The sequence below is a fragment of the Glycomyces luteolus genome, from assembly GCF_027622875.1.
In the GTDB taxonomy this organism is placed as follows: Bacteria; Actinomycetota; Actinomycetes; order Mycobacteriales; family Micromonosporaceae; genus Glycomyces; species Glycomyces luteolus.
This window is the reverse complement of record NZ_JAPZVP010000010.1, coordinates 54537-169879: the sequence shown is the minus strand read 5'-3', so window position 1 is coordinate 169879 and position 115343 is coordinate 54537. Positions and strand designations below refer to the sequence as shown.

The window sequence follows — 115343 nt, the reverse complement described above, 5'->3', positions numbered from 1 at the left end:
AGTACCCGGAGGCCATGCGCGCCTTGGCAGAAGAGGAGGGCGTCCCGCTGATCGACCTCCACGCGGCGAGCCTCGCCCTGTGGGCCGAGCTCGGCGAGGAGCGGACCAAGGACTACTTCCTGTGGATCGACCCCGGCCACGAGCACTACCCCGACGGCATCCAGGACAACACGCACTTCCAAGCGACCGGCGCCATCGAAGTGGCCCGCCTGATCGCCAGGGCCGCGGCGCGCCAGCACCTGATGAAGGGCGCCTTCGAAGGCCTCCGCCGCAACCCGGACCCGAGCGAGCTCACCTGGCCCGAGGCGATCAGCGAGCCGCCCCTCTAACGGCCGGGCGAGAGGTACCGCGTGACGCCGGTTCGCTTGGCCTCCAGGGCGATCGGCAAGCGGCGCCGACCGTTGGCGGAGAGCAGCCGCAAGGCTTCGTCGGTCGGGAGGAACCGGAACTCGCCGAGTTCCTCGTCGTCGAGCCGGATCCGGTCGGCGTCGATGGTCCCGCCGTCGAAGATGAAGACGAGCAACGGGAACGGCCGGTCCTCGGTCGCCTGCGTCCAGTCGACGAGGAGGAGATCGCCGAGTTCGACGTCGACTCCGATCTCCTCCTTGACCTCTCGGCGGCAGGCCTGTTCGGGGGTCTCGCCCTCCTCGAGCTGGCCGCCGACGAAGAGCCAGTGGTCGCGGTAGTTCGGCTTGACCACGAGGACGCGCCCGGCCGTATCGGTGAACAGCGCCCCGGCTGCCGCGAGGTGCTTCGGAAGCCGATCGAGCCATTCGTGCGGCGATGCATCAGGAGACATGGCGACGACCCTATCGGGGAGCCGAGTGGTTCTGCGGCACATATGTGGTGCGCCCGGTGCGGCGGGCTTTCGCGGCCAGATCGAACCGAGGGCCGTTGGCGGGGTGGAACCGGGATGCGGCCTCGTCGACGGGGAGGAACGCGAAGTCCTCGAGCTCGTCCTCCTGCAGGCGGATCTGGCCGGGGTCGCCGACCGTGCCGCAGTCGAAGATGTAGATCGTCATCGGTGCCGAGACGAACCCGTGGTCGGGGACGTAGTCGAGCACGAGCAGGTCGCCGACCGGGAGGTCGATGCCGATCTCCTCCTTGATCTCCCGCGCGCACGCCTCGTGCGGCGCCTCGCCCCGATCGACCATGCCGCCCACGAACTGCCATTCCTCGCGGTAGGTCGGCTTGACGACGAGGGCCCGGCCATCGGAATCGGTCGCGAAGGCGCACGCCACGGCGTAGGAGCTCGCGAAACCGTCGAGGACCGCTTGGGGGAGTGGGGTCATGCGACCGACGCTACCGGTTCCGGCCGATCGTTTGGGAACGCGTTTGCCGTGATTCGAGGCGGTCCGTAGCATCCTGGACATGACGCTTCTCATGATCGACCTGGACAACACGCTCATCGACCGCGACGCCGCCTTCCGGCTCGGCGTCACGGAGTTCCTGGCCGCACACGAGCTTCCGGCGTCCGATGTCGACTGGGTCATGACCGTCGACGCCTCGGGATACGCACCGCGCTCCGTCGTCGCGCAGGCGATCATCGAACGCCACCCGGTCGGCCTCGTCGAAGAGGAGATCGTCGACTTCCTGCGGCGCGGGGCGCGCGAGCACGCCCGCATTACTGACGACACCGCCGCCGCGCTGAGCGAAGTCCGCGCAGCCGGGAACCGGGTCGTGATCGTCACCAACGGCGTCGTCGCGCAGCAGACCGGCAAGGTCGCCGCCGCCGGTCTCGACCGGCTCGTCGACGCGACCGTGGTGAGCGAAGGCGCGGGCTCACGCAAACCCGAACCGGGGATCTTCCACGCCGCCGCCGAAGCCGTCGGCGAATCCCTTGCAGGCGCCTGGATGATCGGCGACCGCGACGACGCGGACATCCTCGGGGCCCACCGGCTCGGCCTGCGCAGCGTGTGGCTCCATCTTGGACGCGAATGGGCGCAGTCCGAGTACGCCCCGACGCACACTGCCGATACCGTCGCCGAGGCCATCAAACACGCCGCGAACGCATAACGCCTCATCCTCAACCTGGTCGGCATGCGGCTTACGGCCGCGCTGGCCAGATCCGAAGGCTCATTGATCCCGCAGCACCGCGAGCAGATCGATCGCCGCTCTCGAGGGATCGTCGCCGTACGCCGACGGGAAGGCCTCCTCGATCCGCCACCCCGCCCGCCGCAGCGCCCGGTGGCGGGCGACGTGCGCGCTCGGACCGTCCGGGTGGACCTCGGCGATCACGCCGATCGCCTGCTCGGCATCGCCCACCACCAGGTCTACCGACCAATGGCCGACCGGATACGCCTGGCGCACCGGCACTTCCGCACCCTCGAGCGCATCGGCGAGCTTCGCCGTCCACTTCCCGACCGCATCCCCGTTCCCCGGTGAGCGCGGCGGCCGGTCCGCATACCGCAGGAACTCACCGATCAACCCGTCCGGTGCACCGACCGCGGTGACGACGTGCAGGTGCTCGCGCGCCCTCGTCACCATCACATTGAAGAGATTCGCCCCGGCCGCGAACCGGCGCCGACCCGCCGCGTCGCCTTCGGCCACACCCAGGGCGATCACCACCGAGTCCGCCTCGCTGCCCTGGAACGCGTGCACCGTGCCGGCCCGCATCCGGTGGCGGCGAATCGTCTCCAGATCGAAGCGCCGCAGGATCGCCGACTCGATCGCCTCCGCCTGCGCCCGGAACGGAGAGATCACGGCCAGACCGGTCTTCCCCGCGTCAACGAGCTTCTCGACCAGATCGAGCGACCGCGCGACCTCCGCCTCCACCACACCATCCTTAGAGGACGATGCGTCGACGCGGTGCACCATGATCACGTCCGCCTCGTGATTGCGCGGATGCGTGGTGATCGGCTTGACCCGGCCGTGATAGAACTTCGCGGCCGAGAACCCGATCAGATGCGGCACACTGCGATGATGCTCGGTCAACTCGACCACCGGCCCCGCCCCGCACGCGAGGTCGTAGGCACTGACCTTGCCGATGTCCAACTGCCCCAGACGATCCGACAGGCCGTGCCGCTCCAGGACGTCCTCGGTCCCCGCCGCGCTCGCGAACGAGACGAACCGCAGCTGCCGCGGGTCGCCCGCGACCACCGCCCGGCGAGCACGCGCGAGCACCGGGGCGGCGCGCAACTGGTTGATGTGCGAGGCCTCGTCGAGGATCACCAGGTCGAACATGCCCGCGCGGGCCGGGAGCACGTCCTCGACATCCGCGACCGTGCCGATCCACAGCGGCATGGCCCGCAGCAGGGCCGCGACGTCGACGCTCTCCAGCCTGGCCCGGCGCTGGGGGCGGTTGCCGCTGCGCAGGGCGGTGCCGAGCTCGGTGAGCGCTTTGCGCGCGGCGGCGTTCCGCCGGTCGGCGGAGCCGGTCTCGATGCTCAGCGAACGGCCGATCGCTTGGGCCGCTTCGGTGTCCGCGGTTTCGAGGCTGCTCCATAGTGGTGCGAGACGCAGCCCTCCGGCGGCGGCGAGGCGGGTGGCGTCTCGCTGGTCGCGGGCGGCGCGGAGGGCTCTCGCGATCGCGGTGGGGCTGCCGTCGGCGCCTGCGAGTGTGCGCAATCGCTTGGCGGCGAGGCGGGCTCGCAGTCGCTGCCACCAGCCGCCGTCGCGGCGGGAGCGGTCGAGCAGCCGTTCGGCCTCGTCGAGGTCGGCGTCGCGGAGCCCGGGGAAGTCGTCGAGGAGGAACAGCGGCAGGTCATGCACGCGGCCGCGCCGGGATTCGAGGTCGAGCCAGGTCGCGATCTCCGCTTCGACGCGGTCGGCGTACTCGACCGCTTCGGCGGCGGCGTTCTGCTGCCGTTCGACCTCGCGGCGCTTGTGGCCCTTGCCGGTACCGGTGCCGAGCCTGGTCAGGAACCGGTCGCGGCGCTCGGAGTCGCCGAAGTGGACGGGCAGCGGCCCGGGATGGCGGTCGAGGAGTTCCGCGAGGACGTCGGCGGCGTGCACGGACTGGGCTGCGATGAGCACCGACTGCCCGCTCGCTATGGCGTCCAAGGCGATCGCGGCCAGGGTGTGGCTCTTCCCGCAGCCGGGCGCGCCCGCGATCACGGTGACCGCGGCAGTGCGGGCCTGGACGACGGCCGCGCTCTGCTCGCCGCTGAGCGGTAGCGGGCAGCGCGGCGGGGGCGCATCGGCCTCCGGTTCGGCGTCGACCGGGTCGTACATCGCCGAGAACGCGGTGGCTTCGACTCCCGGCCGCTCGGCCCAAGCGCGCAACCCGGAGGCCAGCGGCGTCGGCGCCTGGTCGGCTGCGATGTAGACCACAGCCTCGATGACGAGGAGGAGCTGGGACCCGTCTCGCGGCGGCGGATTGCGCCAGACCGTGGCGCCGGGGAATCCGGCGGCCTCGGCCGCCTGCTGAAGCCAGGTGAGGTCCTCCAGGACTTCCGCGCTGCGCTCGGGGTCGAACACCGCTTCGAGTCGCGCGGCGAATTCGGTCCCGGCCAGTGCCTCGTGGACTTCGATGTCACCGGCCGCGACCACTTCCTGGATATCGGCGCGCGCGGTCGCCTGGAGTCGCACCGGCCGGTTGACGAGCGGGACGCGGACGCGCCGTTGCTTGCCGTCGATCTCGGTGCGGCCCGCGACCACGCCCCAGCCCTGGCGCAGCAGCCGCTCGTCGTGGTGGAGCTCGTCGTACTTCGCCAGCTCGCCCGCTCCCCGGACGGTGCCGAGCTCGGGGCTCCACACGTGCTGCTTCCCGAGGTGGTCGCGCAGCGCGTCCTGCTTCGCCTGCGGCGAGGAGGGCGCGAGGTCGGCGAGGGCACGGAGGAGGCGAGGGGCGGTCATGCGGGCCGATTCTACTGTGCGAGCGCGCGTTCGCGCTGGTCACGCCCGCTTCACCTGATCCCTGTTCCGAGACGGATCAGGCCTCGTTCGACGGTGCTTCGGTTTCGGCGACGGTGGTCGCTTCGGTTTCCGCGGCTTCGGTGGTGGTCGCTTCGTCCGCGGCGGGTGCTGCTTCAGCCGCCGCGGGCTCGGTCGCTGCGGGCTCCGGTTCCGGTTCTTCCTTGGCGGGCATCGGGAGTGCCTGCGAGAGGCGCAGGCCGGTCTGGAGGAGGTCCCAGCCGAGGGGCAGCGCGACGGCGTCGGGGAGGTCGAGTTCGAAGCCGAGGTCGTCGGCGAGGCCGCCCTGCTTGGCGAGCTTGACGACGACGGGGTGGGCGGAGCGGTTGGGCGCGTAGCACCACTTGGGGGCGGCGAGGCCGAAGTCGCGGGCGATCATCATGGCGGCCATGGCGGCCGGGCCGTCGATGAGCATCGCCGTCGAGCGGGTCGCGGCCGTGAAGATCGCGCCGGCCATCGCGCCGAGCTGGGCGCCGCCGAGGCGCGAGACGAGCGCTTCGGGGCTGCGCTTGAAGCCGCGGTTGAACGCGAGGTGGTCGCGCAGGGCGGCGATGCGGCCCATCCAGGCGGCGTCGTGGACCGCGCCGCCGGGGGCGCGCAGCTGCGGCTGGTAGGTGGTGATGTCGTCCTTGGCGATGTAGGAGCAGACCGCGACCGAGGCGGTCGCGGCACCGGCGCCGAGCCCGGCGATGAGGAGGAGGTCCGCGCCGGCGTCGATCGCGCGGTCGGCGGTCTCGCGGCCGAGTCGCAAGGCCTCGTTCAGCTCGGTCTCGTCGAGGAGCGGACCCTCGACGCCTTCGCTCGCGGGGGTGCGGACGACGGTGATGGGCAGCCCCGCGCGGGAGGCATGTTCGGCGAGCGGCCCTTCGCCCTTCTCGAGAGCCTCGGCCTGCGCTTCGACGGGCGCGTAGTCGCCGGTGTCCCAGCCGTCGGGGGTATTCGCCGGCGAACAGGAGCATCTGGGGCGAGGAGAACGGCACGGGCGCGTCGGTGGCCTGCATGCGTGCGGCCCACCCGACGGCGGGCTGGAGGCGGCCGAGCCCGGCGCCTTCGATGAGGGCGTCCTGGAGCCGCGCATTGGCGCGGGTGGTCCACACCCCGTTGGGGAACTTCGCTTTCAGGTCGGCGAGGGGCCCGGCGTCGGTCGTCTCAGTCACGGCATAAGGCTAGGGCCTGGGCCGGGCGCCAGGACGGGCGGGATCCGGCCCGTTTGCCCGCTCGCCGCGTTGTCGGCCTCCCCGGTACAACACCGGTATCGGGAGGCCTTCCGCAGTCCCGGCGACGCTTGCGTGCCGTCAATCGGCAGGGCGAGCGAACCAGCGGACTCGGATCCCACTCCGCCCCGGCGCGGGAGCCGTGGGGCACAATTGCCTAGTGACCACCATCGACTTCGCCAAGGGACACGGCACGGGGAACGACTTCGTGATCGTGCCCGACCTCCAGGACGCGCTGCCGCTGAAGGACGCCCAGGTGGCGCTGCTGTGCGACCGCCGGTTCGGGATCGGCGGCGACGGGCTGCTGCGCGTCGCGCCCTCGGAGGACCCGGCGGCCGAGTGGTTCATGGACTACCGCAACGCGGACGGCTCGATCGCCGAGATGTGCGGCAACGGCGTGCGCGTCTTCGTCCGCTACCTGCTGGAGAAGGGCCTCGCGGAGGGCCCGGAGGTGCCCGTGGCCACGCGCGCCGGGATCAAGACCGTCCGCGTCGAAGGCGATGAGCTGCGCGTCGACATGGGCGCTGCCGAGTTCGGGCCGACCTCGCAGGCTTCCGTGGAGGGCTTCACTTGGCCCGGCCAAGTCGTGTCGATGGGGAACCCGCACCTGGTCTGCCACCTCGGCGACGAGTCGGAGCTCGAGGCGCTGGAGCTCTTCCACCAGCCGCGCTACGACGCGGGCGTGTTCCCGCACGGCGTGAACGTCGAGTTCGTGGTGGGCGCGGCCCCGCATGTGCGGATGCGCGTCCACGAGCGCGGCGTCGGCGAGACGGCCTCGTGCGGCACCGGCGCGTGCGCGGTCGGCGCGGTCGCCCTGAAGCACGCCGGACTCGACACCGGTGAGTGCAAAGTGGATGTTCCGGGCGGCACGCTCACCATCACTGTCACGGACGAGACGCTCTACCTCACCGGCCCCGCCGTGATCGTCGCCGAAGGCGTCTTCCGGATCTGACGCCGGCCCGCCCCCGCCGGCGTGCTCCGGATCTGACGCGGGCGCACCGCGAAGGCGCAACATGAATGCGAGGCGCCTCGGCAACTGCCATCCACTAGCCCCCACCCTTCCAAGAGGGGACTGTGGCCCCATCATTGCCGCAGGGGCCGACAGAAAACCCCGGGAACCAGCGGTCCCCGGGGCGTTGATCACGTCACTCTGAACGTGTCATGTCTTCGAGCTCACGCCTAGCGCATGACCCGCTTGACCGCGGCCGCCACCGCCGGGGCCACGTTCGGGTCGAACACGCTCGGCACGATGTACGTCGCGTTCACCTTCTCCGCGCCCACGCAATCCGCGATCGCCGTCGCCGCCGCCAGCGCTGCATCGTCGTTCCAATCCCGCGCCTGCGCGTCCAGCAGCCCCCGGAACACGCCCGGGAACGCCAGCACGTTGTTGATCTGGTTCGGCTGGTCCGAACGCCCGGTCGCCACGATCGCCGCGTACCGAGCCGCCTCGGTCGGGCTGATCTCCGGGTCCGGGTTCGCCAGCGCGAACACGATCGGGTCCTTCGCCATCTTCGCCACATCCGAACCCTTGAGGATGTTCGGCGCGCTCACCCCGATGAACACGTCGGCACCCTCGACCGCGCCGGAGAGGTCCCCCGAGTAGTCGTTCTTGTTGAAGTGCGTCCCGAGCCACCGGTGCGTCTCGTTCTCGGTCTCCATGCCGCTGTGCAGGGCCCCGTCGCGGTCCACCGGGATGATGTCCCCGATCCCGGCCTTCTCCAGCAGCCGCATGATCGCCGTCCCGGCCGCGCCGCAGCCGACGATGGTCGCCCGGACGTCCCTGAACTCCTTGCCCACCACTCGCAGCGCATTCGTCAGCGCCGCCAGCACCACGATCGCGGTCCCGTGCTGGTCGTCGTGGAACACAGGGATGTCCAGCCGCTCCCGCAGCCGCGCCTCGATCTCGAAGCAGCGCGGCGCCGCGATGTCCTCGAGATTGATCCCGCCGTAGGTCGGCGCCAGCGCCGCCACGATGTTCACGATCTCGTCCGTGTCCTGCGTGTCCAGGCACACCGGCCACGCGTCCACATCACCGAACTTCTTGAACAGCGCCGCCTTGCCCTCCATCACCGGCATCGCCGCGGCCGGCCCGATGTTGCCCAGGCCCAGCACCGCCGAACCGTCGGTCACGACGGCCACCGTGTTGCGCTTGATCGTGAGCCGCCGCGCATCGTCCGGATTCTCCGCGATCGCCATGCACACCCGGGCCACACCCGGCGTGTACGCCATCGACAGGTCGTTGCGGTTGCGAAGCGGCACTTTGGGAGTGACCTCGATCTTGCCGCCGAGGTGCACGAGGAACGTCCGGTCCGAGACCTTCTTCACGTCGAAGTCCGGCATGGCTTCGAGGATGTTCGTGACCTGCTCGGCGTGCGCGGCGTCGGACGTGTCGCAGGTGAGGTCGACGGTCATGCGCTTGTTGTCCGAGTCGACCACGTCGAGCGCGGTGACGATCGCGCCGGCCTGCCCGACGACGGTGGCGAGGCGCCCTGCCGCGCCCGGATCGGCAGAGAGGGCCAGTCGGACGGTGATGGAGAAACCGGCACTGGGAAGACGCGCAGCAGTCATGCCACTCCTAATCAGTCACCACGTTGTGGACTCAGGTGGATACCCCTGAATCATGCCACCGCGCGCGCCCGGCCTGCCCGCGCCCGTGTGCGGCGTGACGCCTCCGACCAGCACCGATGTCCTCGCTGGTCCGGACCGCCGATATCCGGCTCCGATGAACAATAAGAACAAATCTCGACTCGGGTCCTGACGGACGCGCGGCCATAATCACTCGCCCTTGTCACTCACGCGTGTCAAGCTTGTGGTGATGCACGAAGAGCACATGAACACCCAAGAAGACTTCCCGTCCACCGCCGCCCCCTCAACGGGCGAACTGGACCTGGAAGCGCGCCAAGCGCTGCGACGCGTCACCGGCATCGCCTCGACCGAACTCGAGGACGTCACCGACGCCGAATACCGCCGACTCCGCCTCGAACGCGTCGTCCTCGTCGGCGTCTGGACCGAAGGCACCATCGACGACGCCGAGAACTCCCTCGCGGAACTCGCCCAACTCGCCGAGACCGCCGGATCCGAGGTCGTCGACGGCCTCATCCAGCGCCGCTCCAAGCCCGACGCCGGCACCTTCATCGGCTCCGGCAAGGTCCAAGAGGTCAAAGACACCGTCGAAGCCCTCGGCGCCGACACCGTCATCGCCGACGGCGAGCTGTCCCCAGGCCAGCTCATCGCCCTTGAAAAGGCCATCAACGTCAAGGTCATCGACCGCACCGCCCTCATCCTCGACATCTTCGCCCAGCACGCGAAGAGCGCCGAAGGCAAGGCCCAGGTCGAACTCGCCCAGCTCCAATACCTCTTGCCGCGCCTGCGCGGCTGGGGCGACGCCATGAGCCGCCAAGGCGGTTCCAACGGCGGTGTCGGCCTCCGCGGCCCCGGCGAGACCAAACTCGAGACCGACCGCCGCCGCATCCGCGCCAAGGTCGCCAAACTCCGCCGCGAACTCGCCAAACTCACCGTCACCCGCGAGACCAAACGCGACTCCCGCACCCGCAACCGCGTGCCCGGCGTCGCCATCGCCGGATACACCAACGCCGGCAAGTCGAGCCTGCTCAACGCCCTCACCGGCGCCGGCATCCTCGTCCAGGACGCCCTGTTCGCCACCCTCGACACCTCTACGCGGCGCTCCCGCACCGCCGAAGGCCGCGAATACACCGTCACCGACACCGTCGGGTTCGTGCGGCACCTGCCCCACCAGCTCGTCGAGGCCTTCCGCTCCACCCTCGAGGAAGTCGCCGAAGCCGACCTCATCGTCCACGTCATCGACGGCTCGCACCCCGACCCGCTCGGCCAGGCCGAAGCGGTCCGCGAAGTCCTCGCCGAAGTCGGCGCCGAAGAGGTCCCGGAACTCGTGGTCGTCAACAAGCTCGACCTCGTCACTCCCGACGACCTCCTCCAGCTCCGATCCGACTGGCCCGACGCCGTCTTCGTCTCCGCCCACTCCGGCGAAGGCGTCGACAAGCTCCGCGCCGCCATCGAACAGGCCCTCCCGCAACCGCACACCACACTCACCGTGTGCATCCCCTACGTGCGCGGCGACCTCGTCTCCCGCATGCGCTCCCGCGGCGAGGTCCTCTCGACCGAGCACCGCGGCGACGGCAGCGTCATCACCGCCCGCGTCGACGACGCCCTGGCCGGTGAATTGCGAGCGTTCGTCCTCGAAAATGACTGAATAGCAGTGGTCCTGAACATGTCTCTCGGGGGGCCTGGCCGGTACACCCCGTGTTCTGGAACACTTGCGTGATGCGAGAGCGCCGTGTGGGCCGTGGGCCCCTGCCTGCGCGGATCGTCGCCGGGGCAGCCGGAGCGGCTGTCCTGGTGGTGGCCGCGCCCCCCGTCTACGCCCAAGAAGAGGGCGGCGGGGAAGTGGTGTGCGACCTGCACGACCCCCGACTGGCGAACCCGTCGGGCATCGCCGCGGCCGCGGACGGCGACGGCTGGTGGATCGTCTCCTCCGCCGACAACCAGGACGGCACCCTGTCGGTCCTGCGGGTCGGCGAGGACTGCAACCCCCGCGACGCTGACGAGGTCTTCATCGACCACCAGCCGCGCGACCCGCAGGCGCTGGCGCTCGACGCCGACGGCTACATCTGGGTCGGCGACACCGGCGGTGCGACGGAACGCGACTGGATCACCGTCAACCAGATCGAAGTCGACAATCTCGAGAACAACGTGGCCTTCCGCTACGTCTTCCCCGATGCGGCCGAAGAGGTCGAGACGTTCCTCATCCCGGACTCCGGTGACAAGAAGCCGCTGTTCTTCTCTGCCGCCGACGGCGAGACGAACCTCTACTACCCGCCTGGCGACAACCAGACCGAGAACACCCCGCTGGAAAGCGCTGGCACCGTAGCGCTCTCAGAGGGCGGGACGGTCACCGGCGCGGCCCTCAACGCGGACGCCACGAAGGTCGCGCTTCGCACCGAGAGCGCCGTCTACGAGTGGACCGTCGACGGCGACGTGATCACCACGCTGACCGAGGGCACGCCCGTGGTCACACCGATCACGGACGAAGGCGACGCACAAGGCCTCGCCTACGACGCCGAGGGCAACTTCATCACGCTCGTCTCCGCCGACGGTGAAGGCACCGTCGGCACCCTCACCCGCTACGCCCCGGCCGCTCCTGCCGCCGAGGAACCCGCCGCCAGCGAGGACGCCGCGGCCGGCGGCACGGAAGAAGCGGGTCCGAGCCTCGTCGACCGCGTGCTCGACCTGGGCTTCGGCACCATCGTGAAGATCCTGGCGGCCATCGCCATCCTCGGCATGGCGACGATGGTCTTCGGCATCATCATCATCCGCAAGTACCGCAAGCAGACCGAAGCCGACGGCGACGACGACGGGACCGAGATGGGCTTCGCCCGCGAGGAACCGGTCTTCGGCAAGGAGCGCAGGACCGCGTACGAGGACGACCCCGTCGACCTCGGCCTCGACTCCGGCCAGCCCGATCCCGACCTCGGCCAGATCGCCCGCGGCGGCGCCAGGCCCGAGCCCTCCGGCAGCGTGTACGGCGGCGCCAGGCCCGAGCCCTCCGGCAACGTGTACGGCGCGAGCCCGGCCCGTCCCGAGTCCACCGGTTCGGTCTACGGCGGTGCGCGCCAAGAGCCTTCGGGGAACGTGTACGGCGGCACCCGCCCCGCGACCCCGCCCGCCGGCCAAGGCGCCGTGTACGGCGGCGCCCGCGAGGAACCGCAGTACGGCGCGTTCGAACGCGGCGGCCACGGCAGCGTCTACGACAACGCCGGCCCGGGCCAGGGCTTCGGGGCCCGTCCCGAGCCCTCAGGGAACGTCTACGGCGCCCGCCCCGCCGCCCCGCCCGCCGGGCAGGGGAACACGTACAGCGCCCCGCAGGGGAGCGTCTACGGGGCCGGAAACGACGAACGGACCCCGGAGCCGGAGGACGGCTTCTGGGGCCCGCCTGAAAGCGGCACGTACGGCCGGGGGCGCTAGAGGGCTCTGGCCCTGAGACGCTGCGGCGCCCGGAGCAGCGCTTGTCGCACTGCTCCCGAGCGCAGCGGTGAGCACCGCGGCCGCGGGCCGCGAGTCTTGCTAGATCTTCCGGAGGACGGCGACGACGCGCCCGAGGATCTCGGCCTCCGAGGCGTCGATCGGGTCGTACAGGGAGTTGGCCGGGAGCAGCCACGGCTTGCCGTTCTTGCGCTTCCAGGTCTTCACCGTGGCCTCGCCGTCGATCATGGCGGCCACGATCTCGCCGTTCAGGGCGTCGGGCTGCTGGCGCACCACGACCCAGTCGCCGTCGGTGATGGCCGCTTCGACCATCGAATCGCCCTTGACGCGCAGGAGGAAGTGCACGCCTTCGCCGACGAACTCGGCCGGCAGGGGCATGACGTCGTAGTCGCGCTCCTCGGCCAGGATCGGCTGCCCGGCGGCGATCTCGCCGACCATCGGCACGTACCGCGGCCGAGGGTGCTGCGAGCAGGTCTGCACGCCGCCCGGGGTGGACTGGCGGACCCCGACCGCGCGCGGCCGCCCGGCCAGGCGGTTGAGGTAGCCCTTCCGCTCGAGCTGCTTCATCTGGTACGCGACGGACGAGGCCGAGGCGAGCCCGACTTCGGCGCCGATCTCCCGGACGCTGGGCGGGTACCCCTTGTTGTTGATGAACTCCTCGATGTACTCGAGGACTTGCTGCTGCCGACGCGTGAGCTTGCGCGTTTTCGGTCGGGCTGTTGTGGTCTCGCTAGCCACAGAAGGCTCCCGTTAGACAAATGGGACGGTATGTCTGATTCCGACAATGTAACTCAGGTGCGGTGTCAAGTCAAACATTCGTGCGACACCGGCGTGTCGCCGCGCTGCTCGGAATGTGTTTTGGCCTAGGTTCACCCGTACGGGTGAACGATACTGCGCCGACCGCCGGTTCACTGGAGCCCGCCCCCGAACTCCGCTCTGGTCGGCATCGCGTTCTGCGCTATCCTTAACACAAGATCTTGTGGTTTGTTGTATCGTCTCTCACTAGGTGTTGGGGTTTCCGCACCTGCTGGAGCGGAGAGGGGCAGACTGTCCCTCACCACGCACCGCCATCACGCGATGGAACCCCTCACGGCATTGCAGACCATGTCGGACCTCTGCGAGACGATGGCTTACGTAAGGAGACTATCGATGCGTTGCCCGTACTGTCGCCATCCCGACAGCCGCGTAGTCGATTCCCGCGAGGCCGAGGACGGGAAGATCATCCGCCGCCGCCGGGTATGCCAGCAGTGCGAGAAACGCTTCACCACCGTCGAGGAGTCCATCCTCGCAGTCGTCAAACGCAGCGGTGCGACCGAACCCTTCAGTCGCGGGAAGGTCGCCTCCGGCGTCCTCAAGGCCTGCCAGGGCCGCCCGGTCGACGCCGACGACGTGGCGAAACTGGCCCAGGCCGTCGAAGACGAGATCCGCTCCAAGGGCGTGGCAGAGGTCCCCGCCCACGAAGTGGGCCTGGCGATCCTCAAGCCGCTGCGGCAGCTCGACGAGGTCGCCTACCTGCGGTTCGCCAGCGTCTACCAGGACTTCGAATCCCTCGAGGACTTCGAGGCCGCCATCGCGCAGCTCCGCGACGAGCACGCCGCCCGCCACAGCGGCTGATCCCCCGAGCAACCAGCACGCATCCGATTCCCATGACCAGGCATGAGCAGACAGGGGCGAGGAACATGCCGAAGAGCACGAAGGGCGCCGAAGGCGCGACCAGGACCACCGCGAAGCAGACCGCCGCCAAGGCTCCCGGCGGGGGACTCAAGGTCGAGCGCGTCTTCACCACACCGGGAGTGCACCCGTATGACGAGGTCAAGTGGGAGTCCCGCGACGTCGTCATGACCAACTGGCGCGACGGCTCGATCAACTTCGAGCAGCGCGGCGTCGAGTTCCCCGGGTTCTGGAGCATCAACGCCACCCAGATCGTCACCTCGAAGTATTTCCGCGGCGCCCTCGGCACCCCGCAGCGCGAGAGCAGCCTCAAGCAGGTCATCGACCGCGTCGTGCAGGCCTACCACGCCGCCGGAGAGAAGAACGGCTACTTCGCCACCGCCGAAGACGCCCAGATCTTCGCCGACGAGCTCACCTGGCTCCTCCTCCACCAGTACTTCAGCTTCAACTCCCCGGTCTGGTTCAACGTGGGAACGGCTGCGCCGCAGCAGGTCTCTGCGTGCTTCTTGCTGAGCGTCGACGACACCATGGACTCGATCCTCAACTGGTACCGCGAGGAAGGCCTGATCTTCAAGGGCGGCTCCGGCGCCGGAGTGAACCTCTCCAAGATCCGCGCCTCCTCCGAACTGCTCTCCAGCGGCGGCAATGCCTCCGGCCCCGTGAGCTTCATGCGCGGCGCCGACGCCTCGGCCGGCACCATCAAGTCCGGCGGCGCGACCCGCCGCGCCGCGAAGATGGTCATCCTCGACGTCGACCACCCCGACATCGAGGAGTTCATCGAGACGAAGGCCCGCGAAGAGGACAAGATCCGCGCCCTGCGCGACGCCGGCTTCGACGTCGACCTCGGCGGCAAGGACATCGTCTCCGTCCAGTACCAGAACGCCAACAACTCGGTGCGCGTCTCCGACGAGTTCATGAAGGCCTTCGAGACCGGCGGCGACTTCGCCGTGACCGGGCGCCTCGACGGCAGGGAGATCGCCCGCAAGGACGCCCGGAAGATCTTCCGGAAACTCGCCGAGGCCGCCTGGGAATGCGCCGACCCCGGCATCCAGTACGACGACACCATCAACGACTGGCACACGAACCCGAACACGGACCGCATCCGCACCTCGAACCCGTGCTTCCCGGCCGACCAGCGCGTCGTGACCGACAAGGGCCTCATCGCGATCGGCGACCTCGTGCGCCGCTCCGCCGAGGGCGAGACCTTCGCCGTCTTCACCAACGACGTCACCGCCGAGAAGGACGCCGCCGACCGGGTCGTGGCCACGAACCCGGTGCGGTACATGGTCACCGGCACCAACGAGATCGTCGAGCTCCGCTTCTCGGACGGCTCGCGCCTGCGCTGCACCCCGAACCACCGGGTCTGGACGCGGAACCGCGGCTGGGTCCACGCCGAGCAGCTGCAGCCCGAGGACCAGGTGGTCCGCTCGAACCAGTACGCGCCGCGCTCGGCCGCGACCACGCAGCTGCCGCAAGCGGCCGCCGCCGTCGCCGAGCGGGCCGGCTCCGCTCTTCACCTGCCGCGCAAGTGGGACGACGAAGCCGACCTGGCGCACTTCACCGGCTGGCTCGTCGGCGACGGCTGCGTCACCGACGAGGGCGTCGTCACGGTCTACGGCACTGAGGCCGAGCAGCGCGAGCTGCTGCCCCGCCACCAGCGCCTCCTCGAGCGCCTGACCGGGCACGTGAGCAAGCCCAGCGTCCAGCCGAACGGCACGCAGCAGCTGCGGTCGAAGCGGGCCGGCATGAGCGAGTTCTTCAAGGCGCTCGGGCTCTCCAGCGGTCGCGCGGCCGAGAAGGTCTTCCCGGCGTCGATGCTGGAAGCCGATGAGGAGACGCTCACCGCGTTCCTGCAGGGCCTCTTCGACGCCGACGGCTGCGTCGTCGAGCTACCGAACGGGACCCGCTATGTAGGGCTCGGCAGCAAGTCCGAGGAACTGCTCCTCGGCGTCCAGGAGACGCTGGGATCGCTCGGCATCAGCGCCCGGATCTACCGCACGGAGACCAAGGACGCGAATTTCCAGTACGCGAAGAAGGACGGCACCGAGGTCGAGTACGCCTCCGAAGGCCCGTTCTTCGACCTGCGGATCTCCGGCCCGTCGATGGTCGAGTTCGCCGCGCTGATCAGCTTCGGCCTTGAAGGCAAGCGCGCCAAGCTCGCTTCGCTGCTCGACTTCGAGACCCGGTACGAAACCGACCGGGCCGTCCGCCTGGTCAGCCGCGAGAGCGTCGGCTTCGAGACCACGTTCAACCTCACCGAGCCGCGCAACCACTCGTACATCGTGAACGGCGTCGTCGTCGCGAACTGCTCGGAGTACATGAGCATCGACGACTCCTCGTGCAACCTCGCGAGCCTCAACCTGATGAAGTTCCTCGGCGACGACGGTTCGTTCGACGTCGAGATGTTCACTAAGGCCGTCGAGACCGTCTTCACCGCGATGGAGATCTCGATCTCCTTCGCGGACTTCCCGACCGAGGCCATCGGCCGCAACACCCGCGACTTCCGACAGCTCGGCATCGGCTACTCGAACCTGGGCGCCTTGCTGATGGCCTCGGGCCACGCCTACGACTCCGACGAGGGCCGCGCGCTGGCCGCGTCGATCACCGCTTTGATGACCGCCGTCTCGTACCGCCGCTCCGCGGAGATCGCGGGCGTCGTCGGTCCGTACGCCGGTTACGCGATCAATGCCGAGCCGCACCAGCGGGTCATGCGCAAGCACGCCGAGGCCGCCGAGACCGTGCAGACCTTCGGCGACGTGGACACCCAGATCATCGAGGCCGCCAAGGCCGAATGGGGCCACGGCAACGAGCTCGGCGCGGTCAACGGCTGGCGCAACGCGCAGGCGAGCCTGTTGGCTCCGACTGGCACGATTTCCTTCGCAATGGACTGCGACACGACGGGAATCGAGCCCGACCTGGCACTCGTGAAGCACAAGAAGCTCGTCGGCGGCGGCTCCATGGAGATCGTCAACCAGACGGTGCCGCGCGCGCTCGAATGCCTGGGCTACAACGAGGCCGACCGGGAGGCGATCGTCGCCTACATCGCCGACCACGGGCATGTCGTCGGCGCCCCCGCGCTGCGGGAAGAGCACTACTCGGTGTTCGACTGCGCCATGGGCGAGCGGTCCATCGCGCCGATGGGCCACGTGCACATGATGGCCGCGGTGCAGCCGTTCCTCTCGGGTGCGATCAGTAAGTGCGTCGTCGGCGACACGCTGGTTGCTTCTGAGGACGGCCTCGTACGAATCGGCTCTCTGCACCGCGATGAGCCGGAGGATACGTTCCGGTCGGAGCACATCCGCGTCGCCTCACTCGGCGGCGACCAGAAGACGGACGCGTTCTACTACGGCGGTGTCAGGCCGACCCGAGAAGTGGTGCTGCGATCAGGTCACAAGATCCGCGGCACCTACCAGCACCGGTTGCTGACGGCCGGATCAGACGGACTCACCTGGAAGCATCTGGGCGAGATCGAAGTCGGCGACTATGTCGCCACTCAATACGGTTCGGACATGTGGTCACCGGTTCCCTTCGACCTGCGATCGATGCATCCGGTCGTCGGCCAATGGCGGGACGAGCGGGTCCACCTGCCGACTGAGATGAACGAACAGCTTGCTTTCCTGCTGGGCGCCTATGCGTCCGAGGGGCACACATCGATGTCGAATTACAGCGTCACCATCACCAATTCCGTTCCGGAGGTGCTGGAAGCGGTCAAGACCGCCTGGAAACAGCAGTTCGGCTTGGACGCGCGCATTACCAGGCAACCCGGTAAGTGCCCCGGTGTGACGGTCTCCTCGAAGAGCGCGGTTGAGTTCCTCGACGGGCTCGGTTCCGGAAGGCGCGCTGAGAACAAGCGGATTCCCGACGCGGTGCTGCGTTCGCCGAAGCATATGGTCCTGGCGTTCCTGCAGGGTCTCGCGCTCGACGCGTATGTGGTCGCCGCTTCCGGGAAGTGGGGGATCTGCCTGGCGAGCAACGGCTTGCTGGACGATCTCCAAGCAGTACTGACGAACCTCAACGTGGTCCACAGCCGCATCTCCAAGTACAACAAGGAATACGACCGTTACTACGACGAGGTTTACGCTTGCGGCCGCGAGGCTCAGGAACTCGCGGCGCTGGTCCCGTTCCTGGAACCAGCGAAGCAACGGTCGTCGCTGGAACTGCTCGGACGTTCCTTCGGGCAGTCGGCTTCCGATGTCGTGCCAGGAGTTGCTCCTGCTGCCTTGTACGAGCTCATTCCATTCGGGCAACCGGGTCGGAACGGTGCCGGAACCGATGTCAGGCAGGAGTACCGACACCTCAAGGACGCCAGGACGAAGTATGTCAGCCGGGAGACTCTCGAGCGGCTCGCGAGCGTCTCCGGTCTCGAGCTGCCCGAGTGGATGCGCCAGGTGGTCAACGACAATCTGCACTTCGCGCCGGTGGCCGAGGTCAACGACCGCGATGATGCCGAGGTGTTCGACCTGTCAGTGCCCGGCCCGCATGCGTTCGTAGCCAACGGGATCGTCAACCACAACACCGTGAACCTGCCCGAGTCCGCCACGGTCGCGGACGTCGAAGAGGTCTACTACCAGGGCTGGAAGCTCGGCCTCAAGGCCCTCGCGATCTACCGCGACAACTGCAAGGTCGGGCAGCCCTTGTCCGCCAAGAAGAAGGAAGTCGAGAAGGCGGTCGAGGAGGCCGTGGAGAAGGCGATCGAGACGGTCGCGGTCCACGGCCCGGTGCGCCGGAAGCTGCCGAAGAAGCGTCCTTCGCAGACGATCTCGTTCAGCGTCGGCGGCGCGGAGGGCTACATGACCTCCTCGTCCTACCCGGACGACGGCCTCGGCGAGGTCTTCCTGAAGATGTCGAAGCAGGGCTCGACCCTCGCCGGCGTCATGGACGCGCTGTCGGTGTCGATCTCGATCGCGCTGCAGTACGGTGTGCCGCTTGAGAAGTACGTCGAGAAGTTCACCAACATGCGCTTCGAGCCCGCGGGCATGACCGACGACCCGGACATCCGGATGGCCTCCTCGCTGGTGGACTACATCTTCCGCCGCCTGGCGCTGGACTACCTGCCGTACGAGGACCGCGCCGCGCTCGGCATCCTGACGACGGCCGAGCGCACGGCCGAGGTCAACGGCGAGGACCCTGCCAAGGTCCACGAGGTCGATCTCGACGCGCTGCGAACGTCGGCGCCGATCGAGGAGGCCGTCACGGAACGAATCCAGACCGAGACGAAGCAGTCGAGCAAGGACCTCCTGAATTCGGCCCAGGCCCGCAGCGCGGATGCGCCGCTGTGCATGAACTGCGGTACGAAGATGCGCCCCGCAGGCTCCTGTTATGCATGTGAAGGCTGCGGTGCGACCAGCGGTTGCAGTTAGCGGATAAGCGAGTGTGAAGCGGGGCCGGGCGAAAGTCCGGCCCCGTTTTCAGTTGCGTTCTGTAAGCGCATCAAAACAAGACAAGACGGTTGGAAAGCGGTCTGATCCGTAGTCATAGACTCGGCTCTATGCACAACGTCCCCCCGGCCGCATCGGTCCGGATCGACCCCGGGGCCGCCGCGGCAAGTCTCAGCAGTGCGACCGGAGGCTCCCTCGCCTCCGGTGCCGCCTTCGCGGTCTACCGGCTCGGCCGGTCCTCGTTCCACGCCGCCGTCGTCCGCCGCATCGATAACCATCACGTGGTCGTCGCCGAGCGCACCGAGCCGATCGGGGGCGCCGAGTTCGACGGCCTGCTGCTGGCGTACCTGTCGGGCCGCCATCCCGACGCCGGCGTCCGCCTCTGGTCCCGCATCGCCGACCCCGCCGAGGCCGCCGACCGGCAGCTTCGCGCCCTGCTGCTGGAGAAGATCACCCAGGCGCGGGAGCAGTTGTCCGAGCGGGACTTCACGGTCATCAACGTGACTGCCGCGGACATCAAGATGCCGTTGCGGCGCGAGGAGTTCGAGACCCGCGTCCATGAATTGGTCGACACGACCGCCGACGTCCTGGAAGAGGTGCTCGTCGAGGCGGGGGTCCATCCGGCGGAGCTCGCGGGCCTGCTGATGGCGGGCGGCGCGTCCCGAACGCCGCTGGCGGCGACGACGCTGCGCCGCCGGTTCGGCGTCGAACCGGTGCTGGCCGCGCCGCATGCGAAGGTCCTCGTCGCCGAGGCCGCGCCGGTGGCGACCCGGGAGCTGCCGCTGGTCGACGAGGAGGAGCCGGCGCCGCGCCGCAAGGGCCAGGGCCGTGCGGTCGTGCTGGCCGCGGCGTTGCTGGTCGTGGTGGGCGCGGGTGCCGCGTTCGGGTCCCAGCTCGGCGACAGCGACTCCACTGAGGACGAAGTGAGCGCCACTGGGGGCACGGCTTCGGCGACGACCGCGTCGCCCGCCGCGTCCGCCTCGCCGGAGGCGAGCGAGAGCCCGGCCGAGGAGGCTAGCGCGAGTCCGTCGGAGTCGCCGACTCCGGATGAGGACGAGCAGGGTCCTGAGGCGCCGGTGGAGGACGAGGCGCCGTCGGAGGAGGATCCGACGACCGAGAGCGCGCCGACGGGTTCGGTGCCGAACCTGGTCGGCCTGTCGACGGCGGACGCCCTGAGGGCCGTGGAAGAGGCGGGTTTCGAGGGCATGGAGCAGTCGGGGGAGGCGCGGGCCGTCTTCGACTGGTCGCACGAGGACTGCGAGGTCATCGAGCAGTCGCCTGTGGCGGGGTCGACGCGGGCGCTGTCGGAGACGATCTCGGTGACGTTCTCGTATTCGGGCGAGGAGAGCGAGTGCGACGTGTAGCTCCTGCCCGTAGAATTTCCAGCACGATCGTGCTATTTTTAGGTCGTGCGCAAAGGCGAGATGACGAGGCAGGCGATCCTCGATGAAGCGGTCCGGATGGCCCGCTACTCGGGGCTGTCGGGGCTGACCATCGGATCGCTCGCCGCCGCCGCCGACATGTCGAAGTCGGGCCTGTACGCCCACTTCAAGTCGAAGGAGGCGCTCCAGCTGGCCTGCATGGAGCGCAACGGGGAGCAGTTCGTCGACGAGGTGATCCGGCCCGCGCTGGCGAAGCCGCGCGGGATCACGCGTCTGCAGGCCATCGTCGAGTACTGGATGCAGTGGTATTCGCATCCGGGCGGCTGCCTGTTCCTGGCGGCCGCCGCCGAGTTCGACGACCTGCCGGGGCCGCTGCACGATTTCATGGCCTCGGAGCAGCGCGAGCTGCTTGAGACGCTCGCCCGGATCGCCGCAACGGCGGTGTCCCAGGGCGAGTTCCCCGAAGACACCGACGTCTTCCAGGTGGCACAGGAGGTGTTCGGCATTCTGTTGTCCTACAACTGGATGAGCCGCATCCTGTCCTATCCCGACGCCGCCGACCGCGCGTGGTCGGCGTTCAACCGACTGATCGACAGTCTCCAGAGCTAACCAGGAAGGCCCGCTCATGGCGTCCACTGCCTCGACCCCCGTGGTGAAAAAGAAAAGCACGACCGTTCGTGCTCCTTGGTATGTGCGCTCCGGCTTCGCCGCCGCCGAGCGCGTCGCGCCCGACCGGGCCGCGAAGGTCTTGTGCGAGTTGTGGTTCCGGCTTCCGGCCGGCCCGGAGAAGCGCCTGCGCGGGGAGGCCCCGGCCGGCTCGCACGTGTTCGAGCTCGAGTGCCTCGGCACCAACCTGTGGGGCTACGACTGGGGCGAGGGCCCGCTCGTCTTCCTCGTGCACGGCTGGGGCGGCTCGACGGGCGACTTCAAGTTCATCGCGGCGAACCTGGTCGCCTCGGGCTACCGGGTGGTCGCCTTCGACGCGCCGAGCCACGGCAACGCCGGGCCGGGCCCGTGGGGCGACCGGCACGCGAACGGCCTCCACTTGATCGAGGCGATGAACGTGGTCCTGGAGAAGTTCGGCGCACCCTACGCCGTTGTGGCCCATTCGATGGGCGCGCTCAGCTCGGTCCACGGGCTGGTCCAGAGCGAGGTCGACACGGCCGGGGTGCGGTTCGCGATGCTCGCGCCGTTCATCGGCGGCGAGGAGGGCTTCAGGGACACGATCGGCGCGATCGTCCCGGTCGGCCCCCGCATCTTCCAGCGGCTGGTGCCCTTGGGCGAGGCCAAGTCGGGGGTGCGGCTCGAGGACTTCTCGCTGCGCGGCATCGAACTCGACGCGCCGGTGCTCATCGTCCACGACCAGGGCGACCGGCCCAACCCGTTCCGCCACGGCCAGGCCCTTGCAAACACGTGGCCGAACGCGGAGCTCATGGCGACCACGGGCCTGGGCCACCGCAAGGTCCTGATGAACCCGGCCGTCAGCGCCCGGGTGAGGAGCTTCTTGGGCGAGTAAGGGATACGCGTAAGGGCCCGGTCCGAGGACCGGGCCCTTACGCGTGCGTCTTAACCCTCGTAGTGCACCGTGAGGCGCGTCCACGCCCCGATGTTGATGTAGGTGCCGTCGCCCACCGGGAACTCCACGTTCGGCGCCAGCGGCTCGTCGGAGCCGTTGAGGAACGTGCCGTTCGAGGAGCCGACGTCCATGATCGTCCAGGAGCCGTCGGGCTTGGAGAACAGCTTCGCGTGCTGCGCGCTCACGCCCGGGTCGGCCACGTCGCCGGACAGGTCGATGTCCGGGGTGACGCCGCGCTTGGCGCTGTAGCGGCCGATCGTGAGGTCCGGCTTGTCGAGCGGGAAGCGGCGCGGCTTCGCGAACGACGGGTACTGCAGCTGCGAGGCTCCGTCAGAGGCCGCGACCTTGTTGAAGTAGCCCTGGTCGGCCGTGACGGCGACACCCCAGCGGGTGGCCGCCTGGCCGGGAGGGGCGTAGTTCGAGGCGAGGTCGCTCGGCTGCGCGTCCGGCATCGAGAACCCGCCGGTCGCCGACGCGGGCGGCGCGGAGGTCGGGGCGCCGAACGGCGCTGCCGGGACGCCCGGAGGCGGCCCGGGCGGGGCCGAGGTCGGCGCCGCGCCGTACGCCTGCTGCGCGTAAGGGTCCTGGCCGTAGCCTTGCTGCGGTTGCCCGTAGGGGTCCTGCTGCTGGGGCTGGCCGTACGGGTCCTGCTGGCCGTAGCCCTGCTGCTGACCGTAGGGGTCCTGCTGCTGCGGCTGCGCGTAAGGGTCCTGGCCGTAGCCCTGCTGCTGCTGCCCGTAGGGGTCCTGCTGCTGGGGCTGGGACGGCTGGCCATAAGGGTCCTGGCCGTACCCCTGCTGCGGCTGCTGCTGGCCGTAGGGGTCCTGCTGCCCGTAGCCCTGCTGAGGCTGAGCGTAAGGGTCCTGCGGCTGCGACGGCTGCCCGTAGGGGTCCTGCTGGCCGTAGCCCTGCTGCGGTTGCCCGTAGGGGTCCTGCTGCTGGGGCTGGCCGTAGGGGTCCTGCTGCTGGCCGTAGCCGGGCTGCTGCTGCCCGTACGGGTCCTGAGGCTGCCCGTAAGGGTCGTTCGGCGCGTAGCCCTGGCCGAAGGCCGGCGATTGCGGGGGCTGGCCTTGCTGCCACGCCGGGTTGGGCGTTCCGCACTGCTCGCAGAACTGGGCTTGCGGGAAGGCCCCGCAGGCGCACTGGTACCCGCCCGGCTGTGGGGCACCGCCGTAGGTCGGCTGGTAGGTCAAGGTCGTCCCCCTCCAAGCATTTGGGTGTACTCGGCCTCGCTGACGACACCGAGCGGCGGGGCGGACCCGTCACCCTGATCCTGGACGTCCGGGCCGGCATGCTCCTGCGCATGCCCTTCGGCCTGGACCGAACCGGGGGATTCGAGTTCCACCACCGCGACACTGATGTTGTCGTGCCCGCCGTTGGCGAGCGCTTGTCGTGTCAACGCTACCGCCTTGTCGCCAACGCTGCCGTCCGGCAGTGGCAGAAGGTCGTGATCGTCATTGAAATAGCGCGACAGACCATCGCTGCACACTACGACATGGCCCCCGCCCAATTCCACGCGGAGGAGGTTCGGGTTCAGTGCCGGAGCGTCCGCGCCGAGCCACGCGAGCAGGGCCTTCGCGTACGGGTTCTTGTACCGCTCGTCGGCCGGATCCACGCCCTGGTACTCCAGCCGGGCCTGGATCGTGTCGTCGACAGTGAGGCATCTCGCCTCCTTCTCGCCGGCCCAGTACGCCCGCGAATCGCCGACCCAGCACAGGATCGCCTGGTTCCCCTCGACCACGGCCGAGACGTACGTGGAGGACGGCGGCGAGTTCGGGTACTGCTTCCCGACCGCGGCCACCGCCGAATGGGCCGCGCCCACTCCGCGACGCGACGCGTCCTCCGCCGTCAGGCCCTCGCCGAGGGCCGCGCGGATCTCCGTCACAGCCGCTTCCACCCCTGCGAGTGACGCGCGCTCGGAGTCCGAGGCGCCCGAGACGCCGTCGCAGACCACGGCGATCTTCCGCCCGTCGTCGGCGACCGCGATCGCGATCGAGTCCTGGTTGTAGTGGTGCCGGTGGCCCACGTCGGTGGCCGCGCCGATACCGGGCAGCTGGAACGAGGTGTGGTCGTCGGAGCCGCCCGGGTGATCGGTGTTCTCCTCTGCGGCAACGGAGGAGAGCCAGGGGGCCGCCTCGGCCGGGACAGCGAACTCCTCCAGGTCGCCGCCGCAATCCTCGCAGTAGCGGCCGATGTCGGCGGGGAGACCGCAAGCGGTGCAACGCTTCGCGGCGCCCAAAGTGGGTGAGGGCTGCATAGGGCTCCTTCGCTACAGCATCGTGCGGGGGCGGTGGGTGTTCGCCAGGTCGAAGTAGTACACCTGGTCCTCCCTGCGGGTGCAGGCATGGGCGAGGTCACGGTACGTCCGCTCCAGCGCCAGGCGCAGCTCCCGCTCCTCCGGCTGCGCGCCGAACACGCGCGGCTCGTGCGCGGGACCGGTCCGCTGCACCGTGTCCAGCGCGAGATGGAGGATGCGGGTCGACACGAGGTGCCGACGCCGCGGTTCGAGCTTCAGCTCGTCCAGCCGCCCCGCCATGTGGTGCAGGTCGAGCAGCGAGGGCGGCGACGTGCGCGAGTGCAGCGCGGTCTGGATCGCCGCGGTCTGCGCGATCCCGTACTGCGCCGAGGTCTTCGGGACCTGATGCAGCGTCGAGATCGCCTCCGTCGAATTGCCCTCGAGGTCCAGCAGCCGCGCCCGTCCGTAAGCGGCCGAGACGAACCGGTGGTCGCACGTCCAGATCCGCGTGTAGTGCGGCAGCGCCAGGTCCCGGCGGCCCGCCATCTCCGCGCACGCCGCCAGCGCCAGGCGCGGGGCCAGCTCTCCGGGGAGGTGCGAGTAGACGGCGTCGAAATGCGCTGCGGCCGTGTGGAAATCGGCCGCCAGCAGCGAGATCGTGCCGCGCAGCCAGGTGACCTGCCAGGTGTTGCCCTCGCGCTGCGCGAACTGGTCGAGCGCGGCGTTTGCCTGGTGCAGGTCGCCGGCGTTGACCAGGGTGCGCACGCGCCGCAGCTGCACTTCGGGGCTCTGCACCGGCGCGGCGTTGAGCTCCGCGAGGATGCCCGCGGCGTCGGTGGCCTGGAGCGTCGCCATGAACGCGGCCATCGGGTCGGCGAGGTCGACCATCGGCGTGGGCAGCGCGTGCGCCACGTCGAACGGGTCGCCCACGGCGTGGATGTCGTACTCCACGTCGGGTTCGCCGAACACCGCCTGCTCGCCGCTGAACAATGTGGACGGCTCGAAGCGCGGCTCGCCCTTCTGCACCGACTGCACCTCGTGCAGGACGCCGCGCACCTGGGTGCGCATCTCGTCGGCGTCCTGGAACCGCGAGCGCGGGTCGGCGTTCGTGGCGCGCAGCAGCAGCCGGTGGAAGGCCCCGAACTCGTTGAACACGGGCGCCTCTGAGGCGGGCGGCAGCTTGTCGCGGTAGGTGCTCGTGAAGCCCTTGAAGTCGAGCGCGAGGACGGCCATCGAGCGGCCGATGGTGTACAGGTCCGAGGTCACCGAGGGCCCGACGGACAGGATCTCGTCGTTGGGCACCGAGTATCCGGGGGTGCCGTAGATCGCCGACTCCATGTCGTCGACGTGGCGCACCGCGCCGAGGTCGATGAGCTTGAGCCAGGTCTCGACGTGGATCATGTTGTCCGGCTTGAAGTCGCAGAACAGCAGGCCCCGGTCGTGCAGGTAGCTGAACGCGGGCAGCAGCTCGGCGGTGTAGGTGAGCACCTGCTCCAGCGGCAGCGGGTGGCGCTCGCCGTTCTCGTCGACCGCGTCCCTGATGTCCCGCAGGGACTTCCCGGCCAGGTACTCCATGACGATGTACGACTGGAGCTGGCCCGAGCGCGGGTCGGCGGCCGTGACGAAGTCGTGGATGTCGACCACGTTGGGGTGGTCGATGCCGACGAGGAAGCGCCGCTCGTTGATCGCGGCCTCGATCGCGTCCTCGTCGGAGGTGTTGATGAGGCCCTTGATGACGACCCAGCGCTGTGTCAGGTCGTCGGCGAAGTTCTTGTCGTTGGCGAGGTAGATCCAGCCGAGACCGCCGTGGGCGATCGCGCCGAGCACCTCGTAGCGGTCGGAGAGCACGTCGCCGGGGCTGAGCGAGGGCGTGAACCAGTAGCGGGTGCGGCAGTGCGCGCAGTAGCCCTCGACGCGGCCCGCGCGCCCGGCCTGGGGCCGACCGACGGGCTTGCCGCACGCGGAGCAGAACCGCTTGTGCTCGGGCACCTGCGGGTGCTCCATGACCGCTTCGGCGGGGTCGCGCGGCGGCACGGGCGGCATGTCGGAGAGGCCGCCGCGCTGGCGGGCGCTGGTGGTCGTGGAGCGCGTGACGGGCCCGGTGATCGGCTGCGGCAGCGGTGCCGCGGGGGCCCGGTAGGGGGCCGGGGGCGGCGATTGCACGACGCCCGCGGGGACCATGCCCTGCGTCCCTGGCTGCGGCAGCGGCGGCGAGATCGGCGGCGCGGCGGGGGAGGGCATCGGCGGGGCCGAGTTCGGCGCGAGCGCCGGCTGCATGGGCGGTGCGGGCGGCACGGCGTTGGTCCCGGGCGGGCCGGGCGGCGCGGGCGCGAAGCCCGGCTGCGGCGGCACCGCCGGGGGCGTGTTGAGGCGCTTGCGGATGCTGACGGTGTCGGTGGCCTCGCCCTCGGGCTGGTACGAGCCCGGGAGGTACCGCTGGGTGTGCTCTGGCGGCGGCTGCTGGTCGCTCATGGCGCTCCCTTAATCCCGGTACTGGGGGCTCGGCGGGGCGCCCGCGACGCCCAGCGGTCCTTTGAGCCACTTGTCGTAGGCGGTCTGCCAGGTGCCGTTCGCGATGATCTCGGCGAGGGCCTTGTTGACGTAGCGGGCGAGGTCGGTGTTGCCCTTCTGGAACGCGATCCCGTAGGGCTCCTGGGAGAAGGCCTCGCCGACGACGTGGAGCGTCGGGTCCTGGACGGCCATGCCCGCAAGGATCGTGTCGTCGCTGGTGATGGCGTCGACGGTGCCCTGCTGGAGCAGGATCAGGCAGTCGTTGAAGTCGGGCACGGTGACGGCCTGGGCCTCCGACTGCTCGGCGATGGTGCGCACCGAGGTGGAGCCGTCGCCGGTGCACACGAGGTGGTCGTCGGCGAGGTCGGCGAGGCTCTCGATGCCGGAGGCCTTGGGCACGAGGAGGCGCTGCCCGGCGTGGAAGTACTCCGCGGAGAACTCCACATTGGCCCAGCGCTTGCAGTTCATGGTCATGGTGCGCACGACCATGTCGACCCGGTCGTCGTTGACGGCGCCCTCGCGCTCCCCGGAGGTCATGGGGACCCAGCGGATGGTCGCGTCGGGGCCGAGGATCGAGTGGGCGACCGCGGTGGCGATGTCGATGTCGAAGCCGGACGGGACGTTCGTGGCCGGGTCGATGTAGCCCATGAGGTTCGTGGACTGGCTGACGCCGATGCTGATCTGGTCCTGGTTGTCGAGCTGCGCCTTGGCCTGCTCGGCGGTGGCCGCGCCGGGGTTGTAGGAGGCGAGCGGCGAGCAGCTCTCGTCGACCGGTTCGGTCTCGATCTCGGGGGAGAAGTTGATCCCCGAGGGCAGCGGGGTGGGGACGTCGACCTCCGGCGGCCCCATGTCGGCCGGCTGCGAGCAGGCGGCGAGGACGAGGCAGGCGGCGGCAGCGGCCGCGAGCCGGAGCTGGTGTCGAATCATGCGTAGTACTCCGCCACTCGAAGCTGGATGCCGACCGCGGCGCTGATGAGCGCGCCGAGCGCGAGGGCCGCGAGCCCGGCCGCGGCGCCCGACAGGGACCGCTGGGCGTCGTTGGTGGCCTCGGCGAAGCGGTCGGCGCTGATGTCCGTCGCTTCGGTCAGGGCGTCGTTGAGGGTCGTGAAGGACGCCCACAGGCTGGTGTCGCTCTCGCCGACGACGAGCGCGACGGCGTCGGTGTACTGGCCGCCCTGGGCGAGTTTGACGACTTCGTCGTGCCCGGCCCGCCAGGTCTCGGCGGCCTCGCGGGCGGTGTCGATGTTCTTGGAGAGCTCGGGGTCGCCCGCGAACACCTCGTCGAGCTTGTCGAGCAGCTTGCCGGGGTCGGCGAGCGCCTTGAAGTGCTCCTCGAAGCGCTCGGCGGCCTTGGCGTCCTCGCCGCGGGCGATGAGCAAGAGGGACTCCTCGGCGCGCGCCTGCTGGGCGGTGATCTCGGCCTGGGCGAGCAGTTCCAGGGGCGCCGAACCGTCCTCATGGGACCGGTTGGTGTGGCTCGCCGAAGCCAGCGAGGCCATCGCCAGCCATCCGGCGAAGGCCACGAGCAGCACCGTGCTGCCCACGAGCCCCAGGTTGAACACGCGGTTCGTCTTGCGCGAGAGCCACATCTGGGCCCACACGAGCGTCCCGAGCGCCGCCGCCGCCAGCGCGGCGGCCGCCCACGGGAACGCCGCGGCGTCCGAGCGCGACTCGTTGAGCTGCCCGAGCGAGTTCTCCTGGAGGTCGTGCGCCTTGGGCAGCATCTCCTCGCGCATGAGCGTGGAGGCCTGCTCCTGGTAGGTCGCGCCGACGGGCTCGCCGAGGCGGTTGAACGTGCGGGCGGTCTCCACCAGGCCCGTGTAGACCGGCATGCGCGCGTTGAGCTCGGCCACCAGCGCGGTGTCCGCTGGGGTCTTCACTTCGCCTGCGGCCGTTGCCAGTGCCACGGTCGCGTCGCGCATCGCCTCGCGGTAGGTCTCGTTCATCTCATCGGAGGGCGTGCCCGCCGTCAGGTACGAGGACGCCGCGGTCGCGTCGGCCTGCGAGAGCGCCTGGTACAGCGAGAGGGCGGCCACGGAGAGCCGACCGGACTGGCTGGTGGTCTCTTCGATGACGGCCGACTTCGCGAGGATCGCGGTCATGCCGGTGATCCCGGCGCCGAGGATGAGCGCGCCGACGACGGCGAGCACGCCGCGCAGCTGCCCTGGCGTGAACCGCAGCGCGGCCAGCACGCGGTCGAACCGTCGCTGCCCGGTTGCAGCAGGTGCGCTGGGCGCCTGTGTCGGAGCGGGAGGGGACTGGACGGACAACTACTGCACCTCACTTGATCGGCGACCCGCGGGCCTCTGGACTCGTTCGCCGCGCGCACGTCTGACGTGGCTGGAGTGTCGGGGGACTCCCACATGGTATCGGCCCCCGGCAACGACCGGTGACTACCGCCTCGTGGCGTCGGAGCCGGCGCCATCGGCGGTACGGTGGGACTGTGCCGAACGCCGAAGACTACTCCACAGGGGATGATGCGCGCTGGATGGCGCGCGCCGTCGAACTGGCCGAACGCTGCCCGCCCTCCACGACCGCCTTCAGCGTCGGCGCCGTGATCGTCGCGGACGGCCGCGCCGTCGGCGAAGGCTGGTCCCGCGCCGAGGACCCGAACGACCACGCCGAGGAGGTCGCCCTCCGCGCGGCGGGCGGCGCCGCGCGCGGCGCCACCGCCTACTCCTCCATGGAACCGTGCGGCCACCGCGCCTCCCGCCCCGACCCGTGCGCGCGGCTGCTCATCGCCGCGGGCGTCACCAGGGTCGTGTACGCCCTCGGCGAGCCGCTGAACTTCGTCGACGCGCCCGGCGGCGACGCGATGCTGCGGGAGAACGGCGTGGTTGTCGCCGTGATGCCCGAATTCGCGGACGCGGCCGAACGCCCCAACGCGCACCTCCGTTAATCTGGGACCCATGAGGCCACTGATCGGCGCCGAAGCGGCCGCCGAACTGCACGAATCGGTCCGACTCGACGTCCGCTGGACGCTCGGGGGGCCGTCGCGGGACGCCGACTACGCCGAAGGGCACCTGCCCGGCGCCGTCCGGCTCGACTTCGACCGGGACGTGTGCGGTCCCGTCGGCCCGGTCGGCGGCCGCCACCCGCTGCCCGAACCCGAAGCGCTGCAAGCGGTCCTGCGCGCCGCGGGCATCGACGACGACTCGCACGTGGTCGTCTACGACGACGGCGACGGCATGGCCGCCGCCCGCACCTGGTGGACCCTCCGCTGGGCCGGGATCGAGAACGTGCAGGTCCTCCAAGGCGGCATCAAGGCCTGGACCGGAGCCGGACTCCCGCTCGAGACCCGGACGGCGACACCCAGACCGGGCACCGTCACCGTCCGCCCCGGCAACCTCCCGGTCCTCGACGCCGAATCCGCCGCCGAATGGGCCCAGACCCGCGAACTCGTCGACGTGCGCGCCCCCGAGCGCTACCGCGGCGAGATGGAACCGGTCGACCCCGTCGCCGGCCACGTGCCCGGCGCGATCAACCTCTTCCTCGGCGAAGACGACCTCGCCGACACCGACAAGCTGCGCGAACGCTATGCGCCGCATACCGAAGCGGCCTACTACTGCGGCTCCGGCGTGGGCGCGGCGCGCACCGCGCTCGCCGTCACCGCCGCGGGCCTGCCGACACCGCCGGTGTACATCGGCTCATGGAGCGACTGGGTCTCGCGAGGCCGCGACGTCGCAACGGCGCCGATTGACGGCTCGCAAGCTCCGCCGAAGGGGGAGGCACGATGAAGCGCGCACTGATCGCGATCCCGGTCGCGTTCCTGCTGGCGCTGGCCGCCTGCAGCGACGACGGCTCGCCCTCGGGCGAGGAGCCCGTCGACACCGCCGCGCAGGAGTCGAGCGAGGAGTCGTCCCCGACCGAACCGGTCGAACTCGACTTGGCCGACGCCGCGGGCGCCTGCCCGCTCATCGACTCCGCGACACTGAACTCCGTCACCGGCGAGGACTTCCGCTTCGCCTCCGGCGGACCCGGCGAGACCGCCGAGGACGAGGAGGCCCCGGCCCAGCTCACCTGCGCGGTCCAGACCGGCGAGGCCGCCTACCCCGACCTCACCCTCTTCGTCATCGGCACCGAGGCGACGGTCGAGATCTACGAAGAGGAGCTCGCCGACGGCACCGAGGCGATCGACGGCCTCGGCGAAGCCGCCTATTGGATCGTCCACACCGAGGACACCGGCGCGGGCCCGGCCCTCGAGATGGGCTGGTACGACGGGGGCACCATCTTCGAGATGCGCTACACCACACCGGTGGACACCGACCCGGCCGTCGTCAACGACCTCGTCGCGGGCTTCACCGAACTCGCCAAGGGCATCGCCGCCGCCCACGCCGAACAGGCCGGCTGACCGCAGACGCAAGGAGGCCGCCGGGCTGATGCCCGGCGGCCTTTCGTGTGCCTGCCGAGAACGGTCGAGGGTGTCCCGTGTCCGCGGCCTCCGCATAGTGAGCGCCCTCCTCGCCGGGGGTGCGAGGAGGGCGCTCAGGTGCGGAGTGCAGTTTGGGGGCGCAGACGTTTCCCTAGGTCAGCCCTATGTGGGATGAAATGGAAACGTTTGCAACGCTTTGAACAGACTACTCCCCGGTAAGGCCGTGGTCAAGCCGTCGCAAGCGCGGACTTCCCAAGGCGCGCAAGCCGCCTCAGGTCGGCGTTACTCGGCCGGAGTGGCGAAGATCTTCGCAGCGTCGTCGGTCGAGAGATGGATCGTGTCCGCGCCGGAGGTCACCGCGATCTCGCCGTCGAGACGGTCGATCGCGACCTCGGCGCCCGGGTCCACGCCCGCCTCGTGCAGCGAGGCCAGCAGCTCCGGGTGCGTCTGGGCCGATTCGCACAGGCGCGTCACGCGCACCTTCGAACCGGGGGAGACCACGCTCAGCGGCCGCTCGTCCGCGTCGCGGCCGTCGGCCTCGGCCGAGGCGTCGAGCTCCTTGAGGCCGGGGATCGAGTTGCCGTACGGCGAGCGGGTGGGGTGCTCCAGCAGCTCGTACACGCGCTTCTCCACCGAGTCGCTCATGACGTGCTCCCACTTGCAGGCCTCGTCATGGGCCTCCACGTAGGACATGCCGATGACGTCGACCAGGAGCCGCTCGGCGAGCCGGTGCTTGCGCATCACCGCGACCGCCTGCCTGCGGCCCTCCTCGGTGAGCTCCAAGTGCCGGTCGCTCTTGACATTGAGCAGCCCGTGGCGCTGCATCCGGCCCACGGTCTGCGAGACCGTCGGCCCGCTCTGCTCCAGCCGTTCGGCGATCCGGGCGCGCAGCGCCGGAACGCCCTCCTCCTCGAGTTCGAGGATCGTGCGCAGGTACATCTCAGTGGTATCGACGAGGTCCGTGGTCACAGCTTCGTTCCTTCACTTTGTCCGCCCGCAGGGCACCGAGCGGGGTGGGTCGAGTAGCCGCCAGACCCCCTGTCACCACCAATGGTATACGGCCGAACCGCCACGGCCTCAATCAGCCATCCGGACGTACGGTGCGCTCACACCCCAAAGCTCCCCGGAGAACCGGGCCGGCAGGAACGATCACGCCACATATTCGGCGAGGCGCCCGGCGTAGTCGGGCTGGCGCAGGCGGTGCAGCGCGTTCTTCTCGATCTGGCGGACCCGCTCGCGCGAGAGTCCGAAGTCCGCGGAGACCTCTTCGAGGGTGCGCTGGCGCCCGTCGTCAATCCCGAAACGCAGCCGGAGCACCGTTTGTTCCCGCTCGGGCAGCGAGGCCAGCACGTTCGCGATGTGGCGGCGCAGCAGCGCGTACGACACCGCGTCGTCGCTGCCGTGCTCGCGCGGCAGGTGCGCCACGAGGTCGCCCAGCGCGGTCGAGTCGTCCTCGCCCACGGTCTGGTCGAGGCTCACCGGCTCGCGGTCGTAGGACATGAGCTCGAGGACCTTGCCGGGGGTGACGTCGAGTTCCGCGGCGATCTCCTCGTAGCGCGGCTCGCGGCCCAGTTCGACCATGAGGTCCTGGCGCGCCCGGTTCATCCGCTTGATCTGGTCCACGGTGTGCGCGGGGACGCGGATCGTGCGGGACTGGTCGGTGACGGCCCGGTTGATGGCCTGCCGGATCCACCAGGTGGCGTACGTGGAGAACTTGTAGCCCTTCTGGTAGTCGAACTTCTCGACGGCGCGGATCAGGCCGAGGTTGCCCTCCTGGATGAGGTCGAGCAGGCTGAGCCCCGCGCCGGAGTAGCGCTTCGCCACGGAGACGACGAGGCGCAGGTTCGATTCGAGCATGCGCTGCTTGGCCGCGCGGCCCTCGGCCGCGATGCGGGCCAGGTCGCTGCGGAAGTCGGGGTCGGTCACTTCGCTGATGCGGCACTCGGCCATGAGGCCGGCCTCGATCGCCTTGGCGCACTCGACCTCCTCGGAGGCGGTGAGCAGCCGGTGCTTGCCGATGCCGTTCAGATAGGCGCGAACGGGGTCGCCGGAGTATTCGGTCGTGCGCTGCGCCGGTCGCCTCGCCGGACGCTGGCGGATGCTGTCGACAGGTGCCATCGAATTCGCCTTTCGCTGCGGACCCTCGGCGCGTGGGTTGAGTCGCGCCTGACCCGGTGGGCACCGGGCGTCGGGATACCAGCTTGCAGGTGATTTCGTGGATTCTGATCCCCCAGATGGAAGGGTGGCACGAACCCGGGAGACACGATCAGAAATTCGGTTTCGGGGCCTCCCACCGAAACCTGATGGCAAGCAGCCGTACAACAAAGATGGCCGCGATGGCCGTCAGCGCGAGCGTCCAGTGACCGATCACCGACTCCCAGCGGGCCCCTACCGCCACGATGACCGCGCCGATCGCCGCCGCCATCGCGTAGAAGTCCTCGCGGAGCACCGCCGGGATCTCCTGGACCAGGACGTCGCGCAGGATGCCCCCGCCGATTCCGGAGAGTACTCCCACGATGCAAGCCGCGTAGACCGCGAAACCGAAATCGAGGCCCTTCTGGGTCCCGACCACGGTGAACAGGGCCAGCCCGGCGGCGTCGAGCACCAGCATGGTGGTGCGCATCCGCGAGAGCGCCGGGTGGAACCGGAACACGAACAGGGAGGCCACGAGCGCCACGAGCGGGTAGCGCCAGTCGGTGAGCAGCAGGGGTTTCGCGTCGATGAGCAGGTCGCGGAGGGCGCCGCCGCCCAGCGCGCACAGGACGCCGATGACGGCCACGCCGAACAGGTCCAGGCGCTTGCCGACCGCGGCGCTCGCGCCGGAGGCGGCGAACACCGCGGTGCCGACCAGCTCGGCGACGAGCATCAGCGAGCCCGGGTCGAATTCTGAAGGGTCCACCCGTGCGTTATAGCAGGCAGACCCCGGTCACACCGCGCTTCTTCGCGAAGGTGAGAGCCGCGCGGCAGCGTCAGCCCTTCATCTTCTCGTAGATGTCCTTGCAGTTCGGGCAGATCGGGAAGCGGTCGGGGTCCCGCGTGGGCACCCACATCTTCCCGCACAGGGCCTTCACCGGGATGCCGTCGACCATCGCGGCCATGAGCTTGTCCTTCGGCACGTAGTGCGAGAAGCGCTCCTCGTCGCCGTCCTCGAACGTGTAGTTCGGGTTGGTCTGGGTCTGCTCTTCCAGAAGGGTCGAACCAGAACCGCCGGCCCCGTCAGAGCCTCCGGTGGTGGGAAGTTCGCTCACGGCAACTCACTCCTCATTAGCGCGCAAGATCCCGTCAATCTTGCCACGACCCCGCGCCTGAATCGGCATCGTCGAGGGGGTCACTTATTCCGAATCGATCATGCGATGCTCGGGCGCTTCGAGGGTCCGCGCCCGGCGCTGGTGCCTCGTGAACACGCCCGGCTTGCGCGCCAGGCGGTCGTTCGCCAGCAGGACCGCCAGCCAGGGCAGCAGCGCCATCCCGATCACGCCGATCACCAGCCACAGCCACAGGAGCGGGGCCTCGGCCATCACCAGGACGCCGAGCGCGATCACCAGCATCGCGCGAATCGACATCATCACGACATACCGGATCGTCCGGTACCGCCGCTCCTCTTCGAGGGACATCGTCGCATCGGTGATGCTGGTCGCCTTCTCACGCCTTGCCACCCTTCGAGCCTACGCCTGGCCGGTGCGGCAGGATCGGTGGCATGAAAGCAGTCGTGCAGACCGTCAGCGAAGCCGAAGTCACCGTCGAGGGCACCAGCGTGGGCGCGATCGGCGAAGGGCTCCTGGTCCTCCTCGGCGTCACCCACACGGATGGACCCGCCGAGGTCGCCTGGATCGCCGAGAAGATCTGGTCCCTCAGAATCATGCGGGACGAGCTCTCGGCGTCCGATCTGGACGCTCCGATCCTGCTGGTCAGCCAGTTCACCCTCTACGCCGACACGCGCAAGGGCCGCCGCCCGTCCTGGAACAGCGCCGCACCCGGGCCGGTGGCCGAGCCCCTGGTCGAGGCGGTCGCCGCGCACCTCCGAAGCCTCGGCGCGCGCGTCGAGACCGGCAAGTTCGGCGCCATGATGCTCGTCCGCAGCGTCAACGTCGGCCCCAACACGATCCTCTTGGAGCGGTGAACGTGGCTCTGCCAACTCGCGGCGGGCAAGCGGGCGCCGTGACCGACATCGCGCCCTAAAATCAACCCGGTCCGCCACCGTCCGAGAGGAGCCCGCATGATCCCGGCCGCCCCACCCGAAATGCTTCCGTCGCTTCGGGTCTGGCAGCGCAAGGCCATGGTCGCCTACCACCGGGGTCAATCGCGGGACTTCCTCGCCGTAGCAACGCCCGGCGCCGGCAAGACCACGTTCGCACTGCGCATCGCCTACGACCTGCTCGCCGACGGCACGGTCGACACCGTCACCGTCGTCGCCCCCACCGAGCACCTCAAGACCCAGTGGGCCGGCGCGGCCGCCCGCTTCGGCATCCAGCTCGACCCGGCCTTCCGCAACGCGTCCGTCCACAGTGCCGCCGACTTCCACGGCGTGGTCGTCACCTACGCCCAGATCGGCGCGGACCCGGCCGTGCACCGGCGCCGCACGCTCTCGCGCCGCACGCTCGTCATCCTCGACGAGATCCACCACGCCGGCGATGCCCGCACCTGGGGCGAGGGCGTCCAGACCGCCTTCGACGAGGCCGAGCGCCGCCTCGCCCTGACCGGCACCCCGTTCCGCAGCGACGACAACCCGATCCCGTTCGTGGAGTACGAGGAAGACCCGGACGGCACCAAGCGCTCGCGCGCCGACGCGCTCTACGGCTACCGCGACGCCCTCGCCGACGGCGTCGTGCGACCGGTCATGTTCATGGCCTACTCCGGCCAGGCCAAGTGGCGCACGAGCGCGGGGGACGAGCTGGCCGTGCGGCTCGGGCAGCCGCTCACCAAGGACCTCACGAGCCAGGCGTGGCGCACCGCGCTCGACCCCGAGGGCGAATGGATCAAGCAGGTCATCAGGGCCGCCGACCGGCGGCTCTCCTCCTTGCGCGCGGCGGGCATCCCCGACGCGGGCGGGCTCATCATCGCCTCCGACCAGAACAGCGCCCGCTCCTACGCCGGGATCCTCAAACGCGTCACCGGGAAGAGCGCCGCCATCGTCCTCTCGGACGACGCGGGCTCCTCCGACAAGATCGCCAAGTTCGCCGAGTCCGATGAGGAGTGGCTCGTGGCCGTCCGCATGGTCTCCGAAGGCGTCGACATCCCGCGCCTCGCGGTCGGCGTCTACGCCACGAACGCCCACACCCCGCTGTACTTCGCCCAGGCCATCGGCCGCTTCGTGCGCTCGCGCCGCCCCGGCGAGACCGCCTCGGTGTTCCTGCCCAGCGTGATCCCGCTGCTGAGCCTGGCGGAGAACCTCGAGGCCGACCGCGACCACGTCATCAAACCCAAGTCCCAGGACGAGGACCCCGAGCTCCTGCTGGAGCAGGCCCAGCGGGTCCTCAACGAGGGCACCGAACTCGGCGGCCAGCGCGAGACCCTCGAGTCGAACGCGGAGCTCGACCAGGTGATCTTCGACGGCGGCTCGTTCGGCCTGCCGGTGGAGGCCGGGAGCGCCGAGGAGCAGGAGTACCTGGGCCTGCCGGGGCTGCTGACCCAGGAGCAGGTGCACCTGCTGCTGCAGAAGCGCCAGCGCGAGCAGATGGCGAAGCAGAAGTCCGGCACCCGCACCGAGACGGTGGAGCGCCCGGCGGCCGAGCCCGCGATGACGAACGCGCAGAAGCGCCTGAAGCTCCGCAAGCAGTTGAACGCGCTGGTGGGCGCGCGCTCGTTCGCGACGAACGAGCCGCACGGCAAGATCCACGCGATGCTGCGGTCCAAGTGCGGCGGCCCGCCGAGCGCGCAGGCGACGATCGAGCAGCTGGAAGAGCGGATCGCGGTGATCCGCTCGCTGTAGCCGGGAGCGCCGGCCGGGTACGCCCGTCGAGCGGGCAGCGCAACGGCAGAGGACCGCCCGAGGGCGGTCCTCTGCCGTTGCGGAATCGAATCAGGGCCCGAGCGGATTTCCGCTCGGGCCCTTACTAAGCCTGTTGGGCGCTAGTTCTCCGACGCCATGAGGTCGGTGCCGCGCCACTCGAATTCGGGGTCGGCGGTGAAGTCGATGGCGATCGGCACGAGCTTCTCGGCGAACTGGTTCGCGTGGTGGCCGCAGAAGACGAGGTCGCCGCCTTCGGCCAGGGTCACACGAAGCTTTGCCGCGGCGCTACACCGATCGCAGCGCTCGCCCGCGATCGGACGTTCCTCCGTCATGGGCGGGGGCGTCAGGGTGGATGTCATACCAGGTCCTCCGCTGCGTTCGGTCCACTGTGCGTCTGCACAGCAATGGATCTCTATGGTCGGCCTGTTGACCGGCTCGTTCCGTTCAACGCCTGCACTGTACTACCTCTTCCCGACAGTTCCCGACTGAGACTGGGCTCACTCGGTGCGCCGGTGCGATGGTTGTTCCACACCGTAGCCCACGGAACGCCGATCGACAAGCCAGCACTTGTGGTAAGTACCCACCCGTTCGGGTGATACACCGCTGCTTAGAGCGTTGCGGTGCCGTCGAGTTCCATTACGCCGGGAGCGAAACCGGACTAATCGAGGTAGTCGCGCAGGACCTGCGAGCGCGACGGGTGCCGCAGCTTCGACATGGTCTTCGACTCGATCTGGCGGATGCGCTCACGGGTGACCCCGTAGACCTGGCCGATCTCGTCGAGGGTGCGCGGCTGGCCGTCGGTGAGGCCGAACCGGAGCCGGACGACGCCCGCCTCGCGCTCCGAGAGGGTCTGCAGCACCTGCTGGAGCTGGCCCTGGAGGAGCGAGAAGGAGACCGCGTCGACGGCCACGATGGCCTCGGAGTCCTCGATGAAGTCGCCGAGCTGGCTGTCGCCCTCGTCGCCGATGGTCTGGTCGAGGCTGATCGGCTCGCGCGCGTACTGCTGGATCTCGAGGACCTTCTCCGGGGAGATGTCCATCTCCTTGGCCAGCTCGTCCGGGCTGGGCTCGCGCCCGAGGTCCTGGAGCAGCTCGCGCTGGATGCGGCCGAGCTTGTTGATGACCTCGACCATGTGGACCGGTATGCGGATGGTCCGGGCCTGGTCCGCCATGGCGCGGGTGATGGCCTGCCGGATCCACCAGGTGGCGTACGTGGAGAACTTGTAGCCCTTGGTGTAGTCGAACTTCTCGACGGCGCGGATGAGGCCGAGGTTGCCTTCCTGGATGAGGTCCAGGAACGCCATGCCGCGGCCGGTGTAGCGCTTGGCGAGCGATACGACGAGGCGGAGGTTGGCCTCGAGCAGGTGGTCCTTGGCGCGGTCGCCGTCGCGGACGATCCACTCGAGGTCCCGGCGCATCTGCGTGGGGATCTCCTCGCCGGCCTCGCGGAGCAGCTTGAGGCGCTCGACGGCGTACAGGCCGGCCTCGATGCGCTTGGCGAGCTCGACTTCCTGGGCCGCGTTGAGGAGCGGCACCTTGCCGATCTGCTTGAGGTAGGCGCGGACGGAGTCGGCCGAGGCGGTCATCTCGGCGTCCTTGCGGGCCTGCTTGAGCGCCTCCGAGTCCTCCTCGTCCCACTCGAAGTCGTCGCCCTCTTCGTCGTCTTCGCCGTCCTTCTTGGACTTCCCGCGGCTGGCCGCCTTCTTGGCGGCCTTCTTGCGGGTCGCCTTCTTGGCGGGCGCGGCGGCGGCGGCTTCGGCGAGCGCGTCGTCGTCGACTGCGGCGAGATCGGCCTCGTCGGGCTCTTCGCCGTCGGCGGGCTTCTTCGCGGCGGCCTTCTTCACGGCCTTCTTGGCGGCGGCCTTCTTCGCGGTCTTCTTGGCGGCCTTCTTGACCGGGGCCTCCTCGCCGGCTTCTTCAGCGGCGGGGGCGGCGGCGGCCTTCTTGGCGGTCTTCTTCACCGCGGTCTTCTTGGCGGCCTTAGCGGTGGTGGTCCGGGAGGAGGTGGCGGTGCGGGCGGCGGGGACGCGCTTGCGCGTGGAGGCGGAGCCGTCCACGACCACGGTGACCTCGGCCTCGGCCAAGGCGCGGAGCACCTTCTTGCCTTCGGCGGGGGAGGCCTGCACCGACTCCAGAACCTGGGCGACCGTCGCGGACGTCAGCTGCCCGTTGCTCTCTCGGGCCAGAGCGAGCAGCGAGTCGGTCAGGGAATTGACGTCTGTGCCGGTGGGACGTGCGTCAGTCACGAGCAACCTTCCGAGGCAATGGCGGGCACGGCGCAGCCGGGCTCCATAGCGGGTGAGCGTTGGATATTGGGTCGGCAGCCCAGGTCGGCACAACGACCGGGCAGGCGTGAATTGTAGCGCCGAAAATCGCCTGCGGCCCGTCCGTGGTGCCGTTTCGAGCTGTGTTTCCGCATTTTCAGTGTCAATGTGTCGCAGCACGTGGGGTGTGACGGCGCTCTATTCTACCGTGCAAGTGCCGTCGGGTGCCTCGCCGATGCCGCCCTGCGCGAACGACTGGCGAGCGTCGGAAGCCGAGCGTACCTCCGCGAAATCGTCGCCGAGGACGACGGTGATCGGCTTGTCCCATTCGAGATCGAACGCGTCGTGTCCTTGGTAGAAGTACGCGTGGGCGTGGATGCCGGCCGCGTACTGGTCGGGACCGTAGTACACGAGCGCGGTGCCGTCGTACGCCTCGTCGGCGTCCCCCGTCTCGGTGACGATGAACCCGCGGTCCTCGAGCTGCGCGGCCGCCAGCTCTGCCAGTCCGTCCTGATCGGTGCCGTTGAGGACGACCAGTTCGATCTCCTCCGGCTTGGGGATCGGGGCGGTCTTGATCTCGACCGCTCCGGGCGGGCAGTCTTCGCTCGCGGAGGTCTGCGAGTCGTTCCGGATCGCCCAGAACGTGATCAAGCCTGCTACCAGTGCCAATGCGCACAGAACCGTCAAAGCGCGGATACGAGCGATACGCACGGCTGCCTCCCCGAGTCTCCAAAAAGTGCAAACGAATGTTTGCACTTAGACGAGCCGACGGCCCGCAAACGTTGCCATGCGAAAGGCTATCGTGCGCGGGTCGTCTCCGTGGGCGAGAGGCGGTACACTCGCTGCCTTCAACACAGAAGTGTTTCTCGCCACAATAGGGATGAAAAACCCGGGGGCATCGTGTATAGGAATGGACTGCACGCGGTAAGGTACGCCGCCTGCAGGAACGGAACCGAACCCGCCAGGAACCCGAGCCGGGCCGCTGTGTCACCCGAACACTCCAGCGGCAACCCGCCGCGCTCGGTTCCGGAGCCGCAAAAGAAACCAATGGGAGTGGATAACGATGGCAACCGACTACGACGCCCCGCGCCGCGACAAGGAAGAGAACGCCGGGACCGACGGCATTGACGCCCTTGCGAAGGGCCGCACCGATCAATCGGGGTCGGTCGACGTCGACGAGGCCGAGGTCGCCGAGAACTTCGAGCTGCCCGGCGCCGACCTCGGCGACGAGGAGCTGTCGGTGAAGGTCCTGCCGATGCAGCAGGACGAGTTCCGATGCTCCAGCTGCTTCCTGGTCCACCACCGCAGCCAGTTCGCCAAGGAGAAGAACGGGCAGCCGATCTGCAAGGACTGCGCCTAGCCGTCGAGCCGCCTCCAGGCTCGGCGACGCAGTTCCGAACGGTGCCCCTCGGATAGCGCACGGCTCGCAGGATGCCTCCTGCGGGCCGTCTCGCTTATCCGGGCCCTCAAGCCCCCGCGGGCTCCCGCGAGCCCGTCAGGGCCGCCTTGAGCCGCTCGGGACGGCGCGAGGCGACGATCCAGTAGGGGGTCGGGTCCTCGGGATCGTCGAGGACGATCCGCAGACCGCGGTTGATCCACGGCCGCTGCACCGCGAACGCCAGCGGATGGTGGGCCACGCCCAGCGCGTCCGAGTACGCCATCGGCTCCAGGACCTGCACCTCGGCCACGGCCGACATCGGCAGTTTCGCGTCGTCGACGTGGAGCCATACCTCGTCCCCGACCGCTTCGACGCTGACGCGCAGGCGGCCCAGCCACCACGCGCCCGCGAACACCGCGACCATGAGCGCGACGCTCGCCGCGACGCGCCACCAGCGCATGTCGCCGAAGTTGGACAGCGCCCCCGCGAGCACCGCCGCCACGGTCACGGCCAGCCAGCCCGCCACCGGCAGACCCATGCGCTCGGCGTACCGTTCCCCACTCCTCATATCTGAGACCATAACCCCGCAACTTGCGCGCCTTCAGGGGCGTGCTGCCGCGAGTGAGAGGAACCCGACGACGATGACCGCCGAAGTCCCGGTCGCCATCCGGCGGCTCGACCCCGACCTGCCGCTGCCCGCCTACGCGCACCCCGGAGACGCGGGCGCCGACCTGTACGCCGCCGAAGGCGTCACCCTGGCCCCCGGTCAGCGGGCCCTCGTCGGCACCGGCGTCGCCGTCGCTATCCCCGACGGGCACGTGGGCTACACCAATCCGCGCTCCGGACTCGCCCACCGCCTCGGCGTCACCATCGTCAACGCGCCCGGCACCATCGACTCCGGCTACCGCGGTGAGATCAAGATCAACCTCGTGAACCTCGACCCGGAGCGGACCGCCGTCATCGAACGCGGAGACCGTATCGCACAATTGGTAGTCCAACCGGTTGTGCGAGCCCGTTTCACCGAGGTCGACGACTTCGCGCCGACGCAGCGCGGCGCGAGCGGCCACGGTTCCACCGGCGGGCACCGCCGACTTGCAGAGGAGAGCGAACGTGTTTAAGCGGCGAAAGTCGAAGAAGCAGCGCCCCGCCGAGGGCGCCGTCCTCGACTCCCTGGCCGAGAGCGGCGAGACCTTCGAGCACGAGACCACCGAAGGCCCCTTCGACGTCACCGACGCCCCCGACGACGACGTGCGCCGCATCGACCTGGGAGCGATCCGACTCCCCGTCCCCAAGGGCGTGGGCTTCCAGGCCCAGACCGACGCCAAGGGCAACATCAGCCAGGTCCTGCTCACCACCGGCGCCTCCGCCCTCCAGCTGCTCGTGCGCGCCGCGCCGCGCAGCGAGGGCATCTGGGACGAGTTCCGCGGCGAGCTCACCGCGCAGGTCACCGGCCAGGGCGGCCAGGTCGAGGAGGTCGAGGGCCGCTGGGGCACCGAGCTCATCGCCAAGGTCGCCTCCAAGAAGGGCACCAACTCGGTGCGCTTCTGCGGCGTCGACGGCCCCCGCTGGTTCGTGCAGGCCACCTTCCAGGGGCAGCGCGCCCTCGACGAGGACGCCGCCCCCGAGCTCGACGAGGCCCTGCGCCTCCTCGTGATCGACCGCGGCTCCACCGCCATGCCGGTGCGCGAGCCCCTGCCGCTCAAGCTCCCGCCGAAGATGGCCGAGGAGGCCGCCGCCCGCATCGCGCAGCGCAAGGCCGAAGGCGGCGACGGCAACCGAGCCATCATCGCCGCCGGGGACACCCCTCGCCCCCAGGTCCGCCGCAAGCCCTCGCCGCGCCCCAAGCGGTAGGGACCGGAACGATCGACGCCTCGCGAGCGACCCCCGGCAGGCGCGGGAGGGTGAAGGGCTGGCTCAAACGCGTGGCCGCGCCCTCCCAGGAGCTCTTCGCCGACGAGATCCGGCGTGAATCCGACCCCGACACCACCCCGATCGAGCTGCTCCAGCCCCGGCAGCTCGCCGTGGTCGCCGGCCGGCTCCGCACCGTCGTGCTCCGCACCGACGGCCGTTCCCCTTCTGTGGAGGCCGAACTCTTCGACGGCACCGGTCAGGTCGCATTGGTATGGATGGGTCGACGGCGTATCGTGGGCCTTGAGGCCGGGACCAGGCTCGTCGCCCGCGGCCGCGTGGCCCAGCTGGGCGACGGCCGACTCGTCGTCTACAACCCGATCTACGAACTGCGCCCCTGAGCGCGGACCAGCCACACGACCTGGAAGGCCCGCATTGAGCACCGAGACGCCGGCCCACGACCACGACATCGCGCCGGAAGAGGCCGAAGCCGAGGTCCGCAAGACTCCCGGACCCCGCGAGCCGGAGCCCGACGAGCTCCCGCCGTTCACCGAGCAGCTCTCGCAGCAGCTCGGCGGCGTCAAGGGCGTCGTGGAGGCCGCGGTCCCGATCACCCTGTTCGTGGTGCTCAACCCGCTCCTGCCCGACCAGATGGGGCCGCTCAGCGGACTCCAGTGGTCGATCCTCTTCTCCGCCGCGAGCGCGCTCGCGATCGCGGGCTGGCGCGCCGCGCGCAAGGAGTCGATCCGGCACGCGCTCAACGGCCTGTTCGGCATCGCCCTCGGCGCGTTCCTCGCCTGGCGCTCGACTGACGCCCGCAACTTCTACCTGCCCGGGATCATCCAGGGCTCGATCTACGGCGTGCTGCTCATCGTCTCCGCGCTGGTGCGCCACCCGATCATCGGCTGGATCTACGCCGTGGTCGCCCAGGGCGGCAAGAAGGAGTGGCGCGAGAACAAGCCGCTCGTGGACATCCTGAGCCGGATCACGATCCTGTGGGGCGTCGTCTTCATCGTCAAGAACGCGGCCCGCATCTGGCTGTACTACCTGGACTACGACAACGCGCTGGGCCTGGTGACCCTCTTCGGCGGCTGGCCCGTCACGATCGCGCTGACGGCCTTCACGATCTGGGCGGTGCGCCGCAGGATGACGCCGGGCGGGGGGGCCGCGCCGCGCGCCCCCTCCCGACCGCCGGGGGGCGGGCGCGGCGCGCCCCGCGCCGCGCCCTCCTTGCTAACTGGGCAGGCACTCGAACGTCGGCGCGCTGGTGAGCGAGCCGGAGACGTTGAGCCCGAATTCGACGGAACCGCCGACGGGGATCTCCTTGTTCCAGTCGACCGGAGCGGCCATCTCCATGGTGCCCATCGTGGAGTGCGAGGCGCTCCAGATATTGCTGAGCGTGACGCCCGCCGGCCACTGCCAGTGCAGCATCCAGTTGTGGATGGCCTGCGTCCCGGTGTTGGCCACCTTCACCGTCACCGTGGCTCCCGAACCCCAGCTGTTGACCGTGGCCGTCGCGGCGCAGGCGATCCCGGCGGGGCCGCCCGTGGTGGGCTCCTCGGTGGGGTCGTCGCTCGTCGGGTCGTCGGTCGGTTCGCTGGTGGGGTCGGTCGGCGGGTCGGTGGGCTGGCCTTCGCCGAACCACACGTCCGAGCAGGAGTAGAAGGACTGGTCGAAGTGGCTGGCCTGCCAGATCATGTACACGATGTGGTGGCCGGTGCGCCCGGGCGCGGAGACGTCGATGTCGACGAGGGTGCCGCCGCCTGACGGGGGCGTGCGCCCCTCGCCGGGGAGGATCTTCGGCGTCTCCTCGACGAGTTCGAGGTCGGCCCAGTCGAGCGCGTCGGTCTGGGCGTCGTAGCCCTGTTTCGTGACGTAGATGCGGTAGTAGTCAGCGCCGTGGTTCGCCTGGTCCCAGTTGGTGAACGTGAAGTTCGCGTTCACCTTGGTGGTCTTCCAGGCGCCCGGGTCGTCGAGGGGCGCATACCGGGTGCCGCCCGTCCGTCCGCCCGAGCACAGCTGGTTGTCGGGGATGGCCCCCTGGTGGTTGCCGCCCACCTGCTCGCGGTAGAGGCCGTTCCAGTTCCACATGGCGTTGGGGTCGTTCTGCCATGCGGCCCAGCACATGGGGTCCTCTTGGGCCATGTCCGGGTTCTGGAAGTCGTCGCCCCAGCGCTCCCAGCAGCCGTAGTGGCGCGAGGAGGGGCCGATGGCGGTGCCGTGGCTGGAGGCGGGCTGGATGAAGACGACCGCGGCGGTCCCGGCCGCGACGAGCGCGGCGATGAGGACGATGAGGCTGCGGAGGCTGCGCCGCCGCTTCGCCGCGGGCGGGTCGGCGGGGTGGCCGCCGGATCTCTTGAGGTGCAACATGAAAGCGCTCCCAAATAATAGGAACATTGAGAACCTTCAATGTATCTTGCGACGCTCACGCCTGTAAAGCCCGAAGCGGCGGGATTTACCGGCGTTTGCCCAGGATGACGGAGCGGGTCGACTCTTCGGCGTCCTCATTGCACACGAACACCAGCTCGTCACCGGATTCCAGGGTGTCGTCCGGGCTCGGGGCGATGACGCGGCGGCCGCGGATGATCGCCACGAGCGCCACGTCGTGCGGCAGCGGCACCTCGGCCACCCGGCTGCCCACATGCGGGGCGTCGAGCGGCAGCGTGATCTCGACGAGGTTCGCCTGCGACTGGCGGAAGCTCAAGAGCCGCACCAGGTCGCCGACGCTCACGGCCTCCTCCACGAGCGCGGCCAGCAGCCGCGGCTTGGAGACCGAGACGTCCACGCCCCACTCCTCGTTGAACAGCCACTCGTTCTCGGCCCGGTTCACGCGGGCGACCACGCGCGGCACCGCGAACTCGGTCTTCGACAAGAGGCTCACCACCAGGTTCACCTTGTCGTCGCCCGTGGCGGCCACGGCCACGTCGCAGCCCTCCAAGTGGGCCTGGCGCAGGTTCTCCAGCTCGCACGCGTCCGCGAGCAGCCACTCGGCCTCCGGGACCCGCTCGGGCCGCATCGAATCGGGGTCGCGTTCGATGAGGAGCACCTGGTGGCCGTTGCCCACCAGCTCCGCGGCGATCGACCGGCCGACGTTCCCGGCCCCGGCGATGGCGACCCTCATGCGGCACCTCCCTGCGGGGCGACGCCCGCGATCTCGCGGATCTTCTCCTCGTCCCCGTCGGCGACCAGCATGTACACCTGGTCGCCGTCCTGCAGCACCGTCGAGGGGGTCGGCAGCGTCGCGCGTCCGAAGCGGGTGATGTACGCGACCCGGTGGCCGGTGGCCTGCTCCAGATGCGACAGCGCGGAGCCGTACCAGGCGTCGTCGCAGAGGACCTCGATCATCGACAGCGTCGCCGTCGGGTCGCGCCACAGCGGCTCCTGGTCCGCCGGCAGCAGGTGGCGCAGCAGCCGGTCGGCCGTCCACCGCACCGTCGCGACGGTCGGAATGCCAAGGCGCTCATAGACGCTGGCGCGCTGCGGGTCGTAGATGCGGGCGATCACGTTGGGGACGCCGTAGTTCTCGCGGGCGACCCGCGCGGCGATGATGTTCGAGTTGTCGCCCGAGGAGACCGAGACGAACGCGTCGGCCCGGTTGATGCCGGCCTTGGCCAGGACCTCCCGGTCGAAGCCCACGCCGCGCACCGTGGTCTCGTCGAAGTCGGGACCGAGGCGGCGGAAGGCCTTCGGGTTCTGGTCGATGATCCCGATCGTGTGCCCGCGCTCCACCAGGCTCCGCGCCAGGGACGAACCCACGCGGCCGCAGCCCATGATCACCACATGCACCCGGCTCCACCCCTTGTTCTCTCGCTGATCTCGTGACCATACCGCGCTCCCGGCGGCGCCCGGCCGGGACGCTTCGAGTGCGGGACGCCGAGAAAAACCGCCAAGGGGGTACGGAAGCGACCCTCTCACGCGTCTAGTGAGGAGAACCCTGCCGATCCGAAGGAGCTCCGATGCGCCAAGACCCCCGTCCCCTCCTCTCCCGACGCACCCTCATCGGCGGCATCGCCGCCGGCGCCGTCGCCGCGGCGGCCCAGTCCGCTCCCGCCCGGGCCGAGAAGAACAAGACCCGCAAACCCTCCAAGCTCGTCCCCGGGGACCTCGTCGTCGTTCCCGCGCCGGGCGGGCCCACCACGGCCGCGGCCGTCGCCAGAGGCATCGCCATCCTGGAAGGCTGGGGCCTGCGAGTCGAACTCACCGAGCACGCGCTCGACACCTACGGCTGGCTCTCGGCGCCCGACGCCGACCGCCTCGCCGACCTCCAATACGCGCTCGACCACTCTGAGGCCAAAGCGGTCATGACCGCCCGCGGCGGCTACGGGACCACCCGCATCATCGACGAGGTCGACTTCGACGGGCTCGAGGACCACCCGAAACTCATCGTCGGCTACTCCGACATCACCGCGCTCCACCTCGCCGTTCACCACCACACCGGCCTCTCGAGCCTGCACTCCCCGATGGTCGCCTGGTCCTCCAACAACACCGCCGCGACCGCCGAATCGCTGCGCACGGCCCTCATGACCGCCGACCCGGTCGTCCTGCAGCGCGACCCGCTCGAGCCCACCGCGGCCGTCGAGGTCCCCGGCACCGCGACCGGCCTCCTCTACGGCGGCAACCTCTCGCTCCTCGACGCCGAACCCGACGACAACCACCTGCCGGACCTCGAGGACGCGATCCTCTTCATCGAGGACACCGACGAGTCCCGCTACAAGATCGACGGCATGCTCACCCGCTTCACGCGCGCCGGGCACTTCGACGGCCTCGCCGGGATCGCCGTCGGCCAGTTCACGCCGTACGAGCACGACGAGTACACCGAAGGCGAATGGACCATGAACGAAGTCCTCATGGACCGCCTCGGCGGTCTCGGCATCCCGGTCCTCGGCGGCCTCAAGGTCGGCCACGGCCTCGACCCGCGCGTCATGCCGCTCGGCTCCGAAGCCGTGCTCGACACCGACGCCGGGACGCTGACGATCGAAGCCGCGGTCGCGGACTGAGCCCGCACGCCGGGACCCGCCCGAAACGGGTCCCGGCTCTCGGCACCCCTTCAGCCGCACCGCATCCGTCCGAATCGGATCCCCGCCCGCCGCGCCGAAGCGGCTCCGCAACCGCCCGGAGCGGTCCCGGCCGTCGGACCTGGGGAGCCGCCCCGGCGAGTAAGGTCCAGGGTTGTGACCCGGTCCTTGTCCGTCTTCAAACGGCTGCTCGTGGGCGAGCCGTTCGCCTCCGGGCAGCGGCCGCCCTCGCTGGCGCTGTCCAAGCGGTACGCCATCCCGCTGCTCGCGGTCAACCCGATCTCCTCGCTCGCGTACGCCCCTGAGCAGGTCTTCCTCGTTCTCGGCACGGCCGGGACCGCCGCCTACGCGTACTCGGTGTGGACGGGCCTCGCCGTCGCCGCCGTCATGGTCGCCGTGATCGCCTCCTACCGGTACACGGTGCAGGCCTACCCGGGCGGGGGCGGGGACTACCGGGTCGTCGCCGCGAACTTCGGGCCCGGCGCGGGCCGCCTCGCCGCCGCCGCGCTCGTCCTCGACTACATCCTCACGGTGGCCGTCTCGGCCTCCGCCGCCGTCGCCGCCCTCGACGTGCTCGTGCCCGGCCTCGGCCCCTGGCGCGAATGGGTCGCCGCCGCCGCGATCGTCGTCCTGGCCGCGTTGAACCTGCGCGGCCTGCGCGTCTCCGGCCGCTTCGCCGCGGCCGTCACGGTCGCGTTCGTCGCAGGCGTGGCCGCGCTGCTCATCGTCGGCCTCATCCGCATCGGCGCGGGGGAGGACCTCACCGCCGCGACCGCCGACCTCACCACGGCCGAAGACCGCGAATGGACCTCCGCGGCCCTGTTCATCCTGTGCGCCAGGGCCTTCGCGGCCGGATCGGTGGCCGTCACCGGCATCGAGACGTTCACGACCCGCGTCCGCTTCTTCCAGCCCCCGCGCGGCCGCAACGCCGCCGCCGCGATCACCGCCGTCGGCGGGACCACGGTCGCCCTGTTCGCGGGCCTCGTCGTCCTCGCCTACCTCGCGGGCGCCCAGTCCTCCGCCGAGCCCGGCGCTGCGGGCGACCTCCAGCGCACCCTCCTCGCGCAGCTCGCGGACACCGTCTTCGACGCCTCGCCCGCCGCCGTCACCCCGATCATGCTCGCCACCGCCGGGGTCCTCCTCCTCGCCGCCAACACCGCGTTCGTCGGCTTCCCGCAGCTCGCCTCGGTCTTCGCCGAGGACTCGCTGCTGCCCCGCCAGCTCCACAAGCGCGGCGACCGGCTCGTCTACTCCAACGGCATCCTCATCCTCGCCGTCGCCGCCGCGCTCCTCGTCGTGCTCTTCGGCGGCCGCACCTACGAGCTCATGGGCCTGTACATCGTCGGCGTCTTCCTCTCGATGGTCCTCGCGAACGCCGCGATGGTCCGCCACTGGCGGCGCGTCCTCGGCGTCGAACGCGACGCCGCCCGCCGTTCGCGGGCCCGCCGCGCCCTCGCCACCGCGCTGCTCGCCGTCCTGGCCTGCGGCACGGTGCTGGTGATCGTGGCCCTCACCGACTACCGGCGCGGCGGCTGGATCGCCGTGCTCATCATCGGCGGCTGCTACCTGCTCATGCGCTTCATCGCGCAGCACTACACGGCCGTGCGCGATGAGATCGAGCTCCCGCACGGCAAACCCCGCCTGCCCGCCCGCAACCACGCGATCGTGCTCGTCTCCAGCGTCAACCTGCCGCTCATGCGGATGCTCTCCTACGCCAAGGCCACCCGCCCGGACACGATCACCGGCCTCTCGGTGAACGTCGACGCCGCCGCCTCCCGCCAGCTCCTCGCCGAATGGGACCGGCGCGGGATCAAGGTGCCGCTCACCGTGGTCGACTCCCCGTACCGCGAGATCACCGGCCCGATCGTCGACTACGTGAAGGCCCTGCGCCGCGACGCCCCGCGCGACGTCGTCACCGTCTACCTGCCCGAGTACGTGGTCGGTCAGGGCCCGCAGCCCGGCCGCCTCGCGCGCGGCTACTTCAACTGGTCGACCAACCTGCTGCACAACCAGACCACGAAGGCCATCCGCCGCCAGCTCAAGTACGAGCCGGGCGTCATGGTCTGCATCGTGCCGTGGATCCTCGGCGAGAGCACCGAGCCGCCGCCGCTGCGCCACGTCCGCAGATGAGACGGCCGCCGTCGAGGCGAAACCGCAACCTTCGGGGTCTTGATGCGGAAGGGTTGCCTAACCTAAATTAGGGAGGCCCTTACTCAGCGTCCCCGCTCTGGAGCCCCATGTTCGCGACCTTCCTCGTCGGCCTCCGCGAAGGCCTCGAAGCGGTGCTGGTCGTCAGCATCCTGGTGGCCTTCCTCGTCAAGACCGACCAGCGCCGGTACCTGCCGCACGTGTGGGGCGGCGTCGCCGTCGCGGTCGCGCTCTCGATCGGCGCCGGAGCCGCGCTCCAGTACGGCAGCACGAAGCTCAGCTTCACCGGCCAGGAGCGCTTCGAGGCGATCACATCGGTGCTCGCCGTGGCCTTCGTGACCTGGATGATCTTCTGGATGCGCGTGGCCGCCAAGCGCATCGCCGCGCACCTGAGGGAGCAGCTGTCCGAGGCGATCGGCATGGGGCCCTTCGCGGTCGTCCTCATCGCCTTCCTCGCGGTCGTCCGCGAAGGCCTCGAGACCGCGCTCATCCTCTACTCCATGGTCGACTTCGCCGAGAACCCCGCCGCGTCGCTCGGCGCCGCGGGCGGCGGCATCGCCGTCGCGATCGTCATCGGGTTCGGCCTCTACCACGGCGCGATCCGCGTCAACTTCACCCGGTTCTTCACCTGGACCGGCGTCCTGCTCATCTTCGTGGCCGCCGGGCTCCTCAAGTACGGCGTGCACGACTTCCAGGAGGCGGGCGACCTCCCCGGTCTGAACGACATCGCCTTCGACGTGTCCGCCGTGTTCCCGCCCGGCACCTGGTACGCCGAGGTCCTCTCCGGCATGTTCAACCTGACCCCGACCCCCACCGTCGTCGAGACGATCGCCTGGGCCGCCTACCTGGTGCCCGTCCTGGTCCTGTTCCTGCTGCCCCGCAGGAGCCCCCGGCAAGCGCCCGCACCCGTACCCGCCCCGTCGGGCGAGAAGTCCGAATAGGAGAACCATGCGCCACCACCGGATCGCGGCCCTCGCCGCTGCCGCCGCCACGCTCGCCGCCGTCGCGGCCTGCACCGAGGAGCCCGCGGAGGAGTCCGCCGACGGCCCGATCGAGGTGGTCGCGAGCGACGACGCCTGCGAGGTCGCCGTGTCCGAGGCCCAGGCCGGGACCGTCACGTTCCAGGTCAAGAACGAGGGCGCCAAGGTCACCGAGTTCTACGTCTACGCCGAGGGCAACCGCGTCATGGGCGAGGTCGAGAACATCACCCCGGGCCTGACCCGCGAGCTCATCGTCGAGCTGCCCGCCGACGAGTACGAGACCGCGTGCAAGCCCGGCATGACCGGCGACGGGATCCGCAGCGCCTTCACCGTCACCGGCGAGGCCGCGAACCTCACCGAGGACGAGGCCCTCCAAAGCGCCGTCGACTCCTATAAGGAATACGTGCACAACCAGTCGACCGCGCTGGTCGAGCAGACCGGGCTGTTCACCGACGCGGTGATCGCCGGCGACATCGAGACGGCCAAGGCGCTGTTCCCGGTCGCCCGCACCTACTGGGAGCGCATCGAGCCGGTCGCCGAGATCTTCGGCGACCTCGACCCGAAGGTCGACGCCCGCGAGGACGACTACCCCGCCGGGCCCACCGACCCGGCATTCACCGGCTTCCACAAGCTCGAATACGACCTGTGGATCACCGGCGACGTCTCGGCATCGGCTCCGATCGCCGAGCAGCTCATGACCGACGTCCAGGAGGTCGTCGCCCGCGCCGAGGCCGAGGAGCTCTCCCCGCTGCAGCTCGCCAACGGCGCCAAGGAACTCCTCGACGAGATCGCCACCTCGAAGATCACCGGCGAGGAGGACCGCTACTCGCACACCGACCTGTGGGACTTCGCCGCCAACCTCGAAGGCTCCGAGGCCGCGATCGCCTCCATGCGCCCCGTCCTCGAAGAGCGCGACCCCGAACTGGTCGCCGCCCTCGACGAGCGCTTCGCCGCCGCCTGGGCGGCCCTGGAGGTCCACCGCGTGGACGACGGCTGGAAGCTCCACAACGAGCTCAGCGAGGACGAGCTGCAGGCCCTCTCGAACGCCATCAACGCGCTCGGCGAGGAAGTCAGCAAGGTCGCCGCGGTCGTCGCCGAATAACGGCACCGCCGCACGGAGGAGAGGACGCGAAGTGAAACGACGCCACGCCATCGGTCTCGGAGCCGCCGGCATCGCCGGGGCCGGAGCCGGGTTCGCCGCCTCGCGGCTGCTCCCGGAACCGTCCGCGCAGGCCGCCGACCCGGCCGCCGAAGCGATCGAGTTCTACGGCGAGCACCAGGCCGGGATCGTCACCCCGGCCCAGGACCGGCTGCACTTCGCCGCGTTCGACGTCATCACCTCCGACCGCGACGAGCTGATCGACCCCCACACGGCCGCGCCGCCCCCCCCCCCCCGCCGGGGCGGCGCCCACTTCGCCGGGCCCGGCGGGGCCTCCGGCGGCGACTACTACGCCCCGCCGGACGACACCGGCGAGGCCCAGGGCCTGCCGCCCTCGGGCCTGACCCTCACCTTCGGCGTCGGGCCGGGCCTGTTCACCGACGCCGACGGCGCCGACCGGTTCGGCCTCGCCGCCAAGCGCCCCGAAGCCCTCGCCGACCTCCCCGGCTTCCCGCTCGACGACCTCGACCCGGCGATCTCCGGCGGCGACCTCTGCATCCAGGCCTGCGCGAACGACCCCCAGATCGCCGTGCACGCCGTCCGCAACCTGGCCCGCATCGGCTTCGGCACCGTCGCGATCCGCTGGTCGCAGCTCGGCTTCGGCCGCACCTCCTCGACCTCGCTCGCGCAGGCGACCCCGCGGAACCTCATGGGCTTCAAGGACGGCACCGCCAACCTCAAGGCCGAAGACGAGGACCTGCTCGCCGAGCACCTGTGGGCCCCCGAGGGCGACGGGGCCGCCTGGATGACCGGAGGGTCCTATATGGTCACCCGCCGCATCCGCATGATGATCGAGACCTGGGACCGCACCTCGCTCGCCGAGCAGGAGGCCATCATCGGCCGCGACAAGGCCGAGGGCGCGCCCCTCAGCGGCGGCGGCGAGTTCGACGAACCCGACTTCGACGCCGTCCACGACGGCGCCCCCGCCATCGCCGTCAACGCCCACATCAAACTCGCCCACCCGACCAGCCACGGCGGCGCCCGCATGCTGCGGCGCGGCTACTCGTTCGTCGACGGCAGCGACGAGCTCGGGCGCCTCGACGCCGGCCTGTTCTTCATCGCCTACCAGCGCGACCCGGCCACCGGGTTCGTCCCCGTCCAGCAGGCGCTCGCCCAGAACGACGTGCTCAACGAGTACATCAAGCACACGTCCTCCGCGGTCTTCGCGTGCCCGCCCGGCGTCGCCGACGCTGACGACTGGTGGGGGCGCGCCCTGTTCGAGTGAGTCCCGACCGAGCCCGGCCTTCCCAGGGCGGCGGCCCCGGGTCCCCCTGTACCCTGGCGTGCGGCCCGGCCGTGCCCGCACGCCGCAGATCTGCGACGCGAGCGAGGCCCGCGAGCCGCCGACCGGTACCGCACGGGCCGTCGAATGCATTGATCAGGGGGATGAGGACGATGATCGTCACCGTTGGGGACGTCGCCGCGGGAGGCCACTGCGTGGCCCGCGTCGACGGCGAGGTCTACTTCGTGAGGCACGCACTGCCCGGCGAGACCGTCCGCATCGAAGTGAACGAACGCAAGAAGAAGTTCGCGTTCGCCGACGCCGTCGAGGTCATCGAGGCCTCGCCCGACCGCGTCGAACCCCCCTGCCCCTACGCCGGGCCCGGCAGATGCGGCGGCTGCGACTTCCAGCACGCCAAGCCCGAAGCGCAGCGCCGCCTCAAGGCCAAGGTCCTGTTCGACCAGCTCACCCGTATCGGCGGCGTCGACCCCGCGAAGCTCGAAGGCGTCGAGGTCGAGGAGCTGCCCTGGGACGAGGGCGCGCTCGGCTGGCGCACCCGCATGCAGTACGCCGTGGACGCGGACGGCAAGCCCGGCCTGCGGGTCCACAAGTCCCACGACCTCGTGCACATCGACCGGTGCGCCATCGCCACCGAGCGGATCCGCGAGGCCGACATCCTCACCAAGACCTGGGACGGCATGGGCGCCGTCGGCGTGGTCGATTCGAACGACGAGGAACTCGCGGTCTACACCCAGCTGCGCCGCACCGCCCGCCCGCACCACAAGAGCGGCCCCAAACTCGTGCACCAGCAGGTCGGCGACAGCGAGTTCGAGATCGCCTTCGACGGCTTCTGGCAGGTCCACCCGGCCGCCGCACCCGCCTTCCTCGCGTGCGCCCTCGAATTCCTGAACCCGCAGGAAGGCGAATCCGCCTGGGACCTGTACGCCGGCGCCGGGCTCTTCGCTGCCGGGCTCGCCGAGGCCGTCGGCGACACCGGGCGCGTGGTGGCCGTCGAGAACGCGGCCTCCTCCCGCACCGCCGCGAACCTCAGCGCCTGGAAGAACGCGGGGGCCATCGAAGACGACGTCGCCTCGATCACGCCGAACCTCGGCTCTGTCGACCTCGTCGTGCTCGACCCGCCGCGCAGCGGCGCGGGTCCCGAGGTCGTCGTCGCCCTGGGCGAGGCCCGCCCGCGCGCGATCTGCTACATCGCCTGCGACGCGGGCGCGCTGGCCCGCGACACCAAGGACCTCGCGATCGAAGGCTACGAGCTCACCCGCATCCGCGCCTTCGACGCGTTCCCGATGACCCAGCACTTCGAGACGATCGCCCTCTTCGAACTCGTCGACTACTGACCGGGGAAGCGGACACCGGGGCATTGCGATAATTTGATTGCCGCAACTGACCGAATCCTCGGAGCCGATCGATGACCAACCCTCCCTACGCAACCGGGCCCGCGAGCGACCCCGATCCGCAGCCGCGGAACGGCACCGCCGCACCGTCCTTCCAGTACCGGCCGCACGATCCCTACGGGACCTTCACCCCCGGCCAGCCGACCGGGCCGGTGCTCCCGCCCGCGCCCACGTTCGCGCAGCGGTGGGGCATCCTGGCCATGGAGGGCCGCCCGAAGCAGGTCACATGGATGCTGCAGCTCCTGTGGATCTACCTGGCCGCCGCCATGCTGCTCATGCTGCTGTCGCTGGCGTTCTCGGCCGTGCTCGCCTCGTTCTTCGGCTCCGGCGCGGGGATAGTGCTCAACCTCGTCTTCGGCCTTCTCGTCGCCGCGGTCACGCTCGTGCTCATCTGGGCCATCGCCCGGGAGAGCCTGGGCCGCTTCGGGTTCCAGGACCCGCACGTCGCCTTCTACATCGGACTCGGCTTCCTCGGCCTGGTCTCCCTGTGCGGCTTCATCGGCGCGCTCAGGGTGCCGTTCGCGCTCGTGCAGCTCCTCGCCGTCCTCGGCGTGTCGGGTCTGCTCTTCACCAAGCCCGTCGCCGCATGGCTCCGCGAGCGGCCCGGCAACCAGTCGAACAAGGCCCCCGAACAGCGCCCCGACGCTGACGGCCACCTGTTCCCCGGCTACCAGCCGCCTCCTCCCCAGTGGAGGGACGCCGCGCCGCAGCCGCCCACCGCGAGCCCTGCGACCCCGCCTCCCGCGCCCGGCGCGTTCAATCCGCCTGCGCCGCCTGCGAACCGGCCCCCGACGCCGCCCGGCCCCGCCGGCCCGACGGCGCCCCGGGGCTGGCCGCAGCCGCCGCAGTAGCGATCCGGCTCAGTCGCAGCTGCAATCGCATCCGCCGCAGCAGCCGCCGTCGCCGTCCGAATCACCGCAGCACTGACAGCAGTTGCAGCATTCGCAGCAGTCACAGCAATCGGCGCAGTCGCGGCAGCAGCCCGATCGCGGCTGCCCCGTCCACGGGTCGTTGTACTGCTCGGCGCAGCACAACTGGCAGCTGCAGGCCAGAGCGGCGAACGTGCACAGGCCGGCCCAGAAGCCGCGCCTGCGCCCGTGGTACCCGTCGTCGTAGCGGCTCCGGCGATCGCGGCGCGCATCGCGGCGCTCGCGGTAACCGGATCCGCGGCGCTCCGCGGTCTGACGCGTCGAGCACGTCGACCCGAAGGTCTTCGAGAACGCATGGCGCGCATAGCGGTCCAGCAGCAGCTCGGTCATCGTCGCATCGACGATCACGGCCGAGTCCAAGGCGCGCTTCATGTCCGCCAGCGCGCCCCGCGCCAGCGCCCGCGCGTCCTCGATCCCCGAACCGGTGGCGGCCAGCGGGTTCCACGCGCCGCGCTCGGCGTCCTCCTCGAAGTCGTCCGCCGCGTCGAGCAGGTGCGCCAGGCGGCCGAACGCCGCCCCGGCGGTCCGGAACGCCCCGGCGTTCTCGGGCCTGCCGCCGATGAGCGCGGCGTGCGCGAACAGCTCGGCAGTGGCCGCCTCGGTCGGGGCGGTGACCGCGGTGAGCGGCGTGCCCGGGCCGGATGCGGCCTCGATCTCGCGCTGGCCCTCGATGAGCGCGAAGAGCGCGGCGGTGTCGAGCTCGATCGAGTCGCCGATCGCGTATGCCTTGGCGCGCAAGCGGTCTGCGGTCAAGCCCGCGATGCCGCGCGCTCCGGGCTTCGCGGCGAGGCCGTCGCCGTCCTCCACGTGGTCGCGGATCTTGGCCGACGCGAGCACCAGCGAGGCGGTCGCGGCGAGGCGGGGGCCGCCGCCCGTAGCGATGCGCTGGCGGCGCATGCCGCGCAGGGCGCAGGGTCCGGCGTTGCGGCTGTCGGCGTCGCCGCCCTGCTGGGCTTCGACGAGCACGGAGAGGGCCAGGGCGTCGTAATTCGTGGTGAGCCGGGCGAACTGCCCCGCGTCGTCTCGCAGTTCCAGGCACAGGCCGCAGAAATGCCCCATCCAGCGGGGTTTGAGGTCGTCGGGGGTGCGGGAGGGGCAGGGCGCGAGCATGCCGAACAAGTGGTCTCCTAGCGCTCGACGGCGGGCCGGGGTACGAGCGTCGCGGCTCGCCGTTGGGGGCGTGTCTCCGCAGATGGTAGCGGTGGGGCGCAACGCGCTGGGTACGGCGTGGACCGGATCGGATGCCGTTGGGACGCAACGCGACCGCCGGGCGCAGGCCGACGGTCGCGTGCGGGAGGCGTGAAGGGCGGTCGGGCGCTCGGCGAGGGGGGCGGCCCGCAAAGCGCACCAACATATTAGCACATACGCATGAATTCGGACGGGTTTCGAGCACGTCGGCACGTGCCCGCCACATGCTCGAACCCGCATCATGCTCGAATCGCGGGACGAACCGAGTTGCCCGACCTCGCAAACGGGGCCAGACCTCGCATCCAGGTCAGCGGGCGAAGGTGAGGGTGCCGAAGCCCAAAGCGTCGAAACCGCCCGAGCCGGAGCCGTAGTCGCCGCCGCCGCCTTCGGGACCGTTCTGGGCGATCATGTCGGCGACGTTCGGCATCGACATGCCCTGGCGGCCGGCGTAGTGGTGGTAGATCGTCTCCCAAATCGGGCGCACCTGCCCGCGGCCGCCCTCGGCGATCACCGGGAACTCGTTGTACTTGCAGGATTGGCCGTTGTACCAGATGTACTTCGTGTACGGCACGTCGCGGCCCAGGTTGTACCGCGCGACGTATTCGGCGCACTTCGCGATCTTGTTGTCCTCCATGCCGTACAGGTCGACGCCGTGGTTCCAGGCCATCTCGGCGAGGCTGCCGAGCAGACCGGTCGCCATCAGCGTGTGCCCCTGGTCTCGCCCGCTCTCCTGCTGCTGCGCCAGGCCCTCGTCGTCGTAGACGAACGGCACCGCCTGCTTCAGTGCGCCGTTGCCCTCGCCGTGCTCGAAGTAGTCGAGGGCCTGCCCGACGAGCCCGTCGTCCTCGTTGAAGAGACCGATCGCCAGGATCGAATTCAGGGTGCACAGGTCCCAGTTCGACCAGTAGTTGGAGATGCAGGCGCCGTTGTGGCCCTGTAGGAACTGGTCGTTGAGCGGGTAGAAGACGTCCTTGAGCATGGTCTGGAAGCGGTCGAGCTCGAAGCCGTCGACGTCGCGCACGAGTTCGGCGGCGTTGGCGAACTGGTAGCCCTGGAGGCCCGCGGCCAGGAACCGGTCGGCGTTGCCGTTGAGCTCCTTGAGGGTGCCCGACCAGGCGTTGAGGATGCCGACGGCGGCATCGGCGTGGGCCTCGTCGCCGCTCACCTTCCAGCGCAGGCCGTTCTGGTAGGCGGCGTGGACGTCGATGAACAGCTGGGCGACGTTGTCGCCGGTCCCGCCGCGGATCACGGTCTCCAGCGGCCGCGGAGCCCAGTCTGCGTGAGAGCGGCCGTTCGCGGTCAGGCGGTTCCATCCGTCGACCCAGGGCGATTCGCCGGCTTCCACTTTCTCCGCCATGCGGTCGAAGTCCTCCTGGGTGTGGAGGAGTCCGGGGTGGCCGCCCTTGCCGGGCACGGCCTCTCCTCTCGTGTTGTTCGCCGCGCCGCCCTCGCCGTCGGGGTCGGGGCTGGCACTGGCGGACGGCTCGGCGGAGGGCGATGCCGACTCCTCTGCCGTTGGGGGAGTGGCGGGTTCGCCGTCGCCGCGGGTGAGCCAGTATCCGGCGGCGCCCGCCGCGGCGAGGCCTCCGGTGACGGCGGCGCCCACGATGAGGCGGCGGCGTTTGATGTTGTTCGCGCGGTGCTTCGACATGGTGCTCCTGGCGGTGGGGCAGCGCGCGTGCCGGGGAGTGCCGCTGCCGGGCGGGAGGAAGTCGGGGAAGCCTCGGTGCTTCCGCACCGATTCTCACACATCACCGAGAATGCTCGAAATCGAACACTGCGTGGCGCGGGACAGCGCCGGCCCGACCGGAGTCGGGCCGGCGCCGGAGGGCGCTACCCGAGCGGTTTCAGGTCGTCGGGGATCTCGTCCCACGTGAGGCGCACGTGGGAGAGCGTGCCGAAGCCGAGCGTGTCGAAGCCGCCGGAGTTCGGGCCGTAGTCCCCGCCGCCGCCTTCGGGGCTGTTGGTGCCCGCGAGGGCGCTGACGTTCGGCAGCGCGTAGCCCTGGCGCGAGGTGTAGTGGTGGAAGACCATCTCCCACACCGGCCGCGCCTGGCCGCGCCCGCCCGCGCCCATCACGGTGTGCTCGCGATAGTCGCAGTTGACGCCGGTGCCCCAGGTGTACTTGGTGAACGGCAGGTCGTCGTGCCCGGAGTTGTAGCGCGCCACGTACTCCGCGGCCTTCGCGAAGGCGTTGTCGTTGGCGCCGTAGAGGTCCACGCCCTGGTTCCAGGCCATCTCCATGATGGTCGACATGAGGCCGATGCCCATGATCGAGTGGCCCTGGTCGCGGCCGGACTCCTGCCACTGCGCGAGCCCGCCGTCGTGGACGAAGGGGATGGCGTTCTCGATCGAGCCGTTGCCCTCGCCGTTCCAGAAGTAGTCGATCGCCTGGTCGGTGAGCGCCTGGTCGTCGCAGATGATGCCGATGGCCAGTTTGCTGGCGATGTTGCAGAGGTCCCAGTTGGCCCAGTAGTTGGTGATGCAGGCGCCGTTGTGGTTGGTGAGGAAGTCCTCGTTCTTCGGCAGGAAGACGCCGGTCATCATGTCCTGGAACGCGCCGAGGTCGAAGCCCTCGACGTCGCGGACGATGTCGGCGGCGCAGCAGAACTGGTAGCCGTAGATCCCGGCCGCGAGGAAGCGGTCGGCGTTGCCGGTGACCTCCTGCAGCGTGCCCGACCAGGCGTTGAGGATCTCGACGGCCTTGTCGCGGTGCGCGTTGTCGCCGGAGACCTTCCAGCGCAGGGCGTTCTGGTAGGCGGCGTGGATGTCGTTGTAGAGCTGCGGGTAGTTCTGCCCGTCGCCGCCGCGGATGATGATCGCGGTCGGCCTCGCGGCCCAGGTGGACTGGGAGTGGCTGTTCGCGGTGAGCCGGTTCCATCCCGCGACCCACGGCTCCGCCCCCGCGTCGACCTTCGCCTTCATGCGGTCGAAGTCCGCTTGGGTGTGCAGCAGTCCGGGGTGGGAGGCCTGAGCGGTGACGTCGTCGCCGTTCTGGGCCGTGGCGATGCCGAGGCCGCCGGCTCCCGCGACCGCGAGGCCGCCCGCGGCGATCGCGCCCTTGATCAGCCGCCGCCGCTTGAGGTTCGAGCCTTGACCTGCCGTATTCGATTCGATGATGTTGTCCCTAGTAGACATGGTGCTCCTTTGCGCCATGCGGTGTGCGATGCCGGGGAATGCCACCGCGCGTGTCGGAGGGAGGTGCCGGGGCGACTCCCGCCGCTGGCAAGTCTAAACACGGCATAAACAAACATCAATACAAAAACGCATGTTTCCCGACTTTCCTACGTAATCGGACATGCGCATAGAGCGACAGTGCAGGGCAACGCACGGCGCAATGGGATCGGGCGATGCCCGACCCCATTGCGCGCGTTGCTCAGGCGACTCGCTTCAGGTTCCAGCGCTGCTGGACCCCGCCGTTGTCGGCCCACTGGATCGCGAGGCCGCCGTTCGCCTCGCCGTTGCCGTTGTCGAGCGCCTTGCCCGAGTGCTGGCACACGAGCTTGACGGCCCCGCCGCCGACGTCGGTGATCCGCCACCGCTGCGCGGCGACCCCGTTGTCGGTCCACTGGACCACCTTGCCGCCGTCGGCGGTCAGCGAGAAGTTGTCGAGTGCCTTGCCCGAGTGGAGGTTCACGAGCTTCCAGTACCCGCTCCCGACGTCGGTGATCCGCCAGCGCTGCCAGTTCCCGCCGTTGTCGGCCCACTGCATCGCCTGGGCCCCTTCGGTGGTGACCGAGCCGTTGTCGAGGCACTTCCCGGAGCGCTCGGCCATGAGCGTGTACACACCGCCGGAGACGACCGCCGGGGTGGACCTGGTGTGGGCGAGCGTCCCGAACCCGAGCGTGTCGAAGCCGCCGGAGGCCGTCCCGTAGTCCCCGCCGCCGCCCTCGGCGCGCACCAGGGCGGCCATGCGCGCGACGTTCGGCATCCGCAGGCCGCGCCTGACGCTGTAGTGGTTGTAGACCATCTCCCAGACGGGCCGCAGCTGGCCGCGGCCGCCCGCGCCCATGACGGTCTGCTCGCTGTAGGCGCAGTTCTGGCCGGTGCCCCAGGTGTACTTGGTGAACGGCAGGTCGTCGTAGCCGAGGTTGTAGCGCGCCACGTACTCGGCGGCCTTGCCGAACGCGAGGTCGCGTGCGGAGTACAGGTCGATGCCCTGGTTCCAGGCCATCTCCATGAAGCTCGACATGAGCCCGATGCCCATGATCGAGTGGCCCTGGTCGCGGCCGGACTCCTGCCATTGGGCGAGGAACCCGCTGTGGACGAACGGGATGGCGTTGTAGATCGAGCCGTTGCCCTCGCCGTTCCAGAAGTAGTCGACGGCGGCGTTGATGATGCCCGAGTCGTCGCAGATGATGCCGATGGCGAGCTTGCTCGCCATGTTGCACAGGTCCCAGTTCGCCCAGTAGTTGGTGATGCAGGCGTCGTTGTGGTTGGTGAGGAAGTGGTCGTTCATCGGCAGGAAGACGCCGGTCATCATGTCCTGGAACGCACCCAGGTTGAAGCCGGGCGCGCCGCGGACCAGATCGGCGGCGCAGCAGAACTGGTAGCCGTAGATCCCGGCGGCGAGGAAGCGGTCGGCGTTGCCGGTGACGGTCTCCAGTGTGGAGGACCAGGCGTTGAGGATCTCGACGGCCTTGTCGCGGTAGGCGGTGTTGCCGGAGACCCTCCAGCGCAGGGCGCACTGGTAGGCGGCGTGGATGTCGTTGTAGAGCTGCGGGTAGTTCTGCCCGTCGCCGCCGCGGATGATGGTCGCCGTCGGCCTCGCGGCCCATGTGGACTGGGCGTGCCCGTTCGCGATGAGCTTCTCCCAGCCGCTGCGCCACGGCTGCTGGTTGGTGCTGACCCTCGCGTACATGCGGTCGATGTCGGCCTGGGTGTGCAGCATCCCGGGGTGGACGGCCTGCGCGCCGATCTCGTCGGTCTGCGCCTGCGCGGCGGGGACGCCGGTCCCGAAGGCGGCGAGCCCGCCCGCGGCCGCCGCGCCCTGGAAGAGGCGACGGCGGGGGAGTGAGGGTGGGGTCGAGGTCGATTCGTGGATGCGTTCGTTGTGGTACGACATGGTGCTCCGATGCGCCATGCGGTGCGCGATGCCGGGGAATGCCACCGCTACCTGCGGCCACCGGTTCGGAAACCGGGTGCCATATGCCATATTAAACGAAACATCAACGAATATCAATATGAACGAACAAGGTCGGTGCGGGACCGGGATCCCGGTCCCGCACCAGGACCGCCACCTGTGGGGGAGGCGGCCCGACGCGCATGGGCGGGGCGGCGCTGGAGGTCGGCTGAGTCCTCGTTCCTGCCGAGGTGCGCCGCCCCACGCCCCGCGCGGTCTTCGGGGGGTGGGCCGCAGGCGCCGAAGCCGCAGCGCGGCCCGGCACCGGCGACTTAAGCGACGAGGTCCGAGAACTTGTTGTCCTGCAGCCAAGCCGTCACGCCCGCCTGCACATCGCCGCCGTTGTCAGAGAACACCGTGTTCTCCAGGTTCGCCAGCTGCTCGTCGTTCATCGCGAACGTGCTCAAGGCCTCCGCCACATCGGCGAACTCCTCGCTGAAGCCCAGACGCGCCAGAGTGTTGATCGTCTCGGCCTCGCCCAGCGTCACCTCCGGGTCCGCCAGGTTCTTCAGGTCGTACTTCGCGTACGCCCAGTGCGGCTGCCACAGCGTCACCACGATCGGCTCCTCGGCCGCGATCGCGCTGTCGAGTTCGGTGAGCATCGCCGTGGTCGACGAGGTCTCCAGCGTCAGGTCCGTGATCCCGTACGCGGGGATCGCGCTGTTCTGCACCGCCTCGGTCAGGCCCGCGCTGGCCTCGATGCCGACGATCCTGCCGCCGAAGAGGTCCGCGTTGGCGTTGAGGTCGGCCAGCGACTCGACGTCCACATAGGCTGGAACCGCCACGGTCAGCGCCGCGTTCTCGTTCCACGTGCCGAGCTGCTCGAGCTGGTCGCCGTAGGTCTCCATGTACGTCTGGTGCGTGATCGGCAGCCAGCCGTCGAGGAAGAGGTCCAGGTCGCCCGAGGAGAGGCCCTCGAACAGCGGCCCGACCTCGGTGAACTCCTGGGCGGTCACGGTGTAGCCCGAGGCCGTGAGCGCCTGGCGCCACAGCTCGGTGGCGACGACCGCCTCGTCCCAGTTGATGTAGCCGATCTTGATCTCGCCCTCGCCCTTCGGCAGGCCGAAGTCGACGCCCTCCGCCGAGGCTGCACCGGGCTCCTCTTCAACCGAGCATCCCGCGAGCGCCAGCGGGACGGCGACGCCGGTGGCCATGGCGCCCTTCATGATCGAACGTCGTTCCATGTTTCCTTCTCTCCGGCGCGGGGGCGCGCGCCATGTGTTGGGGGATGTTCGGAGTCTTAGCGGGCGAGCTTCGCGGCGCGCGCGACCGGCGTGCGGTCGGACAGGCCCTGCGTCACGCGGTCGAGCAGGATCGCCAGCAGGACCACGGCCAGGCCGGCGTTGAACCCGGCGGCGATGTCCAAGCGGCCCAAGGACCCGGAGATGACCGAGCCGAGACCGCCGCCGCCCACCAGGCCCGCGATGACCACCATGGACAGCGCGAGCATGATGACCTGGTTGAGCCCGGCCATGATCGTCGGCAGCGCGAGCGGCAGCTTGATGCGCGCGAGGATGCGCGCGGGCGAGGCCCCGAAGGCCTGCCCGGCCTCCACCACCTCCCGGTCCACTTGGCGCAGACCGAGTTCGGTGAGGCGCACGCCCGGCGGCATCGCGAAGATGATCGTCGCGATGATCCCCGGCACCACGCCCACGCTGAACAGCATCACGACCGGGATGAGGTACACGAACGCCGGCAGCGTCTGCATGAAGTCGAGCACCGGCCGGGCGACCGCCGAGAACGCCTTGCTCTCGGCCGCGGCGATCCCCAGCGGAATCGCCAGCAGGATCGCGATCGCCGCCGAGACGAGGACCATCGAGAGCGTCTGCATCGTCTGCTCCCAGTACGGGGTCCACGCGACCACGAACATGCCCAGGCCGATGCCCACGCCGAGCTTCCAGCCCTTCGCGGCCCACGCGACCGCGGCGAACAGCAGCACCATCACTCCCGAAGGGAGCCAGAGCAACCCGTCGGCGAGGTGCACGTAGAGGAACTCGAGCCCGGAGTCGACGGCGTCGAACCCGGTGGCCCACGCGTCGCGCGCCCAGCGGATGAACGACTCCATCCAGTCGCCGAACGGCATGTCGGGCAAGGGCTTCCAGATGTACGTCCAGAACCAGTTGCGGAGGTATTCGATCATGCGGGTTGGCGCTCCTCTTCGATCGCGGTGCCGTGCTCGGCGGCGGGGTCGTACGACAGCGACTTGATGATGGACCGGGGCGTGACCACCCCGAGCGGATCGGCGTTGTCGTCCACGACCAGCAACGGGGCCTTGGAGCTCAGGACCGGCTCATAGAGCTCGTTCACGGGCACGTCCGATTCGACCTTGGGGAACGCGCTGGTGTCCCGGGTCCCGCACGGCTCCATGACGGCCTCGGCGGTGAGCACGCGGGTGCGGTCGACGTCGGCGGTGAACTCGGCGACGTACTCGTCGGCCGGGCGCATGAGGATGTCCTCGGCGGTGCCCAGCTGCTTCACCTCGCCGTCGCAGATGGCGATCCGGTCGCCGATCCGCATGGCCTCGTTGAGGTCGTGGGTGATGAAGACGATGGTCTTGCCGAGCTTGGACTGCAGGTCGAGCAGCTGGTCCTGCATCTCCTGCCGGATGAGCGGGTCGAGTGCGCTGAACGCCTCGTCCATGAGCAGGATCTCGGTGTCGGCCGCGAGCGCGCGTGCCAGGCCGACGCGCTGCTTCATGCCGCCCGAGAGCTGGGCGGGGAGCTTGTCCTCGTGCCCGGCGAGGCCGACGAGCTCGACGGCCTCCCTTGCGCGCTCCAGTCGCTCGGTCTTGCTCAGGCCCTTGATCTCCAGGCCGAACGCGACGTTCTCGACGACGGTGCGGTGGGGCAGCAGCGCGAAGTGCTGGAAGACCATGCTGATCTTCTCGCGGCGGAGGCGCCGCAGTTCGCGCTTGGAGAGCGAGCCGAGCTCGACGCCGCCGATGCGGATCGTGCCGGACGTGGGCTTGATGAGTCCGTTGAGCATCCGGATCAGCGTCGACTTGCCGGAGCCGGACAGGCCCATCACGACGAAGATCTCGCCGGCCTCGATCGACCAGTTGTGATCGATCACCGCGGCCGTCACATTCTTGGCGCTCAACTGATCGCGCGGGGTGCCGCTCTTCAGCTGGGCGACGGCGCTTCGGGCGCCTTTGCCGAAGACCTTGTACAGGGAATCAACTGCTATCGCTGACATCTCGTCCTTTCGCAGCAGGGGGTTCCGGTTGGGGGCGGGAACCGGTGAAACACTAGTCAAAGCCTGTGTTTTTTCAACCCGAGCAGCGAGTGAGAAGACCGACACGAGACGTTCGCAGGCAGCGTTCTGGCAGCTCAACGCCTCGATAAAGGATGTCTAAAGAAGGCTGGTTTGATTGTCTACAATCTGACGTTCTGAAAAATTGACACCATACAGAGATCAAGCTGAGGCCGATTCGTAACCGTTCGCCGGGGTTTCTCCCGGCATCAGAGCCGGGCCGCCTTCGCCCGCGCCGTCACGACCGCCAGGTCCGCCTCGCTCAAGCCCAGCGCCCGCGCCTTCTCGTACTCGCCCGCGATGTCCGTACCCATCCGCATCGGCGAGTCCGTGCCGAGCACGACCGCCATGCCGGCCTCCATGAACCGCGGCAGCGGGTGCTCCTCCAGCTTCGCCACCATCCCCAGCACCACCGCCGAGGTCAGGCAGACCTCCACGGTCACACCGCGATCGGCCAGCAGCCGCATGATCCCCGGGTCGCTCGCCGCCCCGACGGCGTGCCCGATCCGCCCGATCTGGTCGATCTCCGCCAGCGACGCCAGGTTCGAGGCGTTGAACGCCCCGGCTGGCACGGTCACGCCCAGCCCGGCCGCTCCCGCGGCCTCGGCCACGATCCGGCCCCGCGTCCAATCAGCTTCGGCCGCATAGGGAACGTAGATGATCTCGATGCCCGCCAGACCCGCCGCCGCCGCGTCGGCGAACGCGTCGCACAGCTCCCGCAGCATCGGGTCCCACAGGTTCATGCTCAGCACCGCGCCCGCGTCGAAGCCCGGGAACGCCTCGGACACGCGCGCGCACGCCGCCGCGAACCGCTCCATGAACTGCGGGTACACCACCGATTCCTGCGGCAGCCGCAACTCGGTGTAGACCGCGCCGCCGCGCGCCGCCGCGATGAGCGCGTCCTCCAGGATGCCCTCGTAGACCTCCGGAGCCACCGCGTCGAGGTCGAACCGCGGCACGGCCGACATGCGCTGCAGCCGCGCCAGCCCGGGAGGGGCCGCGGCCTGCACGTTCTCGCGCCGGTCGGCCCAGTCCACCGGGGAGGAGCTCAACACCTGATCGAGGCGCGCGGGCCATTCCGTGTTCTGGTGCAGGTCGATGAGGTCCATGTTGGGATGATCACATTTCGATCACGAACCGGCCCGGCTTTCGCCCGGCGTGTCCCTTTCGGGGACTGACTGCTATCCGACAGTCACGCCTGTCGACGACGCCTGCGAGCCGAGAACCTGTGCGGCCTTCACCCTTCCGGATGAATATCCGGTGCGCGAGCGGAGGCCGACCCGGCCCGTCACCGCCGCCCGCGCGATCCGTGACCGCCGCTTCCCGCGGACTGCCGCGCAGATCACGGCCCGCGCGGGCCCATGAGACAAGTCCCAGCCGCAGTCGCGCAGCTACCGCGCGCACGGCGCCACCGATAGACTTCCCCCTTATGAACTCGCACGACGAACCCGAGATGGGCCCGCTGCTGTCCGGCATCGGCAGGCTGGCCGATTTCAAGTCGCTGGACGAGGACGAGCTCCCCCGGCTCGCCGAGGAGATCCGCGAATTCCTCGTCGGCGCCGTCGCCAGGACCGGCGGCCACATCGGCCCCAACCTCGGCGTCGTCGAGCTGACCATGGCGATCCACCGGGTCTTCGACTCCCCGCACGACCAGATCGTGTTCGACACCGGCCACCAGTCATACGTCCACAAAGCACTGACCGGCCGGGCCGGGCAGTTCGGCGGGCTGCGCGGGCGCGGGGGCCTCACCGGCTACCCCAGCCAGGCCGAGTCCCCGCACGACCTCGTCGAGAACTCGCACGCGTCCACTTCCCTGTCGTACGCCGACGGCCTCGCGAAGGCCCACGCGCTCAGCGGATCGGGCCGGCACGTCGTGGCCCTCGTCGGCGACGGCGCGCTCACCGGCGGCATGTGCTGGGAGGCGCTCAACAACATCGCCGACCGCGACGACCTGAAGCTCGTGATCGTCGTCAACGACAACGGCCGCTCCTACGCGCCCACCGTCGGCGGCCTCGCCAAGCGCCTCTCGGGCCTGCGGCTCAACCCCGGCTACGAGCCGACCCTCAAGAAGATCCAGGAGATCGTCGAACGCATCCCCGTGTTCGGCCGCGCCGCCTTCCAGGGCCTCCACGCCGCCAAGACCGGCCTCAAGGACGCCCTCGCCCCGCAGGGCATGTTCTCCGACCTCGGCATCAAGTACGTCGGCCCCGTCGACGGCCACAACATCGCCGAGCTCACCGAGGCGCTCGACCGCGCCAAGCGCTTCGGCGGGCCCGTCATCGTCCACGCCCTCACCGAGAAGGGCCACGGCTGGGCGCCCGCCCGCGCCGATGAGGCCGAGCAGATGCACGCGCCTTCGGCCGCGTTCGACCCGATCACCGGCGAGCCGATCGCCGCCTCGAAGCGCCGCTGGACCGGCGTGTTCGCCGATGAGCTTGTGGCGCAGGCGAACCTGCGTCCCGAAGTGGTGGCGATCACCGCCGCGATGCCGGGCCCGACGGGCGTCGACAAGCTGATGAAGCGCCACCCCGAGCGGGTCTTCGACGTCGGCATCGCCGAGCAGCACGCGGTCACTTCCGCTGCGGGCCTGGCGATGAACGGGATGCACCCGGTCGTGGCGGTCTACTCCACGTTCATGAACCGCGCGTTCGACCAGACGGTGCTCGACGTCGCCATGCACCGGCTGCCGGTGACGTTCGTGCTCGACCGCGCCGGGATCACCGGCCCCGACGGGCCGAGCCACTACGGCATCTGGGACACCTCGATCTTCCGCGTGGTGCCCGGCCTGCGCATCGCCGCCCCGCGCGACGCGGCGTCGCTGCGCGAGGAGCTCGCCGAGGCGCTGTCGGTCGACGACGGCCCGACGATGCTGCGCTTCCCCACGGGGGCCATCCCCGACCGCGACATCGAAGCCGTCGAAGTCCATGAAGGACTCGACGTGCTCGTCAAGCACGAGGACGACGAGCTGCTGATCGTCGCCTGCGGCTCGTTCGCCCAGACCGCGGTCGCGGTCGCCGAACTCCTTGCGGCGCAGGGCATCCGCGCCACAGTCGTCGACCCGCGCTGGATCTCGCCGGTCCCGGACGCGCTCGTGAAGCTCGCGGGTCAGTACCCGCTGGTGGCGACGCTCGAGGACGGCATCCGCACCGGCGGTTTCGGCGACGCGCTCGCGCAGTCCCTGCGCGACTCGGGCGACGAGACCCCGCTCGTGGACTTCGCGGTCGAGCGCGGCTGGCACCCGCACGGCACCCGCGCCCAGCTCCTCGCCGACCTCGGCCTGACGCCGGAGGCGATCGCCGACCGGCTCGCCGCCGAAGTCCACCGCCGCGGCGAAGCCGAAGCGCACCACCACCACTAGGCAGAACAACGGCGCGGCGGGTCCGGTAGGACCCCCCCCCCCCCCCCCCCCCCCGCCCCCCCCCACCCCCCCCCCCCGCCCCCCCCCCCCCCGGGGGCGGGCGCCCCCGCCCCCCCCCCCCGCGCCTCATGCCATTTCGGCTACCGCATCGCCTTCAGGCCCTCGCGGAGGCGCCGCAGGTCTCGTCGGCGCCGCTCGAAGGTGGCGCCGACGCTGATGAGGATCGCGCCGCCGATCGCGGGCGGGACCCACACCGGGATGTGCCCTCGCAGCAGCAGCAGTTCGTTGACCGTGATGACCGCCAAGGCGATCGAGCCGAGCACGAGCGGCGCCTGCCAGCGGCGCGTGAGCCCGGCGATGATCACCGCGATCGCGGCGGCTCCGACGCCGACGCGCCGGATCTCGTTGCCGTCCTCGAGCGCCAGCATCAGACTCGGGGCGATGCCCACGAGGATCGGCAGCGCGAGCGTCGACCACGAGCCGACGTGCGGGCGCTTCTCGAGCCGCCACAGTCCGATGAGGAACAGGACCGCGGAGGGCGGCGCGGTGAAGAACTCCAGGGTGTCGACCTCGAGCGCGCCGAGCAGCGACCACCAGGCGAGCGTGCCGGTGCAGAGCGCCGCGATCACATAGCCCCACTTGCGGACCGGGGCCATGATCGCCGCCCCGGCGAGCGCGAGCGCGTAGACCCCGAACTGGGCGGCCGGGATCAGGTCTGTGCCGTCATCGTAGGTCCAGTCGAACAGGGAGAGGAGCCCGCCGATCCCGGCGGAGGTCCCGGCGAGCACGTGGGCGAGGATCGCCGCGAGCACCCGGTCGGGGCGGCTGCGACGCGGCGCGCCCACGGCGATCACGAGCATGGACGCGGCGGTGATGGTGAGCCACAGCGGGATCCAGCCCTCGCCGGGGTCGAGCGTGTCGCTGCTCGCGGCGGTGGCCCCGGCGAGCGGGGCCCACATGGTGAGCGACACCCAGCCGGAGCAGCGCCCGGTGAGCGTCCCGGCGAACAGCGCCGAGGCGAGGGCGATCGCGCCGCAGACGATGAGACCGATCGTGGGCACCGCGTCGAAGCGGGCAGGGTCCTGGTTCCACAGGAGGATCGTCGAGGATTCGATCGCGAACGTGACGGCGAGCGCCGCCCCGTTGAACCGGAACCGCTGCGGCAGCAGCATCACGGAGGCGATGGCCAAGCCCAGCAGCACGAGCGGCACTTCGGCGTTGTGCAGCGGCCAGCCGAAGTCGTGCCCCCAGAACAGGTACCCGAGGCCGGAGAGGGCGACCAGGGCGGCCACGAGGGCGGTGCCGGCGCCGAGCAGGTAGGACGCGGTGCGGAAGGCGCCGCCGAGCGGTTCGGCGAGCACGGGTGCGAGCAGGCGCGCGGCGAGGAACGCCGCGAAGTACGCGGCCAGGTCCGGCGCGTTGAACGTGACCGCGGCGAAGGCGGCCAGCGCGCAGAGTCCGGCCAGCACGGCCGTGTTGAACGCCCATGCCGTGCGGTGCGACCTCTCGGTCACGAGCGGCGTGAACACGGCGGCGAACAGCGCGACCGACGGGATGATGAGCTCGGGCGAGCCGGAGCGGCCCGCGAGGATCCACGCGCACAGCACGAGCGACCCGGCGGCGGAGCCGGCGATGAGCATGGTGTTGAGGGAGACGCCGAGGCGGTGGGCGAGGTGGACGCCGACGAGGTTGGCGGCGGCCAGGACCGCGACGGCGGCCGCGATCGCCGGGACGACGGGGTCGGCGACGCCGAAGGCCGCGCGCAGGCCCGCTGAGCAGGCGGCGACGACGGCGGCGCAGGTGAGGAGCCGTCCGACCCACAGGTCCGAATCCGTGTAGTTGCTGGCGTTCCTGGCGGTGATCCAGGCGGCGGCCGCGAGGGCAGCGGCGATCGCGAGCATGAGCACGATGGCGGTCCCGATGCTCCCGGCCGCGGCGTAGGACGCGCCCACGAGGGCGAGCGGCAGCATGGCCCAGCTGGTCGCGGTGAGTTTCGCGAAGGCCCGGTAGGCGACGAGGACGACGAGGACGCCGGTGGTCCACGCGCCCACCGTCTCCGGCCCGAAGTCGGCGCCCGGCGGCCGGTACAGGTAGTACCCGGCGAGGGTGGTGCACCAGAGGGCGAGCGCGGCGAGGGCCGCGAAGGTCTCGGCGGTGGCCCAGAGGCGGTATCGCTTGAACGCGAAGGGGACCGCGAGGAGCAGGAGGGTGACGCCGCCGAGGACGGCGGCCCGGCCGCCGTTGCCCATGTTGCGCCAGGCGACGGCGGTGAAGATGATGAGCGCGGCGGCGACGAGGAGTCCGCCGAGGCTGAGGAGCACGGTCTGCACGGTCTTGGTGCCGACCTCGCCGCGTTCGACCGGCGGCGGGTAGGCGCCGCCAGGCGGGGTGGGTCCGAACTGCGGGTACGGCGGGAGCGGCCCTGCGGGCGCTACAGGCGCTACGGGCGGTGCGCCGCCAGGCGGCGTGCGGGGCGCGGCCTCAGGGGCGGCTACCCCGCCGGACGGGGTCAGATGCGGCGAGGGCTGGGGCGAGGGCTCGGCGGCGTGGGCCTGGCGTTCGGCCTCCGCGAGGTAGCGGGCGGCGACTTTCGTCAGGTCGCCGAGCACGCCGCGCCGTTCGGCTTCGACGGCCGCGCGGCTCTGAAGGGTCGTGGGCATCGCCGCGAGCACTGCGTCGAGTTCGCCGAGGCGCTCGAGCAGGGGTTCGCGTCCGCGTCCGCACACCGGGCACCGCTCGGCCGTGGAGGCGTTGCCGCACCGGGGGCAGTTGTACGTGTTCATGTGCACAGTGTGCTGGTCCTGTCAACTTTCGATTCGGGCAAAACGGACGCGTTTTGTAGACCTGCCACAACGGGCACTGCGCGCGGGCCCGCATCCGGCTCTCATTCTTTCAGGATTCCTCTAATCGGATCGCCACCGCGGGTCCGGTCGCACCGGCCCCGCTCCTCGAACTTGAAGGGCGGCAACATGACGATCGCAGTTCGGAGGGACCGGTTCGGTCGGCCGCGCATTCACTCGCCGCGCTCGCGGCCGCCGGGGAACCGCTTCGACTTCAAGTTCGCCAGGTGACCGGCCGCGCGGACGGGCCCCGCGTCGGCGGCGCGGGGCCCGTTCCGTTTGCGGCGCTTGCCTACCGCATGGCCTTGAGGGAGCGGCTGAGCCGTGCGAGGTCGCGGCGGCGCTGCTCGAGGGTCGCTCCGGCGGCGATGAGGATCGCCCCGCCCACCGACAGCGGCGCCCACTTCGGCACCAGGCTCCACACGTGCACGATCTCGTTGACCGCCAGCGCGGTCAGGACGACTGCGGCGAGGACGAGCGGGGCCTGCCAGCGCCGGTTGGCCGCGAGGAGCAGTACCGCGAGGGCGGCCGCGCCGACGGCGACGCGCCGCCACGGTTCGCCGTCCGGGCCGATCGCGAGTGCCAGGGACGGCCCGAAACCGAGGGCGAGCGCCGGGGCGAGGGCGGCCCAGGAACCGGTGGCGGGGTTGCGCCGCAGCAGCCAGATGCCGACGCCGAGGAGCAGCGCGGCGGGCGGGGCCGTGTAGTACTCGACCGTGTCGGTGCCGCTGTAGGCGGTGAGCAGGAGTTGCGCCGCGATGGCGGCGGCGCAGGAGCCGAGCGCGTGTCCCAGGCGGTGCCGCTCGTCCGCGAGCGCCGCGATGGCGAGCGCGGCGGCGTAGGCGAGGAACGCCAGGGGAGCGAAGAGGCTCACGCCGTCGATGAGGCAGACGATCGCGAGCACGGCCAGGTAGATGCCGATGGCGGCGTGTGCGCAGGCGCGGGCGGCGACGCGCGCGGCCGGGTTCGCCGGGGGCTTGGCGTGCGCGGCGGCGAGCAGCGCGGCGGCGCCGACCGCTGCGGCCATGAACGCGGGCTGGGCGTCGACGTGGTTCTGGGCGGGTTCGTAGGCGGCGGCCAGTGCGGTGGCGGCGACCCACAGGTGCGCCATGATCCACGCGAGGACGCGGCGGCGCGGGCCCGGCGAGGTGAAGGCGACGGCGAGCGCCGCGGCCGTGACGACGGCGAAGGACGCGGTGGGCGCCCACGGCCGGTCCAGCAGTCCGCCCGCGCCGAGTGCGGCGACGGCGGTGACGAGCGCGATGTAGTCGCGTCGCCAGCCGGAGCGGACCACGGTGGCGCCGAGTGCACCCGCGGCGGCGGCCGCGGGGACCTCCCAGCGCAGCGGGTCGATCGGTGCGGCGCCGAACGCGACCGGGAACGCCGTGAGGCTCAGCGCGGCGCACCAGGCGAGGACGATCGCGCCGACGGCCGCGGCGGCGTGGCGCATGGCCGCGGACAGCGGGGCGGGGAAGATCGCCGCGGCGGCGAGCGCGAGCACGGTCGCCCCGGCGTACGCGGTGAGCGTGGAGGCGTCGGTGGTGACCGCGCCGAGCGAGGCCGCAGCGGTGATGAGGACGGTGGCGGCGGCGGTCGGGGCGATCCAGGCGACGGTCTCGTCCGGGTCGCTCATGGCGGCGAAGGCGACGATGGCGGCCATGGCGAGCGCGAAGGCGGGTACGGCCAGGAGCGGTTCCTCCGCGCGGAAGGCCAGGACCCAGGCGGTGACGGTGAGCGCGGCGGCGGTCAGGCCGAGTATGAGGACCGCCGGGCGGGCGGCCCCGGTGCGGTGGGCGTGGACGTGGGCGAGCAGTGTCGCGGCGGCGAGCAGGCTCGCGACGGCGGCGACGGTGGGCAGCAGCGCCGCGTCGAGGCCGAAGGCGGCCCGCAGGCCGGCGAGGAACACCGTGGTGATCCCGGCGGCGAGGAGCACGCGGGCCGACCACTGGTCGGAGGCGGTGTGGCGGGTCGGGGCGGCCTTCACGGTCCAAGCGGCGCCGGCGAGGACCGCGCCGATGAGTCCCATGTGCAGCGCGGCGGTGACGGCCTCGCCGAACGCGGCGAAGGCGGCGCCGGTGGCCGCGAGCGGAAGCAGCGCCCAGCCGGGGGCGCTGACACGGGCGGCGATGCGGTAGAGGATCGCGGCGGCGAGCACGAGCGCGGTCCAGCGGGCGACCGCGACGGCGGTGAGCCCGGTGCCGGCGGGCAGGTACAGGTAGTACCCGGCGAGAGCCGAGCACCACAGTGCGAGCGTGGCGGTGGCGGCGAGGGTCTCGGCGGTGGCCCACAGGCGGAACCTGGTGAGCGCCAAGGGGACCGCGAGCAGCAGTCCGGTGGCCCCGGCGAGGATCGTGAGGCGGCCGCCGTCGCCCAGCTGGCGCCAGGCGACCGCGGTGAAGACGATGATGCCCGCGGTCAGGAGCAGCCCGCCGAGGCACAGCAGGATGATCTGGACGGTCTTGGTGGTGAGTTCGGCGCGCCGCTCGGCGCGCTCGGCGGGAGGGACGTCGCCCGGGGGAGGGCCGGGGTGGGGCAGCGGGCCTTCGGTGTCGGGCCGAGGAGTGGCGGTTGGGTTCATACTGACAGTGTCGAAGCGCTGTCAAACCGTGAATGGGACGAATCGGGCGCGTTTTGTGGGGCTCGCACAACACCGCGGAGGCGCGGCTCGGTCAGGGCCCCGATATTTCGTGGATTCCTCTAAACGGTTCCGGCGCAGGAGATCCGGCGCAGGAGATGAGGAACGGGACCCCACTCGCAGCAGCGGGGTCCCGTTCCATCGGGAGGAGGATAAAGCCTTAGCTCGCGCTCTCGTAAGCGTCGATGATGTCCCAGGCGAGGCCTTCCCACTGGGCGTAGTAGTCGGGGAAGGCGGAGATCTGGACGGACTGGGCCGCCTCGGCGATCGACATGCCCTCCCAGCCGTCGACGTCCTTGAGCGACCCGTAGAACTTGCTCGCGGAGGTCGAGACGTCCATGAGCTCCTCGACCGAGCCCCAGCCCATCGAGGGCCGCTGCTGGAAGATGCCGACCGAGTCGTGGTCGGAGTAGGTGACGCCCGAGTCCGAGTACTCGAGGCTCTCCGGCACGGCCTCGGAGGCGGCGTTGTAGAGCTTCGCCTCCTGCATCGCGGTGGCGAGGGCGACGGCCCAGCCCCGCTCGTCGAAGCCCATCTCCTTGCCGGTCTCGATGATGGTGACCGCGTTGGCCTCCTGCTCGTCGTCGATGTCGCTGACGTCGATGTCGACGGGCCCGGCGGGCTCCTTCTCGGGAGTCGGGGCCGGAGCGGGCGGCTCGGTCGTGGCCGGAGCTTCGGTGGTGGGGGCCGGTGCGGGTGCGGGGGCGGGGGCGCGGGTGGCCGCGGGGGCCTTGGTGGCGGCCGGGGCCTCAGTCGTCTCAGCGGGCGCCTCGGCGGCGGCCGGCGCGACGGGCTCCTCGGAGTGGCTGATGGCCCACGCTGCGGTGGCGCCGGAGCCGGTGAAGACGGCAGCTGCGATGCCGACGACGGCGAGGCGGCGGACCCGGTGGCGCTCGCCCTCGCCGGAAGAGAAGAATCTGCTCGACCGCTGGGAGATCCCGGCGGCGGCGCTCCGGACCGTGCCGGTCACGCCTTCCATGATCTTGGCAAACTGCACCGGGCAACCGTAGGAGCGATAACAACCAGGTCAAAGCCGGTTGGATCCGCGTTTTCCAAAGGGCCCGCGGGGTAACTGGCGAGTAAGTTGCGGTCACGGCAAATGCGTGGAACCGCCCCTATCGCCACATGTGTACGAGCACATCCGGGGTGCCCATGGACCCGGTCCCGACACCGTACGAGCCCCGGCTCATCCGTTCGGATGAGCCGGGGCTCGGCGCAAAGATAACGTGACCTAGGTCACCTAACCGTTCGCCGCGAACGGCGATCCGGACACCGCAGTCGAAATCCCCTCGCGGTCCAGGTACGGCGTCAGCCCGCCCAGCCAGAACGGGAAGCCCGCGCCCATGATCATCGCGAGGTCGATCTGCTTCGCCGACGGCACCACGCCCTCGTCCAGCATGAACCGGACCTCCTCGGCCAGGCCCTTGAGCACCCGCTCCTTGACCTCCTCGGCCGAAGACGCCTCGCCGCCCAACTCGATCAGGCCCTTCGCCTCCTCGGTCAGCCGCCCCTTGCCCTTCGCCGAAGCGTCGAACACCGGGAAGTCGGCCTCGGCCATGCGCCGCAGGTTCTGCGAGGCCGGGAACCGCGGCCCCAGATCCTCGTTCAAGTGCTGGCACAAGTGCCACGCCACCCGCAGCCCCACGAGCTCCAGCAGCGCGAACGGCCGCATCGGCAGCCCCAGCTCGTCGAGCGCCACGTCGGCGACCTCGATCGGCGTACCCGCGTCAACCGCGCCCGTGACCTCCGCGAGCATCCGGCCCAGCAGCCGGTTCACGATGAACGCCGGCCGGTCCGCCGAACCCACCGCGGTCTTCTTCAGCTTCTTCGCCACCGCGTACGCCGTCGCCAGCGTCTCGTCGTCGGTTTTGTCGGTCGCGATGACCTCCACCAGCGGCATCACCGCCACCGGGTTGAAGAAGTGCATCCCCACCAGGCGCTCCGGACGCGCCAGCTTCGAGCCCATCGCCGTGACCGACAGGCCCGACGTGTTCGTGACCAGCAGGCACTCCTCCGAGACGATCGGCTCGATCTCGGCGAACACGGCCTGCTTGACGCCCAGCTCCTCGAACACCGCCTCGATCACCAGATCGCAGTCGGCGTACACGGACTTGTCCGCGCTGGCCGAGACGAGCGCGCGCAGCTTCGCGGCCTTGAGCTTCGACGTGCGGCCCTTCGCCTCGAGCTTGTCGATCTCGGCCCGCACGTACGCCAGGCCCTTCTGGGCCCGGTCCTCGTCCAGGTCGGTCATCACGACGGGCACTTCGAGCCGCCGCGCGAACATGAGCGCGATCTGCCCGGCCATGAGCCCGGCCCCGACCACGCCGACCTTGCCGATCTCCTTCGCCAGCCCCGGGCTCGGCGCGCCCTCAGGGCGCTTGCCCAGGGCCCGAACCAGGTTGAAGGCGTAAATGCTCGACTGGAACTGCGGCCCGGCCTCGAGATCGGCCAGCGCCTCGTCCTCGGCGAGCGAACCCTCCTCGAACGTGGCGGTCCGCGCCAGTTCCAGCAGGTCCAGCGCCCGCACGGCCGCCGCCGAAGCATTGTGGACCTTCTCGTCCACGAGCTGCCGCGCCCCCGCGATCACCGCCGGCCACACGTCCCGGTCGATCTCGGGGCGCTCCACGGCGGTCTCGCCGGAGACGACCTTGACGGCCCACTCCAGCGACTCCTCCAGGAAGTCCGCGCCCTCGAACTGCGCGTCCGCGATGCCGAGCGGCACGAGGTCCGTGCCGCGCAGCATCTTGTTCTGGTTCAACGGGTTCCCGACGATGACCTGCGCGGCCTTCTCGACCCCGATGAGGTTCGGCAGGATCTGCGATCCGCCCCAGCCGGGGATGAGCCCGATCGAGACCTCGGGCAGGCCAAGGCCGTTCGCGCTGGTGCTCACCGTGCGGTAGTGGCAGTGCAGCGCCAGCTCGAAGCCGCCGCCGAGGGCGACGCCGTTGACGAACGCGAACGTGGGGACCGCGGAGTCCTTGAGCCGCTTGTAGAGCGCGTGCCCGGCCTGGGCGAGCATAAGCCCCTGCTCGCGGGATTCGAGGCTCGGCATGAGCTTGATGTCGGCGCCGGCCAGGAAGATGAACGGCTTGCCGGTGACGGCGATCAGCTTGACGCCGTCCTCGGCCTCGACCTCGTCGAGCGCGCGCCACAGGTTCTTGAGCCCGCCGGGCCCGAAGGAGCTGGGCTTGGTGTGGTCGTAGCCGTTGTCGAGCGTGATGAGCGCGGCCTTGCCGCCGAGCCCGCGCGGTTCCAGGTACCGCACGTGGGCCTCGGTGACGACCTCTTCCTCGAAATCGGGAAGGTCGAGCGGAGTCGCGTACATTACTTGGCCCCCTTGAAGTTCGGGTTCTCCCAGATGACCGTGCCGCCCTGGCCGAGGCCGACGCACATGGTGGTGATGCCGTAGCGCACCTCGGGGTGCACGGCGAACTCGCGGGCGAGCTGCGTCATGAGGCGCACGCCCGAGGAGGCCAGCGGGTGGCCCATGGCGATGGCGCCGCCCCACGGGTTGACGCGCGGGTCGTCGTCGGCGATCTTGAAGTGGTCGAGGAACGCCAGGACCTGGACGGCGAAGGCCTCGTTGATCTCGAACAGGCCGATGTCCTCGATGGACAGTCCAGCGCGGGCGAGGGCCTTCTCGGTGGCGGGGATCGGGCCCGAGCCCATGGTCTCGGGGTCGACGCCCGCGAACGCGAAGCCGATCATCTTCATGGCGACGGGCAGCCCCAACTCGGCGGCGGTCTCGGCGTCGGCCAGGAGGCACGCGGTGGCGCCGTCCGTGAGCGGCGCTGAGGTGCCGGCGGTGACGCGGCCGTGCGGGCGGAACGGGGTCCGCAGGGAGGCGAGGCCTTCCAGCGTCGTCCCGGGGCGCGGCAGCTCATCGGCCGTGGCGACGGTCCAGCCGTCGTCGGTCGAGCGCGCCGCCATCGTGGTGACGTCGGCGCTCAGTCGCTCGACGGCGGCGGCGTAGCGCTGCTGCGTGCCCACGGCGTAGGCGTCGGCCCGCTCCTTGGTGATGTGCGGGTAGAGGTCGTGCAGGTTCTCCGCCGTGTTGCCCATGTTGAGCGCCTCGGGGTCGACCAGCTTCTCGGCGATGATGCGCGGATTGGGGTCCACGCCCTCGCCCATGGGGTGGTTCGACATCGACTCGACGCCGCCGGCGATGGCGATGTCGTACTGGCGGGCGGCGATCGCGGACGACACGCTGGTCACCGCCGTCATCGCGCCCGCGCACATGCGGTCGATCGAGTAGCCGGGGACCGATTTCGGGAGCCCGGCCAGGAGCGCGGCGGTGCGGCCGAGCGTGAGGCCCTGGTCGCCGATCTGCGTCGTGGCCGCGAGGGCCACTTCGTCGACCCGCTCAGGCGGCAGCCCCGGGTTGCGGCGCAGCAGCGACCTGATGCAGCGGATGATCATGTCGTCGGCGCGGGTCTCTTCGAAGAGTTTCCCCGCCTTGCCGAACGGGGTCCGTACCCCGTCGACGAAGACGACATCGCGGATGGTGTCGTTCACGCCAGCCCCTCCTTTGGGTATGCAGCGTTGAGAGTGCAACGTCACAACGAATGTTACCCGCAAGTAAGTTCGAAGTCACGGCCCGCCCCGGGCGGACTTCTCGATGCTTTCACGGACGGCCGTCCTGGCACGTCAGAACCAGGGTGTGCCGCGTGAGCGAGTACTTCGACGGGCTCGGCATCCCCCTGATCAATCCCTGGGAGTACTGACCGGAACCTCTGGTATCCGATATCGCAGAGGCAACGGCTTCACGCCGTTGCCTTCTCGTTTGCGCTCAGGCCTCGAGAGCCTTGGCGAGGCCCTCTGCCAGGAGGTCGATCTGCCATTCGCGGGCGCCGTTCTCGGCCAAGAGCGTGCGGATGTGCTTCTCGGTGACCTTCTTCGGCGGTTCCCAGGCGAGGCCGCGGACCAGGGCGGGCGCGATGAGGTTCTCGGGCGGGAGGTTGTGTTCTTCGGCGGTGGCGGTGACGACCTCGCGGGCGGAGGCGAGGCGTTCGGCGGCCACCGGGTCGCGGTCGGCCCAGCGGTGCGTGGCGGGCGGGCCGTCCTGGGGCGGGGTGGTCGAGGGCAGCTCGTCGTTCGGGACGTTGCGGGCGTCGGCGAGGGCCGCGAGCCACAGGCGCGCGTTCGTGCGCCCGCCGCGGCGCCGGAACCCGGGCAGGCTCATGAGCTCGGCGAAGTCGGTCGGGTCCGCGGTCGCGGCCTCGACGATCGCCGCGTCCGGCAGGACCTTCCCCGGGGCGCGGTCGAGCTTGCGGGCCAGGTTGTCCCGGGCCTCCCACACCGCGCGCACCCGGCCGAGGGCCTTCGCGCCGCGCACCTTGTGGATGCCGCTGGTGCGCCGCCACGGCTCCTTGCGGGGCTTCGGCGGACCGGCGAGCCGCACGTGCTCGAACTCGGCCTCCGCCCAATCGGACTTGCCCTGCCTGGCGAGTTCCGCCGCGAGCTCGCCGCGCAGTTCGGTGAGCAGCTCCACGTCGAGCGCCGCGTAGACGAGCCAGTCGTGGGGGAGCGGGCGCGAGGACCAGTCGGCCGCTGAATGCTGCTTCTCCAGGCGGAAGCCGAGCAGCTGCTCGGTGATCGAGGCGAGCCCGACCTTCTCGAAGTTGCACAGGCGCGCGGCGAGCTCGGTGTCGAACAGCTTCGTCGGGCGCAGCTCCAGCTCCTCCAGGCACGGCAGGTCCTGACTGGCGGCGTGCAGGATCCACTCGGGGCCGGTCAGGGCGCGGCGCAGCGGCGCGATGTCCTCGATCGGAATGGGGTCGACCAGGATCGAACCGGCGCCGGCGCGGCGCAGCTGGATGAGGTACGCGCGACCCGAGTAGCGAAAGCCGGAAGCGCGCTCGGTGTCGATGGCGATGGGACCGGACCCGGCCTCGAGCCGCTCGGCCGCCTCGGCCAGCTCGGCGGAGGTCTGGATGAGCGGCGGCATGCCTTCACGCGGCTCGGTGAGGAGTTCGGCTTCGGGTTCGGGCTGGGGATCGGTCACTTCTTTACCGTACGGCCAGGTAACCTGCCCGCGCTACTGCCCCGCCGAGCTGGAGACCGATTTCCACCCGATAGTGGGTCAATCGCCTAATTTGACCTCCATGATGGACGGCCGCGCGAGGGGTCGTCCGCCACACCGCATGCGCGAGTGCGGGGCACATCGCAGCGGCGGGGACGGAAAGCGGCCGCACCGATGCGGGCCACATCGCACTCGCCGCTGCGGGCGTCCGTGCGGTCGGCGTGAAAGGATTGAACCGTGTCGAACGCAGCAGCGGTACCTACAGCATCCCCGTTCCTCGCGGCCTGCCGCGGCGAGGCGCCGAGCCGGACCCCCGTCTGGTTCATGCGCCAGGCCGGGCGCTCGCTCCCCGAGTACAAGCAGGCCCGCGCGGGCACCACGATGCTCGAAGCCTGCAGCACTCCCGAGCTCGTCGCCGAGATCACGATGCAGCCGGTGCGCCGCTACGGCGTCGACGCCGCGATCTTCTTCTCCGACATCGTCGTACCGCTCGCCGCCATCGGCGTCGACGTCAAGATCGTCCCCGGGGTCGGCCCCGTCGTCGCCGAGCCCTTCCGCACCGAGGCCGACGTCAAGCGCCTCCGCAACCTCGACCCCTGCGACGTCCCCTACATCACCGAGGCCATCGGCCTGCTTGTCAAGGAACTCGGCGAGACGCCCCTCATCGGCTTCGCCGGCGCCCCCTTCACGCTCGCGTCCTACCTCGTCGAGGGCGGACCGAGCCGCGACCACGCGAAGACCAAGGCGCTCATGAAGTCCCAGCCCGAGGTCTGGCACGGCATCGCCTCCCGCCTCGCCGCCATCTGCGGCGAGTTCCTCCGCGTCCAGGTCGAGGCCGGCGCGCAGGCCGTGCAGCTCTTCGACTCCTGGGCCGGCGCGCTCTCCGAGGCCGACTACCGCCGCTTCGCCCTGCCGCACTCCACCGCCGCGCTCGCGGGCGTCGCGAACTCCGTGCCGCGCATCCACTTCGGCGTCGGCACCGGGCACCTGCTCGAAGCCATGACCGAGACCGGCGCCGAAGTCAGCGGCGTCGACTTCCGCATCCCCCTCGACCAGGCCGCGAAGCGCCTGCCCGACAAGGTCCTCCAGGGCAACCTCGACCCGGCCGTGATCCTCGCGGACGACGAGGCGCTCATCAGCGAGACCGACGCCGTCCTCGAAGCCGCGAAGGGCGCCAAGGGCCACATCTTCAACCTCGGCCACGGCGTCCTCCCCGACTCCGACCCGGCGAAGCTCAAGCTCGTCGTGGACCACGTGCACGAGGCCACCGCTCGATGAGCCCGATGACCCCCGCGCGCGTGACGGGCACGCCCGGACGGACGCGGGTCCTCGTCATCGGCGGTGGCATCACGGGCCTCGCGGCCGCGCACCGCCTGCGCGAACACCTCGGCCCCGACGCCGAGATCATCGTCGCCGAGCAGGCCATGCGCCTCGGCGGCAAGATCCACACCGTCGAGTTCGCCGGCCGCCCGGTCGAGACCGGCGCCGAATCGCTCCTGGCCGCCCGGCCCGAGGCCATCGAGCTCGCCAGGGCCGTGGGCCTCGGCGACGCGATCGTCTACCCCTCGGCCGCCAAGCCCGCTCTGAGCCTCGGCGGCGAACTCCTCGACTTCCCGGCCGGGCACATGATGGGCATCCCCGGCGACCCCGCCGACGTCGCTGCCGTCGCGAACGCCAAGGAGCGCCCCGACAACGGCCTGCCGATCCTCGAACCGGGCGCGGACATGTCCGTCGGCGCCCTGGTCCGCTCGCGCCTCGGCGACGAGGTGCTCGACCGGCTCGTCGCCCCGATGCTCGGCGGCGTCTACGCCGGCGACGTCGACCGGCTCTCCGTGCGCGCCGTCATGCCGCAGCTCGCCGCGGCCCTCGAACGCCATGCGCGCCTCACCGACGCGGTGAACGAGATCAAGCGGCCGCCGAGCGGGCCCCGCAAACCCGTGTTCGCCACCATCGACGGCGGCCTCGAACTGCTCGTCACCGCCACCTCGGCCACTGCGCGCGCCGAGGTCCGCCTCGGCATGACCGTGCGCGAACTGCGCCAGACCCCCTACGGCTGGGAAGTCATCGCCGGGCCGGTGCCCGACCCCATCAAGATCAAGGCGGACGCCGTGATCCTCGCCGTCCCCGCTTCGCCCGCCGCCGTGCTTCTGCGCGACGTCGAGCCCCAGGCCGCCGCCGCGCTCTCGGGCGTCGCCTACGCCTCGGTCGCCTTGGCCGCCTTCGCGTTCGACCACGTCGACCTGCCGGAGCGCTCCGGCTTCCTCACGCCCGCTTCGGAAGGCAAGACCGTCAAGGCCGCCACCTTCGCCAGCAAGAAATGGCCGCACCTCGGCCGCCGCCGCCAGATCGTGCGCGTCTCCATGGGGCGCCTCGGCGAGGAGGCCCTGCTCCAGTACGACGACGCCACCCTCGCCAAGACCGCCCTCCGCGAGCTCGGCGAACACCTCGGCCGGCGCCTGCCCGAACCCCTCGAGCAGCGCGTCGACCGCTGGGGCGGGGCCCTCCCGCAATACGCGCCCGGCCATGACGCCCGCATCGCCGCCGCCCGGGAAGCCCTCGGCGCGAACCGCAACATCGCGATCGCGGGCGCGGCCGTGGACGGCGTCGGCATCGCCGCGTGCATCGCCTCCGGCCAGAGGGCCGCCGATACGATTTCGATGAAGCTCGCGAACCGTCGATGAGCACGGTAGTTGGACTCGAACTAGAAGGGCCGCAACGTGGCTGAACAACAGGGGAACAACCCGAACGCGCAGCGCATCAAGGAACTGAACGAGACCATCCGCTACACGCTGTGGTCGGTGTTCCGCGTCCAGGAGCCCATGCCCTCGATCCGGCAGGACCTCGCCAGCGACACCGAGGCGTTCTTCGCGAAGCACTGCGGCGACCAGGGCGTCACCGTGCGCGGCACGTACGACCTGACCGGGATGCGCGCCGACGCCGACCTCATGGTCTGGTGGCACGCCGAGTCCAGCGACCAGCTCCAGAAGGCCTACGCGGACTTCCGCCGCACCGCCCTCGGCCGCCACCTCGCGCCGGTCTGGTCGAACATGGCCCTGCACCGCCCCGCCGAGTTCAACCGCAGCCACCTCCCGGCGTTCCTCACCGAGGACCCGAAGGGCTATGTCTCGGTCTACCCGTTCGTGCGGTCCTACGACTGGTACCTGCTCCCGGACGAGGAGCGCCGCGACCTGCTGCGCGAGCACGGCCAGATGGCGCGGGACTACCCGGACGTGCGCGCGAACACCGTCCCGGCCTTCTCCCTCGGCGACTACGAGTGGATCCTCGCGTTCGAGGCCGATGAGCTGCACCGGATCGTCGACCTGATGCGCGAATTGCGCGCCTCCCGCGCAAGACTGTATGTGCGCGAGGAGATCCCGTTCTACACCGGCAAGCGCCGCACGATCACCGACATCATCAACGACCTGCCGTAGGGTCTGGGCATGGACCCAACCAACGTCGACGGCGCCGCTTACGGGATCATCATCGGCTGGATCGCGATGGGCATCCTCCTGCCCGCGCTCTTCATTTGGGGGGTGCTCGCGGTCTCGGCCCTGCTGGGACTGCCCGGCGTCGCGTTGTTCCAGCGGCTGCGCAAGCGCCAGGAGCCGGAGAGGCCGGGCCAGGAAGTCGACCTCGATGACCTCTTCTGAGTGGCTCTCGATGCTGGCGCTCGTCGCCGTGGCCGCGCTCATGGTCGAGTCGGTGCGGCAGCTGCGCCGCCGCTGGGCGCTGGTCAAGGTGGAGGGCGTCTCGATGGAGCCGACGCTGCGCGACGGCCACGAAGTCCTGGCCAAGCGCACGCGGCGGATCGCCACCGGCGACATCGTGGTGGTCGCCGCGCCGGATCCGGATCTCGGCTGGTCGGAGACGAAGCGGGCGAAGGCACCGTGGTGGATCAAGCGCGTCGCCGCCGGGCCGGGCGAGCCCATGCCCGGCACCGGTGAACCCGTCCCGCCCGGGCATTACTTCCTGCTCAGCGACAACCCGGCGGGAGAGGACTCCCGCCGCCACGGGCCGTGCCCGGCGGCGGCGGTCTTCGGCACGATGATCCGCGAGTTTTGATCGTGTATCGGTGATGTCATACCCTGCGGGTACTATTGCGCCAGGGGTCCCTAAGGGGGATATATCCGGAATATTGTGACTCGCGGGTATCTGCAGGCGCCACGCCTTAGTGCATCCTAAGGTTCGGGCGCCGGATTCCAATATATGAAACGTGGCAGACTTGATCCATGCCAGCGCTACGTTCACGCACTTCCACACACGGCCGCCAGATGGCGGGCGCTCGCGCGCTTTGGCGCGCAACGGGCATGACCGACTCCGATTTCGGCAAGCCGATCGTGGCCATCGCCAACTCGTACACGCAGTTCGTTCCCGGACACGTGCACCTCAAGAACATGGGCGACATCGTCGCCGAGGCCATCGCCGAAGCCGGTGGCGTCTCCAAGGAGTTCCACACGATCGCCGTCGACGACGGCATCGCCATGGGCCACGAGGGCATGCTCTACTCCCTGCCCAGCCGCGAGATCATCGCCGACTCGGTCGAGTACATGGTCAACGCGCACTGCGCCGACGCGCTCGTGTGCATCTCCAACTGCGACAAGATCACCCCCGGCATGCTCATGGCCGCGCTGCGCCTGAACATCCCGGTCGTCTTCGTCTCCGGCGGCCCGATGGAGGCCGGCAAGACCGTCGACGTCAACGGCGTGGTCACGCAGAAGCTCGACCTCATCGACCCGATGATCGCCGCCGCCAACGACGACGTCACCGACGCGGAGCTGCTCAAGATGGAGGAGTCCGCCTGTCCGACCTGCGGCTCCTGTTCGGGCATGTTCACCGCGAACTCGATGAACTGCCTCACCGAGGCCCTCGGGCTGTCGCTGCCGGGCAACGGCTCGACCCTCGCCACGCACACGGCCCGCCGCGAACTCTTCACCGAGGCCGGCCGCGTCGTCATGGACCTGGCCCGCCGCTATTACGAGCAGGACGACGAGTCGGTCCTGCCGCGGAACATCGCCACTCGGCAGGCCTTCGAGAACGCCATGGCCCTCGACGTCGCCATGGGCGGCTCCACGAACACGATCCTGCACCTGCTCGCGGCCGCCCGCGAAGCCGAGCTGGACTTCAACGTCGCGGACATCGACGCGATCTCGCGCCGCGTCCCGTGCCTGTCGAAGGTCGCCCCGAACTCGCAGAAGTACCACATGGAGGACGTGCACCGCGCTGGCGGCATTCCCGCGATCCTCGGCGAGCTCTACCGCGGCGGACTCATCAACGACGACGTGCACACAGTGCACTCCCCGTCGATGGCGGACTGGCTCGGCAAGTGGGACATCCGCGCCGCGTCCCCTGCCTCCGAGGCGATCGAGCTGTACCACGCCGCGCCCGGCAACGTGCGCACCACGCAGGCCTTCTCCACCTCGAACCGGTGGAAGAGCCTCGACACCGATGCCGAGGACGGCTGCATCCGCTCCGTCGAGCACGCCTACACCAAGGACGGCGGCCTCGCGGTCCTGTTCGGCAACCTCGCCGTGGACGGCTGCGTCGTCAAGGTCGCGGGCGTGCCCGAGGAGAACTGGACCTTCACCGGTCCCGCTCGCGTCTTCGAGTCGCAGGACGACGCGGTGCAGGGCATCCTCGACAAGTCCGTGAAGGAGGGCGAGGTCGTCGTCATCCGCTACGAGGGCCCCAAGGGCGGCCCCGGCATGCAGGAGATGCTGTACCCGACCTCGTTCCTGAAGGGCCGCGGCCTGGGCCGCAAGTGCGCGCTCATCACCGACGGCCGCTTCTCGGGCGGCACCTCCGGCCTCTCGATCGGGCACGTGAGCCCCGAGGCCGCGGGCGAGGGCCTCATCGCCCTGGTCGAGGACGGCGACCTCATCGAGATCGACATCCCGGCCCGCAAGCTGGAGCTGAAGGTCGACGACGCCGTGCTGGCCGAACGCCGTGTGGCCCAGGAGAAGCGCGAGCAGCCCTACACTCCGGTCAGCCGGAACCGCGTGGTCTCCCGCGCCCTGCAGGCGTACGCCTCGATGGCCACGCCGGCCAGCGACGGCGCGGTCCGCAGGGTCAACTAACGCACTAGGCAGCGGCGGGGTCCCCTTCTCGGGGACCCCGCCGCTGGCGCGTTCCGGGCACAATGAACAGCGCCCGAACCCCTAGAGCCCCGGAGTGTGCCCGATGGCCCGTGTGAGCCAGTGGAACTGGTCGGACTTCACGCAGGAGTGGTCCCAGACCAGCGCGATCAACGACCTCGACGAGGAGCTGTCCGCCGAACGCCAGGCCCGGCACCGCCAGGCCCGGCGGCTCGAGGACGCCCAGAAGCAGTTCAAGGACCAGGTCGACTCGAAGCTCGACTCCGTGTCCGAGCGGATCGAGGCGGTCCTCGACTGGACGGAGCTGCGGTTCCAGCAGGTCGAATTCGACGAGTACCAGGCGCGCAAGGCGATCCGCAACATGGTCCGGGCCATCGCCGAGGGCCGCCGACCGCTCATGCACGGCTTCGAGGACGTGCCCGGGTACTGGCTGCCGTCCGCCGCGGCCGCGGTGCTGCCGCTGGTGCTGCGCGACCGGGTGCCGGGGCAGCGGTCCGCCGGGAACGCGTTCGCGGACCTCAAGACCGGTCTTGAGCACGCGCGCGAGCGGGACGCCGTGCGGACCGAGCTGTTCAGCCTCGCGGTCGGCCGCTGCTTCGACCAGCCCGCGTTCATCGACGCGGCAGTGCTGCGACTCCTGAGCGAACCCGCGGATCTCGGTGTCATCGAGCCGGGCCAGGTCGCACAGGGCTGGCGGACGCTCTGGGAGCAGGCCGCGCTCGGCGCCTTCGGGCCGGGCGCCGAGGCCCAGGTCGCCGCGGTGCTGCGCGAACGCTTCGACGCGGCAGCGCTCGACGAGGAGACGCTCACCGCCTGGGACGAGAGCATCGCGGGGTTCGGCGCGACTCGCGCCGAGTCCTTCGCGGCCCTCGAAGCGCATTTCACGGAACCATCCGGATCGGACGATCGCGCCGCCGGAGCGGCCGCCTCGAGCGGCGAACCCGGTCGCGATGCGGCGGCCCTCGGCGATGCCACCGGAACCGGTGCATCCCACATCGGCGACACGGCGCTCGGCGTCGACGCCGCCGACCGCGGCGAACCGCTCCAAGACGACGCCGCGTGGCGCTCCTACCTCCAGGAACTCATCGAGGAGCCGAGCCACGCCGAACTCCCGCTCGTGCGCCAGATGGCCGAACTCGACCCGTCTCCCGAAGAGCGCGAAGGCGAACGCCGCTCCTGGTCGGCCCCGGCCGGGTCGCTCGCCGACCTCATCCGCCGCGACCTGTTCGACCCCGAGGCCCCGGTCCCGTTGCGCCGCTTGGCCCTCGACCTCGCCGCACCGGTCCTCCGCTCGCGCCTCGACCGCGTCGAAGCCTCGCTCGGCACGACCGAGCGGGTCACCATCAGCGTCCGCCGCCGCGGCGAGGTCATCGCGGTCACCAGCGACGGCCACGACTCCGAGGAGTTCGCCGCCGTCGAACGGCGCATCGAGCAGGCCTTCCCCGCCGTGGATCCCTCGAAGCCGCTCACGATCGCCGTCACGGCGATCCTCGGCCTGGGCGGCGTCGCCGTGCTCTTCACCGGCCAGTGGTTCCTCGCCGCGCTCCTCATCGCCGCCGCCATCATCCCCGTCTGGAAATACCGCAGCGACACCGCCAAAGCCCGGAAGGAATACGGCCGCCGCGACGAGCAGCTCGCCGAAGTCCGAGCCGCACTCGTCAAGGCCCGCAATGACGCCGAACGCCTAGAACACGAAGCGACCGAACGCGGCCTCGCCACCCGCCGGGACATCGAGAGCCTCCGCGAATCACTGCCCGCCGAGAAGGCCCCGAGCGCGCTCGGCGAACCCGGCCAGGACGCGCTGAGCGGTTGAGCCGCCGGCGAACTCAAGCCGAGCCGCCGACCGGCGTAAGCCGCGATCCCGGCGAAGTCGGACTCCTGTATCCCCGCGCGGCAGTCTCACCGGCACTTCCGGAGGGCCCGATACGGATCGGTACGAGGATGCGGCATCCTGTTAGGCACGAGGTTCCCTACGATTGGGTCAGTGGATGGCGCCAACCCCCCGCCGCGTGCGGCAGCTGCTGTCGTGGATCGCGACCGCCGCCGTGTGGTGCTCCGTCCTCACCGCAGTCATCGTCGTAGGCGTGCACTCGGCCTTCCAGCGCATCGAACCCGCCTCAGCGGCCGCCCTCGGCAGCATCGGCGCGGCCTGCGCCGGGCTCCTCATGTGGCGCGCCGCCGGACGCATCGCGGCGGGCCGCCGCGTCACCTACCAGCTCCTCGCCGCAGGCATCCAGACCATCGCCGCCTCGATCGCCGCCGCCTGCTGGCTCCCCGGCGGCGCGGCCTCCCTCGCCGCGGGCCTCGGCTTCAGCGCCGCCGTCGTCATCTGGTCCCTCGCGCTGCTCCGCCTCCCGGACAACGGCTGGGACCCGCAGGCCGTGCAGCGCCGCCTCGTCGACGGCGCGTTCGTCGGTCTCTGCTTCCTCTTCGCCCTCTGGCTCCTCGTCTTCAGGCCGCTCTTCCAGCAGTTCCGCGGCCACCTCGCCGACGGCGACCTCGCCATCGTCATCCCCGCGATGATGGGCGTCGTCATGCTCGGCGTCGGCGTCACCACCACGTTCCGCATCCAGCGCTGGCGCCGCCGCCACGCCTTCGCGTACCTGGCCGTCTTCGCCGTGCACTGCACCGCGATGGCCACCTACATCACCTGGCAGTGGGACCGTCCGAACGAACGCATCCTCTGGTGGTCCGTCGCCTGGGTCGCCACCTGCGCCGCCCTCCTCGGCGTCACCTACCTGGCCCGCACCCAGAAGCCCGCCCCCGTCGACAAACCGAACTACCCGGGCGTCCACTACTCCGTCATGGGCAGCGCGGCCGGACTCGCCGCCGCCGCGGTCCTCTTCAACGGCGCCCACGCCGGCGCCCTCCCGCTCGACGCCGCGCTCCTCGCCCTCGCCGCCGCCGGAGCCCTCGCCGCGCGCCTCGTCCTCACCTACTTCGACGTCCGCCGCGTCACCGGTGAAGCCGCCGCCCGCCAGCGCAAGCTCTCCGCCATCGTCGGGGTCGCCTCCGACACCGTCCTCGTCCTCGACCCCGACCTCACCGTCACCTGGCACCCCGAGGACTCCGCCTGGCGGCCCGCCACCGACTCCGGCAGCTGCGTCGGCGCGTCCTTCCTCGACCTCGTCCACATCGACGACCGCCGCGGCGCCGAAGAAGACCTCCGCACCCTCCTCGACGGCATCAGCCACACCCGCCACGTCTCCCTCAACGTCCGCGTCCGCGACTCCGCCCGGCGCTGGCGGCACACCGAGACCGTCGTGACCGACCTCCGCGGCAAACCCCAAGTACGGGGCCTGGTGGCCCGCGTCGAGGACGTCGGCGCCCGCCGCAGCCTCGAGACCGAGCTCGCCCGCATGGCCTACACCGACCCGCTCACGGGCCTCGCGAACCGCCGCGCGCTCCTGCAGAGCCTCGAGGACGGCGTCAGCGCCGAAGAGCACCAGACCGCGCTGCTCCTGCTCGACCTCGACGGCTTCAAGAACGTCAACGACACCCGCGGCCACGACTTCGGCGACGAACTCCTCGTCGAGGTCTCCCGGCGCATCAAGGAGCTCCTGCGCCCCACCGACGTGGGCGCCCGCCTCGGCGGCGACGAGTTCGCGATCCTCCTGCGCGCCAGCTGGTCCGAAGCCGTCGCCACCGCCAAGGCCCTCGTCGCCCGCCTCGGCGAACCGTACGACTTCCACGACGAGTCCACCGTCTTCACCACCGGCTCCGTCGGCATCGCCACCGCCGCCGAAGGCTTCGGCGACCCCGAGATCCTCCTGCGCAACGCCGACCTCGCCCTGCGCGCCGCCAAGCAGGCCGGGAAGAACCGCCATGCCACCTACGACGCCGAATTCGACCGCAAGGTACGACGCAGGAACGAGCTCACCCAGGAACTGCGCGGCGCCATCCGCCGCGACGAACTGCGCCTGGTCTACCAGCCCGTGTTCTCCACCGCCGACCGCTCCATCGTCGGCGCCGAAGCCCTCATGCGCTGGCACCACCCCCGGCTCGGCCACGTGAGCCCCGGCGAGTTCATCCCCGCCGCCACCGAGTCCGGCCTCACCCAGGACCTCGCGGTCTGGACCGTCAACCGCGCCGCCGAGCAGCTCGCCACCTGGGCCGCCGTCGGAATCAAAGCCTGGATCTCGGTGAACGTCTCCGTCAAGGAGCTCCACACGCACCTGTTCGCCACCGAGGTGAACACCGCGCTCATCGCCGCGGGCGTCCCGGCCCGCCGCCTCGTCCTCGAAGTGACCGAGCACGACTTCTCCCACCAGATGAACACCCTCGTCGCCCAGCTCAGCGCCCTCCGCGGCGCGGGCGTGCGGATCGCCTTGGACGACTTCGGATCCGGCTACTCCTCGCTCGGCCAACTCGACCGGCTCCCGGTCGACATCCTCAAGATCGACCGCGACCTCGTCGCCAAGGACGACGGCGGCGTCGGCCCGCTCGCCGCCGTCACGGTCGAACTCGGACGCCTCCTCGGCATGGAGGTCATCGCCGAAGGCGTCGAGACGGACACGCAGCTCAACGCCATGATCGCCGCAGAAGCGCCGCTCGTGCAGGGCTATCTGCTCGCCAAGCCCATGGAACCGGACGACCTGACGCGCTGGCTCGTCGACGACCCGAAGGCCCTGCCGCCGGCCCTGCCGGCGCAGAGTGCGCCCGCCGAAGCGGTCGAGCCGGCGGCCGTCCCGGACGGCGCGGATGATGCCGACCGGGTCGGCGACACGCCGAATGACGTCCCGAAGTCTGAGAAAAGTTGACTCACGGGCCGGAATCAGGCATCCTGGGGAGCGTGCCGAAGCAGAACTACGACCAGAGCATCGCGACCGCGCCCGCCGCGCGGCCGCTCGTCGTAGTACTTATCTAGCGCACCGTCGTTCTCCGACGGTGCGCTCGCCCCGTGCGTCTAGCACGCGGGCGATTTTTTCTGCCCGGGGAACGACGCCACATGTCGAACCAGCCACATCTCCCTATTGGACGAAGGACATGAGCACACCAGTGAAGGCACCGAAGCCAGGGCCGCAGGCTGCCAAAGCTCAGCCTGTGAGGCCGAAGGCCCCCAAGCCGGCTCCTCCGATCGGCGCCTCCAGCGCCGCACCCGTCCTCACCGGCGCGCAGGCCGTCGTCCGCGCGCTCGAGGAGCTCGAGGTCGAGGCCGTCTTCGGCATCCCGGGCGGCGCGATCCTCCCCGCCTACGACCCGCTCCTCGACTCCGAGAAGGTGCGCCACGTCCTCGTCCGCCACGAGCAGGGCGCCGGCCACGCCGCCCAGGGCTACGCCCTCGCCACCGGCAAGGTCGGCGTGTGCATGGCCACCTCCGGCCCCGGCGCGACCAACCTGGTGACCCCCCTGGCCGACGCGCACATGGACTCCGTCCCGATCGTGGCCATCACCGGCCAGGTCGCCTCCTCCGCCATCGGCACCGACGCCTTCCAGGAAGCCGACATCTGCGGCATCACGATGCCGATCACCAAGCACTCCTACCTGGTGACCGACGCCGAAGACATCCCTCGGGTGCTCGCCGAGGCCTTCTACGTCGCCGCCTCCGGCCGCCCCGGCCCGGTGCTGGTCGACATCCCCAAGGACATCCTCAACGCGCAGGCCCCCTTCGTGTGGCCGCCCAAGATGGACCTGCCGGGCTACCGGCCCACGACGCAGCCGCACGGCAAGCAGATCCGCGAGGCCGCCGCGCTCATCGCCGAGGCCAGGAAGCCGGTGCTGTACGTCGGCGGCGGCGTCGTCAAGTCCGGCGCGCACGCCGAGCTGCTGGCGCTCGCCGAGCTGACCGGCGCTCCGGTCGTGACCACCCTGATGGCGCGCGGGGCCTTCCCCGACTCGCACCCGCAGCACCTGGGCATGCCCGGCATGCACGGCACGGTCCCGGCCGTGCACGCGCTGCAGAAGTCCGATCTCCTGGTGGCCCTGGGCGCCCGCTTCGACGACCGCGTCACCGGCAAGCTCTCGACCTTCGCCCCCGAGGCGAAGATCGTGCACGTCGACATCGACCCTGCCGAGATCGGCAAGAACCGCGAAGCGGACGTGCCGATCGTGGGCGACTGCAAGGCCGCCATCTCGGCGATGATCGAGGCCTACGAGGACGGCGGCAAGGAGCGCCTGAAGACCTGGTGGGAGACCCTCGACGACCTGCGCGACCGGTACCCGCTGGGCTACACCGACATCGACGACGGGCTGCTGACCCCCCAGTGGGTGATCCAGCGGCTCGGCGAGCTTGCCCCGGATGACACGATCTGGACCGCCGGCGTCGGCCAGCACCAGATGTGGGCCAGCCAGTTCGTCAAGTACGAGAAGCCGGGCACGTTCCTCAACTCGGGCGGCCTGGGCACCATGGGCTTCGCCGTCCCGGCGGCCATGGGCGCCAAGCTCGGCCGGATCGACCGCACCGTGTGGGCGATCGACGGCGACGGCTGCTTCCAGATGACCAACCAGGAGCTCGCGACTTGCGCGATCGAGGGCATCCCGATCAAGGTCGCGGTCATCAACAACGGCAACCTGGGCATGGTGCGCCAGTGGCAGACCCTGTTCTACGAGAAGCGCTACTCGCAGACGAACCTGTCGACGCACCACTCCGAGGCCTCGCCGCGCATCCCGGACTTCGTGAAGCTCGCCGAAGCCCTCGGCTGCGTCGGCCTGCGCGCCGAGACCGCCGATGAGGTCGACGAGATCATCAAGCAGGCCAACGCGATCAACGACCGCCCGGTCGTGGTCGACTTCACCGTCGGGCCCGACGCGATGGTGTGGCCGATGGTCCCCGCAGGCGTCTCCAACGACGAGATCCTCTACGCGCGCGACGTGCGCCCGAACTTCGACGACGAGGGTGAAATCTGATGAGTACGCACACGCTGTCGGTCCTCGTCGAGAACAAGCCGGGCGTCCTCGCCCGCGTCGCCGCGCTGTTCTCCAGGCGCGGATTCAACATCGACTCCCTCGCCGTCGGCGAGACCGAGCACCCCGGCGTCAGCCGCATCACCATCGTGGTGGACGTCGAGGCGGGCTCGCTGGAGCAGGTCACCAAGCAGCTCAACAAGCTCATCCACGTCCTGAAGATCGTGGAACTGGAAGCGGGCTCCTCCGTGCAGCGCGAACTGCTGCTGGTGAAGGTCCGCGCCGACGCCGCCACCCGCGGCCAGGTGATCGCCGCCGCCGAGTTGTTCAAAGCCCGCTCGGTCGACGTCACACCCGATACGGTCACTTTCGAGGTCACCGGGAACTCCGACAAGATCGAGGCGTTCCTGGAAGTCCTCGAGCCGTTCGGGATCAAGGAGCTCGTCCAGTCGGGGACGGTCGCGCTCGGGCGCGGCGCCAAGTCGATGGCGTCGCTGTCGCGCTACGTCTCTCCGAATAGCTAGTAACGAAGGAAGCAGTACATGTCCGCTGAAGTGTTCTACGACGACGACGCCGACCTGGCCCTCATCCAGGGCAAGAAGGTCGCCGTCCTCGGCTACGGCTCGCAGGGCCACGCCCACTCGCTGAGCCTCCGCGACTCCGGTGTGGAGGTCGTCATCGGCCTGCAGGAGGGCTCGAAGTCGCGCCCGAAGGCCGAGGAGGCGGGCCTGAAGGTGCTCACTCCGGCCGAAGCCGCCGCGTGGGCCGACGTCATCATGATCCTCGTCCCTGACACCGCGCAGGCCAAGCTGTACGCCGACGAGATCGCGCCGAACCTGTCCGCCGGGAACAGCCTGTTCTTCGGCCACGGCTTCAACATCCGCTACGACCTGATCCAGGCCCCGGCGGACGTGAACGTCGCCATGGTCGCCCCGAAGGGCCCGGGCCACATGGTCCGCCGCCAGTTCGTGGACGGCAAGGGCGTTCCCGCGCTCGTCGCGGTGGAGCAGGACCCGTCGGGCGACACCCAGGCGGTGGCGCTCTCCTACGCGAAGGCGATCGGCGGCACCCGCGCGGGCGTCCTGAAGACCACCTTCAAGGAGGAGACCGAGACCGACCTGTTCGGCGAGCAGGCCGTGCTGTGCGGCGGCGCCGCCGAGCTCATCAAGGCCGGCTTCGAGACCCTGGTCGAGGCGGGCTACGCCCCCGAGGCCGCGTACTTCGAGTGCCTGCACGAGCTCAAGCTGATCGTGGACATGATCTACGAGGGCGGCATCGCCAACATGTGGTACTCCGTCTCGGACACCGCCGAGTACGGCGGCCTCACCCGCGGCCCGCGCGTCGTCAACGCCGACACCAAGGCCGAGATGAAGCGCATCCTCACCGAGATCCAGGACGGCACCTTCGCCAAGGAATGGGTCGCCGAGTCCGAGAAGCGCGAGAACTACAAGAAGCTCCAGCAGGAGCAGGCCGACCACAAGATCGAAGAGACCGGCGCCAAGATGCGCGCCCTCATGCCCTGGGTGCAGCGCAAGATCACCGAGACCGCCTAAGTCTCAACAGATCTGAGCAGATCTAAGAGGCCGGGAACCGCGTTGCGGTCCCCGGCCTTCTGCTTTGCCGACTTCCGAGCTTGCGCGGTTTGCCCGACCTGGTCAGGGCTTCGGCGGACAGCGACAACGCGGTGGCAGTGGGGCCGGGGTCGTTGTACGGCTTTCCGGCCCGATCAGGTTTGGGATCGATAGGGCAGCGACAACGAGGCAGGATGCAACCCTGGTCGGCCTTCGGCGATCCGGCACGATTCGGTCCTGGTTCGAGCGGGCAGCGATATAGAGGTCTGATCGTCCTCGGGGCGGATCATCGGCTGCCCGGTGGGAGGTGTCTGCGGTTCAACCGGGCATCGACAACGAGGCCCCATTCTGCTCGGGCCCGTTCTCGGCTCCCCGGTTGGAGCGGGTGGCGGTTCGATCGGGTTGGCGTTCAATCGGGCAGCGACAGAGGTCGGAGCGTTCTCGGGGAGGATCATCGGCTGCCCTGTGCGGGGAAACCTGCGGTTCAAGCGGGCAGCGACAACGAGGTCCCATTGCGCTTGGGCCGGTCCTCGGCTCTCCGCCCGGATTGGGTTGCGGTTCAAGCGGGTAGCGACAGGAGGGTGTGAGGCGGGGCCGGATTCCGGCCCCGGGCATGCTGAGGGGCCGGCCCGGACCCATGCGGGTCGGGCTGCGCTGCTTGATGATTGCGGCGCTTTCCCCCCAGCGGTCGCCCACTGGGGCAGCCTAAGACCGGTAGCGGGGAGGGCGGTGTTGTGGTGGCGGTGAACTTCTCTCGGCATTGAGCCCGGGCTGCCTTGATAGCCGCCAGGCACCGCTCCCTTTCGATGGCTTCGGTGAGGGCGTCCAGGTCGGGCTTCATGGCCTCGGACCATTCGGTCCGGTAGAGCCCGGTCGGGAAGACATCCCATTCGGTGCCCTCGTTCTCGGCATCCATGTCGGCATCAGTGCGCCAGTCCGAGCAGCCGCACCCGGCCGATGCCTCGACGGGGGCGCTTTGGGTGTCGCTGGGCTCGTGGCCGTCGTGGTGGGTGATGACCGCTTGGCCGGGGCCGGTCTTCTCCACGCTCCAGCCCGGGGTGTGGATGCGGCCGTGATGGAACCTGCACAGCAGGATCAGGTTCTCAGCGACTGTCGGGCCGCCGTCGGCCCAATGCTGGAGGTGGTGCGCCTCAGTCCACGCCACCGGCCGGTCGCAGCCGGACCAAGCGCACCCTTCCGGTTGCTCGAGTTCGAGCTTGCGGCGCAGGGCCGCGTTCGGCAGGCGCTCAGCCCGGCCCAGTTCGACCGCTTCCCCGGTGGCGTAGTTGAACACCGAGGGGATGATGGCGGCTTCGCAGGCGAGGAGGCGGGCGCGGGCGACCGAGATGGGTTGGCCTTCGAGGAGGGGCAGGCGGCCGGTGTCCGTGCCCTGCAGGGTCTCGATGTCCACCACGAGGTCAAGAGTGGCCGTGTGACCGTGGCGTGTGGCGGCCTGCGGGGAGGACCCGTACCCGGCGAGGAGCTGGTGGAAGGCCTCGGCGTGCCGGTTCGCCTGCGCTGGCAGGAGGCCGCCCTCGTCCTCGCTCTCCTGGTCCTCCTGGCGCGGGGGCGGGCAGGCGGTCTTGAGGTACTTGTCGAGCAGCCGCCCGGTGGCCTCGCAGAGGGTGCCTTCCAGGGCCCACATGCCGTTGGCCTGCGGGGTGAGTTCGAGGCGCTGCATGGACTGCTCGCCCAGTTCGTCGAAGAGTTCGGCTTCGTCGGCGATCGAGGCCCACAGCTCATCGAGGTGCCGCCTGAGCTCGTTGAAGGAGGCGTGCTGGCAGTACTGGGCGACCATGGCCTCCGGAGTCGCACACACCACCGAGGCGTCGAACGGAGAGGCCACGGGGGTCTTGAAGGGGGTGCGGGCGAACAGGCGCATCGCGGGGGTCTGCTCGAGCTGGCGGACGGCGTAGGCGACCTGGTCGATCCGGGCTTTCCCTGTCGTTGCCGCCGTTGCCAGGAGACGGAACTTCCCCGAGAGGCGGGCGATGGCGGCGATGTCAGCGGCGGTGCGGTTGTGGAAGTCGAACTGGGAGACCAACAGATCCCGCAGGGCGGAGAACCCGAACGCGGAGCGGTGGAGGTTGGCTTCCTTCATCTCGATCACCGCAGACAGGACCTGGGCGTGCTGGGCGTTGATCAAAGAGGCGGCGTCATCGAGAGCGGTGCGGATGGCGGCTGCGCGTTCGGAACCTGGGGTGGTGGTGCAGCTGCTCATCGGGGGCTCGCCTCCTTCCGCTGTTCTCGAATGGTCTGACTGTTTTCACTTCCTTGTTCGTACTTCAATGATGACAGGTGAGTGCATCGGTGTCATCACTCAAAGGAGTGAACATTCCATGAGGGACATTCATGGGCAGCGTCGGACCCTCTGCGGCGCAGGGTAATCAGGGCGATGCGCGCGCTGCCTGGCGGCCGCACTGCACACCCGCGCCTCACTCAGACCTCTTTGTCGCTGCCCGATTGAACCTCGACCGATCCGGGCCAGGCGGTCGAAGTCCGGCCCAGGCAGTATGGGACCTCTTCGTCGCTGCCCGCTCTAAGTTCGCCCTCATCGATGCGGAAGGCCGCCAACGCTTAGCGTCCAGTCGCCCTCCCGGTCTGGTCGGGCTTCGCGTGGTGGGTCCTGCGTCAGGCGATGAAGGCTCCTGCCTTTGCTGCGGTCACGGCTGCTTGTGCGGCGCGGTCGGCGGCGGGCTGGTCTATTGGGGTGCCGGTGATGAGGAGGCGGTAGTAGAGCGGCGCTGAAACGGCGCTGATGAGTTCGGCAGGGGAGGTGCCTTCGGGGATCTCGCCGCGTTCGATCGCGGCCGTGACGCAGGGCGCCCATTCCTCGGTGCGGATGCGGTAGAAGCGGTGCAGGGCGTCGGCGGTCTGCGGGTCGCAGGCGGCGGCCGTGATGAGGGCCCTGAAGAGGGGGCCTTGCCGAGCATCGCTCAATGTGGACTGCACGAGCCGGGCCTGCGCGGTGAGGTCGCCCAGGAGCGTGCCGGTCTCGGTGCGGGGCAGGGAGTCTTCGGCCATCTCGGTCAGCAGGTCGGCCACGAGTCCGGGCACGGTGCCCCAGCGCCGGTACACCGTCGTCTTGCCGACACCGGCCCGGCGGGCGATCTCGGCCAGGTCGAGCCGGTCGAAGCCGTCCTCGGCGAGGGCGTCTCCGGCGGCGCGGAGGACGGCTTCCCGGACCTTCGCGGTCCGACCGCCGGGCCTGACGGTGCCGGGTTCGGGGCGCTCGTCACTCATAACGGAACTCCAGTTGCGTTAAAGGTGGTTCGTGGGCTAGCTTAGTCGAAGATCTTAACGGAACGTTAGAACCTTTTAGAAGGGAACCGTCATGGAATACCGCAGGCTCGGTGCCTCAGGCCTCCACGTCCCCGCCCTCAGCTTCGGCGCGGGCACCTTCGGAGGGCGCGGCCCGCTCTTCAGCGCCTGGGGCGACACCGACACCGACCAGGCCCGCCGTATGGTCGACATGGCCATCGACGCGGGCGTCACCATGTTCGACTCGGCCGACGTCTACTCCGACGGCGAATCCGAACGCGTCCTCGGTCAGGCACTCAAGGGCCGCAGGGACAAGGCCCTCATCTCGACCAAGGCCGCGCTGCCGATGGGGGAGGGCCCGCAGGACGCGGGCACCGGCCGCGCCCGGCTCATCACCTCTGTCGAGGCCGCGCTCAAGCGGCTCGACACCGACTACATCGACCTCTTCCAACTCCACGCCTTCGACGCCGGCACTCCCGTCGAGGAGACGGTGAGCGCCCTCGACGGCCTCGTCCGCGCCGGCAAGCTCCGCTACATCGGCGTCTCGAACTTCGCTGGCTGGCAGCTCATGAAGTCCCTCGCCGCCGCCGACGCCCACGGCTGGACCCGCTATGCGGCCCACCAGGTCTACTACTCGCTCGTCGGCCGCGACTACGAGTGGGAGCTCATGCCGCTCGCCCACGACCAGGGCGTCGGCGCGGTCGTCTGGAGCCCCCTCGGCTGGGGCCGCCTCACCGGCAAGATCCGCCGCGGGCAGCCGCTCCCCGAAGGCAGCCGCCTCCACGAGACCGCCCAGTGGGGCCCGCCGGTCGCCGACGGGCTCCTCTACGACGTGGTCGACGTCCTCGACGGACTCAGCGAGGAGACCGGGAAGACGGTCCCGCAGATCGCGCTCAACTGGCTGCTGCGCCGGCCCACCGTCGCCTCCGTCATCATCGGCGCCCGCAATGAGCGCCAGCTCCAGGACAACCTCGGTGCGATCGGCTGGGAGCTCACCGCCGACCAGGTCGCCCGGCTCGACAAGGCCAGCGCCCGCACCGCCCCCTACCCCTACTACCCGTACGAGATCCAGGAGGGCTTCGCCCGCCTCAACCCGCCGCTCGTCAAGGCGGCGCGGTAGTCCCCGGGAGGGCCGGGACCCAACTGGTTCCCGGCCCTCGGGCTGTGACGTGACTCGCGTCTATCCTGGGGGATGTGGTTGACCAAGCGGTGAAGACGTATCAGGTGAAGACGTACGGCTGTCAGATGAACGTGCACGACTCCGAGCGCATCGGGGGCCTGCTCGAGGAGGCGGGGTACGTGCCCGTCGCAGCCGACGCCGCGCCCGACCTGGTCGTGTTCAACACCTGCGCGGTGCGCGAGAACGCCGACAACAAGCTCTACGGCAACCTCAGCCACCTCGCCCCCGCCAAGCGCGAGAACCCTGACATGCAGATCGCCGTCGGCGGCTGCCTCGCGCAGAAGGACCGCGGCGAGATCGTCAAGCGCGCCCCCTGGGTCGACGCCGTGTTCGGCACCCACAACATCGGCTCGCTCCCGGTGCTCCTGGAACGCGCCCGCCACAACCAGGAGGCCGAGGTCGAGATCCTCGAGACCCTCGAGACGTTCCCCTCCGCCCTCCCCACCAAGCGCGACTCCAACTACTCCGGTTGGGTCTCGATCTCCGTGGGCTGCAACAACACCTGCACGTTCTGCATCGTGCCGAGCCTGCGCGGCAAGGAGAAGGACCGCCGGCCCGGCGAGATCCTCGCCGAGGTCCAGGCCCTCGTCGACGAAGGCGTCACTGAAGTGACCCTGCTGGGCCAGAACGTCAACACCTACGGCGTCGAGTTCGGCGACAAGCTCGCGTTCGGCAAGCTCCTGCGCGCGTGCGGCGCGATCGAGGGCCTCGAGCGGGTGCGCTTCACCAGCCCGCACCCGAAGAACTTCACCGACGACGTGATCGCGGCGATGGCCGAGACCCCGAACGTCTGCCACTCGCTCCATATGCCGCTCCAGTCCGGTTCGGACAAGGTGCTCAAGGAGATGCGCCGCTCCTACCGCTCCGCGAAGTACCTGCAGATCATCGCCGATGTCCGCGAGGCCATGCCGGACGCGGCCATCACCACCGACATCATCGTCGGCTTCCCCGGCGAGACCGAGGAGGACTTCCAGGCCACCCTCGACGTCGTCGAGCAGGCCCGCTTCTCCAGCGCCTTCACCTTCCAGTACTCGATCCGCCCCGGCACCCCGGCCGCGACGATGGAGGATCAGATCCCGAAGGCCGTGGTCCAGGAGCGCTACGAACGCCTTGTGGCCCTTCAGGAGCGCGTCTCCTGGGAGGAGAACCGCAAACTCGAGGGCACCGAGGTCGAAGTCCTCGTCACCGTGGGGGACGGCCGCAAGGACGCCGCCACCGGCCGCCTCTCCGGCCGCGCCCGCGACGGCCGCCTCGTCCACTTCAACGTGACGCCGAGCGAGACCGACCCGACCGGCAACGCCGAAGGCGTCCGCCCCGGCGACGTCATCACCACGGTCGTCACCTACGGCGCCCCGCACCATCTGGTCGCGGACGGCGAAATATCGACCCACCGCAAGACCAAGGCGGGCGACGCCTGGGCCGCGGGCAAGGCCACCAAGCTCCCCGGTGTCAGTCTCGGCATGCCGAGCATCGGCAAGAAGCCCCTGCCGAAGCAGGACGGCCCCGGCTGCGCCTGCTGAGCTAGTGATATCAGGCTTGCAATAGTGCTATCATCGAGGCATGAAACAGCTGCTCTTGCGCGTTGACGACGATCTTCACGCTCGCCTCACCGAGCGGGCGAAGCGTGAGCACCGCTCGGTCAACGCGATCGCGAACGAGATCCTCTCCGTCATCGGCGAGAAGGACGGCCGCTCCGCGACCGAGAAGGTCCGGGCGAAGGCCGCGGCCCTCGGCATGCTCGCCGCCCCGCTGAAGGTCGCGAAGGAACCGACACCGGTCCGCGACGTCGAAGCGCTGCGCGCCCGCGTGCTCGACTCGATGCGCGGCGTCGGCCCGATCATCGACCAGATCTTCGAGGAAGACCGGGACCGTCTTCTGTGATCGTCTACGCCGACTCGTCGGTGCTGGCGCGCTCGTACCTGCCCGACGAACGCGGCCACGCCGAGGCCCTGAAACTCCTGCGCGACCCCGAGATCCTGGTGGTCACGGGCTCGTGGACCCGCATCGAAGTCGCCGGGGCCCTCGTCCGCACCGCCCGTGCCAAGCGCCGCGACAAGGACCAGCTGCTCGACATCTGGCGCGCCGACACGGGCCCGGACGGCCCGATCACGGTCATCTCCGCTCCGCAGGACGAGGTCGAAGGCGAGGCCTTCGAGATCGTCGCGACCCACGGCATCCGCGCCATGGACGCCTGGCACATCGCCACCGCCACGCTCCTGCTCCCCGACCTCGCCGCCGGCGAGCCCTACGCGTTCGCGTCCCGCGACAAGGAGCAGGCCGCCGTGGCCGAACTGAGGGGCTTCACCCTCGTCTGAGCACCAAGGAAGCCCACCGGCATGCAGCCGATGGGCCTGACGAGGCGGGGGAGCGTAAGTGCCGACATTTGGTTTCGAGGCCGATCGATATCGGAACGAGCATCACTGCGATAGCGACAGTTGGGGCGCCATCGATGGCGGGTGGTGGATCCCGATGCTTGACATTGACACTGTGTCAAGGCGTTCACTAGGGTCCAGGAGGTGGTTCCCATCAACACGGAACGCACGAAGACCCAGCTCATCGCGGCCTTGGCTGCCGACACCGCGTCCACGCGGCTCAAGGTCGCGCTCGCCATCGGCACCGACGCGGACCCTGCGCTGCTCGAGACCCTCGTGGACCGGTGCGGCATCGAACCCGACTTCTACGTGCGCGACATGCTCACCTGGGCCCTGACCCGGTTGCCGCCGGACCTCACCGTCCCGCGACTGCTGGCCGAGCTGGACTCGGACCGCTCGCAGGCCCGGAGCCAGGCCTTGCACACCCTCTCCAAGATCGGGGACGTCCGCGCCTGGCCCGCGATGACGCCGGGATTGCTGAGCGACCCTGACGACGAGGTCGCCCGCGCCGCCTGGCGCGCCGCCGAGGCGGTCGTCCCTGAAGGGCTGGAACGGGACCTGGCCGAAACCCTGGCCACACAATTCGGCCGCGGCGGACGCGAAGTGCAGCGCAGCCTCAGCCGGGCCCTCATCGCGCTCGGCACCGTCATCGAGCCGATCCTGAAGCGGGCGTTGCACAGCGGCGACCCGGTCGTCGCGGCTCACGCGGCCGCCACGGAACGGCTCCTGCAGGACCCGGACGCGGCATTCGAGCCCGCCGTCAAGGAAGCGAAGCGGATCTTCGCCGTCGGCACCGGAAGGCAGGGCTGAACGATGCTCATCGGTGAGGTCGCGCGACGCTCGGGGGTGAGCGCCCGGATGCTCAGGCATTACGAGTCCCTCGGTCTCGTGCGGCCCACCGGCCGCACCGTCGGCGGCTACCGCGAATACGCCGAAGCGGACATCCAGCGGATCTTCCACGTGGAGAGCCTGCGGACCCTGGGCCTGTCGCTGCGCCAGATCGGCCAGGTCCTCGACGACCCGGAGTTCGTCCCGTCCACCCTCATCGGCGAGCTCATCCGCGAGACCGAACGGCGCCTGGCCCGCGAAAAGGAACTGCTCAAGCGCCTCCGCGCGGTCGACGCATCGGAGCCCACCGGCTGGGAGGGGGTCCTGCGGATCGTCGAACTCCTGAGAGGGCTCGGTTCCACCAGCGCCGCAAAGCGACAGCAGACAGTGCTCTCCCCGGAGTCCGCCGTGCCCGCCCCGGTGCTGGCCGAGGCGGTCCTCACCGAATCCGATCCCCACGTCGCCGGTGCCCTGCGCTGGGCGCTGGCCCGAGCAGGCGACGACGTTGTGGCGGACCTGGCGCTCGGCTTGGAGAGCGACGACATCGAGGTCCGCCGCCGCGCGGTGCGGATGCTCGCCGAGATCCCCGGCGACGAATCGGCCGAGACCCTCGCCGATGCGCTCGCCGATCCGGACCCGCAGGTGCGCGGTCGCGCCGCCCTGGCTTTGGGGGAAGGCGGCAATCCTGCGGCTGTGCCCGTCCTCGTCGCCATGATCGTCACCGGAGCGAATGATGTCGAAGCATCTGAAGTACTGGGGGCGTTGGCAAGCGAACCAAAACAGGTGGAACCGATCACGCGCGCGCTGACCGGCGAACTCGCCGCAGCAGATGCGGACCACGCGGCGCGGATGCGGCTGGTCCAAGCCCTCGCCGAGCTGCCGGGCGGCATCGCCCTCGGACTGCTGCGCGGACTGGCCGACGACGCGGACCGCACGGTCGCCCGCACCGCCGTCGCCCTCGCCGGGGTGATCGAAGGCCGAACCTCGGACGCCACCTGAGACCGAGGAGCGACCTGGAACGACGGTTTGATTCGTGCCAGAATCAGACGGTATGGAACCGGAACTCGACGTCCAAGCGAAGCGCGATCTCATGTACGGGGAGCTCGATCTCGGCTCGCTCTCGATCTTCTCGGGGTCGTTCATCAACTACGGGTACTGGGGCGAGCTCGACCCCGCCCGCGAGATCTCGATCGAGGAGCGGACCGCCAGCCAGGCCGAGTTGTACCGCCAGGTGGTCGCGAAACTCGAACCCCGCCCGCGAGACGCACTGCTCGAACTCGGATCCGGGACGGGCGTCGGTGCGGCGCGCGTCGCCCGCGAATTCGGTGTGCACGTGTCCGGGCTCGACCGGTCGGCCGCGCAGCTCGCGCGGGCCGCCGAGACCAACGACTTCACCTTGAAGGAGATGCCCGACCGGCTCTCCTTCCACCGGGGATCGGTCACCGACATCCCTTGGCACGACGCCTCTTTCGACGGCGTCTACGCCGTCGAGATGCTCCAGCACGTCGACGACCTCGCCGCCGTCGCCCGCGAGGCGCACCGCGTCCTCAAGCCGGGCGGGCGCTTCGCCACCGCGACGTTCTTCGCGCCCGACGGCGCGGACACCGTTCAGGTCGCCGGCCTCATCGAGACCGTCGCCTCCGGCGTCGATCTCATCAGGCCGGTGGGGGAGTTCGCCGCCGACCTCACCGCCGCCGGGTTCGACGGGGTCACCGCGACCTCGATCGGCGAGCACGTGTGGCGCCAGTTCGACCGCTGGGTCGCCCAGACCGAGTACCGCGACTCGTGGGGCCGCAACTGGCTGCGCTGCTACGAGAACGGCTGGGTCGACTACTACCTGGTCACCGCCGAACGCGGCTGAGGCCGGGACGACGACGCCCCGGCCCCATGCCTGCTCCGCTAGTTCGCGGCGACGTTCAGGATGATCTTGCCCGCCGGGTGCCCGAACTGGCTCGCGTCCTGGGCCTTCGCCCCGTCGGCGAGCTCGTGGACCGAGTCGATGCGCAGGTCGAACCTGCCCGCTTCGAAGAGCGCGGTGGCCTCGGCCAGCGCGTGATACGCGCTCGCGTGCAAGGTCACCTGGGCCTCCGGCACCGAGCCGGAGAAATCGGCGATCGTGACGACCTGCTTCGGGTCGCCGGTGATCGCCGCCAGCTCGGGAAGCGAGCCGGCGCCGGCCGTGTCGATCGCGCCGTGGACCCCTTCAGGGGCCAGCGCCGCCACCCGCTCGGGCAGACCCTCGCCGTACACCGTGGGCTGCACGCCGATCGAGCGAAGGTAGTCGTGGTTCGCCTCGCTCGCGGTGCCGATGACCTTGAGGCCCTTGGCGACCGCGAACTGCGCTGCGGCACTGCCCACGGACCCGGCCGCGCCGTCGATCACCACGGTCTGCCCCTCGGCGAGCCCGAGCAGCTCGAGGGAGCGGACGGCGGTCTCGGCGGCGGTCGGCAGGGCGGCCGCGAGTTCCCAGCTCATCGACGCGGGCTTCGCCGTGAAGTTGCCGACGACGGTGTACTCGGCCTGCGCCGTCGGGCCGTAGCCGATGACCTCGTCGCCGATCGCGACGCCGGTGACGCCCTCACCGACCTCGTCGACCACGCCGGCGGAGTCGTACCCGGGAATGCCGGGGAAAGCGACCGGGAAGAGCTCGTGGAGGTAACCGGCCCGGACCTTCCAGTCGATCGGGTTGACCGCCGCGGTGCGGACCTTGATCCGGATCTGGCCGGGCCCGGCGTGCGGCTCGGGCACCTCGGTCACGGCGAGCACTGAGGACGGTCCGTACTCGGGGAAGGTGAGGGCGAACATGACGTACCTGGCTTTCTGTATGCGGTCCAAGGCTGCCCGAGGCCCGCAGGGGGCTTGCGCTTACCGGAGTGCCAACCCCGCGGCGGGCGTCGGGCATTCCTGTCCGCGGCCGTTCGTGATCACCGACCCTCTTCCCCGATTCCGGAATATCCGCGGCGGTCGTCACACGAGGCTGTCCTCCCATTGGCGGTGCAGTGTCGCGTATTCGCCGCCGTGGTCGATGAGCTCGTTCGGGTGGCCGTCCTCGATGATCCGGCCGTGCTCCAGCACGAGCACGCGGTCGGCGATCTCCACCGTGGACAGCCGGTGGGCGATGATGATCGCCGTCCGGTCGGCCAGGATGGTGCGCAGGGCGCGCTGCACGAGCCGCTCCGACGGGATGTCGAGCGACGAGGTCGCCTCGTCCAGGATCAGCACCCGGGGATCGGCGAGGAACGCGCGCGCGAACACCACGAGCTGCCGCTGCCCGGCCGAGAGCCGACCGCCGCGCTTGCGCACGTGCGTGTCGTAGCCCTCCGGCAGGGCGTCGATGAACTCGTGGGCGCCGACGACCTTGGCCGCCTCGATGATCCGCTCCCGGCCCGCCCCCGGCTTGCCGAGTTCGATGTTCTCCGCGATCGTGCCGTTGAACAGGAAGTTCTCCTGCGTGATCATCACGATGTTCTCGCGCAGGTCCCGCTCGGTCAGGTCCCGCAGGTCCACCCCGTCGAGCGAGACCGTGCCCGCCTTCGGATCGTAGAAGCGGCTCACGAGCTTCGCGATCGTCGTCTTCCCCGCGCCGGTGGCACCCACGAGCGCCATGGTCTGCCCGCCCGGGATGCGCAGGTCCAGGCCCGGCAGCACTACCTGGTCCTCCCGGTACTGGAAGCGCACGTTGTCGAACCGCAGCTCGCCGCGCGGGTGGTCGATCGAGCGCGGCTCCTCGGGCTCGGCGACCTCCACCTTCTCGTCGAGCACGCCGGAGATCTTCTCGAGCGCCGAAGTCGCCGACTGCAGCACGTTGTAGAACTGCACCAGCTCGTTCAGCGGGTCGAAGAACCGCTTCATGTACAGCAGGAACGCCGCGAGCACACCGACCTCGGTGTTGCCCTGCATGACCTGCCAGCCGCCGAACACCAGCACCACGACCGTGGCGAGGTGCCCGATGCCGCGCATCCCGCCGGACATGACCGCGTTCTGCTGGTGGCCCTTGGCCTGCGCGAACCGGTTGTCCGTGTTCAGGCCCGCGAACAGCTCCCGGTCGCGCTCCTCGCGCCGGTACGCCTGCACCGCGCGCACCCCGCCCATCGACTCCACGAAGTAGACGATCAGGAGCGCCACGGTCTCGCGCGCCCGCCGGTACGCCAGCGTCGACACCTTGTTGAACCAGCGGCCCAGCAGGATCATCAGCGGGAAGGTCAGCAGCGTCACCGCCGCCAGACGCGGGTCGATCACCAGCATGACGACCGTGATCGTGATGACGTTGAGCCCGGCGAGCACCAGGTCGTCGACGCCGTTCTCGGTCATCTCCCGGATCGACTCCATGTCGGAGCTCTGCCGCGCCGTCACCCGCCCGGAGGTGAACCGCTCGTGGAACGACACCGAGAGGTCCTGGAACTTGCGGAACACCCGGTTGCGCAGCGCGAACAGCATCGCGTTGCCGACCTTCGCCGACTGCGCGATGTAGAGCCGCACGCACACGTACTTGACGACCGAGACGACGGCGAACGCCACCGCGATGCCGATCAGCACCGAGTAGTCGCCGCGATCGCGGATCGCCGGGATCGCGTTGTCGATCCCGAACATGACGAGCAGCGGTGTGGCCATGCTCGTGAAGTTCTGCACCAGCAGGATCCCGCACAGGAACGCGATCGCCTTCTTATGCGGCCGGATCATCGAACCCAGGAGCTTGCGCGACTGGCTCCGCAGCTCCTTGATCGACGCCGCGTCGTCCACTTCAGCGCTCGTGCGGTCGGCCTCGGCCGACTCGGCCTGGCCCCGCCAGGAGACGTGCTTGTCAGCCTGCTTCGCAGGCATAACCGTCATGCCGACACCTCCTCAACCGTGCTTCTTTCAAACTCCGCCGAGAGCACGTCCACGTACTCAGGGCTCTGGGCCATCAGCTCGGAGTGCTTCCCGAACGCCGCGATCCTGCCCTCGTGCAGCAGCGCGACGCGGTCCGCGAGCGCCACCGTCGAAGGCCGGTGGACCACGACGAGCGCCGTGGTCTCCCGCAGCACCTGCGCCAGCGCGCGCTCCACCAGTTCTTCGGTGTGCACGTCGAGCGCCGACAGCGGGTCGTCGAGCACCAGCACCGCGGGCCGCACGACCACGGCGCGGGCGAGCGCGAGGCGCTGGCGCTGGCCGCCGGAGAGCGAGAGGCCCTGCTCGCCGATGCGGGTGTCGAGCCCGTACGGCAGGTCGTGCACGAACTCGGCCTGCGCGACCCGAAGGGCCGCTTCGAGATCGGCCTCGTCCGCGTCGGGGCGGCCGAGCGCCAGGTTCTCGCGCACGCTCATCGAGAAGAGCGTCGCCTCCTCGAACGCGGTGGTCACCACCGAGCGCAGGTTCGCCAGCCGCAGGTCGCGGATGTCCGTGCCGTCCAGCAGGATCCGACCGCCGGTCGGGTCGTTCAGCCGGGACGGCAGCGACACGAGCGTGGACTTGCCCGAACCGGTCTTGCCCGCGATCGCGACGGTCTCGCCCGGCTTCACCCGCAGGTCGACGCCGCGCAGGATGTCGCGCGAGTCGTCCTCGTAGCCGAAGCGCACGTCTTCGAAGACGAGCTCGCCGCGCACCTCGCTGCGGTCGATCGCCTTCGCGCCGGGCCGGTCCTTGATGGCCGGTTCGGTGTCGAAGACCTCGTAGACGCGGTCGGCGGCGGTCATGGCCTCGTTGCCGTGGGCCATGACCCAGCCCGAGGCCTCGATCGGCCACAGGAGCGCCAGCTGCAGCATGACGAACGCGGTCAGGTCGCCCACGGTCATCCGCCCTTCGGCGACCATGACCGACCCGAAGACCAGGACCGCGCCGATCGCGGCGGTCGCGATCGCGTCGTAGCCCGACCAGGAACGGGATGCGATGAGGCTCTTGTTGATGCCCCGGTCGCGCAGCTCGGCCGCCTCCTTCTCGAAGCGCGCCGCCATGAGCGGCCCGCGCCCGAGGGCCTTGATCGCCCGAATGCCGAGCGCGGATTCCTCCGCGGCGCTGGAGACCTCGCCGGACTGGTCCTGCTCGGACCTGGCCGCGGGCAGGTAGCCCTTGAAGAACTTGCGGCCGATGAGGAACAGCGGCACGGCCGAGGCCGCGACGATGAGGGCCAGCCGCCATTCGATGAACACCAGCTGGCCCATGATGATGAGGATCATGCCGATCGAGGTGATGGCGAAGACCAGGCCTCCGGCGAAGAACCGCCGGATCATGCCGAGGTCGGAGGTGACGCGGGCGAGCAGCTGCCCGGTCTGCCAGCGGTCGTGGAATCCGGTGTGGAGCCGCTGGAGGTGCTCGTAGAGGCCGGCCCGCATGTCCGCCTCGATCGCCATCGCGGTCGTGGTCTGCATGTAGCGCCGGGAGAGCTGGAGGATCGCGTCGGCCGCGCCGAGGAGGGCGATGAACCCGACGATGATCCACAGGCCCCGCATGTCCCGGTCGGCGATCGGGCCGTCGATGGCCCTGCCGACCAGCGGGGGGATGGCCAGGCCGGAGGCGATGTTCAGGAGCACCATCGTCCACAGCAGCGCCAGCCGGAACCGGTAGGGGTACAGGTACTTCTTGATGCGCCACAGGTTCGTCAGTGCCGTCGTACGGGCAGGTGCCGAACGCTGCGGCTCGAGATCGTCTGTTTCGGACAGTTCTGGAGTTTTCAACCGCTCTGAGCCCACCGGACCACCGTACGAGCAGGGTACGACACCGGGCAATCGAATTTCACCTGCCGACCGGTAGGCGGCCGGCAGGTGCACCCGACGGGATTACTGGAGCAGCAGGTCGCGCAACGCGTCCGCACCCTTGAATCCGGTCGCCTCGGCGTACCGCTCCATGGAACCGAAGCGGGCGTTGATCTCCCTGATGGTCTGGAGCATCGCCTCGGCCGGGGTGGCCAGGCCGCTCTCGACCTCGGGCTTGCCGAAGTTCTCGTCGCGCCACGCGCGCCAGCGCGCCGAGCCGAAGCTGGTGAGCGCGTAGTCGGCGGCGATGTCCTCGTCGTCCACGCCGAGGATCGAGAGCAGCACGGCCGCGATGATCCCGGTCCGGTCCTTCCCGGCCATGCAGTGGAAGACCACCGGTTCGCCGCTCGCGATCACCTCGAGCGAGTCGCGCACCGACAGGTACCCGGACTCCATCATCCCGGTGTACCGGTGACGCAGGAACTCGATGAGCTCGGCCTCATCGGAGAGTCCGTTCACGCGCAGCCCGATCTGCTCCCACTTGATGTGGAGCATCTCGAAGTGGTGGAAGTCGACGCCGTCGAGGTCCGGGAACCGTGCGGACTCGTCCCACTCCTCGGCCCGGCGCAGGTCGATCACGTGCTTGACGCCGAGGTGGTTCACGACGTGGTCGATATCGGCCTCGGTCGCGTTGCCGAAGTTGTCGGAGCGGAAGACCTGGCCGGTCTTGACCTTCTTGCCGTCGCGGGCGTTCCAGCCGCCGATGTCGCGGAGGTTGAACACGTTCACGGTCGGGATGAACTGCGGGGGGAGCGTCTCCAGTGCGGTGATTTCCATGCCCATGGGCGACTGCCTTCCTTTCGACGGGTGCACGGCGGGGAACGGCGGGGCAAAGCGAACGGCGTGAACCGAAGCGGTCCACGCCGTTGTAGCCCTGCCCCATTATCCCGACCCGTCCGCGAACGCGCTCATGCGTTCCCGCGAATCCGGGGACAACGGCAGGTTTCGTTTACTTGGAACCCTCAGCCAACTGCAGGCTGAGCTACTTGGTTCCCTCCGCGAGCTGCAAGAACTGCTTCTTGCTCGCCAGGTCCGCTTCCGCCTTCTTGATGCGGCTCGCGTTCCCGTCGGCCTTCGCGCGTTCCAGCTTCTCCTCGGCCTCGGCGACCTGCTGGCGCATCTGGAGCAGCAGCGGGTTCTTCTCGACCGGGACCTTGCGCCAGGCGGTGTCCAGCGCGTCGCGGAGCTTGTCCTCGACGTTGCGCAGGCGCCGCTGCAGCTTGGCCTGGTTCTTGCGCGGGACCGCGCCGATGTCGTGCCAGCCGGCCTGCAGTTCGCGGAACGCGTTCTGCGCGGCCTTCGGGTCGGCCTCGATGTCCAGCGCCTCGGCCTGCTTCAGGAGCTCCTCCTTCGCGGCCTGGTTGGCCTCGAGCTCCGCGTCGCGGGCCGAGAAGACCTCGGAGCGGGCGTTGAAGAACACGTCCTGCGCGGCACGGAACCGCTTCCAGGCCTTCTGCTCGGCGTCGGGCGCCAGTCGCCCGGCGTCCTTCCACTCGGCCATGAGGCCCTTGAGCGCGTCGGCGGTCGGTCCCCAGTCGGTCGAGGTCGAGAGCGCCTCGGCGCGCGCGATCAGCTCTTCCTTCTTGGAGCCGATCACCTTGCGCTCGGCGTCGAGCTGCGAGAAGTACGCGCCGCGGTGGCGCGTGAACGTGTCGCGGGCGGCGGAGAACCGGCGCCACAGCTTCTGGTCGGTCTTCCGGTCGACCCCGTGGATCGCCTTCCACTCCTCGATGATCTCGCTGAAGCGCGCGCCCGAGGCCTTCCAGTGGCTGTCCTTCGCCGCGAGCTCCTCCGCCTCGGCCACGAGGGCCTCCTTGGCGGCGACCGCTTCGGCGCGCTCGGCGTCCTTCGCGGCCTTGAACTCGCCGAGCTTCTCCTCGGCGTGCTTCGAGAGTCCGTCGAGGCGTGCGGCGAGGGCGTCGACGTCCCCGACCACGGCCGCGGTGTCGAGGCCTTCGCGGAGCTTGCGCAGCTGCGAGGCGGCCTGCTCGACGTCGGCGGACTCCGAGTTCAGGCGGGCGGCGATGAGATCGACTTCGACCACGAGGTCGGCGTACTTGCGCGCGAAGTGCGCGAGGCCCTCCTCCGTGGAGCCGGCCTGCCACGAGCCGACCGCGCGCTCGCCGGAGGAGGTTTTCACATAGACCGTGCCGTCGGCGTCAACGCGGCCGAAGCTGGTCCAGTCTCCGAGGTCACTCATCGCGGTAATCTCAAATCCTTCACACGAACTTAGGGACGTACTTCCCGTACCTTACGGTGGTTGACGGGTAGCCGCCAGCCGGGTGGTGCCGACACGAACCGAAGGGGTCGTTCAGTTGGGCTATGCATCGCACGCTGGCAGCCTCCCCACCCTACAGCCGCCGGTGATCGCCGTCGTAGGCCCCACCGCGGCGGGGAAGACCGCGCTGTCGGTCGCGCTGGCGGAAGCCCTGGACGGCGAGGTGGTGAACGCCGACTCGATGCAGCTCTACCGGGGCATGGACATCGGCACCGCGAAGATCACCGAGGCTGAGAAGCGCGGTATCCCGCATCATGTCTTCGACGTCCTGGACGTCACCGAGCCGGCCGATGTGGCCAGTTACCAGCGTCTCGCCCGGGATGCGATCGCCGACATTCGCTCCCGCGGGAAGCGCCCGGTCCTCGTGGGCGGCTCCGGCCTGTACGTGCAGGCCGCGCTCGACGAGATGGACTTCCCCGGCACCGACCCGGTGATCCGGGCCCGGCTCGAGGCCGAACTGGAGCGGGAGGGCTCAGCGGCGCTCTGGGAGCGCCTCAAGGCCCTCGACGCCGCCGCCGCCGAGGCGATCCTGCCCTCGAACGGCCGCCGCGTCGTCCGCGCCCTGGAAGTCGTGGAGCTCACCGGTTCGTTCACCGCGAGCCTGCCCGTGCCGAAGGCCCATTTCGAGGCGATCCGCATCGGCGTCGACCTCGACACCGCGGTCCTCGACGAGCGCATCGAGCGCCGCGTCCAGCACATGTGGGACGCCGGGTTCCTCGATGAGGTCCGTGAACTCGAGTCACGGGGACTGCGCGAGGGCCGCACCGCGTCCCGCGCTCTCGGATACCAGCAGGTCCTCGCCCATTTCGCGGGCGAGTACGACGAGGCCGAGGCCTTCCGGCTCACCGTGCAGGGCAGGCGCGGCTCCGCGCCCCCCCCCCCCGCCTGGTAACCCCCCCCGGGCCCCTCGGTGGGGCTCGAGGCGCCCGTTCCGGAGCTCCTCCCGCTCGCGCTCGCGACGATCGAGTCGCGGTCGGGGGTTGCGAAGCGCTGAGTTACGCGCGGGGGTTGGGGGCCGTGGTCTCCTTCGGGTCGGTCACGGCGACCGGCTCGAGGATCTCGTTGATCTTGGCGTAGACCTCCTCGGGGAGCTTCACGCCGACGGCCTTGACGTTCTCGACGACCTGCTCGGGGCGGGTGGCGCCGATGATCGCGGCCGACACGTTCGAGTTCTGCAGCACCCAGGCGAGGCTGAGCTGCGCGATGGTGAGGCCCTGGTCCTCGGCGATCGGGCCGAGCTGCTGGACGCGCTCGAGCACGTCGTCGTTGAGCCACTGCGCGACGAAGCGGCCGAACTTGGGGTCCGCGCCGCGCGAGCCCGCGGGGGCGTCCTGGCCCGGCTTGTACTTGCCGGTGAGGATGCCCTGCGCCAGCGGCGACCAGACGATCTGGCCGATGCCGAGCTCCTCGGAGGCCGGGACGACCTCGGCCTCGATGACCCGCCACAGGGCGGAGTACTGCGGCTGGCTCGACACGAGCTGGATCTTCAGCTCCTTGGCGAGTTCGGCGCCGGCCCGGATCTGGTCGGCGGTCCACTCGGAGACGCCGATGTAGTGGGCCTTGCCGGAGTGCACCACGTCGGCGAACGCCTGCATGGTCTCCTCGAGCGGCGTCTCGACGTCCCAGCGGTGGGCCTGGTACAGCTCGACGCGGTCGGTCTGGAGGCGGCGCAGGGAGTTGTTGATCGACTCCTTGATGTGCTTGGTCGAGAGGCCGCGGTCGTTCTTGCCCTCGCCCATCGGCCAGTAGACCTTGGTGAAGATCTCGATGCCGTCGCGGCGCTGGTCCTTCAGCGCGCGTCCGAGGACTTCCTCAGCGGCGCCCTGCGCGTAGACGTCCGCGGTGTCGAAGGTCGTGATGCCGGCGTCGAGGGCGGCGTTCACGCACGCGACGGCGGCGTCCTCTTCCACCTGCCCGCCGTGGGTGATCCAGTTGCCGTACACCAGTTCGGAAATGACGAGGCCTGAGCGGCCGAGATGACGAAACTCCATGCCCAAGAGATTACCTGCCGTGCGGCTAGCGTCAACGACTCCAAGGTCACAGGCGGGCGAACGGCCGGTGAGCGGCTACAGCGGCCCGTCGTCGATCGAGACGGCCGCGTCGAGCGTCCGCAGCGCCTCGGCCCGGTCGACCCGCAGCGGCACGATCTCGTTGCCGTCCAAGCCGAGTGCGCCCCACGAGTACCCGTCGGAGGCGAGGAACCCGGACGGGTGCACCTCGACGCGCTGGTAGCGAGGAGGCACGACCACACGCCCGGACTTGTGCACCACGAGCACCCGCCCGCGCTGGGCGGCGACGGCGACGCCGTTGACGAATCCGGTGACGGTGCGCCCGTCGGCGGTGGGGGTCTCCATGGAGCCGTAGAGCATCGGGACGACGACGGTGCCGGTGCGGTCGATCGCGCCCCAGTCGGCCTGGCACACGGCGGCCACACCGCCGCGGAAGTCCCCGGCCTGGCTGAACGCGGCCTGCACGACGGGCCGCCCGTCCGCGCCGAGGTACCCGAAGCGGCCGGTCTGCGGGTCCTGGAACCGGTCGGGCGCGGGGTACCCGGCGCGTTCGGGCCAGCCGCGCGGCGGCGGTCCGAAACCGGCCTTCGCGGCGTGCTCCTCGATGAGCGAGAGCGCGGTCTCGACGATCTGCATGACGAACCCGTGCGGGTTCTGCTCGGAGGCGCGCTGCACGTGGATGAGCGATTCGGTGATGCGCCCCTGAGCGATGCACGAGAGGCCCGCGTAGGCCCGCACGGCGCCGGTGAGGGTCCTCGGCAGCTCTCCGGCCTCGGCGAGCGCGAACAGCTGGTCGGCCTCCTCGTAGCGGCCGCGTACGCGCAGCACCTGCGCCAGCCGCGCCCTCGCGGGGGCCAGCAGCAGGTCGGCACCGACCGCTTCGGCGTATTTGACGGCCGCGGCGGCGTCCACTTCGGCGCCGTCGAAGTCGCCGAGCACGCGCAGGATCACGGCCCGGACGCCGAGCAGCCGCGACTGGTCGGCCTCGACGGCGGACCGGGCGAGGCGCATGGTGGCCTCTTCGCGGATCTGCTGGAGGGCAACGGTGTCGGCGATCGCGTGCCGCATGGTGGCGCGATCGAGTGGGCCGAGGGCGCGGAACAGCCCCGCCCGCAAGTCCGCCGCGACATCCACCACGTTGACTACTTTCCGGGGTCAGAGAGGGCTACGACAATTCGAGGGTAGGCCATGGGAGACCCGGGAACGACAGCAGAACGATCCCGGGCCGGACCGGTGCAAAACGGGACAGGCTCCTCGACGACGCTTGCGAGTCGTGCATTCGTGGAGCTGGCCCGCCCGTCCTACTTGACGACCTTGCCGAGGTCGTCTTCCTTCGCCTTGTAGCTCATGCGCGGGCGCGGGTTGCGCATCGAGCGTGGCATGATGCTCCGCTGGATCGCGTACCAGTACAGGGAGCCCATGCGCAGCTCGGTCTTCGGGTGGCGCTTGGACACGATCCGCTTCACGCGGCGCGCCAGCAGGACCGACTCGAACACGATGACGGCCGTCAGCACGACGAGCGCGATGAACAGGTAGCTCTGGAGCTGCACCGAGCCGGTGGAGAGGATCAGGATCGCGAACGCGCCGAACATGTAGTACTGCCCGACGGACCAGCGCGAGTCGACGATGTCGCGCACCAGGAGCCGCTCGGGCCCGCGGTCGCGCGGCAGGTGGTACTTGTCGAAGAGCGGGTCGCCCTTCCACTGGCCCTCGGCGATGCGGGCGCGCTCGTTGCGGAGGTCTTCCTTCGCCTGCTTCTTCTGCTCCTTGGTGAGCGGCCCGGCCTTCTTCTGGGCCTCCCGCTTCTCCTTCGCGGTCAGCGGGGGGTTGGCCGGGGGACGCGCCTTGGACTGGTTGGGCCGCTTGGGAGTGGCCTTCCCCTTCTTGTCGGTGGCGGAAGCCGGCTGGGTTTCCTGGGGGGCAGGTGTCTCCGCCTGCACGGACTTCTTCGCCACGGACTTAAGGCCTTCCTCGACTCGCTGCGGGATGCTGCCCTCCAAGCATACCTACGCGGATTCAACCGGCTCCGGCTCAGCGGGTGCGGGCCGCTCCGCTCACGGCCGGCCCGCAAGCGTCGGCGAGGTCGGCCGCTCGATCTTCGCGCCGAGACCGAGGAGCTTCGCCTCGAAGTTCTCGTAGCCGCGCGTGATGTAGCGGTCGACGCCGTAGACGCGCGAGGTGCCCTCGGCGGCCATCGCGGCGATGAGGTGGCTGAACCCGGCCCGCAGGTCGGGGATCTGCAGGT

The 115343-nt window shown here is 70.1% G+C and carries 93 protein-coding genes and 3 pseudogenes (2 of these 96 cut by a window edge); 48 read left to right on the top strand and 48 right to left on the bottom strand.

Annotation, left to right across the window (positions count from 1 at the left end):
* Positions 1-329, top strand: partial view of a pectinesterase family protein gene (locus O1R50_RS14575; protein WP_270110804.1) — the 3' portion only. The gene continues 1516 nt to the left of window position 1, outside the view; only the last 329 of its 1845 coding nucleotides appear in the window; its start codon lies beyond the left edge, outside the window; it ends in the stop codon at positions 327-329.
* Here the strand turns inward: O1R50_RS14575 and O1R50_RS14570 are convergent.
* Both O1R50_RS14570 and O1R50_RS14565 read right to left on the bottom strand, forming a co-directional pair.
* Complete coding sequence (locus O1R50_RS14570) at positions 326-799, bottom strand: NUDIX domain-containing protein (protein WP_270110803.1); 474 nt, start codon at positions 797-799, stop codon at positions 326-328. The two genes, O1R50_RS14575 and O1R50_RS14570, sit on opposite strands and share 4 nt — an antisense overlap.
* 10 nt (positions 800-809) lie before the next feature.
* Positions 810-1292 (bottom strand): NUDIX domain-containing protein, encoded by a 483-nt coding sequence (locus tag O1R50_RS14565; protein ID WP_270110802.1) that lies wholly within the window; start codon positions 1290-1292, stop codon positions 810-812.
* 79 nt (positions 1293-1371) lie between these two features.
* Here O1R50_RS14565 and O1R50_RS14560 point away from each other — a divergent pair, with 79 nt between their 5' ends.
* On the top strand, positions 1372-2016 hold the full coding sequence (locus tag O1R50_RS14560; protein ID WP_270110801.1) for an HAD family hydrolase: 645 nt from the start codon (positions 1372-1374) through the stop codon (positions 2014-2016).
* Positions 2017-2076: 60 nt separating this feature from the next.
* Here O1R50_RS14560 and O1R50_RS14555 read toward each other — a convergent pair whose 3' ends face one another.
* Entirely contained in the window at positions 2077-4797 is a 2721-nt protein-coding gene (locus O1R50_RS14555) for an AAA domain-containing protein (protein WP_270110800.1), read from the bottom strand.
* Positions 4798-4873: 76 nt separating this feature from the next.
* Positions 4874-5932, bottom strand: coding sequence for a nicotinate-nucleotide--dimethylbenzimidazole phosphoribosyltransferase (locus O1R50_RS14550; protein WP_270110799.1), 1059 nt, complete (start codon positions 5930-5932; stop codon positions 4874-4876).
* Positions 5933-6237: 305 nt separating this feature from the next.
* Between O1R50_RS14550 and dapF the strand changes: the two genes are divergently transcribed.
* Complete coding sequence (dapF, locus tag O1R50_RS14545; RefSeq protein WP_408612700.1) at positions 6238-7020, top strand: diaminopimelate epimerase; 783 nt, start codon at positions 6238-6240, stop codon at positions 7018-7020.
* Positions 7021-7247: 227 nt separating this feature from the next.
* On the opposite strand, the gene O1R50_RS14540 is transcribed toward dapF, so the two are convergent.
* Positions 7248-8636 carry an NAD-dependent malic enzyme gene (locus O1R50_RS14540; RefSeq protein WP_270110797.1) on the bottom strand — a complete coding sequence of 463 codons (1389 nt, stop codon included), beginning with the start codon at positions 8634-8636 and terminating at the stop codon, positions 7248-7250.
* Between the two features lie 262 nt (positions 8637-8898).
* On the opposite strand from O1R50_RS14540, the gene hflX reads away from it, so the two are divergent.
* Together hflX and O1R50_RS14530 are read left to right on the top strand one after the other, a co-directional pair.
* On the top strand, positions 8899-10299 hold the full coding sequence (hflX, locus tag O1R50_RS14535; RefSeq protein WP_270110795.1) for a GTPase HflX: 1401 nt from the start codon (positions 8899-8901) through the stop codon (positions 10297-10299).
* Positions 10300-10370: 71 nt separating this feature from the next.
* Complete coding sequence (locus tag O1R50_RS14530) at positions 10371-12071, top strand: hypothetical protein (protein ID WP_270110794.1); 1701 nt, start codon at positions 10371-10373, stop codon at positions 12069-12071.
* A 99-nt stretch (positions 12072-12170) separates the two neighbouring features.
* Here the strand turns inward: O1R50_RS14530 and lexA are convergent, their stop codons facing one another.
* Positions 12171-12827 carry a transcriptional repressor LexA gene (gene lexA, locus O1R50_RS14525; protein WP_270110793.1) on the bottom strand — a complete coding sequence of 219 codons (657 nt, stop codon included), beginning with the start codon at positions 12825-12827 and terminating at the stop codon, positions 12171-12173.
* Positions 12828-13238: 411 nt separating this feature from the next.
* On the opposite strand from lexA, the gene nrdR reads away from it, so the two are divergent.
* The 6 genes and pseudogenes from nrdR (at position 13239) to O1R50_RS14500 (ending at position 22036) form a co-directional block, all read left to right on the top strand.
* Positions 13239-13703, top strand: a complete 465-nt coding sequence (nrdR, locus tag O1R50_RS14520; RefSeq protein ID WP_270110792.1) for a transcriptional regulator NrdR — start codon at positions 13239-13241, stop codon at positions 13701-13703.
* A 65-nt stretch (positions 13704-13768) separates the two neighbouring features.
* Positions 13769-16900 (top strand): annotated as a pseudogene (locus tag O1R50_RS26370) (LAGLIDADG family homing endonuclease); the annotation flags it as partial.
* On the top strand, positions 16874-19120 hold the full coding sequence (locus tag O1R50_RS26365) for a TSCPD domain-containing protein (protein ID WP_408612699.1): 2247 nt from the start codon (positions 16874-16876) through the stop codon (positions 19118-19120). The pseudogene O1R50_RS26370 and the gene O1R50_RS26365, both read left to right, overlap by 27 nt.
* Before the next feature lie 128 nt (positions 19121-19248).
* On the top strand, positions 19249-20502 hold the full coding sequence (locus O1R50_RS14510; protein WP_270110790.1) for an Hsp70 family protein: 1254 nt from the start codon (positions 19249-19251) through the stop codon (positions 20500-20502).
* Between the two features lie 45 nt (positions 20503-20547).
* A complete protein-coding gene (locus tag O1R50_RS14505; protein ID WP_270110789.1) occupies positions 20548-21129 on the top strand; it encodes a TetR/AcrR family transcriptional regulator in 582 nt (193 codons plus the stop codon).
* 82 nt (positions 21130-21211) lie between these two features.
* On the top strand, positions 21212-22036 hold the full coding sequence (locus O1R50_RS14500) for an alpha/beta fold hydrolase (RefSeq protein ID WP_270110788.1): 825 nt from the start codon (positions 21212-21214) through the stop codon (positions 22034-22036).
* 50 nt (positions 22037-22086) lie between these two features.
* On the opposite strand, the gene O1R50_RS14495 is transcribed toward O1R50_RS14500, so the two are convergent.
* Genes O1R50_RS14495 through O1R50_RS14475 form a run of 5 tightly spaced genes read right to left on the bottom strand, consistent with a single transcriptional unit; the run spans position 22087 to position 29113 of the window.
* Complete coding sequence (locus O1R50_RS14495; RefSeq protein ID WP_270110787.1) at positions 22087-23289, bottom strand: FHA domain-containing protein; 1203 nt, start codon at positions 23287-23289, stop codon at positions 22087-22089.
* Positions 23286-24353: a PP2C family protein-serine/threonine phosphatase gene (locus O1R50_RS14490; protein WP_270110786.1), complete on the bottom strand. Its 1068-nt coding sequence runs from the start codon at positions 24351-24353 to the stop codon at positions 23286-23288. Before O1R50_RS14490 ends, O1R50_RS14495 begins: the two co-directional genes overlap by 4 nt.
* 12 nt (positions 24354-24365) lie before the next feature.
* Positions 24366-26804 carry a serine/threonine-protein kinase gene (locus tag O1R50_RS14485; RefSeq protein ID WP_270110785.1) on the bottom strand — a complete coding sequence of 813 codons (2439 nt, stop codon included), beginning with the start codon at positions 26802-26804 and terminating at the stop codon, positions 24366-24368.
* A 9-nt stretch (positions 26805-26813) separates the two neighbouring features.
* Positions 26814-27770 (bottom strand): glutamate ABC transporter substrate-binding protein, encoded by a 957-nt coding sequence (locus O1R50_RS14480; protein ID WP_270110784.1) that lies wholly within the window; start codon positions 27768-27770, stop codon positions 26814-26816.
* Positions 27767-29113 (bottom strand): MCP four helix bundle domain-containing protein, encoded by a 1347-nt coding sequence (locus tag O1R50_RS14475; protein WP_270110783.1) that lies wholly within the window; start codon positions 29111-29113, stop codon positions 27767-27769. The genes O1R50_RS14480 and O1R50_RS14475 overlap by 4 nt, the downstream gene beginning before the upstream one ends.
* Positions 29114-29286: 173 nt before the next feature.
* On the opposite strand from O1R50_RS14475, the gene O1R50_RS14470 reads away from it, so the two are divergent.
* The 3 genes from O1R50_RS14470 to O1R50_RS14460 are packed head-to-tail and all read left to right on the top strand — an operon-like array spanning position 29287 to position 31194.
* Complete coding sequence (locus tag O1R50_RS14470; RefSeq protein ID WP_270110782.1) at positions 29287-29742, top strand: deaminase; 456 nt, start codon at positions 29287-29289, stop codon at positions 29740-29742.
* 10 nt (positions 29743-29752) lie between these two features.
* The gene (locus O1R50_RS14465; RefSeq protein WP_270110781.1) at positions 29753-30580 is read left to right on the top strand and encodes a sulfurtransferase; all 828 of its coding nucleotides are present in this window, start codon (positions 29753-29755) and stop codon (positions 30578-30580) included.
* Complete coding sequence (locus tag O1R50_RS14460; protein ID WP_270110780.1) at positions 30577-31194, top strand: hypothetical protein; 618 nt, start codon at positions 30577-30579, stop codon at positions 31192-31194. Before O1R50_RS14465 ends, O1R50_RS14460 begins: the two co-directional genes overlap by 4 nt.
* Before the next feature lie 303 nt (positions 31195-31497).
* On the opposite strand, the gene O1R50_RS14455 is transcribed toward O1R50_RS14460, so the two are convergent.
* The 5 genes from O1R50_RS14455 to O1R50_RS14435 form a co-directional block, all read right to left on the bottom strand.
* Positions 31498-32184 carry a metal-dependent transcriptional regulator gene (locus O1R50_RS14455; RefSeq protein WP_270110779.1) on the bottom strand — a complete coding sequence of 229 codons (687 nt, stop codon included), beginning with the start codon at positions 32182-32184 and terminating at the stop codon, positions 31498-31500.
* 180 nt (positions 32185-32364) lie between these two features.
* The gene (locus tag O1R50_RS14450) at positions 32365-33333 is read right to left on the bottom strand and encodes a sigma-70 family RNA polymerase sigma factor (protein WP_270110778.1); all 969 of its coding nucleotides are present in this window, start codon (positions 33331-33333) and stop codon (positions 32365-32367) included.
* 148 nt (positions 33334-33481) lie between these two features.
* The gene (locus tag O1R50_RS14445; protein ID WP_270110777.1) at positions 33482-34114 is read right to left on the bottom strand and encodes a trimeric intracellular cation channel family protein; all 633 of its coding nucleotides are present in this window, start codon (positions 34112-34114) and stop codon (positions 33482-33484) included.
* Positions 34115-34184: 70 nt separating this feature from the next.
* The gene (locus O1R50_RS14440; RefSeq protein ID WP_270110776.1) at positions 34185-34463 is read right to left on the bottom strand and encodes a DUF3039 domain-containing protein; all 279 of its coding nucleotides are present in this window, start codon (positions 34461-34463) and stop codon (positions 34185-34187) included.
* Positions 34464-34547: 84 nt separating this feature from the next.
* Positions 34548-34871, bottom strand: a complete 324-nt coding sequence (locus O1R50_RS14435) for a DUF3099 domain-containing protein (RefSeq protein WP_270110775.1) — start codon at positions 34869-34871, stop codon at positions 34548-34550.
* Between the two features lie 41 nt (positions 34872-34912).
* Here O1R50_RS14435 and dtd point away from each other — a divergent pair, with 41 nt between their 5' ends.
* Positions 34913-35335, top strand: coding sequence for a D-aminoacyl-tRNA deacylase (dtd, locus tag O1R50_RS14430; protein WP_270110774.1), 423 nt, complete (start codon positions 34913-34915; stop codon positions 35333-35335).
* 96 nt (positions 35336-35431) lie between these two features.
* Positions 35432-37144: a DEAD/DEAH box helicase gene (locus O1R50_RS14425; protein WP_270110773.1), complete on the top strand. Its 1713-nt coding sequence runs from the start codon at positions 35432-35434 to the stop codon at positions 37142-37144.
* A 140-nt stretch (positions 37145-37284) separates the two neighbouring features.
* On the opposite strand, the gene O1R50_RS26360 is transcribed toward O1R50_RS14425, so the two are convergent.
* The 3 genes from O1R50_RS26360 to O1R50_RS14410 all read right to left on the bottom strand — a co-directional run bounded on the left by O1R50_RS26360 (position 37285) and on the right by O1R50_RS14410 (position 40097).
* A complete protein-coding gene (locus O1R50_RS26360) occupies positions 37285-37524 on the bottom strand; it encodes a DUF7455 domain-containing protein (RefSeq protein WP_408612692.1) in 240 nt (79 codons plus the stop codon).
* A 299-nt stretch (positions 37525-37823) separates the two neighbouring features.
* Positions 37824-39410 (bottom strand): RNA polymerase sigma factor, encoded by a 1587-nt coding sequence (locus O1R50_RS14415; protein WP_270110772.1) that lies wholly within the window; start codon positions 39408-39410, stop codon positions 37824-37826.
* A gap of 216 nt (positions 39411-39626) precedes the next feature.
* Entirely contained in the window at positions 39627-40097 is a 471-nt protein-coding gene (locus O1R50_RS14410) for a LytR C-terminal domain-containing protein (protein ID WP_270110771.1), read from the bottom strand.
* Positions 40098-40491: 394 nt separating this feature from the next.
* On the opposite strand from O1R50_RS14410, the gene O1R50_RS14405 reads away from it, so the two are divergent.
* A complete protein-coding gene (locus O1R50_RS14405) occupies positions 40492-40788 on the top strand; it encodes a DUF4193 domain-containing protein (RefSeq protein ID WP_205324853.1) in 297 nt (98 codons plus the stop codon).
* A 106-nt stretch (positions 40789-40894) separates the two neighbouring features.
* On the opposite strand, the gene O1R50_RS14400 is transcribed toward O1R50_RS14405, so the two are convergent.
* Positions 40895-41374, bottom strand: coding sequence for a DUF3093 domain-containing protein (locus O1R50_RS14400; protein WP_270110770.1), 480 nt, complete (start codon positions 41372-41374; stop codon positions 40895-40897).
* A gap of 73 nt (positions 41375-41447) precedes the next feature.
* On the opposite strand from O1R50_RS14400, the gene dut reads away from it, so the two are divergent.
* The 4 genes and pseudogenes from dut to O1R50_RS26355 form a co-directional block, all read left to right on the top strand.
* Positions 41448-41924 (top strand): dUTP diphosphatase, encoded by a 477-nt coding sequence (dut, locus tag O1R50_RS14395; protein ID WP_270110769.1) that lies wholly within the window; start codon positions 41448-41450, stop codon positions 41922-41924.
* Positions 41917-42657 (top strand): DUF3710 domain-containing protein, encoded by a 741-nt coding sequence (locus tag O1R50_RS14390; RefSeq protein WP_270110768.1) that lies wholly within the window; start codon positions 41917-41919, stop codon positions 42655-42657. The genes dut and O1R50_RS14390 overlap by 8 nt, the downstream gene beginning before the upstream one ends.
* A gap of 50 nt (positions 42658-42707) precedes the next feature.
* Positions 42708-43055 (top strand): OB-fold nucleic acid binding domain-containing protein, encoded by a 348-nt coding sequence (locus O1R50_RS14385; RefSeq protein WP_270110767.1) that lies wholly within the window; start codon positions 42708-42710, stop codon positions 43053-43055.
* Positions 42958-43794, top strand: a pseudogene (locus tag O1R50_RS26355) (DUF3159 domain-containing protein); the annotation flags it as partial. The gene O1R50_RS14385 and the pseudogene O1R50_RS26355, both read left to right, overlap by 98 nt.
* Positions 43795-43887: 93 nt before the next feature.
* Here the strand turns inward: O1R50_RS26355 and O1R50_RS14380 are convergent.
* From O1R50_RS14380 to O1R50_RS14370, 3 genes are all read right to left on the bottom strand, one after another.
* Positions 43888-45024, bottom strand: a complete 1137-nt coding sequence (locus tag O1R50_RS14380; RefSeq protein ID WP_270110766.1) for a lytic polysaccharide monooxygenase auxiliary activity family 9 protein — start codon at positions 45022-45024, stop codon at positions 43888-43890.
* An 85-nt stretch (positions 45025-45109) separates the two neighbouring features.
* Positions 45110-45775: a potassium channel family protein gene (locus tag O1R50_RS14375; protein ID WP_270110765.1), complete on the bottom strand. Its 666-nt coding sequence runs from the start codon at positions 45773-45775 to the stop codon at positions 45110-45112.
* Entirely contained in the window at positions 45772-46440 is a 669-nt protein-coding gene (locus O1R50_RS14370) for a potassium channel family protein (RefSeq protein ID WP_270110763.1), read from the bottom strand. Before O1R50_RS14370 ends, O1R50_RS14375 begins: the two co-directional genes overlap by 4 nt.
* A gap of 170 nt (positions 46441-46610) precedes the next feature.
* Here O1R50_RS14370 and O1R50_RS14365 point away from each other — a divergent pair, with 170 nt between their 5' ends.
* The 7 genes from O1R50_RS14365 to O1R50_RS14335 all read left to right on the top strand — a co-directional run bounded on the left by O1R50_RS14365 (position 46611) and on the right by O1R50_RS14335 (position 55441).
* The gene (locus O1R50_RS14365; protein ID WP_270110762.1) at positions 46611-47651 is read left to right on the top strand and encodes a S66 peptidase family protein; all 1041 of its coding nucleotides are present in this window, start codon (positions 46611-46613) and stop codon (positions 47649-47651) included.
* Between the two features lie 174 nt (positions 47652-47825).
* Positions 47826-49799 (top strand): amino acid permease, encoded by a 1974-nt coding sequence (locus O1R50_RS14360; RefSeq protein WP_270110761.1) that lies wholly within the window; start codon positions 47826-47828, stop codon positions 49797-49799.
* Between the two features lie 107 nt (positions 49800-49906).
* On the top strand, positions 49907-50758 hold the full coding sequence (gene efeU / locus O1R50_RS14355; RefSeq protein WP_270110760.1) for an iron uptake transporter permease EfeU: 852 nt from the start codon (positions 49907-49909) through the stop codon (positions 50756-50758).
* Positions 50759-50765: 7 nt separating this feature from the next.
* Positions 50766-51899 carry an iron uptake system protein EfeO gene (gene efeO / locus O1R50_RS14350; RefSeq protein ID WP_270110759.1) on the top strand — a complete coding sequence of 378 codons (1134 nt, stop codon included), beginning with the start codon at positions 50766-50768 and terminating at the stop codon, positions 51897-51899.
* Between the two features lie 31 nt (positions 51900-51930).
* Positions 51931-53181 (top strand): iron uptake transporter deferrochelatase/peroxidase subunit, encoded by a 1251-nt coding sequence (gene efeB, locus O1R50_RS14345; protein WP_270110758.1) that lies wholly within the window; start codon positions 51931-51933, stop codon positions 53179-53181.
* Positions 53182-53351: 170 nt separating this feature from the next.
* Positions 53352-54533: a class I SAM-dependent RNA methyltransferase gene (locus O1R50_RS14340; RefSeq protein ID WP_270110757.1), complete on the top strand. Its 1182-nt coding sequence runs from the start codon at positions 53352-53354 to the stop codon at positions 54531-54533.
* A 71-nt stretch (positions 54534-54604) separates the two neighbouring features.
* Positions 54605-55441 (top strand): tetraspanin family protein, encoded by an 837-nt coding sequence (locus tag O1R50_RS14335; RefSeq protein ID WP_270110756.1) that lies wholly within the window; start codon positions 54605-54607, stop codon positions 55439-55441.
* A 9-nt stretch (positions 55442-55450) separates the two neighbouring features.
* On the opposite strand, the gene O1R50_RS14330 is transcribed toward O1R50_RS14335, so the two are convergent.
* The 8 genes from O1R50_RS14330 to O1R50_RS14295 all read right to left on the bottom strand — a co-directional run bounded on the left by O1R50_RS14330 (position 55451) and on the right by O1R50_RS14295 (position 66190).
* Positions 55451-56629 carry a DUF5685 family protein gene (locus O1R50_RS14330; RefSeq protein WP_270110844.1) on the bottom strand — a complete coding sequence of 393 codons (1179 nt, stop codon included), beginning with the start codon at positions 56627-56629 and terminating at the stop codon, positions 55451-55453.
* 385 nt (positions 56630-57014) lie between these two features.
* Positions 57015-58358: an alginate lyase family protein gene (locus O1R50_RS14325; RefSeq protein ID WP_270110755.1), complete on the bottom strand. Its 1344-nt coding sequence runs from the start codon at positions 58356-58358 to the stop codon at positions 57015-57017.
* A 182-nt stretch (positions 58359-58540) separates the two neighbouring features.
* Entirely contained in the window at positions 58541-59845 is a 1305-nt protein-coding gene (locus O1R50_RS14320) for an alginate lyase family protein (RefSeq protein ID WP_270110754.1), read from the bottom strand.
* Positions 59846-60083: 238 nt separating this feature from the next.
* On the bottom strand, positions 60084-61772 hold the full coding sequence (locus O1R50_RS14315) for an RICIN domain-containing protein (RefSeq protein ID WP_270110753.1): 1689 nt from the start codon (positions 61770-61772) through the stop codon (positions 60084-60086).
* 329 nt (positions 61773-62101) lie between these two features.
* Positions 62102-63013, bottom strand: coding sequence for a glycine betaine ABC transporter substrate-binding protein (locus O1R50_RS14310; RefSeq protein ID WP_270110752.1), 912 nt, complete (start codon positions 63011-63013; stop codon positions 62102-62104).
* A gap of 56 nt (positions 63014-63069) precedes the next feature.
* Positions 63070-63969, bottom strand: a complete 900-nt coding sequence (locus O1R50_RS14305) for an ABC transporter permease (RefSeq protein ID WP_270110751.1) — start codon at positions 63967-63969, stop codon at positions 63070-63072.
* Positions 63966-65024 (bottom strand): quaternary amine ABC transporter ATP-binding protein, encoded by a 1059-nt coding sequence (locus O1R50_RS14300; protein ID WP_270110750.1) that lies wholly within the window; start codon positions 65022-65024, stop codon positions 63966-63968. The genes O1R50_RS14305 and O1R50_RS14300 overlap by 4 nt, the downstream gene beginning before the upstream one ends.
* Positions 65025-65290: 266 nt before the next feature.
* Positions 65291-66190, bottom strand: coding sequence for a hypothetical protein (locus tag O1R50_RS14295; protein WP_270110749.1), 900 nt, complete (start codon positions 66188-66190; stop codon positions 65291-65293).
* A gap of 320 nt (positions 66191-66510) precedes the next feature.
* Here O1R50_RS14295 and dxs point away from each other — a divergent pair, with 320 nt between their 5' ends.
* Entirely contained in the window at positions 66511-68439 is a 1929-nt protein-coding gene (gene dxs, locus O1R50_RS14290) for a 1-deoxy-D-xylulose-5-phosphate synthase (protein ID WP_270110748.1), read from the top strand.
* A gap of 140 nt (positions 68440-68579) precedes the next feature.
* On the opposite strand, the gene O1R50_RS14285 is transcribed toward dxs, so the two are convergent.
* The 6 genes from O1R50_RS14285 to O1R50_RS14260 all read right to left on the bottom strand — a co-directional run bounded on the left by O1R50_RS14285 (position 68580) and on the right by O1R50_RS14260 (position 79861).
* Complete coding sequence (locus O1R50_RS14285; protein ID WP_270110747.1) at positions 68580-71222, bottom strand: SCO7613 C-terminal domain-containing membrane protein; 2643 nt, start codon at positions 71220-71222, stop codon at positions 68580-68582.
* Positions 71223-71571: 349 nt separating this feature from the next.
* On the bottom strand, positions 71572-73857 hold the full coding sequence (locus O1R50_RS14280; RefSeq protein WP_270110746.1) for an SCO7613 C-terminal domain-containing membrane protein: 2286 nt from the start codon (positions 73855-73857) through the stop codon (positions 71572-71574).
* A gap of 217 nt (positions 73858-74074) precedes the next feature.
* Positions 74075-74911, bottom strand: a complete 837-nt coding sequence (locus tag O1R50_RS14275) for a hypothetical protein (protein WP_270110745.1) — start codon at positions 74909-74911, stop codon at positions 74075-74077.
* Positions 74912-75154: 243 nt separating this feature from the next.
* The gene (locus O1R50_RS14270; protein WP_270110744.1) at positions 75155-77239 is read right to left on the bottom strand and encodes a 3-hydroxyacyl-CoA dehydrogenase NAD-binding domain-containing protein; all 2085 of its coding nucleotides are present in this window, start codon (positions 77237-77239) and stop codon (positions 75155-75157) included.
* Entirely contained in the window at positions 77239-78429 is a 1191-nt protein-coding gene (locus O1R50_RS14265; protein WP_270110743.1) for a thiolase family protein, read from the bottom strand. Before O1R50_RS14265 ends, O1R50_RS14270 begins: the two co-directional genes overlap by 1 nt.
* A 274-nt stretch (positions 78430-78703) precedes the next feature.
* Positions 78704-79861: a ribonuclease D gene (locus O1R50_RS14260; protein ID WP_408612698.1), complete on the bottom strand. Its 1158-nt coding sequence runs from the start codon at positions 79859-79861 to the stop codon at positions 78704-78706.
* A gap of 312 nt (positions 79862-80173) precedes the next feature.
* On the opposite strand from O1R50_RS14260, the gene hemE reads away from it, so the two are divergent.
* The 11 genes from hemE to ilvC all read left to right on the top strand — a co-directional run bounded on the left by hemE (position 80174) and on the right by ilvC (position 94424).
* Positions 80174-81214, top strand: a complete 1041-nt coding sequence (hemE, locus tag O1R50_RS14255) for a uroporphyrinogen decarboxylase (RefSeq protein WP_270110741.1) — start codon at positions 80174-80176, stop codon at positions 81212-81214.
* 5 nt (positions 81215-81219) lie between these two features.
* Positions 81220-82617, top strand: coding sequence for a protoporphyrinogen oxidase (gene hemG, locus O1R50_RS14250; RefSeq protein WP_270110740.1), 1398 nt, complete (start codon positions 81220-81222; stop codon positions 82615-82617).
* 36 nt (positions 82618-82653) lie between these two features.
* On the top strand, positions 82654-83367 hold the full coding sequence (gene hemQ / locus O1R50_RS14245; protein ID WP_270110738.1) for a hydrogen peroxide-dependent heme synthase: 714 nt from the start codon (positions 82654-82656) through the stop codon (positions 83365-83367).
* A gap of 9 nt (positions 83368-83376) precedes the next feature.
* Complete coding sequence (locus O1R50_RS14240) at positions 83377-83586, top strand: hypothetical protein (RefSeq protein WP_270110737.1); 210 nt, start codon at positions 83377-83379, stop codon at positions 83584-83586.
* Entirely contained in the window at positions 83573-83998 is a 426-nt protein-coding gene (locus tag O1R50_RS14235; protein WP_270110736.1) for a S26 family signal peptidase, read from the top strand. The genes O1R50_RS14240 and O1R50_RS14235 overlap by 14 nt, the downstream gene beginning before the upstream one ends.
* 167 nt (positions 83999-84165) lie before the next feature.
* Positions 84166-86010, top strand: coding sequence for a dihydroxy-acid dehydratase (gene ilvD, locus O1R50_RS14230; protein WP_270110735.1), 1845 nt, complete (start codon positions 84166-84168; stop codon positions 86008-86010).
* A gap of 103 nt (positions 86011-86113) precedes the next feature.
* Positions 86114-87841, top strand: coding sequence for a glutathione S-transferase family protein (locus tag O1R50_RS14225; RefSeq protein ID WP_270110734.1), 1728 nt, complete (start codon positions 86114-86116; stop codon positions 87839-87841).
* Between the two features lie 175 nt (positions 87842-88016).
* A complete protein-coding gene (locus O1R50_RS14220) occupies positions 88017-90788 on the top strand; it encodes a putative bifunctional diguanylate cyclase/phosphodiesterase (RefSeq protein ID WP_270110733.1) in 2772 nt (923 codons plus the stop codon).
* 226 nt (positions 90789-91014) lie between these two features.
* Positions 91015-92874 carry an acetolactate synthase large subunit gene (locus O1R50_RS14215; protein WP_408612691.1) on the top strand — a complete coding sequence of 620 codons (1860 nt, stop codon included), beginning with the start codon at positions 91015-91017 and terminating at the stop codon, positions 92872-92874.
* Entirely contained in the window at positions 92874-93395 is a 522-nt protein-coding gene (gene ilvN, locus O1R50_RS14210; protein ID WP_205324813.1) for an acetolactate synthase small subunit, read from the top strand. Before O1R50_RS14215 ends, ilvN begins: the two co-directional genes overlap by 1 nt.
* A gap of 18 nt (positions 93396-93413) precedes the next feature.
* Positions 93414-94424: a ketol-acid reductoisomerase gene (gene ilvC, locus O1R50_RS14205; RefSeq protein ID WP_270110731.1), complete on the top strand. Its 1011-nt coding sequence runs from the start codon at positions 93414-93416 to the stop codon at positions 94422-94424.
* A gap of 577 nt (positions 94425-95001) precedes the next feature.
* Here ilvC and O1R50_RS14200 read toward each other — a convergent pair.
* A complete protein-coding gene (locus O1R50_RS14200) occupies positions 95002-96663 on the bottom strand; it encodes an HNH endonuclease signature motif containing protein (protein ID WP_270110730.1) in 1662 nt (553 codons plus the stop codon).
* A gap of 410 nt (positions 96664-97073) precedes the next feature.
* Positions 97074-97685: a TetR/AcrR family transcriptional regulator gene (locus tag O1R50_RS14195; protein WP_270110729.1), complete on the bottom strand. Its 612-nt coding sequence runs from the start codon at positions 97683-97685 to the stop codon at positions 97074-97076.
* A gap of 91 nt (positions 97686-97776) precedes the next feature.
* Here O1R50_RS14195 and O1R50_RS14190 point away from each other — a divergent pair, with 91 nt between their 5' ends.
* From O1R50_RS14190 to O1R50_RS14160, 7 genes are all read left to right on the top strand, one after another.
* Positions 97777-98823: an aldo/keto reductase gene (locus O1R50_RS14190; RefSeq protein WP_270110728.1), complete on the top strand. Its 1047-nt coding sequence runs from the start codon at positions 97777-97779 to the stop codon at positions 98821-98823.
* 74 nt (positions 98824-98897) lie between these two features.
* Entirely contained in the window at positions 98898-100403 is a 1506-nt protein-coding gene (gene miaB, locus O1R50_RS14185; protein ID WP_270110727.1) for a tRNA (N6-isopentenyl adenosine(37)-C2)-methylthiotransferase MiaB, read from the top strand.
* 40 nt (positions 100404-100443) lie between these two features.
* Positions 100444-100764, top strand: coding sequence for a FitA-like ribbon-helix-helix domain-containing protein (locus O1R50_RS14180; RefSeq protein WP_270110726.1), 321 nt, complete (start codon positions 100444-100446; stop codon positions 100762-100764).
* Complete coding sequence (locus O1R50_RS14175) at positions 100761-101198, top strand: type II toxin-antitoxin system VapC family toxin (protein WP_270110725.1); 438 nt, start codon at positions 100761-100763, stop codon at positions 101196-101198. Before O1R50_RS14180 ends, O1R50_RS14175 begins: the two co-directional genes overlap by 4 nt.
* Positions 101199-101399: 201 nt before the next feature.
* A complete protein-coding gene (locus tag O1R50_RS14170; RefSeq protein WP_270110724.1) occupies positions 101400-102065 on the top strand; it encodes a HEAT repeat domain-containing protein in 666 nt (221 codons plus the stop codon).
* Positions 102066-102068: 3 nt separating this feature from the next.
* Positions 102069-103082, top strand: coding sequence for a HEAT repeat domain-containing protein (locus O1R50_RS14165; RefSeq protein ID WP_270110723.1), 1014 nt, complete (start codon positions 102069-102071; stop codon positions 103080-103082).
* Between the two features lie 52 nt (positions 103083-103134).
* Positions 103135-103944 (top strand): class I SAM-dependent methyltransferase, encoded by an 810-nt coding sequence (locus O1R50_RS14160; protein WP_270110722.1) that lies wholly within the window; start codon positions 103135-103137, stop codon positions 103942-103944.
* A 38-nt stretch (positions 103945-103982) separates the two neighbouring features.
* On the opposite strand, the gene O1R50_RS14155 is transcribed toward O1R50_RS14160, so the two are convergent.
* The 5 genes from O1R50_RS14155 to O1R50_RS14135 all read right to left on the bottom strand — a co-directional run bounded on the left by O1R50_RS14155 (position 103983) and on the right by O1R50_RS14135 (position 111011).
* On the bottom strand, positions 103983-104888 hold the full coding sequence (locus tag O1R50_RS14155) for an NADP-dependent oxidoreductase (protein ID WP_270110721.1): 906 nt from the start codon (positions 104886-104888) through the stop codon (positions 103983-103985).
* 162 nt (positions 104889-105050) lie between these two features.
* A complete protein-coding gene (locus O1R50_RS14150; RefSeq protein ID WP_270110720.1) occupies positions 105051-106913 on the bottom strand; it encodes an ABC transporter ATP-binding protein in 1863 nt (620 codons plus the stop codon).
* The gene (locus tag O1R50_RS14145; protein WP_408612697.1) at positions 106910-108592 is read right to left on the bottom strand and encodes an ABC transporter ATP-binding protein; all 1683 of its coding nucleotides are present in this window, start codon (positions 108590-108592) and stop codon (positions 106910-106912) included. Before O1R50_RS14145 ends, O1R50_RS14150 begins: the two co-directional genes overlap by 4 nt.
* 243 nt (positions 108593-108835) lie before the next feature.
* On the bottom strand, positions 108836-109594 hold the full coding sequence (locus O1R50_RS14140) for a tyrosine-protein phosphatase (protein ID WP_270110718.1): 759 nt from the start codon (positions 109592-109594) through the stop codon (positions 108836-108838).
* 199 nt (positions 109595-109793) lie between these two features.
* On the bottom strand, positions 109794-111011 hold the full coding sequence (locus O1R50_RS14135; protein ID WP_270110717.1) for a DUF349 domain-containing protein: 1218 nt from the start codon (positions 111009-111011) through the stop codon (positions 109794-109796).
* 115 nt (positions 111012-111126) lie between these two features.
* Here O1R50_RS14135 and miaA point away from each other — a divergent pair.
* Positions 111127-111978: pseudogene (miaA, locus tag O1R50_RS14130) on the top strand (tRNA (adenosine(37)-N6)-dimethylallyltransferase MiaA); the annotation flags it as partial.
* A 106-nt stretch (positions 111979-112084) separates the two neighbouring features.
* On the opposite strand, the gene O1R50_RS14125 reads toward miaA, so the two are convergent.
* The 4 genes from O1R50_RS14125 to murA form a co-directional block, all read right to left on the bottom strand.
* On the bottom strand, positions 112085-113080 hold the full coding sequence (locus O1R50_RS14125) for an aldo/keto reductase family protein (RefSeq protein WP_270110715.1): 996 nt from the start codon (positions 113078-113080) through the stop codon (positions 112085-112087).
* Positions 113081-113155: 75 nt separating this feature from the next.
* Positions 113156-114235: a WG repeat-containing protein gene (locus tag O1R50_RS14120; RefSeq protein WP_270110714.1), complete on the bottom strand. Its 1080-nt coding sequence runs from the start codon at positions 114233-114235 to the stop codon at positions 113156-113158.
* A gap of 164 nt (positions 114236-114399) precedes the next feature.
* Positions 114400-115053 carry a DUF3043 domain-containing protein gene (locus O1R50_RS14115; protein ID WP_270110713.1) on the bottom strand — a complete coding sequence of 218 codons (654 nt, stop codon included), beginning with the start codon at positions 115051-115053 and terminating at the stop codon, positions 114400-114402.
* A 99-nt stretch (positions 115054-115152) separates the two neighbouring features.
* Positions 115153-115343 carry the 3' portion of a UDP-N-acetylglucosamine 1-carboxyvinyltransferase gene (gene murA / locus O1R50_RS14110; RefSeq protein ID WP_408612696.1) on the bottom strand. It continues 1153 nt past the right edge of the window, so the window shows 191 of its 1344 coding nt (coding positions 1154-1344); its start codon lies beyond the right edge, outside the window; the stop codon is at positions 115153-115155.

Excerpts from the sequence above, each read along its gene's own strand:
- O1R50_RS14305 (WP_270110751.1), bottom strand. The coding sequence starts at position 63,969 with ATGATCGAATACCTCCGCAACTGGTTCTGGACGTACATCTGGAAGCCC.
- dxs (WP_270110748.1), top strand. The coding sequence starts at position 66,511 with ATGAACTCGCACGACGAACCCGAGATGGGCCCGCTGCTGTCCGGCATC.
- O1R50_RS14235 (WP_270110736.1), top strand. The coding sequence starts at position 83,573 with ATGACCTCTTCTGAGTGGCTCTCGATGCTGGCGCTCGTCGCCGTGGCC.
- efeO (WP_270110759.1), top strand. The coding sequence starts at position 50,766 with ATGCGCCACCACCGGATCGCGGCCCTCGCCGCTGCCGCCGCCACGCTC.
- O1R50_RS14560 (WP_270110801.1), top strand. The coding sequence starts at position 1,372 with ATGACGCTTCTCATGATCGACCTGGACAACACGCTCATCGACCGCGAC.
- dtd (WP_270110774.1), top strand. The coding sequence starts at position 34,913 with ATGAAAGCAGTCGTGCAGACCGTCAGCGAAGCCGAAGTCACCGTCGAG.
- O1R50_RS14295 (WP_270110749.1), bottom strand. The coding sequence starts at position 66,190 with ATGGACCTCATCGACCTGCACCAGAACACGGAATGGCCCGCGCGCCTC.
- O1R50_RS14155 (WP_270110721.1), bottom strand. The coding sequence starts at position 104,888 with ATGTTCGCCCTCACCTTCCCCGAGTACGGACCGTCCTCAGTGCTCGCC.
- O1R50_RS26365 (WP_408612699.1), top strand. The coding sequence starts at position 16,874 with ATGGGCGAGCGGTCCATCGCGCCGATGGGCCACGTGCACATGATGGCC.
- O1R50_RS14195 (WP_270110729.1), bottom strand. The coding sequence starts at position 97,685 with ATGAGTGACGAGCGCCCCGAACCCGGCACCGTCAGGCCCGGCGGTCGG.
- O1R50_RS14405 (WP_205324853.1), top strand. The coding sequence starts at position 40,492 with ATGGCAACCGACTACGACGCCCCGCGCCGCGACAAGGAAGAGAACGCC.
- O1R50_RS14140 (WP_270110718.1), bottom strand. The coding sequence starts at position 109,594 with ATGGGCATGGAAATCACCGCACTGGAGACGCTCCCCCCGCAGTTCATC.
- O1R50_RS14330 (WP_270110844.1), bottom strand. The coding sequence starts at position 56,629 with ATGCTCGCGCCCTGCCCCTCCCGCACCCCCGACGACCTCAAACCCCGC.
- O1R50_RS14325 (WP_270110755.1), bottom strand. The coding sequence starts at position 58,358 with ATGTCGAAGCACCGCGCGAACAACATCAAACGCCGCCGCCTCATCGTG.
- O1R50_RS14480 (WP_270110784.1), bottom strand. The coding sequence starts at position 27,770 with ATGATTCGACACCAGCTCCGGCTCGCGGCCGCTGCCGCCGCCTGCCTC.
- O1R50_RS14530 (WP_270110794.1), top strand. The coding sequence starts at position 10,371 with ATGCGAGAGCGCCGTGTGGGCCGTGGGCCCCTGCCTGCGCGGATCGTC.
- O1R50_RS14465 (WP_270110781.1), top strand. The coding sequence starts at position 29,753 with ATGAGGCCACTGATCGGCGCCGAAGCGGCCGCCGAACTGCACGAATCG.
- O1R50_RS14300 (WP_270110750.1), bottom strand. The coding sequence starts at position 65,024 with ATGTCAGCGATAGCAGTTGATTCCCTGTACAAGGTCTTCGGCAAAGGC.
- O1R50_RS14490 (WP_270110786.1), bottom strand. The coding sequence starts at position 24,353 with ATGCAGCCCTCACCCACTTTGGGCGCCGCGAAGCGTTGCACCGCTTGC.
- O1R50_RS14150 (WP_270110720.1), bottom strand. The coding sequence starts at position 106,913 with ATGACGGTTATGCCTGCGAAGCAGGCTGACAAGCACGTCTCCTGGCGG.
- O1R50_RS26360 (WP_408612692.1), bottom strand. The coding sequence starts at position 37,524 with ATGACATCCACCCTGACGCCCCCGCCCATGACGGAGGAACGTCCGATC.
- O1R50_RS14285 (WP_270110747.1), bottom strand. The coding sequence starts at position 71,222 with ATGAACACGTACAACTGCCCCCGGTGCGGCAACGCCTCCACGGCCGAG.
- O1R50_RS14340 (WP_270110757.1), top strand. The coding sequence starts at position 53,352 with ATGATCGTCACCGTTGGGGACGTCGCCGCGGGAGGCCACTGCGTGGCC.
- O1R50_RS14510 (WP_270110790.1), top strand. The coding sequence starts at position 19,249 with ATGCACAACGTCCCCCCGGCCGCATCGGTCCGGATCGACCCCGGGGCC.
- O1R50_RS14125 (WP_270110715.1), bottom strand. The coding sequence starts at position 113,080 with ATGGAGTTTCGTCATCTCGGCCGCTCAGGCCTCGTCATTTCCGAACTG.
- ilvC (WP_270110731.1), top strand. The coding sequence starts at position 93,414 with ATGTCCGCTGAAGTGTTCTACGACGACGACGCCGACCTGGCCCTCATC.
- O1R50_RS14555 (WP_270110800.1), bottom strand. The coding sequence starts at position 4,797 with ATGACCGCCCCTCGCCTCCTCCGTGCCCTCGCCGACCTCGCGCCCTCC.
- ilvN (WP_205324813.1), top strand. The coding sequence starts at position 92,874 with ATGAGTACGCACACGCTGTCGGTCCTCGTCGAGAACAAGCCGGGCGTC.
- O1R50_RS14460 (WP_270110780.1), top strand. The coding sequence starts at position 30,577 with ATGAAGCGCGCACTGATCGCGATCCCGGTCGCGTTCCTGCTGGCGCTG.
- O1R50_RS14160 (WP_270110722.1), top strand. The coding sequence starts at position 103,135 with ATGGAACCGGAACTCGACGTCCAAGCGAAGCGCGATCTCATGTACGGG.
- O1R50_RS14485 (WP_270110785.1), bottom strand. The coding sequence starts at position 26,804 with ATGAGCGACCAGCAGCCGCCGCCAGAGCACACCCAGCGGTACCTCCCG.
- O1R50_RS14180 (WP_270110726.1), top strand. The coding sequence starts at position 100,444 with ATGAAACAGCTGCTCTTGCGCGTTGACGACGATCTTCACGCTCGCCTC.
- O1R50_RS14425 (WP_270110773.1), top strand. The coding sequence starts at position 35,432 with ATGATCCCGGCCGCCCCACCCGAAATGCTTCCGTCGCTTCGGGTCTGG.
- nrdR (WP_270110792.1), top strand. The coding sequence starts at position 13,239 with ATGCGTTGCCCGTACTGTCGCCATCCCGACAGCCGCGTAGTCGATTCC.
- O1R50_RS14375 (WP_270110765.1), bottom strand. The coding sequence starts at position 45,775 with ATGAGGGTCGCCATCGCCGGGGCCGGGAACGTCGGCCGGTCGATCGCC.
- O1R50_RS14225 (WP_270110734.1), top strand. The coding sequence starts at position 86,114 with ATGGCCCGTGTGAGCCAGTGGAACTGGTCGGACTTCACGCAGGAGTGG.
- ilvD (WP_270110735.1), top strand. The coding sequence starts at position 84,166 with ATGCCAGCGCTACGTTCACGCACTTCCACACACGGCCGCCAGATGGCG.
- O1R50_RS14310 (WP_270110752.1), bottom strand. The coding sequence starts at position 63,013 with ATGGAACGACGTTCGATCATGAAGGGCGCCATGGCCACCGGCGTCGCC.
- O1R50_RS14165 (WP_270110723.1), top strand. The coding sequence starts at position 102,069 with ATGCTCATCGGTGAGGTCGCGCGACGCTCGGGGGTGAGCGCCCGGATG.
- O1R50_RS14315 (WP_270110753.1), bottom strand. The coding sequence starts at position 61,772 with ATGTCGTACCACAACGAACGCATCCACGAATCGACCTCGACCCCACCC.
- O1R50_RS14365 (WP_270110762.1), top strand. The coding sequence starts at position 46,611 with ATGCGCCAAGACCCCCGTCCCCTCCTCTCCCGACGCACCCTCATCGGC.
- O1R50_RS14190 (WP_270110728.1), top strand. The coding sequence starts at position 97,777 with ATGGAATACCGCAGGCTCGGTGCCTCAGGCCTCCACGTCCCCGCCCTC.
- efeU (WP_270110760.1), top strand. The coding sequence starts at position 49,907 with ATGTTCGCGACCTTCCTCGTCGGCCTCCGCGAAGGCCTCGAAGCGGTG.
- O1R50_RS14550 (WP_270110799.1), bottom strand. The coding sequence starts at position 5,932 with ATGCGCGGCTCCAGGACGCCCTCATCGAAGGCGCCGGGCTCGGCCGCC.
- O1R50_RS14215 (WP_408612691.1), top strand. The coding sequence starts at position 91,015 with ATGAGCACACCAGTGAAGGCACCGAAGCCAGGGCCGCAGGCTGCCAAA.
- O1R50_RS14570 (WP_270110803.1), bottom strand. The coding sequence starts at position 799 with ATGTCTCCTGATGCATCGCCGCACGAATGGCTCGATCGGCTTCCGAAG.
- O1R50_RS14270 (WP_270110744.1), bottom strand. The coding sequence starts at position 77,239 with ATGTACGCGACTCCGCTCGACCTTCCCGATTTCGAGGAAGAGGTCGTC.
- O1R50_RS14145 (WP_408612697.1), bottom strand. The coding sequence starts at position 108,592 with ATGGTGCTCCTGAACATCGCCTCCGGCCTGGCCATCCCCCCGCTGGTC.
- O1R50_RS14540 (WP_270110797.1), bottom strand. The coding sequence starts at position 8,636 with ATGACTGCTGCGCGTCTTCCCAGTGCCGGTTTCTCCATCACCGTCCGA.
- O1R50_RS14280 (WP_270110746.1), bottom strand. The coding sequence starts at position 73,857 with ATGAACCCAACCGCCACTCCTCGGCCCGACACCGAAGGCCCGCTGCCC.
- hemG (WP_270110740.1), top strand. The coding sequence starts at position 81,220 with ATGACCCCCGCGCGCGTGACGGGCACGCCCGGACGGACGCGGGTCCTC.
- O1R50_RS14400 (WP_270110770.1), bottom strand. The coding sequence starts at position 41,374 with ATGAGGAGTGGGGAACGGTACGCCGAGCGCATGGGTCTGCCGGTGGCG.
- O1R50_RS14200 (WP_270110730.1), bottom strand. The coding sequence starts at position 96,663 with ATGAGCAGCTGCACCACCACCCCAGGTTCCGAACGCGCAGCCGCCATC.
- O1R50_RS14380 (WP_270110766.1), bottom strand. The coding sequence starts at position 45,024 with ATGTTGCACCTCAAGAGATCCGGCGGCCACCCCGCCGACCCGCCCGCG.
- dut (WP_270110769.1), top strand. The coding sequence starts at position 41,448 with ATGACCGCCGAAGTCCCGGTCGCCATCCGGCGGCTCGACCCCGACCTG.
- O1R50_RS14260 (WP_408612698.1), bottom strand. The coding sequence starts at position 79,861 with ATGCCGCCGCTCATCCAGACCTCCGCCGAGCTGGCCGAGGCGGCCGAG.
- O1R50_RS14135 (WP_270110717.1), bottom strand. The coding sequence starts at position 111,011 with ATGAGTGACCTCGGAGACTGGACCAGCTTCGGCCGCGTTGACGCCGAC.
- O1R50_RS14240 (WP_270110737.1), top strand. The coding sequence starts at position 83,377 with ATGGACCCAACCAACGTCGACGGCGCCGCTTACGGGATCATCATCGGC.
- O1R50_RS14335 (WP_270110756.1), top strand. The coding sequence starts at position 54,605 with ATGACCAACCCTCCCTACGCAACCGGGCCCGCGAGCGACCCCGATCCG.
- O1R50_RS14450 (WP_270110778.1), bottom strand. The coding sequence starts at position 33,333 with ATGGCACCTGTCGACAGCATCCGCCAGCGTCCGGCGAGGCGACCGGCG.
- O1R50_RS14320 (WP_270110754.1), bottom strand. The coding sequence starts at position 59,845 with ATGTCTACTAGGGACAACATCATCGAATCGAATACGGCAGGTCAAGGC.
- O1R50_RS14565 (WP_270110802.1), bottom strand. The coding sequence starts at position 1,292 with ATGACCCCACTCCCCCAAGCGGTCCTCGACGGTTTCGCGAGCTCCTAC.
- hflX (WP_270110795.1), top strand. The coding sequence starts at position 8,899 with ATGAACACCCAAGAAGACTTCCCGTCCACCGCCGCCCCCTCAACGGGC.
- O1R50_RS14220 (WP_270110733.1), top strand. The coding sequence starts at position 88,017 with ATGGCGCCAACCCCCCGCCGCGTGCGGCAGCTGCTGTCGTGGATCGCG.